This is a genomic window from Streptomyces durmitorensis, assembly GCF_023498005.1.
Lineage (GTDB): Bacteria > Actinomycetota > Actinomycetes > Streptomycetales > Streptomycetaceae > Streptomyces > Streptomyces durmitorensis.
Genome location: NZ_CP097289.1, coordinates 3073882 through 3188838, shown reverse-complemented (window position 1 = coordinate 3188838; position 114957 = coordinate 3073882). Strand labels below are relative to the sequence as shown.

103 protein-coding genes and 5 tRNA genes (2 of these 108 cut by a window edge) are annotated in these 114957 nt (G+C 70.5%); 69 read left to right on the top strand and 39 right to left on the bottom strand.

The window, feature by feature from the left end; genetic code table 11:
- Together M4V62_RS14090 and M4V62_RS14085 are read right to left on the bottom strand one after the other, a co-directional pair.
- A protein-coding gene (locus M4V62_RS14090; RefSeq protein ID WP_249587603.1) for an alpha/beta fold hydrolase crosses the window boundary here: on the bottom strand, nucleotides 1–371 show its beginning. The gene continues 472 nt to the left of window position 1, outside the view; the window shows 371 of its 843 coding nt (coding positions 1–371); it begins with the start codon at nucleotides 369–371; the stop codon falls past the left edge of the window.
- 65 nt (nucleotides 372–436) lie between these two features.
- Nucleotides 437–1078 (bottom strand): TetR family transcriptional regulator, encoded by a 642-nt coding sequence (locus M4V62_RS14085; RefSeq protein WP_249587602.1) that lies wholly within the window; start codon nucleotides 1076–1078, stop codon nucleotides 437–439.
- Between the two features lie 116 nt (nucleotides 1079–1194).
- On the opposite strand from M4V62_RS14085, the gene M4V62_RS14080 reads away from it, so the two are divergent.
- From M4V62_RS14080 to M4V62_RS14065, 4 genes are all read left to right on the top strand, one after another.
- A complete protein-coding gene (locus M4V62_RS14080; RefSeq protein WP_249587601.1) occupies nucleotides 1195–1350 on the top strand; it encodes a hypothetical protein in 156 nt (51 codons plus the stop codon).
- Nucleotides 1351–1466: 116 nt separating this feature from the next.
- Nucleotides 1467–1781 (top strand): hypothetical protein, encoded by a 315-nt coding sequence (locus tag M4V62_RS14075; protein WP_425575294.1) that lies wholly within the window; start codon nucleotides 1467–1469, stop codon nucleotides 1779–1781.
- 48 nt (nucleotides 1782–1829) lie between these two features.
- Nucleotides 1830–2993: a cysteine desulfurase family protein gene (locus M4V62_RS14070; RefSeq protein WP_249587600.1), complete on the top strand. Its 1164-nt coding sequence runs from the start codon at nucleotides 1830–1832 to the stop codon at nucleotides 2991–2993.
- 216 nt (nucleotides 2994–3209) lie between these two features.
- Entirely contained in the window at nucleotides 3210–4499 is a 1290-nt protein-coding gene (locus M4V62_RS14065) for a cytochrome P450 (RefSeq protein WP_249587599.1), read from the top strand.
- A gap of 34 nt (nucleotides 4500–4533) precedes the next feature.
- On the opposite strand, the gene M4V62_RS14060 is transcribed toward M4V62_RS14065, so the two are convergent.
- Nucleotides 4534–5211 carry an N-acetylmuramoyl-L-alanine amidase gene (locus M4V62_RS14060; RefSeq protein WP_249587598.1) on the bottom strand — a complete coding sequence of 226 codons (678 nt, stop codon included), beginning with the start codon at nucleotides 5209–5211 and terminating at the stop codon, nucleotides 4534–4536.
- A 61-nt stretch (nucleotides 5212–5272) separates the two neighbouring features.
- On the opposite strand from M4V62_RS14060, the gene mnmA reads away from it, so the two are divergent.
- Nucleotides 5273–6409, top strand: a complete 1137-nt coding sequence (gene mnmA, locus M4V62_RS14055; RefSeq protein ID WP_249587597.1) for a tRNA 2-thiouridine(34) synthase MnmA — start codon at nucleotides 5273–5275, stop codon at nucleotides 6407–6409.
- Nucleotides 6410–6430: 21 nt separating this feature from the next.
- On the opposite strand, the gene M4V62_RS14050 is transcribed toward mnmA, so the two are convergent.
- Nucleotides 6431–6772, bottom strand: coding sequence for a DUF427 domain-containing protein (locus M4V62_RS14050; RefSeq protein ID WP_249587596.1), 342 nt, complete (start codon nucleotides 6770–6772; stop codon nucleotides 6431–6433).
- Between the two features lie 63 nt (nucleotides 6773–6835).
- On the opposite strand from M4V62_RS14050, the gene M4V62_RS14045 reads away from it, so the two are divergent.
- The 17 genes from M4V62_RS14045 (at nucleotide 6836) to M4V62_RS13965 (ending at nucleotide 29173) form a co-directional block, all read left to right on the top strand.
- Nucleotides 6836–7381, top strand: coding sequence for an LOG family protein (locus M4V62_RS14045; RefSeq protein ID WP_249587595.1), 546 nt, complete (start codon nucleotides 6836–6838; stop codon nucleotides 7379–7381).
- Between the two features lie 31 nt (nucleotides 7382–7412).
- Nucleotides 7413–8102, top strand: coding sequence for an SDR family oxidoreductase (locus M4V62_RS14040; RefSeq protein WP_249587594.1), 690 nt, complete (start codon nucleotides 7413–7415; stop codon nucleotides 8100–8102).
- Entirely contained in the window at nucleotides 8099–9097 is a 999-nt protein-coding gene (locus M4V62_RS14035; protein WP_283779082.1) for a methionine synthase, read from the top strand. Before M4V62_RS14040 ends, M4V62_RS14035 begins: the two co-directional genes overlap by 4 nt.
- Before the next feature lie 30 nt (nucleotides 9098–9127).
- Nucleotides 9128–11311 (top strand): NAD-dependent DNA ligase LigA, encoded by a 2184-nt coding sequence (ligA, locus tag M4V62_RS14030; protein WP_249587593.1) that lies wholly within the window; start codon nucleotides 9128–9130, stop codon nucleotides 11309–11311.
- 248 nt (nucleotides 11312–11559) lie between these two features.
- Entirely contained in the window at nucleotides 11560–13956 is a 2397-nt protein-coding gene (locus M4V62_RS14025; protein ID WP_249587592.1) for a putative bifunctional diguanylate cyclase/phosphodiesterase, read from the top strand.
- 145 nt (nucleotides 13957–14101) lie between these two features.
- Nucleotides 14102–14398 (top strand): Asp-tRNA(Asn)/Glu-tRNA(Gln) amidotransferase subunit GatC, encoded by a 297-nt coding sequence (gatC, locus tag M4V62_RS14020; protein WP_010984178.1) that lies wholly within the window; start codon nucleotides 14102–14104, stop codon nucleotides 14396–14398.
- Nucleotides 14399–14404: 6 nt separating this feature from the next.
- Nucleotides 14405–15910 (top strand): Asp-tRNA(Asn)/Glu-tRNA(Gln) amidotransferase subunit GatA, encoded by a 1506-nt coding sequence (gatA, locus tag M4V62_RS14015; RefSeq protein ID WP_249587591.1) that lies wholly within the window; start codon nucleotides 14405–14407, stop codon nucleotides 15908–15910.
- Nucleotides 15907–16149, top strand: a complete 243-nt coding sequence (locus M4V62_RS14010) for a hypothetical protein (RefSeq protein WP_249587590.1) — start codon at nucleotides 15907–15909, stop codon at nucleotides 16147–16149. Before gatA ends, M4V62_RS14010 begins: the two co-directional genes overlap by 4 nt.
- A 16-nt stretch (nucleotides 16150–16165) precedes the next feature.
- Nucleotides 16166–17677, top strand: coding sequence for an Asp-tRNA(Asn)/Glu-tRNA(Gln) amidotransferase subunit GatB (gene gatB / locus M4V62_RS14005; protein WP_249587589.1), 1512 nt, complete (start codon nucleotides 16166–16168; stop codon nucleotides 17675–17677).
- Between the two features lie 255 nt (nucleotides 17678–17932).
- Complete coding sequence (locus tag M4V62_RS14000; RefSeq protein ID WP_249592819.1) at nucleotides 17933–19165, top strand: SLC13 family permease; 1233 nt, start codon at nucleotides 17933–17935, stop codon at nucleotides 19163–19165.
- A 153-nt stretch (nucleotides 19166–19318) separates the two neighbouring features.
- Nucleotides 19319–21424: a phosphocholine-specific phospholipase C gene (locus M4V62_RS13995; RefSeq protein WP_249587588.1), complete on the top strand. Its 2106-nt coding sequence runs from the start codon at nucleotides 19319–19321 to the stop codon at nucleotides 21422–21424.
- Nucleotides 21425–21641: 217 nt separating this feature from the next.
- A complete protein-coding gene (locus M4V62_RS13990; RefSeq protein WP_249587587.1) occupies nucleotides 21642–23915 on the top strand; it encodes an MMPL family transporter in 2274 nt (757 codons plus the stop codon).
- Entirely contained in the window at nucleotides 23884–24474 is a 591-nt protein-coding gene (locus M4V62_RS13985; RefSeq protein ID WP_249587586.1) for a GNAT family N-acetyltransferase, read from the top strand. Before M4V62_RS13990 ends, M4V62_RS13985 begins: the two co-directional genes overlap by 32 nt.
- Before the next feature lie 35 nt (nucleotides 24475–24509).
- The gene (locus M4V62_RS13980) at nucleotides 24510–25127 is read left to right on the top strand and encodes a hypothetical protein (protein ID WP_249587585.1); all 618 of its coding nucleotides are present in this window, start codon (nucleotides 24510–24512) and stop codon (nucleotides 25125–25127) included.
- Between the two features lie 261 nt (nucleotides 25128–25388).
- Nucleotides 25389–25574 (top strand): hypothetical protein, encoded by a 186-nt coding sequence (locus M4V62_RS13975; RefSeq protein WP_249587584.1) that lies wholly within the window; start codon nucleotides 25389–25391, stop codon nucleotides 25572–25574.
- On the top strand, nucleotides 25574–28771 hold the full coding sequence (locus M4V62_RS13970; protein WP_249587583.1) for a helix-turn-helix transcriptional regulator: 3198 nt from the start codon (nucleotides 25574–25576) through the stop codon (nucleotides 28769–28771). Before M4V62_RS13975 ends, M4V62_RS13970 begins: the two co-directional genes overlap by 1 nt.
- Before the next feature lie 129 nt (nucleotides 28772–28900).
- A complete protein-coding gene (locus tag M4V62_RS13965) occupies nucleotides 28901–29173 on the top strand; it encodes a DUF6191 domain-containing protein (RefSeq protein WP_249587582.1) in 273 nt (90 codons plus the stop codon).
- An 11-nt stretch (nucleotides 29174–29184) separates the two neighbouring features.
- On the opposite strand, the gene M4V62_RS13960 is transcribed toward M4V62_RS13965, so the two are convergent.
- Together M4V62_RS13960 and M4V62_RS13955 are read right to left on the bottom strand one after the other, a co-directional pair.
- Nucleotides 29185–30357 carry a PQQ-dependent sugar dehydrogenase gene (locus tag M4V62_RS13960; protein ID WP_249592818.1) on the bottom strand — a complete coding sequence of 391 codons (1173 nt, stop codon included), beginning with the start codon at nucleotides 30355–30357 and terminating at the stop codon, nucleotides 29185–29187.
- 104 nt (nucleotides 30358–30461) lie between these two features.
- Complete coding sequence (locus tag M4V62_RS13955) at nucleotides 30462–31454, bottom strand: aldo/keto reductase (protein WP_249587581.1); 993 nt, start codon at nucleotides 31452–31454, stop codon at nucleotides 30462–30464.
- A 98-nt stretch (nucleotides 31455–31552) separates the two neighbouring features.
- On the opposite strand from M4V62_RS13955, the gene M4V62_RS13950 reads away from it, so the two are divergent.
- The 6 genes from M4V62_RS13950 to serA all read left to right on the top strand — a co-directional run bounded on the left by M4V62_RS13950 (nucleotide 31553) and on the right by serA (nucleotide 41458).
- On the top strand, nucleotides 31553–32503 hold the full coding sequence (locus tag M4V62_RS13950; protein WP_249587580.1) for a 2-hydroxyacid dehydrogenase: 951 nt from the start codon (nucleotides 31553–31555) through the stop codon (nucleotides 32501–32503).
- A gap of 433 nt (nucleotides 32504–32936) precedes the next feature.
- The gene (locus M4V62_RS13945; RefSeq protein WP_249592817.1) at nucleotides 32937–35813 is read left to right on the top strand and encodes a putative bifunctional diguanylate cyclase/phosphodiesterase; all 2877 of its coding nucleotides are present in this window, start codon (nucleotides 32937–32939) and stop codon (nucleotides 35811–35813) included.
- Between the two features lie 233 nt (nucleotides 35814–36046).
- On the top strand, nucleotides 36047–37894 hold the full coding sequence (locus M4V62_RS13940; RefSeq protein ID WP_249587579.1) for an acetolactate synthase large subunit: 1848 nt from the start codon (nucleotides 36047–36049) through the stop codon (nucleotides 37892–37894).
- Nucleotides 37895–37923: 29 nt separating this feature from the next.
- Nucleotides 37924–38451 carry an acetolactate synthase small subunit gene (ilvN, locus tag M4V62_RS13935; RefSeq protein WP_249587578.1) on the top strand — a complete coding sequence of 176 codons (528 nt, stop codon included), beginning with the start codon at nucleotides 37924–37926 and terminating at the stop codon, nucleotides 38449–38451.
- A 109-nt stretch (nucleotides 38452–38560) separates the two neighbouring features.
- Nucleotides 38561–39559, top strand: coding sequence for a ketol-acid reductoisomerase (gene ilvC / locus M4V62_RS13930; RefSeq protein ID WP_249587577.1), 999 nt, complete (start codon nucleotides 38561–38563; stop codon nucleotides 39557–39559).
- Nucleotides 39560–39853: 294 nt separating this feature from the next.
- On the top strand, nucleotides 39854–41458 hold the full coding sequence (gene serA, locus M4V62_RS13925; protein WP_249587576.1) for a phosphoglycerate dehydrogenase: 1605 nt from the start codon (nucleotides 39854–39856) through the stop codon (nucleotides 41456–41458).
- Between the two features lie 110 nt (nucleotides 41459–41568).
- Here serA and M4V62_RS13920 read toward each other — a convergent pair whose 3' ends face one another.
- Nucleotides 41569–43125, bottom strand: coding sequence for an MFS transporter (locus M4V62_RS13920; protein ID WP_249587575.1), 1557 nt, complete (start codon nucleotides 43123–43125; stop codon nucleotides 41569–41571).
- Nucleotides 43126–43221: 96 nt separating this feature from the next.
- On the opposite strand from M4V62_RS13920, the gene M4V62_RS13915 reads away from it, so the two are divergent.
- Entirely contained in the window at nucleotides 43222–43806 is a 585-nt protein-coding gene (locus M4V62_RS13915) for a TetR/AcrR family transcriptional regulator (protein ID WP_249587574.1), read from the top strand.
- Nucleotides 43807–43876: 70 nt separating this feature from the next.
- Here the strand turns inward: M4V62_RS13915 and M4V62_RS13910 are convergent, their stop codons facing one another.
- Together M4V62_RS13910 and M4V62_RS13905 are read right to left on the bottom strand one after the other, a co-directional pair.
- Entirely contained in the window at nucleotides 43877–44245 is a 369-nt protein-coding gene (locus M4V62_RS13910) for a hypothetical protein (protein WP_249587573.1), read from the bottom strand.
- A gap of 117 nt (nucleotides 44246–44362) precedes the next feature.
- A complete protein-coding gene (locus M4V62_RS13905; protein ID WP_249587572.1) occupies nucleotides 44363–45532 on the bottom strand; it encodes a PucR family transcriptional regulator in 1170 nt (389 codons plus the stop codon).
- A gap of 179 nt (nucleotides 45533–45711) precedes the next feature.
- On the opposite strand from M4V62_RS13905, the gene M4V62_RS13900 reads away from it, so the two are divergent.
- Entirely contained in the window at nucleotides 45712–46638 is a 927-nt protein-coding gene (locus M4V62_RS13900; protein WP_249587571.1) for a proline dehydrogenase family protein, read from the top strand.
- Between the two features lie 41 nt (nucleotides 46639–46679).
- Nucleotides 46680–48311 (top strand): L-glutamate gamma-semialdehyde dehydrogenase, encoded by a 1632-nt coding sequence (gene pruA, locus M4V62_RS13895; protein WP_249587570.1) that lies wholly within the window; start codon nucleotides 46680–46682, stop codon nucleotides 48309–48311.
- 99 nt (nucleotides 48312–48410) lie between these two features.
- Here the strand turns inward: pruA and M4V62_RS13890 are convergent, their stop codons facing one another.
- On the bottom strand, nucleotides 48411–49292 hold the full coding sequence (locus tag M4V62_RS13890; protein ID WP_249587569.1) for an alpha/beta fold hydrolase: 882 nt from the start codon (nucleotides 49290–49292) through the stop codon (nucleotides 48411–48413).
- A 114-nt stretch (nucleotides 49293–49406) separates the two neighbouring features.
- Entirely contained in the window at nucleotides 49407–49772 is a 366-nt protein-coding gene (locus M4V62_RS13885; protein WP_249587568.1) for a MerR family transcriptional regulator, read from the bottom strand.
- A 66-nt stretch (nucleotides 49773–49838) separates the two neighbouring features.
- Here M4V62_RS13885 and M4V62_RS13880 point away from each other — a divergent pair, with 66 nt between their 5' ends.
- Entirely contained in the window at nucleotides 49839–50963 is a 1125-nt protein-coding gene (locus tag M4V62_RS13880) for an alkene reductase (RefSeq protein ID WP_249587567.1), read from the top strand.
- Here M4V62_RS13880 and M4V62_RS13875 read toward each other — a convergent pair.
- The 5 genes from M4V62_RS13875 to M4V62_RS13855 all read right to left on the bottom strand — a co-directional run bounded on the left by M4V62_RS13875 (nucleotide 50942) and on the right by M4V62_RS13855 (nucleotide 54835).
- Nucleotides 50942–51649, bottom strand: coding sequence for a nitroreductase family protein (locus tag M4V62_RS13875; protein WP_249587566.1), 708 nt, complete (start codon nucleotides 51647–51649; stop codon nucleotides 50942–50944). The two genes, M4V62_RS13880 and M4V62_RS13875, sit on opposite strands and share 22 nt — an antisense overlap.
- A 19-nt stretch (nucleotides 51650–51668) precedes the next feature.
- Nucleotides 51669–52868 (bottom strand): lysophospholipid acyltransferase family protein, encoded by a 1200-nt coding sequence (locus tag M4V62_RS13870; protein ID WP_344646435.1) that lies wholly within the window; start codon nucleotides 52866–52868, stop codon nucleotides 51669–51671.
- 212 nt (nucleotides 52869–53080) lie between these two features.
- Nucleotides 53081–53944: a phosphatidate cytidylyltransferase gene (locus tag M4V62_RS13865; protein ID WP_249587564.1), complete on the bottom strand. Its 864-nt coding sequence runs from the start codon at nucleotides 53942–53944 to the stop codon at nucleotides 53081–53083.
- Complete coding sequence (locus M4V62_RS13860) at nucleotides 53941–54099, bottom strand: hypothetical protein (protein ID WP_249587563.1); 159 nt, start codon at nucleotides 54097–54099, stop codon at nucleotides 53941–53943. Before M4V62_RS13860 ends, M4V62_RS13865 begins: the two co-directional genes overlap by 4 nt.
- A 139-nt stretch (nucleotides 54100–54238) precedes the next feature.
- Entirely contained in the window at nucleotides 54239–54835 is a 597-nt protein-coding gene (locus tag M4V62_RS13855; RefSeq protein WP_249587562.1) for a CDP-alcohol phosphatidyltransferase family protein, read from the bottom strand.
- Between M4V62_RS13855 and M4V62_RS13850 the strand changes: the two genes are divergently transcribed.
- Nucleotides 54834–55439 (top strand): GNAT family N-acetyltransferase, encoded by a 606-nt coding sequence (locus M4V62_RS13850; protein WP_425575332.1) that lies wholly within the window; start codon nucleotides 54834–54836, stop codon nucleotides 55437–55439. The genes M4V62_RS13855 and M4V62_RS13850 overlap by 2 nt on opposite strands.
- Before the next feature lie 142 nt (nucleotides 55440–55581).
- Here the strand turns inward: M4V62_RS13850 and M4V62_RS13845 are convergent, their stop codons facing one another.
- Nucleotides 55582–56586 (bottom strand): NADP-dependent oxidoreductase, encoded by a 1005-nt coding sequence (locus M4V62_RS13845; protein ID WP_249587560.1) that lies wholly within the window; start codon nucleotides 56584–56586, stop codon nucleotides 55582–55584.
- 101 nt (nucleotides 56587–56687) lie between these two features.
- On the opposite strand from M4V62_RS13845, the gene M4V62_RS13840 reads away from it, so the two are divergent.
- Both M4V62_RS13840 and M4V62_RS13835 read left to right on the top strand, forming a co-directional pair.
- The gene (locus M4V62_RS13840; protein WP_249587559.1) at nucleotides 56688–57632 is read left to right on the top strand and encodes a LysR family transcriptional regulator; all 945 of its coding nucleotides are present in this window, start codon (nucleotides 56688–56690) and stop codon (nucleotides 57630–57632) included.
- A 196-nt stretch (nucleotides 57633–57828) separates the two neighbouring features.
- Nucleotides 57829–57966, top strand: a complete 138-nt coding sequence (locus tag M4V62_RS13835; RefSeq protein WP_249587558.1) for a hypothetical protein — start codon at nucleotides 57829–57831, stop codon at nucleotides 57964–57966.
- Between the two features lie 23 nt (nucleotides 57967–57989).
- Here M4V62_RS13835 and M4V62_RS13830 read toward each other — a convergent pair whose 3' ends face one another.
- Nucleotides 57990–59579, bottom strand: coding sequence for a purple acid phosphatase family protein (locus M4V62_RS13830; protein ID WP_249587557.1), 1590 nt, complete (start codon nucleotides 59577–59579; stop codon nucleotides 57990–57992).
- Between the two features lie 151 nt (nucleotides 59580–59730).
- Between M4V62_RS13830 and M4V62_RS13825 the strand changes: the two genes are divergently transcribed.
- The 3 genes from M4V62_RS13825 to M4V62_RS13815 all read left to right on the top strand — a co-directional run bounded on the left by M4V62_RS13825 (nucleotide 59731) and on the right by M4V62_RS13815 (nucleotide 64342).
- On the top strand, nucleotides 59731–60771 hold the full coding sequence (locus tag M4V62_RS13825; protein WP_249587556.1) for a 3-isopropylmalate dehydrogenase: 1041 nt from the start codon (nucleotides 59731–59733) through the stop codon (nucleotides 60769–60771).
- A gap of 246 nt (nucleotides 60772–61017) precedes the next feature.
- On the top strand, nucleotides 61018–62115 hold the full coding sequence (locus M4V62_RS13820) for a branched-chain amino acid aminotransferase (protein ID WP_249587555.1): 1098 nt from the start codon (nucleotides 61018–61020) through the stop codon (nucleotides 62113–62115).
- 1450 nt (nucleotides 62116–63565) lie between these two features.
- Nucleotides 63566–64342 (top strand): class I SAM-dependent methyltransferase, encoded by a 777-nt coding sequence (locus M4V62_RS13815; RefSeq protein ID WP_249587554.1) that lies wholly within the window; start codon nucleotides 63566–63568, stop codon nucleotides 64340–64342.
- On the opposite strand, the gene M4V62_RS13810 is transcribed toward M4V62_RS13815, so the two are convergent.
- Entirely contained in the window at nucleotides 64323–65753 is a 1431-nt protein-coding gene (locus M4V62_RS13810) for a cytosine permease (RefSeq protein ID WP_249587553.1), read from the bottom strand. The two genes, M4V62_RS13815 and M4V62_RS13810, sit on opposite strands and share 20 nt — an antisense overlap.
- Nucleotides 65754–65915: 162 nt before the next feature.
- Here M4V62_RS13810 and ureA point away from each other — a divergent pair, with 162 nt between their 5' ends.
- The 9 genes from ureA (at nucleotide 65916) to M4V62_RS13765 (ending at nucleotide 77024) form a co-directional block, all read left to right on the top strand.
- Nucleotides 65916–66608 carry an urease subunit gamma gene (ureA, locus tag M4V62_RS13805; protein WP_249587552.1) on the top strand — a complete coding sequence of 231 codons (693 nt, stop codon included), beginning with the start codon at nucleotides 65916–65918 and terminating at the stop codon, nucleotides 66606–66608.
- Nucleotides 66605–68293, top strand: coding sequence for an urease subunit alpha (locus M4V62_RS13800; protein ID WP_249587551.1), 1689 nt, complete (start codon nucleotides 66605–66607; stop codon nucleotides 68291–68293). Before ureA ends, M4V62_RS13800 begins: the two co-directional genes overlap by 4 nt.
- Before the next feature lie 32 nt (nucleotides 68294–68325).
- Nucleotides 68326–69339, top strand: a complete 1014-nt coding sequence (locus M4V62_RS13795; RefSeq protein WP_249587550.1) for an agmatine deiminase family protein — start codon at nucleotides 68326–68328, stop codon at nucleotides 69337–69339.
- Between the two features lie 88 nt (nucleotides 69340–69427).
- Complete coding sequence (locus M4V62_RS13790; RefSeq protein ID WP_249592816.1) at nucleotides 69428–69973, top strand: TetR/AcrR family transcriptional regulator; 546 nt, start codon at nucleotides 69428–69430, stop codon at nucleotides 69971–69973.
- 142 nt (nucleotides 69974–70115) lie between these two features.
- Entirely contained in the window at nucleotides 70116–71186 is a 1071-nt protein-coding gene (locus tag M4V62_RS13785) for a protein TolB (RefSeq protein WP_249592815.1), read from the top strand.
- A gap of 173 nt (nucleotides 71187–71359) precedes the next feature.
- Complete coding sequence (locus tag M4V62_RS13780) at nucleotides 71360–72613, top strand: TolB-like translocation protein (protein ID WP_249587549.1); 1254 nt, start codon at nucleotides 71360–71362, stop codon at nucleotides 72611–72613.
- Between the two features lie 330 nt (nucleotides 72614–72943).
- Entirely contained in the window at nucleotides 72944–74548 is a 1605-nt protein-coding gene (gene cimA, locus M4V62_RS13775; RefSeq protein ID WP_249587548.1) for a citramalate synthase, read from the top strand.
- Between the two features lie 61 nt (nucleotides 74549–74609).
- Nucleotides 74610–75956, top strand: a complete 1347-nt coding sequence (locus M4V62_RS13770) for a hypothetical protein (protein ID WP_249587547.1) — start codon at nucleotides 74610–74612, stop codon at nucleotides 75954–75956.
- A 180-nt stretch (nucleotides 75957–76136) separates the two neighbouring features.
- A complete protein-coding gene (locus M4V62_RS13765) occupies nucleotides 76137–77024 on the top strand; it encodes an alpha/beta fold hydrolase (RefSeq protein ID WP_249587546.1) in 888 nt (295 codons plus the stop codon).
- Here M4V62_RS13765 and M4V62_RS13760 read toward each other — a convergent pair.
- Nucleotides 77021–77221, bottom strand: coding sequence for a hypothetical protein (locus M4V62_RS13760; RefSeq protein ID WP_249587545.1), 201 nt, complete (start codon nucleotides 77219–77221; stop codon nucleotides 77021–77023). The genes M4V62_RS13765 and M4V62_RS13760 overlap by 4 nt on opposite strands.
- A gap of 118 nt (nucleotides 77222–77339) precedes the next feature.
- Nucleotides 77340–78350 (bottom strand): SDR family NAD(P)-dependent oxidoreductase, encoded by a 1011-nt coding sequence (locus tag M4V62_RS13755; RefSeq protein ID WP_249587544.1) that lies wholly within the window; start codon nucleotides 78348–78350, stop codon nucleotides 77340–77342.
- 159 nt (nucleotides 78351–78509) lie between these two features.
- Between M4V62_RS13755 and M4V62_RS13750 the strand changes: the two genes are divergently transcribed.
- The gene (locus M4V62_RS13750; protein ID WP_249587543.1) at nucleotides 78510–79100 is read left to right on the top strand and encodes a TIGR03086 family metal-binding protein; all 591 of its coding nucleotides are present in this window, start codon (nucleotides 78510–78512) and stop codon (nucleotides 79098–79100) included.
- A gap of 29 nt (nucleotides 79101–79129) precedes the next feature.
- Here the strand turns inward: M4V62_RS13750 and M4V62_RS13745 are convergent, their stop codons facing one another.
- From M4V62_RS13745 to M4V62_RS13735, 3 genes are all read right to left on the bottom strand, one after another.
- Nucleotides 79130–79666: a hypothetical protein gene (locus M4V62_RS13745; protein WP_249587542.1), complete on the bottom strand. Its 537-nt coding sequence runs from the start codon at nucleotides 79664–79666 to the stop codon at nucleotides 79130–79132.
- 537 nt (nucleotides 79667–80203) lie between these two features.
- Nucleotides 80204–80827 (bottom strand): YceI family protein, encoded by a 624-nt coding sequence (locus tag M4V62_RS13740; protein ID WP_249587541.1) that lies wholly within the window; start codon nucleotides 80825–80827, stop codon nucleotides 80204–80206.
- A gap of 231 nt (nucleotides 80828–81058) precedes the next feature.
- The gene (locus M4V62_RS13735; RefSeq protein ID WP_249587540.1) at nucleotides 81059–84187 is read right to left on the bottom strand and encodes an ATP-binding protein; all 3129 of its coding nucleotides are present in this window, start codon (nucleotides 84185–84187) and stop codon (nucleotides 81059–81061) included.
- A gap of 490 nt (nucleotides 84188–84677) precedes the next feature.
- Between M4V62_RS13735 and M4V62_RS13730 the strand changes: the two genes are divergently transcribed.
- The gene (locus M4V62_RS13730; protein WP_249587539.1) at nucleotides 84678–86270 is read left to right on the top strand and encodes an acyl-CoA carboxylase subunit beta; all 1593 of its coding nucleotides are present in this window, start codon (nucleotides 84678–84680) and stop codon (nucleotides 86268–86270) included.
- Between the two features lie 32 nt (nucleotides 86271–86302).
- Complete coding sequence (locus M4V62_RS13725) at nucleotides 86303–86500, top strand: acyl-CoA carboxylase subunit epsilon (RefSeq protein WP_249587538.1); 198 nt, start codon at nucleotides 86303–86305, stop codon at nucleotides 86498–86500.
- Between the two features lie 867 nt (nucleotides 86501–87367).
- On the opposite strand, the gene M4V62_RS13720 is transcribed toward M4V62_RS13725, so the two are convergent.
- The 8 genes from M4V62_RS13720 to M4V62_RS13685 all read right to left on the bottom strand — a co-directional run bounded on the left by M4V62_RS13720 (nucleotide 87368) and on the right by M4V62_RS13685 (nucleotide 97981).
- Nucleotides 87368–87952 (bottom strand): GTP-binding protein, encoded by a 585-nt coding sequence (locus M4V62_RS13720; protein ID WP_190084708.1) that lies wholly within the window; start codon nucleotides 87950–87952, stop codon nucleotides 87368–87370.
- Nucleotides 87933–88532, bottom strand: coding sequence for a DUF742 domain-containing protein (locus M4V62_RS13715; protein WP_249587537.1), 600 nt, complete (start codon nucleotides 88530–88532; stop codon nucleotides 87933–87935). Before M4V62_RS13715 ends, M4V62_RS13720 begins: the two co-directional genes overlap by 20 nt.
- 93 nt (nucleotides 88533–88625) lie before the next feature.
- Nucleotides 88626–89039: a roadblock/LC7 domain-containing protein gene (locus tag M4V62_RS13710; protein ID WP_135330751.1), complete on the bottom strand. Its 414-nt coding sequence runs from the start codon at nucleotides 89037–89039 to the stop codon at nucleotides 88626–88628.
- 10 nt (nucleotides 89040–89049) lie between these two features.
- The gene (locus M4V62_RS13705; protein ID WP_249587536.1) at nucleotides 89050–92250 is read right to left on the bottom strand and encodes a sensor histidine kinase; all 3201 of its coding nucleotides are present in this window, start codon (nucleotides 92248–92250) and stop codon (nucleotides 89050–89052) included.
- Nucleotides 92251–92590: 340 nt separating this feature from the next.
- Nucleotides 92591–93175, bottom strand: coding sequence for a GTP-binding protein (locus M4V62_RS13700; protein WP_249587535.1), 585 nt, complete (start codon nucleotides 93173–93175; stop codon nucleotides 92591–92593).
- Nucleotides 93156–93560, bottom strand: a complete 405-nt coding sequence (locus M4V62_RS13695) for a DUF742 domain-containing protein (protein WP_160507411.1) — start codon at nucleotides 93558–93560, stop codon at nucleotides 93156–93158. The genes M4V62_RS13700 and M4V62_RS13695 overlap by 20 nt, the downstream gene beginning before the upstream one ends.
- Nucleotides 93561–93679: 119 nt before the next feature.
- Complete coding sequence (locus M4V62_RS13690; RefSeq protein WP_098244998.1) at nucleotides 93680–94099, bottom strand: roadblock/LC7 domain-containing protein; 420 nt, start codon at nucleotides 94097–94099, stop codon at nucleotides 93680–93682.
- On the bottom strand, nucleotides 94100–97981 hold the full coding sequence (locus M4V62_RS13685) for a sensor histidine kinase (RefSeq protein WP_249587534.1): 3882 nt from the start codon (nucleotides 97979–97981) through the stop codon (nucleotides 94100–94102).
- 573 nt (nucleotides 97982–98554) lie between these two features.
- Here M4V62_RS13685 and M4V62_RS13680 point away from each other — a divergent pair.
- The 9 genes from M4V62_RS13680 to M4V62_RS13640 all read left to right on the top strand — a co-directional run bounded on the left by M4V62_RS13680 (nucleotide 98555) and on the right by M4V62_RS13640 (nucleotide 102557).
- Nucleotides 98555–98755 (top strand): hypothetical protein, encoded by a 201-nt coding sequence (locus M4V62_RS13680; RefSeq protein WP_249587533.1) that lies wholly within the window; start codon nucleotides 98555–98557, stop codon nucleotides 98753–98755.
- Between the two features lie 143 nt (nucleotides 98756–98898).
- A complete protein-coding gene (locus M4V62_RS13675; protein WP_249587532.1) occupies nucleotides 98899–99687 on the top strand; it encodes a fumarylacetoacetate hydrolase family protein in 789 nt (262 codons plus the stop codon).
- A complete protein-coding gene (gene gltX, locus M4V62_RS13670; protein WP_249587531.1) occupies nucleotides 99680–101161 on the top strand; it encodes a glutamate--tRNA ligase in 1482 nt (493 codons plus the stop codon). Before M4V62_RS13675 ends, gltX begins: the two co-directional genes overlap by 8 nt.
- A 69-nt stretch (nucleotides 101162–101230) precedes the next feature.
- Nucleotides 101231–101956: an HAD family hydrolase gene (locus M4V62_RS13665; RefSeq protein ID WP_249587530.1), complete on the top strand. Its 726-nt coding sequence runs from the start codon at nucleotides 101231–101233 to the stop codon at nucleotides 101954–101956.
- Between the two features lie 87 nt (nucleotides 101957–102043).
- Nucleotides 102044–102115 (top strand) — tRNA-Gln (locus tag M4V62_RS13660).
- 21 nt (nucleotides 102116–102136) lie between these two features.
- Nucleotides 102137–102209, top strand: a tRNA-Glu gene (locus tag M4V62_RS13655).
- Nucleotides 102210–102271: 62 nt separating this feature from the next.
- Nucleotides 102272–102344: transfer RNA gene (locus tag M4V62_RS13650), tRNA-Glu, on the top strand.
- Nucleotides 102345–102372: 28 nt separating this feature from the next.
- Nucleotides 102373–102444, top strand: a tRNA-Gln gene (locus M4V62_RS13645).
- 40 nt (nucleotides 102445–102484) lie between these two features.
- Nucleotides 102485–102557: transfer RNA gene (locus tag M4V62_RS13640), tRNA-Glu, on the top strand.
- A gap of 43 nt (nucleotides 102558–102600) precedes the next feature.
- Here M4V62_RS13640 and M4V62_RS13635 read toward each other — a convergent pair.
- Entirely contained in the window at nucleotides 102601–103275 is a 675-nt protein-coding gene (locus tag M4V62_RS13635) for a MerR family transcriptional regulator (protein WP_249587529.1), read from the bottom strand.
- 142 nt (nucleotides 103276–103417) lie between these two features.
- On the opposite strand from M4V62_RS13635, the gene M4V62_RS13630 reads away from it, so the two are divergent.
- Nucleotides 103418–103876, top strand: coding sequence for a DUF4188 domain-containing protein (locus M4V62_RS13630; RefSeq protein WP_249592814.1), 459 nt, complete (start codon nucleotides 103418–103420; stop codon nucleotides 103874–103876).
- Nucleotides 103877–103969: 93 nt separating this feature from the next.
- On the opposite strand, the gene ndgR is transcribed toward M4V62_RS13630, so the two are convergent.
- Nucleotides 103970–104686 carry an IclR family transcriptional regulator NdgR gene (gene ndgR, locus M4V62_RS13625; RefSeq protein WP_119295157.1) on the bottom strand — a complete coding sequence of 239 codons (717 nt, stop codon included), beginning with the start codon at nucleotides 104684–104686 and terminating at the stop codon, nucleotides 103970–103972.
- Nucleotides 104687–104866: 180 nt separating this feature from the next.
- On the opposite strand from ndgR, the gene leuC reads away from it, so the two are divergent.
- From leuC to M4V62_RS13605, 4 genes are all read left to right on the top strand, one after another.
- Nucleotides 104867–106300, top strand: a complete 1434-nt coding sequence (gene leuC / locus M4V62_RS13620; protein ID WP_249587528.1) for a 3-isopropylmalate dehydratase large subunit — start codon at nucleotides 104867–104869, stop codon at nucleotides 106298–106300.
- A 5-nt stretch (nucleotides 106301–106305) separates the two neighbouring features.
- On the top strand, nucleotides 106306–106899 hold the full coding sequence (leuD, locus tag M4V62_RS13615) for a 3-isopropylmalate dehydratase small subunit (RefSeq protein WP_249587527.1): 594 nt from the start codon (nucleotides 106306–106308) through the stop codon (nucleotides 106897–106899).
- 239 nt (nucleotides 106900–107138) lie between these two features.
- Nucleotides 107139–107375: an SCO5555 family protein gene (locus M4V62_RS13610; protein ID WP_249587526.1), complete on the top strand. Its 237-nt coding sequence runs from the start codon at nucleotides 107139–107141 to the stop codon at nucleotides 107373–107375.
- Nucleotides 107376–107548: 173 nt separating this feature from the next.
- Complete coding sequence (locus tag M4V62_RS13605; RefSeq protein ID WP_249587525.1) at nucleotides 107549–108223, top strand: HU family DNA-binding protein; 675 nt, start codon at nucleotides 107549–107551, stop codon at nucleotides 108221–108223.
- A 97-nt stretch (nucleotides 108224–108320) separates the two neighbouring features.
- Here M4V62_RS13605 and M4V62_RS13600 read toward each other — a convergent pair whose 3' ends face one another.
- Entirely contained in the window at nucleotides 108321–108524 is a 204-nt protein-coding gene (locus M4V62_RS13600) for a hypothetical protein (RefSeq protein WP_249587524.1), read from the bottom strand.
- 13 nt (nucleotides 108525–108537) lie between these two features.
- Nucleotides 108538–109173: a 2-phospho-L-lactate guanylyltransferase gene (gene cofC, locus M4V62_RS13595; protein ID WP_249587523.1), complete on the bottom strand. Its 636-nt coding sequence runs from the start codon at nucleotides 109171–109173 to the stop codon at nucleotides 108538–108540.
- 211 nt (nucleotides 109174–109384) lie between these two features.
- Here cofC and M4V62_RS13590 point away from each other — a divergent pair, with 211 nt between their 5' ends.
- From M4V62_RS13590 to M4V62_RS13580, 3 genes are read left to right on the top strand one after another with little or no spacing between them, the layout of a single operon-like run.
- Complete coding sequence (locus M4V62_RS13590; protein ID WP_249587522.1) at nucleotides 109385–110176, top strand: lysophospholipid acyltransferase family protein; 792 nt, start codon at nucleotides 109385–109387, stop codon at nucleotides 110174–110176.
- Complete coding sequence (locus M4V62_RS13585; protein ID WP_249587521.1) at nucleotides 110173–111183, top strand: NAD(P)H-dependent glycerol-3-phosphate dehydrogenase; 1011 nt, start codon at nucleotides 110173–110175, stop codon at nucleotides 111181–111183. The genes M4V62_RS13590 and M4V62_RS13585 overlap by 4 nt, the downstream gene beginning before the upstream one ends.
- Before the next feature lie 34 nt (nucleotides 111184–111217).
- On the top strand, nucleotides 111218–112399 hold the full coding sequence (locus tag M4V62_RS13580; RefSeq protein WP_249587520.1) for a D-alanine--D-alanine ligase family protein: 1182 nt from the start codon (nucleotides 111218–111220) through the stop codon (nucleotides 112397–112399).
- Between the two features lie 15 nt (nucleotides 112400–112414).
- On the opposite strand, the gene M4V62_RS13575 is transcribed toward M4V62_RS13580, so the two are convergent.
- On the bottom strand, nucleotides 112415–112897 hold the full coding sequence (locus tag M4V62_RS13575; RefSeq protein ID WP_249592813.1) for a DUF3515 domain-containing protein: 483 nt from the start codon (nucleotides 112895–112897) through the stop codon (nucleotides 112415–112417).
- 26 nt (nucleotides 112898–112923) lie between these two features.
- Complete coding sequence (locus M4V62_RS13570) at nucleotides 112924–113157, bottom strand: Lrp/AsnC family transcriptional regulator (RefSeq protein ID WP_016642988.1); 234 nt, start codon at nucleotides 113155–113157, stop codon at nucleotides 112924–112926.
- Nucleotides 113158–113366: 209 nt separating this feature from the next.
- Here M4V62_RS13570 and M4V62_RS13565 point away from each other — a divergent pair, with 209 nt between their 5' ends.
- Nucleotides 113367–114332 (top strand): thiamine-phosphate kinase, encoded by a 966-nt coding sequence (locus M4V62_RS13565; protein ID WP_249587519.1) that lies wholly within the window; start codon nucleotides 113367–113369, stop codon nucleotides 114330–114332.
- A 185-nt stretch (nucleotides 114333–114517) separates the two neighbouring features.
- Here the strand turns inward: M4V62_RS13565 and rpmB are convergent, their stop codons facing one another.
- Nucleotides 114518–114703: a 50S ribosomal protein L28 gene (rpmB, locus tag M4V62_RS13560; RefSeq protein ID WP_249587518.1), complete on the bottom strand. Its 186-nt coding sequence runs from the start codon at nucleotides 114701–114703 to the stop codon at nucleotides 114518–114520.
- 218 nt (nucleotides 114704–114921) lie between these two features.
- On the opposite strand from rpmB, the gene M4V62_RS13555 reads away from it, so the two are divergent.
- A protein-coding gene (locus M4V62_RS13555; protein WP_249587517.1) for a DAK2 domain-containing protein crosses the window boundary here: on the top strand, nucleotides 114922–114957 show its 5' end (the start). It continues 1641 nt past the right edge of the window; 36 of the gene's 1677 nt are visible here — the first part of the coding sequence; it begins with the start codon at nucleotides 114922–114924; its stop codon lies off the right edge, out of view.

Sequence of the window (114957 nt, the reverse complement as noted above, 5' to 3'; positions counted from 1 at the left end):
CGCTCATAGCGGGCGCCGTGCAGGAAGTGGGCGCGCAGCGCGACGCATCCGCCGAAGTCGTGGGCCACGACGGCGGGTTCGTCAAGGCCCCAGTGCGCGAGGAGCCCGGTGAGGACGCGGGCCTGCGCGGCCAGGGTCACGTCCTGCCCGGAGCGCATCTCCGACGTCCCGTAGCCGGGCAGGTCCCATGCGTACACCCGGTGTTCGCGGGAGAGCGCGTGGGCCACGCCCCGCCAGACGTACGACGAGAAGGGCGTGCCGTGGACCAGGACGACGGGCGGCGCGTCCTGGGGTCCCAGCGCGGTCCAGCGGACGGCGCCGGTCGGTCCTGCGAAGGTCTGGTCGAGCGTCCAGTCGCGGTCGGTCGTCATGACCGTAAGGCTAGTAGCTCCTTACGGGAGAGTCGAGGCTCGCGGGGCGCCCGTCGCGTCCCCGGTCACCGCTCGTCCAGCCAGTGGCGTCGCCCGAGCGACACCAGGCGCAGCTGCCGGCGCGCGCTGGCCGCCACCCGCTCCTCGGTGTCGGGCGACGCCTCCAGGAGGGCGGACGCGGTCATCACCATGTGGTCGACGTACATCCTGGCCAGCATCAGGAGGTCGTCCTCGTCCCAGCCCGCCGACTCGGGCTCCCGGGCGAACTGGTCCTTCACCTCCCTTGCGAACAAGGTGAGTTGACCGCCTATCGCGGAGCGCACGGCCTGTACTCCGCCGTGCTGCTCGCGCGCGATGAAGCGCACGTGGGCGGGGTGGGTGCGCACATAGACGACGATCAACTCGACCGTGGCCGCGATGCGTTCCTCGCCCTCGTCGTCGCCCTCGCTGTCGCCGGTCGCCGCCAGGAGGGCGACGAGCGTGGTGTGCAGGCTGCTCAGGGCTTCCTCGACCAGGGCCACGCCCAGGTCGGCCATGTCGCGGAAGTGGCGGTAGAAGGCGGTGGGGGCCACGCCCACGGCGCGGGTGACCTCGCGCAGACCCAGGCTGCTCAGGCTCTGCTCCTCGAGCAGCTGGAGCGCCGCGTCCAGGAGTGCCTGCCGGGTTTTCTGCTTCTGGGCCTGCCGGATGCCGAGAGTGTGACTCATGCCATGCAGTTAACAACTGTTCTCCGAGATTGGGAAGCCGGAGAGGCGGTAGACTCCAGAGTCAGTGAACAGTTGTTACCACAAGCGTTCACCGAATTCTCAACGAGAGGCATCCCATGTTGTTCCTCGTCGCCGCTCTCCTGCTGCTCGGTGTGGCACTGGGCTCCGTGGCCCACGCGCCGCTCCCCGTCACCCTCGTCGCCGCCGTCGTCATCGGCGTCTGGCTCATGGTGTTCGCGGTCCGCGAGCGGCACGCGCGTCGCCGGTCCTGAGCGCGTCGCCGGTCTTGAGCGCGTCGCCGGTCCTGATCGCGCCACTGGTCCTGGGCGCGCCACCACCCCGGAGCGCGTCACCACTGATCCGTACGGCACCTGCAAGGAGTCGCACCATGGAACTCACCACCCTCACCCGCAAGCCCACCACCGCTTCCACCCCCGACCCCGTCCCTGCCCCCGCCCCCACCGGCCGGCGTGACACCGACGGCATGGCCGTCGCCTCGTTCGTCCTCGGCCTGCTCGGACTGCTCGTCCTCAACCTCTTCCTCGGCCCGATCGCGATCGTCCTCGCGGGCATCGCGCTCCTGCGCGGGACCAGCCGAAAGGGCCGCGCACTCCTCGGACTCGGGCTCGGTGTGGCCGATCTCGTCGTGCTCGCCGTGCTGATGTCCATGGACAACACCGTGTCGTGGGGTCTCGCGGGCTGACACCGCTTGGACGCGGGGCCCCGCGAGGCTCGTAGAATCGTGCCCACCATGGCCTACCTCGACCACGCAGCGACCACTCCGATGCTCCCGGAGGCGATCGCGGCGATGACCGCCCAGCTCGCCGTCACCGGCAACGCGTCCTCATTGCATGCCGCGGGGCGCCGGGCGCGACGCACCGTCGAGGAGGCCCGCGAGACGCTCGCCGAGTCGCTCGGCGCGCGCCCCAGCGAGACCGTCTTCACCGCGGGCGGCACCGAGGCCGACAACCTCGCCGTGAAGGGCCTGTACTGGGCGCGGCGCGACGCCGACCCCGCGCGCACCCGGGTCCTCTCCAGCCCCGTCGAGCACCACGCCGTCCTCGACGCCGTGCACTGGCTCGGCGAGCACGAGGGCGCCACCGTCGAGTACCTCCCCGTCGACACGTACGGCCGCGTGCACCCCGAGGCGCTGCGCGAGGCGATCGAGCGCAACCCCGACGACGTCGCCCTCGCCACCGTCATGTGGGCCAACAACGAGATCGGCACCATCATGCCGATCCGCGAACTCGCCTACGTGGCGGCGGAGTTCGGCATCCCCCTGCACGCCGACGCGGTGCAGGCCTTCGGCCAGGTGCCCGTCGACTTCGGGGCGTCGGGCCTCGCCGCGATGACCGTCTCCGGGCACAAGATCGGCGGTCCGTACGGCATCGGGGCACTGCTCCTCGGCCGCGAGTACAGCCCCGTGCCCGTCCTGCACGGTGGCGGGCAGGAGCGTCATGTGCGCTCCGGGACGCTCGACGTGCCCGCGATCGCCGCGTTCGCGGTGGCGGGGCGGCACGCCGCCGGGCAGCGCGAGTGGTTCACCCGCGAGATCGGCGCGCTGCGGGACGATCTGGTCTCCGCCGTGCGCGAGGCGGTCCCCGGCGCGCTCCTGGGCGGAGACCCGGTCGACCGCCTGCCCGCGAACGCGCACTTCACCTTCCCCGGCTGCGAGGGGGACTCCCTCCTGCTGCTGCTCGACGCCCAGGGCATCGAGTGCTCCACCGGCTCGGCGTGCACGGCGGGCGTGGCCCAGCCGAGCCACGTCCTGCTCGCCACCGGGACCGACCCCGACCTGGCCCGCGGCACACTGCGCTTCTCTCTCGGGCACACCTCGACGAAGGCGGACGTGGCGGCGGTGGCCCAGGCGATCGGCCCGGCGGTGGAACGGGCACGGACGGCGGGGCTGAGCTGAGTCCGGCCTCCTGCGGCGCCAGTTTGGTCCCGGTTCGCGACGATACGTGACCAGGGTGACGCACGACTCGGTTGATCCCGCCCGGAGTTGATGCCGGTTTCAGCCGCTATCGGGCGGACAGGCACAGGAGCGGGCTACGGCGCCCACAGCTCGCCGATCTATGCTTGCCGCTCGCGAGTCCGCTCCGCGCGTTCGGGGCTGCACGACAACCCCCTCATGGAGTTCACATTGAAGGCGAACCTCCGCTCTCGCATCGCCGCGCGGCTCGGGCGCATCTATCTCTCCAGGATCCAGAAGAACGGGATCAGCGCCTCGGCGATCTCGCGGCTGCCCGAGCCCCTGCTGGCGCCGATGCGCCGCGACGGGCTCGACCCGGTGGCCCGGCTCACCGAGCACCAGGCGGAGCAGCCGGTCTCCAAGGTGCCGCTGCCGTTCGGCATGGACGCCTGGGTGGTCACCGGCTACGACGAGGTGAAGGCCGTCCTCGGCGCGACCGGCGGCTTCAGCAACGACTTCACGAACCTCGCGGGCAACGCGGGCGTGGTCGAGGACCACAACCCCGGCGGCCTCGGCTTCAGCGACCCCCCGGTCCACACGCATCTGCGCCGCATCCTCACGCCCGAGTTCACGATGCGCAGGCTGCGCCGCCTCACGCCCCGGATCGAGGCCATCGTCGAGGAGCGGCTCGACGCGATGGAAGCCGCCGAAGGGCCCGTCGACCTCGTCGAGGCCTTCGCGCTGCCGATCCCGTCGCTGACGATCTGCGAACTGCTCGGCGTGCCGTACGAGGACCGCCACGACTTCCAGCAGCTGGCCATGGAGCGCTTCGACCTCTTCGGCGGGGCGACCGCTCCCTTCGGGGCCATATCCGCCTCGCTCTCCTACTTCCGGGACGTCGTCAAGAAGCAGCGCGAGAACCCGGGCGACGGACTGCTCGGCATGATCGTGAAGGAGCACGGCGACACGGTCGACGACGAGGAGCTCGCCGGTCTCGCCGACGGCATCCTCACCGGCGGCTTCGAGACCACCGCGAGCATGGTGGCCCTCGGCTCCCTGCTGCTCCTGCAGGACCCGCAGACCGCCGCACGGCTGCGGGACGACGAATCGGCGGCCGCCCCCTTCGTCGAGGAGGCCCTGCGCTACCTCACCGTCGTACAGGTGGCCTTCCCGCGCTTCGCCCGCGAGGACATCGAGATAGCCGGGGTGCTCATCCCCAAGGGCGACCTGGTCCTGTGCTCCCTCAGCGGCGGCAACCGCGACGCCAAGTACACCCCCGACGGCGGCGGCTTCGACCCGCACCGCAAGGCCTCGGGCCACCTCGCCTTCGGCTACGGCATCCACCGCTGCATCGGCGCCGAACTGGCCCGCATGGAGCTGCGCGCCGCCTACCCGGCCCTGGTGAAGCGCTTCCCCGGGATGCGGCTCGCGGTCGACCCCGAGGAGCTCGCGTTCCGCAAGCTGTCGATCGTGTACGGGGTGGAGTCGCTGCCGGTGCACCTTCGGTAGGCCGCGTCACCCGGCGCACCCTCGGCAGGACGTCTCACCCGAGGGCGGTGCGGGCCTTCTTCACCAGCCCTATGTACCGGTCCCAGTCCCAGTGCGGCCCGGGATCCGTGTGGTCCGTGCCCGGCACCTCCACGTGCCCGATGATGTGCTTCCGGTCCACCGGGATGTCGTACCGCTCGCAGATCCCGGCCGTGAGCCGCGCCGACGACTCGTACATGGCATCGGTGAACGAGGACTTCCGGTCGACGAAGCCCTCGTGCTCGATGCCGATGCTCCGTTCGTTGTAGCTCTTGTTCCCCGCGTGGAACGCCACGTCCAGCTCGCGGATCATCTGGGCGACGTGCCCGTCCTTGCGCACCACGTAATGGGCCGCCGCGCCGTGCGCCGGGTCCTTGAACACCCTCAGCGCCGTCGCGTACCCGCCCTGCACCACGTGGATGACGACCATGTCGATTCCGTAGTCGTCGGGGCGGTCCGCGCGGCGCCAGTTGTAGTCGGACGCGGCGACCCACTGGGCGCCCCGGGCGTCGACCTCGCCCTCCTTGCGCTTCTTGACGACGCCGGGCAGCCGCCACCACAGGCGGCCCAGCTGGTCCGAAGCGAGCGCGGCCGTGCCGACGGCCGCCGCCGCGCCGCCGATCAGGAGCGTCCGCCGATTGACGCCCCGGCGCCCCCGGCCCTGCTCCGCCGTCGTGTCCTTTTCTTCCCCCATGTGATCGTCAACGCTTACTCACGGGCGGCTGGTTCCCGCGGGCCCGTACCCTGTTAGAGCTATGACTGAGAACCGGACCCCGCAGCACCCCCGCCCCCTTCGCGTACTCGCCGCCATGTCGGGCGGCGTGGACTCCGCCGTCGCCGCCGCGCGCGCCGCCGAAGCAGGGCACGACGTGACCGGAGTGCACCTGGCACTCTCGGCGAACCCGCAGTCGTTCCGCACGGGCGCGCGAGGCTGCTGCACCATCGAGGACTCCCGCGACGCCCGCCGCGCCGCGGACGTCATCGGCATCCCCTTCTACATCTGGGACCTGGCCGAGCGGTTCCGCGAGGACGTCGTCGATGACTTCATCGCCGAGTACGAGGCGGGGCGCACCCCCAACCCGTGCCTCCGCTGCAACGAGAAGATCAAGTTCGCGGCGCTCCTGGACAAGGCGCTCGCGCTGGGCTTCGACGCGGTCGTCACCGGCCACTACGCCACGGTCGTCGTGAACGAGGACGGCACGCGCGAGCTGCACCGCGCCTCGGACATGGCCAAGGACCAGTCGTACGTCCTGGGGGTCCTGGACGACCGCCAGCTCGCCCACGCGATGTTCCCCCTCGGTGACACGCTCACCACCAAGGAGGAGATCCGCGCGGAGGCCGAGGAGCGGGGCCTGGCCGTCGCCAAGAAGCCCGACAGCCACGACATCTGCTTCATCGCCGACGGCGACACCCAGGGCTTCCTCGCGGACCGCCTCGGCAAGGCGGAGGGCGACATCGTCGACGCCGAGGGCAACAAGCTGGGCACCCACGAGGGCGCCTTCGGCTACACCATCGGCCAGCGCAAGGGCCTGCGGATCGGCACCCCGGCCCCCGACGGCAAGCCGCGCTACGTCCTGGACATCTCCCCGGTGAACAACACCGTGACGGTCGGCCCGGCGGCCGCCCTGGACGTCACGGGCCTGACGGCCATCAAGCCCCGCTGGTGCGGAGTGGCCCCCTCCGGGCCCGGCACGTACACCGCGCAGCTGCGGGCGCACGGCGGCGAGACGCCGGTGCGCGCGGAGCTGGTCGACGGCTCGGAGCTGCGGGTGTCCTTCGACGAGCCCGTGCGCGGCGTGGCCCCCGGCCAGGCGATCGTGCTGTACGACGGCACGCGCGTGGTGGGGTCGGCGACGATCGCGACGACGGAGAGGGCCACGGCGGCGGCCTAGGCCCTCCGTCCGTCCCGCTCGCTAGTCGGCCGCTTCCACTTCGTACGAGTAGAAGCAGAAGTGGTCCTTGATCTGCGCCACCGCGTCCTTGGGCTCGGGATAACCCCAGACCGCGTCCTTGCCGTCCTCGGCGCCGGGCAGCGACCAGTAGGACGCCGTCCCCTTGAACGGGCAGTACGTGGTGGTGTCCGAGGGGGTCAGGAGATCGGTGCGCACGTCCTGGGGCGGGAGGTAGTGGCGCACCGGGTAGCCCGTCTCGCGCAGCAGCAGCGGGCGTCGGCTCTCGGCCACGACCTGGCCGTCCCGCACCACCCGTACGAGGTCGGTGCCCTGCTCGATGGTGATCGTGTGTCCTGCTGTCACCGTGGTCTCCTTCTGTGAGCGGCCGCGTCCCACCCAGTCTGTGCCGGATCGTACGGTGAAGCCATGAACATCTGTGTCTTCCTCTCCGCAGCCGACCTCCCCGACCGCTACACCCGCCCCGCGCGCGAGTTCGCCGAGCTGCTCGGCAGGGGCGGCCACACCCTGGTGTGGGGCGGTTCGGAGAGCGGCCTGATGAAGGTCGTCGCCGATGGAGTGGAGGAGGCGGGCGGGCGGCTCGTCGGAGTCTCCGTCGACTTCCTCGCCGCCAAGGCCCGTGCTGTCTCCGCGCCCGACGAGATGGTGATCGCGCGCGACCTCGCCGAGCGCAAGGCGCTGCTCCTGGAGAAGTCCGACGCCGTCGTGATCATGGTCGGCGGCACGGGCACGCTGGACGAGGCCACCGAGATCCTCGAACTGAAGAAGCACGGCAAGCACACCAAGCCGGTGGTCCTGCTCAACTCGGCGGGCTTCTACGACGGCTTGAAGGAGCAGTTCCAGCGCATGGAGGACGAGGGCTTCCTGCCGGTGCCGCTGACCGGTCTCGTCTTCTTCGCCGAGGAGCCGGTCGGCGCGCTCGCCCACCTGGAGGAGTCCATGGGCGTGCGCTGACCTGCACCTGCCGGGGTGCGACGATGGACGCATGGCAACACATGTGATCACCGGGGCGGGCTCAGGCATCGGCGCCGCCGTCGCCCGCCGCCTCCACGCACGCGGCGACGCCCTCGTCCTGCACGCACGGGACGCGGGCCGCGCGAAGGAACTGGCCGCGCAATTCCCCGGGGCGGACACGCTCGTGGGCGACCTCTCCGACCCGGACAAGCTCTCCTGGGCGTTCGGCCACCAGTCGCTGCCCGACCGGGTGGACTCCCTGCTCCACATCGCGGGCGTCGTCGACCTGGGCCGGGTCGGTGACCTCACCCCCAAGTCCTGGCGCCACCAGCTCAACGTCAACCTCATCGCCCCTGCCGAGCTGACCCGGCACTTCCTGCCCCAACTGCGCGTCGCACAGGGCCACGTGGTCTTCGTCAACTCGGGCGCGGGCCTGAGCGCCCACGCCGACTGGTCCGCCTACGCCGCCTCCAAGCACGGCCTCAAGGCCCTGGCCGACGCCCTGCGCGCCGAGGAGCACGCCAACGGCGTGCGGGTCACCTCCGTGTACCCGGGCCGCACGGCCAGCGCCATGCAGGCCAAGGTCCACCAGCAGGAGGGCAAGGCGTACGACCCCTCCCGCTTCATCGACCCGGAGTCGGTCGCCACGACGATCCTGATGGCGATCGACCTGCCGCGCGACGCCGAGGTCAACGACCTGACGGTGCGGCCGGGACAGTGACCGACATCAGTTGGGGCCCGGCCACCGGCATCGGGTCCATGCCGGGCGGCGACGCCCGGGAGACCGCGAAGACCGTCACGGGCAGCTTCGAGGAGTTCCCGTATCTGGCGGAGCTGCCCGCGCGCGGGCCGGGCGCCGACATGATCGGCCGGACCGCCGGAATGCTGGTCGAGCTCTACGCGCGCGTGGAGCCCAGCGGCTGGCGCATCGGCGACCGGCCCGGCCGGGACACGCGCCGCGCGAAGGCGTGGCTCGGCGAAGACCTCGACGCCCTGGAGGAGTTCACCCAGGGGTACGAAGGTCCGGTCAAGGTGCAGGCCGTGGGGCCGTGGACGCTGGCGGCAGCGCTTGAGCTGAAGAACGGCGAGTCCGCTCTCTCCGACCCCGGCGCCTGCCGTGACCTGGCCGGATCCCTCGCCGAGGGCCTGCGCGCCCACCTTGCCGACGTACGCCGCAGGATCCCCGGCGCCCAGATCGTGCTGCAGCTCGACGAACCCTCGCTCGTCGCCGTCCTGCGCGGACACATCAAGACGGCGAGCGAGTACCGCACCCACCGCGCCGTGGACCGGCAGCTCGTGGAGAGCACCCTGCGCGACGTCATCGGCGTCCACGCGGACGGGCCCGCCGTCGTGCACTCCTGCGCGCCCGACGTGCCGTTCGCGCTCCTGCGCCGTGCCGGGGCCGACGCGATCTCGTTCGACTTCTCGCTCCTCACCGAGCGTGACGACGAGGCGATCGGTGAGGCCGTCGAGGGGGGCACGAAGCTCTTCGCCGGTGTCGTGGCGGGCGTGGACGGCTCATTGTCAGACCCTGCCGGTAGCGTCATGGGTGTCAGGACGCTGTGGCGCAGGCTGGGGCTGAATCCGGGTTCTCTCGCGGAGTCGGTCGTGGTCACTCCGTCGTGCGGGCTCGCAGGGGCTTCCCCCGCGTACGCGCGCGCGGTGCTCGCCCACTGCGCCAGGGCGGCGAGATCACTCGCGGACAACCCTGAGTAATTGGGTATGACGTAACGGGAGGACGAAACGGTGGCTGTCGAACAGCAAGGCTCTGTGCCCGCCGAGGCACGGGATCAGCACGCCCAGCTGGCCGAACAGATCGAGGAGCACCGCTTCCGGTACTACGTGAACGACCAACCGGTCGTCAGCGACGCCGAGTTCGACAAGCTCCTTCGTTCGCTTCAGGCCCTGGAGGACGAGTACAGCGAGCTGCGCACGCCCGACTCGCCCACCCAGAAGGTCTCCGGGGCGTACGAGACCGAGTTCACCTCGGTGCAGCACCGCGAGCGGATGCTCTCCCTGGACAACGCCTTCGACGACGAGGAGCTCGCCGCCTGGGCCGACCGCGTGGCCAAGGAGGTCGGCACCGGCGATTACCACTTCCTGTGCGAACTGAAGGTCGACGGCCTCGCCGTGAACCTCACGTACGAGGACGGCAAGCTCACACGCGCGGCCACGCGCGGCGACGGCCGCACGGGTGAGGACATCACACCGAACGTCCGCACCATCGCGGACATCCCGGACCGCCTCAAGGGCGACGACATCCCCGCCCTGGTCGAGATCCGCGGCGAGGTCTTCTTCCCCATGGAGAAGTTCGAGGAGCTGAACGCCCGCCTGGTGGAGGCGGGCGACAAGCCCTTCGCCAACCCGCGCAACGCGGCGGCGGGTTCGCTGCGCCAGAAGGACCCGCGCGTCACCGCGACGCGCCCGCTGCACATGGTGGTGCACGGCATCGGCGCCCGCGAGGGCTTCGACATCGACTGCCTCAGCCACGCCTATGAGCTGCTGCACGGCTGGGGCCTGCCCACCGCCCAGCACAACAAGGTGGTCCAAGGGCTCGACGGCGTGCGGGAGTTCATCACGTACTTCGGCGAGAACCGCCACTCGGTGGCGCACGAGATCGACGGCGTCGTCGTGAAACTGGACGAGATCCCGCTCCAGGGCCGCCTCGGCTCGACCTCGCGTGCCCCGCGCTGGGCGATCGCCTGGAAGTACGCCCCCGAGGAGGTCAACACCAAGCTGGTCAACATCCGCGTGGGCGTCGGCCGCACCGGCCGCGTCACGCCGTACGCCCAGGTGGAGCCCGTGACCGTCGCGGGATCCGAGGTCGAGTTCGCCACCCTGCACAACCAGGACGTGGTGAAGAAGAAGGGCGTCTTCATCGGGGACACGGTCGTCCTGCGCAAGGCGGGCGACGTCATCCCGGAGATCCTCGGCCCCGTCGTCGACCTGCGTGACGGCACCGAGCGGGAGTTCGTGATGCCCGCCGAGTGCCCCGAGTGCGGGACGGCGCTGCGGCCGATGAAGGAGGGCGACATCGACCTCCGGTGCCCCAACGCCCAGTCCTGCCCCGCCCAGTTGCGCGAGCGGCTCTTCTACCTCGCGGGCCGCAAGAGCCTGGACATCGAGAACTTCGGGTATGTGGCCGCCGCCGCGCTCACCAAGCCCCTTGAGCCCTCCGAGCCGCCGATTCTCGACGAGGGCGACATCTTCGACCTGACCATCGAGCGCCTCCTGCCCATCAAGGCGTACGTACTGGATCAGGACAGCGGTCTGCCCAAGCGGGACCCCAAGACGGGCGAGGAGAAGATCGCCACGGTCTTCGCCAACCAGCAGGGCGAGGCCAGGAAGAACGCCGTTTCGATGCTGGAGAACATCGCGGCGGCCAAGGAGCGCCCGCTCGCGCGGATCATCACGGGCCTGTCCATCCGCCATGTCGGCCCGGTCGCCGCGGAGGCGCTCGCCCGCGAATTCCGGTCGATCGACCGCATCGAGCAGGCCACGGAGGAGGAGCTCGCCGCCGTGGAGGGCGTGGGCCCGACCATCGCCGCCTCCCTGAAGCAGTGGTTCGAGGAGGACTGGCACCGGGAGATCCTGCGCAAGTGGCGCGCGGCCGGGGTCCGCATGGAGGAAGAGGGCGGAGGCGAGGACGAGGGGCCGCGACCGCTCGAAGGCCTCACCGTCGTCGTGACCGGAACGCTGGAGAACCACACGCGGGATGGCGCAAAAGATGCGTTGCAGAGCCGGGGAGCAAAGGTCACCGGTTCCGTTTCGAAGAAGACAGCATTCGTAGTTGTGGGCGACAATCCCGGCTCGAAGTACGACAAGGCGATGCAGCTGAAGGTTCCGGTTCTTAACGAGGAAGGCTTCGCCGTCCTGCTGGAACAGGGGCCGGACGCGGCAGCGGAAGTCGCGCTTCCGACCGAGGAGTAGCGGTTGAAGGCCACCCGTTCAGCGCATACCAGAGGCATACGGGTGGCCGGGTCGCATTCGGGCAACCGTAGTGGACCGCTGCCCGTAGAAGCCTTCTGCGGCCTACTGTTGAGGTGTGCGCCTGCCGTGCCCCGCTGCGATTGGGGTATCCCCTGCTCACCGGGAGCAAGGGAAGGAGTTTCAGACGCGGCTGACTTCTGGACCGAGTCCGCGTGGCGTGGGCACCGCCGGCTGTGAGAGGGACGGGAATGGAACCGACCGAGAGCGCCGCACCGGACTCCCGGCTGCGCGCGCGCCTGCGGCGCGGACCGGGCGCGTGGCTCAGCGGACGCAGAGCGGAACGGGAGGCGCGCGAAGCCGAGAGCAGGCGCCCCGCCGTCCCGAGCACCGCAGTTGAGCGACGCGAGCGGGCCTGGAGCACCGTCGGCGGGTACGGCACACAGGAGCTCGACGTGGGCGAGGCCTCGGGCGGCAGGGACGCGGCGGGGCCCTGCGCCGCCAAGTCCGGCGCCGACGGACGGCGCAGGACGCTCTGGCGCGGCTCCGAGGCGCACGACCCGGACGACGCGTCCGGCGAGCGCGACCCCTGGCCGGTGCTTCCGGTTGCCGTCGTGGCCGTCGCCGCCGTCGTGCTCGGCACGGGCTTCTTCCACGCGTTCACCGGACGCGGCACGCTCTTTCCCTCCGGCACGGTCGGCTGGTCCCTCGCCGTCCTCACGGGCCTGATCGTCGGCCACCTCGTCGCGCTCGGCCGCGACCGCTGGTGGGGCGGCACCGGATCGGGCGGCGCACTCACCGTCGCGGTGCTCCTGCTGTACGGCTGGGTGCCCGCCGGAATGGTCAGCCTCACCGTCGTCGTCCTGGTCGGCATCGCGCGCCGCCACCGCTGGCGCCAGGGCATCCTGCACGGCGCCGTCGACATCCTCGGCATCGGCGCGGGCGCGCTCGCCATGGCCGCGTTCGGCACGGCGCCGTCGGTGCAGTCGCCCTGGCTCCCCGAGACCTGGGACCTGTACTCGGCCCCCGAAGTGGCGCTCGCCGCGGTCGCCTACCTCGTCGTCACCCGCGTCCTGCTCTGGTACGTCCACGCGCCGCGCACCGGCGCCCTGCCCACGGTCACCCGCACCGCCCTGGTCAGACAGGGCCTGGTCGGCGTCGCGCTGCTCGGCATCGCCCCGCTGATCTGCGTGGTCGCGGCCTCGACGCCCATCCTGCTGCCGCTCTTCGCGATCCCCCTCGTCGCCCTCGACTCGACGCTGTGGATCGCGCGGGCCAGGGCCGAGGATCAGCTCCGCGACCCGCTCACGGGCCTGCCCAACCGGGAGTGGCTGCTCGAACGGACCTGGACGGCCCTGGACGACGCCGAGCGGATCGGGGCGCGCTCCGCCCTGATGCTGATCGACATGGACCGCTTCCGTTCGGTGAACGACACCCTCGGCCACCTCGCGGGCGACCGTCTGCTGCTGCAGATCGCCGACCGGCTGCGCCTCGCCCTGCCCCGCGGTGCGGAGGCCGCGCGGCTCGGCGGTGACGAGTTCGCCGTCCTGCTGCCGGTCGCCGACTCCACGACGTCGGCCACCCGCGTGGCCCGGTCGCTCGTCGCGGCCCTCGGCTCGCCCCTCGATCTCGACGGCCTGACGCTGGTCCTCGAGGCCAGCGCCGGGCTCGCGGTCTTCCCCGACCACGCGATGGACGCGGAGGGCCTGCTGCGGCGGGCGGACGTCGCGATGTACCAGGCCAAGCGGGACCGCACGGGCGTCGAGGTGTACGAGTCCAAGCGCGACTCCAACACCCCCGACCGGCTGGGCCTGTTGGGCGATCTGCGGCGGGCCCTTGACGCGGGTGACGTCGAGCTCCACTACCAGCCGAAGGTCCAGTTCGACGGTCGCGTCGCGGGGCTCGAGGCGCTGGTGCGGTGGGTGCATCCCGAACGCGGGAAGGTGCCGCCGGACGAGTTCATCGCCATAGCGGAGTCGTCCGGGCTCATGCCGCACCTGACGGAGTACGTCCTGGAGACGGCCCTCGCCCAGGTGGCGAAGTGGCAGGCGATGGGGCTCAAGGTCCCCGTCGCGGTGAACGTCTCGCCGCGCGACGTGCACACCCCCGGCTTCGCCGGAGCGGTCGCGGCACGCCTGGCCCGGCACGGCGTACCCGCGGGAGCGCTCCAACTGGAGATAACGGAACACGTCCTCCTCGAGGACCCGCAGCGGGCCGCGGACACGCTGGCCGGTCTGACCGGCCACGGGGTCAAGATGTCGCTCGACGACTTCGGCACGGGGTACTCGTCCCTGGTGCATCTGCGGCGGCTGCCGGTCAGCGAGCTGAAGATCGACCGCTCGTTCGTGGCGCGCCTTGCCATCGACAACGAAGACGCGGAGATCGTCCGCTGCACCGTCGACCTCGCACACTCCCTGGGACTGCTCGTCGTCGCCGAGGGCGTCGAGGACGACGAGACGTGGGAGCGGTTGCGCGACCTGGGGTGCGACGCGGTGCAGGGGTGGCTCGTCGCGGCGGCGATGCCGCCGGACGAGACGACCGCCTGGCTGCGGGCGCGGGGCTCGCGCGGCTGGCGCAGGCCGGTGGATGTCGCCGCCGAGGAGGCGGCGGCGGCTCGCGCCGCCGCGGAGGCGGACGCCGTGAAGTAGCCGCGGGACCGGCCCGGCTGCCGGGGGTGGAACGACGGCCTGGGCCTGCCCGGAGGCCTGCCGAGGGAATCCGTTTCACGTGCACGGGGTGCGGCCCCATAGGATTGGGCCACAAACCACACACTCACCCCCAGAGGATCGCCGCATGCCTGGCATTACGCGCGAGGAGGTCGCCCACCTCGCCCGCCTTGCACGTCTGGAGCTGAAGGCAGAAGAGCTCGACCACTTCGCCGGACAGCTCGACGACATCATCGGCGCGGTCGCCCGCGTCTCCGAGGTCGCCGACCAAGACGTACCGCCGACCTCCCACCCGCTGCCGCTGACGAACGTCATGCGCGCGGACGAGGTCCGTCCGTCGCTCACCCCCGAGCAGGCGCTCTCCGGAGCCCCGGCCCAAGAGCAGCAGCGTTTCAAGGTGCCGCAGATCCTGGGGGAGGACTAACCCACCATGACGGACAGCAAGATCGACATCATCAGGCTCACCGCCGCCGAGATCGCCTCCAGGATCGCCTCCGGCGAGCTCACGGCCGTCGAGGTCACCGAGGCCCACCTCGCCCGCATCGAGGCCGTCGACGAGAAGGTGCACGCCTTCCTGCACGTCGACCGTGAGGGCGCGCTCGCGCAGGCCCGCGCCATCGACGCCAAGCGGGAGAAGGGCGAGAAGCTGGGCCCGCTGGCCGGCGTCCCGCTCGCGCTCAAGGACATCTTCACCACCGAGGGCGTTCCGACCACGGTCGGTTCCAAGATCCTCGAAGGCTGGATCCCGCCGTACGACGCGACCGTCACGCGCAAGCTGAAGGAAGCCGGCGTCGTCATCCTCGGCAAGACCAACATGGACGAGTTCGCCATGGGGTCCTCCACCGAGAACAGCGCGTACGGCCCCACCGGCAACCCGTGGGACCTCACCCGCATCCCCGGCGGCTCGGGCGGCGGCTCCAGCGCCGCGCTCGCGTCGTACGAGGCCCCCCTCGCCATCGGCACGGACACCGGCGGCTCCATCCGCCAGCCCGCGGCCGTCACCGGCACGGTCGGCGTCAAGCCCACCTACGGCGGCGTCTCGCGCTACGGCATGGTGGCGTTCTCGTCCTCCCTGGACCAGGGCGGCCCCTGTGCCCGCACGGTCCTCGACGCGGCCCTGCTGCACGAGGTCATCGCCGGGCACGACGAGCTCGACTCGACGTCCATCGACGCCCCGGTGCCCTCGGTCGTCGAGGCGGCCCGCAACGGCTCCGTACAGGGCATGCGCGTCGGTGTCGTCAAGCAGTTCGCGGGCGAGGGCTACCAGGCCGGTGTCGTCCAGCGCTTCCAGGAGTCGGTGGCGCTGCTCAAGGAGCTCGGCGCCGAGATCGTCGATCTTGACTGCCCGTCCTTCGACCTGGCGCTCTCCGCGTACTACCTGATCGCGCCCTCCGAGTGCTCGTCGAACCTCGCGCGCTTCGACGCCATGCGCTACGGCCTGCGCGTCGGTGACGACGGCACGAAGTCCGCCGAGGACGTCACCGCGCTGACCCGCGAGGCGGGCTTCGGCGACGAGGTCAAGCGCCGCGTCATCCTGGGCACGTACGCCCTGAGCTCCGGCTACTACGACGCGTACTACGGAAGCGCCCAGAAGGTCCGCACGCTGATCACGAAGGACTTCGAGAAGGCCTTCGAGCAGGTCGACGTGATCGTCTCGCCCGCGACGCCCACCACCGCCTTCCCGATCGGCGAGCGCGCCGACGACCCGATGGCGATGTACCTCGCGGACGTGTGCACCATCCCGTCGAACATGGCGGGCAACGCCGCCATGTCGCTGCCCTGCGGCCTCGCGCCGGAGGACGGCCTGCCCGTCGGGCTGCAGATCATCGCCCCCGCCATGAAGGACGACCGCCTTTACAAGGTGGGAGCCGCCGTCGAGGCCGCCTTCGTGGAAAGGTGGGGTCACCCGCTGCTTGAGGAGGCACCGTCACTATGAGTCCGATGACTGCCAAGGCGAAGGGCTTCAGGAAGTCGAAGCCCGGCGCGTACCTGTCGATGGCCACCACCGCGTTCGGGGCGGTCTCCGTCGTCAAGCAGGCCAGGATGGCCCGCAAGGAGAACGACACGCTCCGTCTCGTCGACGCCGCTGTCTCCGCCGCCGCCATCGTCACCGGTCTTGCTCTGCTCTATCGCGAGCTGAAGAAGCTCGGCGACGACGACGTCCTGCTGGGTTGAGAGGGAAAGTTTCACCGTGACTGTCACGACTGACCTGGTGTCGTACGAGGATGCCCTCGCGACGTACGACCCCGTCATGGGCCTTGAGGTCCATGTCGAGCTGGGCACCAAGACCAAGATGTTCTGCGGCTGCTCCACCGAGCTCAAGCAGGACGCCAACAGCCAGACCTGCCCGACCTGTCTCGGACTGCCCGGCGCGCTGCCGGTCGTCAACGAGATCGGCGTCGAGTCCGCCATCAAGATCGGCCTCGCGCTGAACTGCGAGATCGCCGAGTGGTGCCGCTTCGCCCGGAAGAACTACTTCTATCCGGACATGCCGAAGAACTTCCAGACCTCCCAGTACGACGAGCCGATCGCCTTCAACGGCTATCTGGACGTCCAGCTGGAGGACGGCGAGGTCTTCCGCGTGGAGATCGAGCGCGCCCACATGGAGGAGGACACCGGCAAGTCCACCCACGTGGGCGGCGCGACGGGCCGTATCCACGGCGCGTCGCACTCGCTCCTGGACTACAACCGCGCCGGTATCCCGCTCATCGAGATCGTCACCAAGCCGATCGAGGGCGCGGGCGAGCGGGCTCCCGAGGTCGCCAAGGCGTACGTCGCCGAGCTGCGCGAGGTCATCAAGGCGCTCGACGTCTCCGAGGCCCGCATGGACAAGGGCCAGATGCGCTGCGACGTGAACCTCTCCCTGCGGCCGCACGGCCGCGAGGAGTTCGGTACGCGCTCGGAGACGAAGAACGTCAACTCGCTCCGTTCCGTGGAGCGTGCGGCGCGCTTCGAGATCCAGCGTCACGCGGCCGTCCTGAACGGCGGCGGCACGATCATCCAGGAGACCCGTCACTTCCACGAGGAGGACGGCTCCACGACGTCGGGTCGCATCAAGGACAACGCCGAGGACTACCGGTACTTCCCGGAGCCCGACCTCGTCCCCGTCGCCCCGGCCCGTACGTGGGTCGAGGAACTGCGTGCCGGTCTCCCCGAGATGCCGCGCGTGCGCCGCAACCGCCTCCGCGAGGAGTGGGGTGTCTCGGAGCACGACATGCAGTCGATCCTGAACGCCGGTGCGGTCGACCCGATCGTCGCCACCATCGAGGCGGGGGCCGACTCGGCCGCCGCGCGCAAGTGGTGGATGGGCGAGATGGCCCGCGCGGCGAACGAGTCGGGCAAGGCCCTGGACGAGCTGGGGGTCACCCCGGTGCAGGTCGCCCGGGTCGCCGAGCTCGTCGCCAAGGGCGACCTGAACGACAAGCTGGCCCGTCAGGTCTTCGAGGGCCTCCTGGCCGGCGAGGGCACGCCGGACGAGGTCGTCGAGAAGCGCGGCCTGAAGGTCGTGTCCGACGAGGGCGCGCTGACGACCGCCGTGGACGAGGCGATCGCGGGCAACCCCGCCATCGCCGACAAGATCCGCAGCGGCAAGGTCGCGGCGGCCGGTGCGCTGGTCGGCGCGGTCATGAAGGCGACCCGGGGTCAGGCCGACGCTGCCCGCGTCAAGGAACTGATCCTGGAGAAGCTGGGCGTGGAGGGTTAGCCTCCACGGCTTGTACGGGATCCAGGGCGGCGCCACGCATGCGCCGGCCTGAAGCAGAGGCTGCCTGAACCGCCGCTTCGCGGCGGATCTTTCCCGCCCGCCCACCCGATTGCCCCGGAGCGATCGAGTGGGCGGGCGGGGCGCTGTCAGCCGTCGCTCCATGGGGAGCATCCGTCCCGCCGAACCACCGCCCCACCCCGAACCACCGCCCCACCTCGGGCCACGGAGCGCCCCCTGAACACCGTCACCGCCGAGATCCTCTCCGTGGGCCTGCTGCTCGCCGTGCTCGCGTTCGCCGTCATACGGCCCAAGCAGTGGCCCGAGGCCGCCGCCGCGCTGCCCGCCGCCGGGCTCGTCGTGGCGCTCGGGGCCGTCTCGCCGCAGCACGCGCTCGCGGAGGTCGAGAGCCTGCTGCCGGTCGTGGGGTTCCTCGCCGCCGTGCTCGTGCTCGCTCAACTCTGCGCCGACGACGGGCTCTTCGCCGCCGCCGGGGATCTCGTCGCCCGGCTGTGCGGCGGGCGGACCAAGGCGCTGCTCGGCGGCGTCTTCGGTGTCGCCGCCGCGATCACCGCCGTGCTGAGCCTCGATGCCACCGTCGTGCTGCTCACGCCGGTCGTCTTCGCCACCGCCGCCCGCGTCGGCGCCAGGCCGCGGCCGCACGTCTACGCCACCGCCCACCTGGCCAACTCGGCCTCGCTCCTGCTGCCCGTCTCCAACCTCACCAACCTCCTCGCCCTCACCGCGAGCGGGCTCACCTTCACGCGGTTCGCGATGCTCATGGCGTTGCCCTGGCTCGTCGCGATCGGGATCGAGTACGTGGTCTTCCGGCGGTACTTCGCCGCCGATCTGGCCGCGGGCGCCCTTGAGCCCAAGGAGACCGAGCCGACCCCCGTGCCGGTCTTCACCCTGGTCGTCCTCGGCCTCACGCTCGCCGGGTTCGTCGTGACCTCGCTCGCGGGCCTCGAACCCCTGTGGGCCGCCCTGGCCGGGGCGGCGGTGCTCGCGGGCCGTGCGCTGCGGCGCAAGCGGACGACCGCCACCGGGCTCGTCCGCTCCGCGAGCCCGCTGTTCTGCCTGTTCGTGCTCGCGCTCGGCATCGTCGTCAAGGCGGTCGTCGACAACGGCCTCGGCTCCGGGATCGAGTGGCTCCTGCCGGACGGCGCGTCGCTGCCCGCGCTGCTCGCCGTGGCGGCCGTCGCCGCCGTGCTCGCCAACCTCATCAACAACCTGCCCGCGATCCTCGCCCTGCTGCCCGCCGTCGCCCCCGCGGGCCCCGGCCCCGTCCTCGCCGCCCTGATCGGCGTCAACATCGGCCCGAACCTGAGTTACGTCGGCTCGCTCGCCACGCTGCTGTGGCGCCGCATCCTGCACGACCACGGCACGGACGCGGAGTTGGGGACCTTCACGCGCCTCGGCGTGCTGACCGTCCCCGCCACGCTCGCGGCGTCGACGGTGGCCCTCTGGGCGGGGCTCCTGATCGGCTTCTGAAGCGACGCCCCGCACCCGGGTCTTCCGCCCGGCCCATCCGTTCACGTCGACTTCGTCCCCAAGTCTTCACACGGATACCGGACTTCACTAGCGTCCCGCCGAGTAGGTCAATGGATCAGCAGAGAACCATTGGCCGTCGACTGGAGGTCGTACGTGTCCCCGGAGATTTCACGCAGGCGGCTGATGGCAGTCGGCGGTGGCGCACTCGGCGCCGCCGCCGTCGGATCCTTCCTGCCGCCGTCGTTGCAGCAGGCACTGGCACAGGACCGGCACAAACCCGGCAGTGGCGGGCTCGACTCGATCGAGCACGTCGTCATCCTCATGCAGGAGAACAGGTCCTTCGACCACTACTTCGGCGCCCTGCGCGGCGTACGCGGCTTCGGCGACCGCAACGCCATCCGGCTCCCGGGCGGCAAGTCCGTGTTCGAGCAGCCGGGCGTGCTGCGCACGGTCATGCCCTTCCCCGTCCGCGAGGCCGCCGCGGCGCAGAAGAAGGACCTGCAGTACATCGGCGCCCTCGACCACTCCTGGAGCGGCGGCGCCAAGGCCTGGCACGACGGCTGGATGGACGGCTGGATCACCGCCAAGACCGCCGCGACCATGGCGTACTACACGCGCGACGACATCCCGCTGCACTACGAACTCGCCGACACCTTCACGGTCTGCGACGCCTACCACTCGTCCATCCACACCTCCACGAGCCCCAACCGCAACCACCTGTGGAGCGGCAAGACGGGCTATGAGGCGAACGGCAAGCGGGCCGTCGAGAACGACGCGTACGCCGAGGGCACCCACCCCGGCTACGACTGGGGGACGTACGCCGAGCGCCTGGAGAAGGCGGGCGTGAGCTGGCAGACGTACACCGAGTGGGAGAACTTCACCGACAACCAGATCGAGTTCTTCACCACCTTCAAGGCCATCGCCCGCAAGGTCCTCGCCAAGACCGGCCTGACCTTCATGGAGGCCTTCTACGCCAAGGTGCGCGACGCCAAGGACGACGCCGAGCGCGAGAAGCTGCTGGCCACCCTGGAGGAGGGCGTCGCCACCCTCACCAAGGCCGAGAAGTCGCTCTTCGAGCGCGGCCTGCGGCGCGTGCCCACCGGCAAGCTCGCCGATGAGTTCGCCAAGGACGTCGCGGGCGGCAAGCTGGCCAAGGTCAGCTACCTGGTGCCCTCAGCCCTCGACTCCGAGCACCCCAGCGTCTCCTCGCCGATCCACAGCGCGACCATCGTCTACAAGGTCCTCGACGCCCTCGCCTCGCACCCCGAGGTCTGGCGCCGCACCGCCGTCTTCATCAACTACGACGAGAACGACGGCTTCTTCGACCATGTCCCGCCGCCCGTGCCCGGCGGCGACAGCGACGAGGCGAAGGAGGAGCGCTGGGAGGGGAAGCCCACTGGCCTCGGCGCGCGCGTCCCCATGCTCGTCGTCTCGCCCTGGACCGTCGGCGGCTACGTCACGTCCGAGGTCTTCGACCACACCTCCGTCGTGCGCTTCCTGGAGAAGTGGACCGGCGTGAAGGAACCCAACATCAGCGCCTGGCGCCGCAAGGTCACCGGCGACCTCACCGGCGCCTTCGACTTCAAGCGCGGTCACCGGCAGCCCGAGGTCGAACAGCCCGGCGCCATCCCGGAGTTCAGCGGCCGCTGGTCACCGCAGCCGCCCCTGAAGCAGTCCATGCCGGTCCAGGAGCCCGGCACCCGCCGCGCCCGCCCGCTGCCCTACCAGCCCGACGCGTACGTGAAGCCGGGCGAGGGCGGCGCTCTGTCGGTGCGGCTGCGCAACGGCGGCCGCTCCAGCGCGCACTTCGCGCTCTATCCGTACGCGGACGAGTTCCCGGTCCCGCAGCACCAGGACGTCGTCCGCGAGGGCTCCTGGACCGTTCCGGTGGCCAAGGACGCGTACGCCTTCACGATCACCGGGCCGAACGGCTTCCGGCGCGAGTTCGCGGGCGGCAAGGACGGCAGCGCGCAGCTCGCCTCCGCGATCACCCGTCGGGAGATCCACGTCACACTGGCCAACCGGGGCCGCAAGGAGCTCGTCTTCAAGGTCGAACCTGTCGGATATGTCCCGGAACGTCACGTCAGGTCGCGCACGCGGGTCGTCCGCGTCAAGGCGGGCAGCAGCCGCACGATCGCCTGGCAGACGGACGACGAGCACGGCTGGTACGACGTCGAGGTCACGGCGGTGGGCGAGCCCGCCTTCCGGCGGCGCCTGATGGGTCACATAGAGAACGGGCGCGCGAGCGTGTCGGGCTGACATCCGCGCTTCTCAGGACGGTGTGCGAGGTCCCGGTGGGGCCTCGCACGCCTTTTGTGCTCTTGTGAGGAAAGCCACGAAGCGGTCCAACGATCTCCAGGTGCTGCCAAAGTGTCCCTGGCGCTTATGTCATCGCTCATGCGTTCTTTGCGGGCTGTTCAGGTCATTCAAGACTGTTCCCGATAAAGATCCACGAACCACATCAGGGAGCCGGTCAGTGGCAGCACTCGCACGGTGGTGTGTGAAACACCGCCTCCTGGCAGTCCTGCTCTGGCTCGTCGCCCTCGGCGGCGCCGCGAGCGCCGCGGCCGTCGCCGGATCCGCGTACTCGAACGACTACGAAGTGCCGGGCACCGAGTCGGGCCGCGCGACCCAGCTCCTGAACGAGGGCTTCGAAGGGATCGGCGGCGACAGCAACACCGTCGTCTGGCGGACCGAGGCGGGCACCACCGTGCGCGCGGCCGACGTCGAGCAGACGATGACCGGCGCCCTCGACACGATCGAGGACATGCCCGCGGTGGCCTCCGTCAGCAGTCCGTACACCGAGCGCGGCGCCGCACAGATCAGTGACGACGCCCGCATCGCGTACGCGAACGTCACCTTCCACGAGCAGGCCGACGCCATCGACAAGGCGGACGCGCAGGCCCTCGTCGACACCGCGAAGGCCGCGGCGTCGGACAGCCTGGACGTCGAGCTCGGCGGCAGCGCCGTCGGCCTCACCGAGTCCAAGAGCGCGCAGACCGCCGAGATCGTCGGGGTCGCCGTGGCCGCCGTCGTGCTCTTCCTCGCCTTCGGCTCGCTCGCCGCCTCGATCCTGCCCATCGCCACGGCGCTGGTGTCGGTCGGCACGGCGTACGCGGGCATCGTGCTGCTCGGGCACTTCATGACCGTCGCGGACTTCGCGCCGATGCTGGGCACCCTGATCGGGCTCGGCGTCGGCATCGACTACGCCCTGTTCATCGTGACCAGACACCGCAAGGGCCTCAAGCAGGGCCTTCCGGTGGCCGTCGCCGCGGAACGCGCGGTCGCCACCACCGGGCGCGCGGTCGTCTTCGCGGGCGCCACCGTGTGCATCGCCCTGCTCGGCATGCTCATTCTGCGGCTCAGCTTCCTCAATGGCGTCGCGATCGCGGGCTCGCTGACCGTGCTCCTCACGGTCGCCGCCTCCGTGACGCTGCTCCCCGCCCTCCTGTCCTGGATCGGGCCGCGCGCGCTCAGCCGCCGCGAACGGCGCACCCTCGCCGAGCACGGCCCCGCCCCCGAGGTGCCCACCGGGCTCGCCGCCCGCTGGTCCGCCTTCGTCGAGCGGCACCCCAAGCTGCTCGGCGGCGTCGCCATCGCCGTGATGGCGCTCCTCGCCCTGCCCACGCTCTCCCTGCATCTGGGCACCTCCGACCAGGGCAACAACCCGGCGTCGGCCACCACACGCCAGGCCTACGACCTGCTCGCGGACGGCTTCGGCCCCGGCGTGAACGGCCCGCTCACGCTGGTCACCGACGTCCACGGAGCGGGCGACCGACTCGCCCTCACCAACCTCGTCCCCACGCTGGAATCGACCAAGGGCGTCGCCTCCGTCAGCCCCGTCACGTACGACGCCGACGGCACCGCCGCCTACGTCACCGTCGTACCGGACTCCTCCCCGCAGTCCGAGCGCACCAGCGACCTCGTCGACCGGCTGCGCGACGACGTGCTGCCCATGGCCGAGGCCGACACCTCGCTCGACCTGGCCGTCGGGGGCGTCACCGCGAGCTACGACGACTTCGCGGAGATCATCGTCGGCAAGCTGCCCCTCTTCGTGGGCGTGGTCATCGGCCTCGGCTGCGTCCTGCTCCTTCTCGCCTTCCGGTCCATCGGCATTCCGCTGAAGGCCGCCGCGATGAACGTGGCGGCGGTGGCATCGGCCTTCGGGGTCGTCGTCGCGATCTTCCAGTGGGGCTGGGGGAGCGAGCTGCTGGGCCTCGGCGCGGCCGGACCGATCGAACCCTTCCTGCCCGTGATCATGGTGTCGGTCCTCTTCGGGCTCTCGATGGACTACCAGGTCTTCCTGGTCAGCCGGATGTACGAGGAGTGGCTGGAGACCGGCGACAACCGGCGGGCCGTGCGCGTCGGCCTCGCCGAGACGAGCCGCGTGATCAACTCCGCGGCCGTGATCATGATCTCGGTCTTCCTCGCCTTCGTCCTCAGCGGCGACCGGGTCATCGCGATGTTCGGCATCGGCCTCGCGGCGGCGGTCGCGCTCGACGCGTTCGTGCTCCGTACGTTGCTGGTGCCGGCCCTCATGCACATGCTCGGCGGCGCCAACTGGTGGCTGCCGCGCGGCCTCGACCGGTGGCTGCCGCGCATCAGCATCGAGCCCCCGGAATGTCGTTCGAATTCGGCCGTCGTGGGTGCGAGGATCCCGGAGCAAGGGGACACGCACGACGCACCGGTCGTGGAGCCGGACGGACTGAAGGAGCGGGATGTTCGCGATATCGCTGGGCGAGGGCGCTGAGCTGAGGCCCATCGAGCCGTGGCAGGCGCAGGAGTTCCTCACGCACGTCGACCGGGCGCGCGAGTACGCGGCACCGTGGGTCCCCCTGACCGCGCTGACGACGGACCTCGCGTCGGCCCGGGAGCGGCTCCAGGTGTTCGCCGACAAGCAGGCCGCCGACACGGGGCGGCTCTACGGCATCTGGCTGGACGACACGCTCGTCGGCGGGGTGCTCTTCCGGATCTTCGACACGGCGAACGAGAGCTGCGAGATCGGCGTCTGGCTGGAGCCTTCGGCCGCCGGGCGCGGTCTGATCACCAGGGCGAGCCGCGTGCTCATCGACTGGGCGGTGGACACGCGCGGCATGCACCGCGTGGAGTGGCTCGCCTCGTCGGCGAACGCCCCCAGCATCGCGGTGGCCAAGCGGCTCGGGATGACCAAGGACGGGGTGCTGCGGGAGAGCTTCCCCTGGCAGGGGGTGCGGCACGACATGGAGGTGTGGTCGGTGCTCGCACCGGAGTGGCGGAAGGCGCGGGAGGCGCGCGAGGCGGATGCCGACGCCCGTCGCGCCGCTCGTTAAGAAAGCTCTCAGACTCCGTCCGTACGGTGCGGAGCATGGGAACTAAGACAGAGGACGAGACCGCGGCCGAGGCGGCCGCAAAGCCCGCAGAGCCGGAGGCCGCGGACACCACGGACGCCAAGGGCGACACCAAGGACGACACCAAGGCGGACGCCGTCAAGGTGGACAAGTCCACGGCGGCCGACGACGCCGTCGAGGCCGACGATGACGACGACGCCGATGAGCTCGTCGTGGTCGACGAGGTCGCTCCGGCCAAGTCCAGTGGCGTGTTCCAGGGCGCCGCGGCCGTCGTCTCCGCCGCTCTCGGTGTGATCGGTCTGTCCGGCGGCTGGCTCGGCACGGTCGCCGCCGCGCGCTCGAACATCGTCGGCCAGCTGGAGACCAAGCAGTCGGCGAGCGTCGCCGACCAGATCCAGGCCCTTTACGGCGACTCCTGGCAGGTCACGGCGCTGATCGCCGGAGCCTTCGCGCTCGCCGCGCTGGTCGTCGGGTTCGTCGTCCTGGTCAGGCCCGCGTTCGGCGCGCCCGACCAGGTCCAGGCGCCGTGGATCAAGTCGGTGGCCTGGGCGGGTGTCGCCCTGGGCGTCATCGGCCTGCTGCTGGCCATCGCGAAGTACTCGGACTTGATCTACGGACTGCCGTCGACCAGTTGATGGCAGCGCAGTGTTCGATACGCCGGTGGGGCTGAGTCAGCCCCACCGGCGTTCTGCGTGCTGAGGGGCCCGCCTTAGGGAGGCGGGGGCCCGCCTCAGGGAGGCGGGCAAGGCCCTAAGGCCCCCTCCCGCCTCCCTAAGGCCCCCCACCCCCTCAAGATGCGGCACTCTTCCGATGTGCCGCCCCTCCCTGGCAGACGAAAGTAAGGGCATCGCAGAAAGCGAAGCCGGACACCGGATGTCACACCTCAGGGAGTCGAAATGTTCGAGTACGAGATGCACCAGCTCCGCGCCGCCGACCTCACCCGCGAGGCCGACCGCCGCCGCCTCCTGCGCGAGGCCCGCGAGGCCAAGGCGGCCCGCGCCGAGCGTCGCTCGGCCCGCCAGGAAGCCGAGGGGCGGGTGAGTACCGGCCAGTGGAGGACCCGCTTCACCAGGGCCGCGTGATGAGCGCGGGGTCTTCTGCCCTCGGGATATCCGCTGCCACGAGGCCCGCACCCTGTGCGATGCTCACCGCTGTGGAGACCAGGTCCGTAAGCCCCGTGTTCGTCGGCCGCGCCGATGAGCTGGGCGTTCTGAACGACGCGCTCGCCCGTGCCAAGGGGAGGACCCCCGGCACGGGCGAGCCGCAGGCATTGCTGCTCGGCGGCGAGGCGGGCGTCGGCAAGACCCGCCTCATCGAGGAGTTCACCGCGGCGGCCCGCGCCGAAGGCGCCGTCGTCGCGCTCGGCGGCTGTGTCGAGATCGGCGCGGACGGACTGCCCTTCGCCCCCTTCTCCAGCGCCCTGCGCTCCCTGCGCCGCCAGCTCCCGGACGAGGTGGACGCCGCGGCCGCCGACCAGGAGGGCGAACTCGCCCGGCTCCTGCCCGAACTGGGCGAGGCCCCGCAGCGCCGCCGCGGCACCGACGCCCAGCACGACGAGGAAGGCATGGCCCGCCTCTTCGAGCTGACGGCCCGCCTCCTGGAGCGCCTCGCCACCGACCGGCCGGTCGTGATCGCCCTGGAGGACCTGCACTGGGCGGACGCCTCGACCAGGCACCTCCTCGCCTACCTCTTCCGCACGCTGCGCAGCGGCAGCCTCGTCGTCGTCGCCACCTACCGCGCCGACGACATCCACCGACGCCACCCGCTGCGCCCCCTCCTCGCCGAGCTGGACCGCCTGCGCACGGTGCGCCGCATCGAACTCGCCCGCTTCAGCAAGGTCGAGGTCGCCCGGCAGATGGCCGGGATCCTGAGCGCGGAGCCCGCGCAGACCCTGGTGGACGACATCTTCGACCGCTCGGACGGCAACGCCTTCTTCGTCGAGGAGCTCGCCGTCGCCTCGCACGGCGACAGCTGCGCGAGCATCACGGACTCCCTGCGCGACCTCCTTCTCGTACGCGTCGAGGAGCTGCCCGAGGACACCCAGCGGGTGGCCAGGATCGTCGCCGAGGGCGGCTCGACCGTCGAGTACCCGCTGCTCGCCGCTGTCGCAGGGCTCGCGGAGGACGACCTGATCGAGGCCCTTCGGGCCGCCGTCGGCGCCAACATCCTGCTGCCGTCGCCGGACGGAGACGGCTACCGCTTCCGGCACTCCCTGGTGCGCGAGGCGGTCGGCGACGACCTGCTGCCCGGTGAACGCTCCCGGATCAGCCGCCGGTTCGCGACGGTCCTCGAGGCCGACCCCTCACTCGTCGCCGCCGACCAGCGCGCCGCCCGCCTCGCCAGCTACTGGTACCACGCGCACGACGCGGCGAAGGCGCTGCCCGCCGTCCTGCGGGCCTCCGTCGAGGCCCGCCGCCGCTATGCGTACTCCGAGCAACTGCGCCTGCTCGAACGGGCGATGGAGCTGTGGGACGACGCCCCCGAGGACATCCGCCTCGAACTGCGCCCGCTCGACTACGCCGAGGTCTACCCTCCCTGCGGCTGCGACCCGGCCACCACCCCCCTGCGCTATCTCGACCTCATGGCGGAGGCCGCCGTCGCGGGACGCCTCTGCGGCGAGCGGGAACGCGCCCTGAAGATCACCAAGCGCGCGCTGCGGCTCCTGGAGGACGAGCAGGATCCCCTGCGCTCCGCCTGGTTCTGGATCCAGCGCTCCCGGCTCACCTCGACGCTCGGCCGCGGCGACGGCTGGGCGGAGATCGCCACCGCCCAGGAACTGGTCCGCGGCCAGCCGCCGTCCGAGGTGCATGCCGAGGTGCTCACCAACGTCGCCTCCTGGGGCATGCTGCACAACCCCGGCGAGGAGACCCTGGCGGCGGCCCAACGCGCCGTCGAGTACGCCCGGATGGTCAAGGCCGAGGAGATCGAACTCAACGCCCGGCTCATCTACGGCGGCCTCCTGGTCGACGCGGGCGACGTCGAGCAGGGATTCGCGGAGATGTACGCGGTCAGGGACCGCTGCGTGGCACCGCCCGGCCTGGTCTCCCGCATCCCGCACATCCACGTCAACCTGCCCTCCGTGCTCGAAGGCGCGGGCCGTTCCCTGGAGGCCCTTGAAGTCGGCGACCAGGGCATCGCGCTCTGCCGGAAGTACGGCCTCACCGACACCGAGAGCTGGGTCCAGGTCAACAAGGCGGAGACCCTTGAATCCCTTGGCCGCCTGGACGAGGCCGTCGAGGCCTCCGAGGCGGCCCGCCGTGGTGCGCTCAGCGTCAAACCGCGGGCCGGCGCGGCCCTGCGGCTCGCCTGCATAGCCCTCACCCGCGGCGATCTGGCTGAGTCCACCGCCCAACTGGCCGTGGCCCGCAGCGACTACGGCACGCACCACGTCCTCATGCCGCAGTACTCCCTGCCCATGGTCACCGCCGCCCTCGGCATCGCGGCGGCCGACCCCGACCGCGCGGCCGGCGTCGCCGCCGCGCGCGCCGAGCTCGAACAGGCCCTGGCCAAGGGCTTCCCGCCCGGCACCCAGCGCTACACCTGGCCCCTGCTGCTCGCCGCCGCCACCTCGGAGGCCGATACGCGCGGCCTGCCCGCCGCCGAGCCCGGCCGGACCGAGGCCATTGACAGCATCCGCCGAGCCGCCAAGAAACTCCCCGCACCCATGCCGGTCTGGGCCGCCCACGAGCAGTGGGTACGCGCCGAACTCCTGCGCGCCGAGGACCGCGACACCCCCGCCGACTGGGCCGCCACAGTCACCGCGTTCGAACCCCTCGGCCGCCCCTACGACCTTGCCCGCGTCCGCCTCCGCCTGGCCGAGTCCCTCCTCGCGACCTCCGCCGGAGCAGGCGCCGGAGCAGGCGCCGAAGCGGATCGCGAGCGTGCCACCGCTCTGCTGCGCCAGGCCCGTGAGGTGGCCGAACGCCTGAGGGCCCGGCCTCTCGCCGAGTCCGTCGCGGGGCTCGCCCAGCGCGCCCGCCTCACCCTGAACGACGACGAGCACGCCCAGGCCCACGGAACCGCGAGGGCCCACCTCACCCCGGTCGATCCCGCCGAGGCACTTGGTCTCACCAGCCGGGAGCGGGATGTGCTCCGCCGCGTCGCCGCGGGCCGCAGCAACCGCCAGATCGCCGAGGAGCTCTTCATCTCCCCGAAGACGGCGAGCGTCCACGTCTCCAACATCCTCGCCAAGCTGGGCGTCGCAGGCCGTGGCGAGGCGGCGGCCCTGGCCCACCGCCTGCGCCTGTTCCCCGCGGAACGCGCACAGTCGACCGGGTGACCTGAGCTGCCCTGAGCAGACCTGAGCCGATACGGGCTGACCCGAGCTGACCTGGGCTTTCCTCGCCCCGATGGGTTCCGGAGCGCCTCGCTTACGCTGGTAGGAGGAACCCGGCCGCCAGGAGGCGCAGTGTTCAACCCGATCGAGCTTTTCCAGCCCGGCCGCAAACACACGGACGACGAGCAGAAGCGGCTGGAGCTGAGCCGGGTCGACGTGGCCGACGGCGACCCGGGCCGCGGCCCGATAGACCTCACCTCGGGCAAGGTCGTGGTGAGGGTGCCGCAGCAGGCGGAGGCTGACCCTGCGGTGGGTGCCGGCGCCGAGCAGGATCCCGCGGGCGACCCCGGCCCCGGCCCCGACCCCGCCCCGGACCTCTCGTCCTCGCCCTCGCCCGAGAAGTAGCCCGCTCGCCCCTACTTCACCGTCACCTCAAGGATCTTGTCGTCCCCCTTCTCCGGGGTGCCCCGGGAGTCTGTCTCGTTCGTCACCAGCCACAGCTTGTCGCCGCCCGCCGCGACGACCGTGCGCAGACGTCCGTGCTCGCCCTTCAGGAAGGACTGGGGCTCCACGGTGCCCTCCACTCCGCGGACCGGAATGCGCCACAGGCGCTCGCCGCGCAGGCCCGCCATCCAGATCGAGCCCTCGGCATAGGCGATGCCGCTGGGAGAGGCCTCCGAGGTCTTCCACTGGGCCACCGGGTCGTGGAAGCCGTCCTCGTCGCCCTTGCCTTCCACCTCCGGCCAGCCGTAGTTGTCGCCGGCCTTGATCTCGTTCAGTTCGTCCCAGGTGTCCTGGCCGAACTCCGCCGCCCAGAGCCGCTTCTCCTCGTCCCAGGCCAGGCCCTGCACATTGCGGTGGCCGTACGAATAGACAGGGGAGTCGTCGAAGGGGTTGCCGGGGGCCGGCTCGCCGTCCGCGGTCAGGCGCAGGATCTTGCCGCCGAGCGACTTCTTGTCCTGGGCCAGGCCCGTGTCACCCGTCTCGCCCGTGCCCGCGTACAGCATTTTGTCCGGGCCGAAGGCGATCCGGCCGCCGTTGTGGACGACGCCCTTGGGGATGTCCTTGAAGATCGTGTCGGGCGCGCCCAGCTGCTGGCCGGAGGGCTTCTTCTCGTCGTACAGCATGCGGGCGATGCGGTTGTCCGACTCGGTGGTGAAGTACGCGTAGACCATGTGGTCCGATGCGTACGAAGGAGAGAGCGCCAGGCCCATCAGGCCGCCCTCGCCGGCGGGGGAGACGCCGGGGACCGAGCCCAGTTCGGTCTTCTTGCCCGTCTCGCCGTCGACGCGGGTGATGGTCCCCTCGTCGCGTGAGGACACCAGCAGGTCCCCGCCCGGCAGCGGTGCGAGGCCCCACGGCGACTTCAGGTCCTCGGTGAGGGTCTTGGTGACCGTCGCCGATCCCTTTTCCGGCGGGGCGTCGCCGGCGCGCGGCTTTCCCGTGGGCGTCCCGTCCGACGTCGCGGGGCTCGACTCGGCGCTCTTTCCGTTGTCCGGCGCGTCTGAGCCCCCGGACGAGCAACCGGCCGTGAGCACCAGGGCAGCGGCAGCCAATGCGGCTGTGACAGCAGGTCGTTGCACGATCAGGTTCCCTTCGACGCAGCGCTTCTACTGTTCATACACCGCTCGATCCCCACAGGTTCCCAACCCGGCTCCGCCGACTCGGGGACGTCAGTGCCACGAGCTGATGGTCAGTCCCACGATCCCATGGCCGAAGGCAGTGCCGCGATCTCCGCCAGGTCCGCAGCGGTCAGCCGCAGCGCCGCCGCCCCCGCGTTCTGCACCGCCCAGCGCTCCCGCTTGGCCCCCGGGATCGGCACCACGTCGCGCCCCTGCGCGAGCACCCATGCCAGCGCCACCTGCGCCGGCGATGCCCCGTGCCGCTCGGCCACCCGGCGCAGGCCCACCACCAGCGGCTGGTTGGCCGCCATCATCTCGGCGGTGAAGCGGGGATGCCGGGCCCGCACGTCGTCCGGCTCGAAGCCCTGTCCCGGCGTCAGCGTCCCCGTGAGGAAACCGTTCCCCAGCGGCATCGCCGCCAGAAAGCCGACTCCCCGCGCCGCGCACCACGGCAGCAGCGTCTCCAGCGCCTCCCGCGACCACACCGAGAGCTCGGCCTCCACCGCGGCGACCGGGAAGACCTGCTGGACCCGCTCCAGCTGCCGGACGGTCCCCTCGTGCAGCCCTCTGCCCTCACGCCGCGAGGCACGGGCCCCCACCGCGCACAGCCCGAGCGCCCGCACCTTCCCCGCGGCCACGAGCTCGGCCATCGCGCCCCAGGTCTCCTCCACGGGCACCTCGGGATCGGCACGGTGCAACTGGTACAGGTCGATCGTCTCGGTCTGCAGCCGCCGCAGCGACGCGTCGCAGGCCCGCTTCACATAGCCGGGGCGGCCGTTGGCGACGATGTGCTGCTCGCCCACCAGGAGCCCGCACTTGGTGGACACGAAGGCCTCGGACCGCCGCTCCTTCAGCGCCCGCCCCACCAGGAGCTCGTTGGTGAACGGCCCGTACATGTCCGCCGTGTCAAGGAGGGTCGAGCCCTGGTCGAGCGCGGCGTGCACGGTGCGCAGCGACTCCTCGCCCCGCTGGCGTGAGCCGGTGTACGCCCAGCTCATCGGCATGCAGCCGAGCCCGACCGCCCCCACCTCGAGCGCTGCCGCGCCGATTGTCCTGCGGTCCACCTGGCCGTGCCCTCCCCACCTCATGTCCGAGCGGCCCCCAACGTAACCTCTGCCTCCCCCCACGTGACGTGCGGCCTGGGCGCATTAGCCTCCTGACCATGACGACTGATGTATGGCTTCCCTACGCCGCGGACGAGATCGAAGGCCTGCCCGGCGCAGCCGATGCCGGGCTCAACTACCGCTTCTGGGACGGCGGCCCGGACTTCCCCGCGGACCCGGCCGACTGCGCGTTCTACGTGGTGCCCTATCTGTCGCCCGCGGAGACCGCCGTGCGACCGCTGCCCGAGATGACATCCGTGCGCGCCGTGCAGACACTCTCCGCGGGCGTCGACCAGATGCAGTCCGGGCTTCCGTTCCTCGCCCCCGGCGTGCAGTTGTGCAACGCCAAGGGAGTGCACGAGGCCAGCACCGCCGAGCTGGCGCTCGCCCTCATCCTCGCGTCCTTGCGCGGCATCCCCGGGTTCGTGGAGGGGCAGCGGCAGGGGGAGTGGCGGTCCGGGTTCCATCCGGCGCTCGCCGACAAGTCCGTACTGATCGTGGGGTACGGATCGATCGGTTCGGCGATCGAGGACCGGCTCATCCCCTTCGAGTGCGCGCGGGTGGCGCGCGTCGCGCGCTCTGCACGTGCCACGGAGCGCGGCCCCGTGCACCCGCTCGCCGAACTGCCCGCACTGCTGCCCGACGCGGACGTGGTCATCCTCTCCACGCCCCTCACCGACACCACCCGTGGCCTGGTGAGCGCCGACTTCCTGGCCCGCATGAAGGACGGCGCCCTGCTCGTGAACGTCGCGCGCGGCCCCGTCGTGGACACCAAGGCGCTCCTGGCCGAACTGGAGAGCGGCCGGATCAACGCCGCCCTCGACGTCACCGATCCGGAACCGCTGCCCGCAGCTCACCCCCTGTGGCACGCTCCTGGAGTGCTCATCAGCCCGCATGTGGGCGGACCGACCTCCGCCTTCCTGCCCCGCGCCAAGCGCCTGCTCGCGGCGCAGCTGACCCGTTACGTCGCCGGGGAACCCCTTGGCAACGTCGTCCTGACGACCGAGTAGCGCACCAAGCCGCCGTCGCCCAGGGCTCGTTCGAGCACGCTCCGCACTCGTGTGTGTGCGGCCCGTGTCCGACATGGCGTCGACAGTCACGGAGCGTAGAGAAGTTATGTCCCTGAGTGACGAGACTGGTGTATCGTCCCGACAGGGGCTGCGCCGTGGACCGTTCGGCGCCGGGGACGAGACATCAGACGCGAGGGGGGCGACGGGCGATGTACGGCCAATGGGCGAACGATCCGACGCGACGAGGCCGCCGGCGGCGACTCTCACGCGTAACGGCTCGCTGTCGGCGCGACGGTTACGCACACGAAGTCCCGGGGCCGATCAGTCACGGGAGGCGGACGGACACGGGAGCGGCACGGACCAGGGCGGCCCGGTGAGCACCCGTCCGTCGACCGCCACCGCCCTGGAGGGCGGCGGAGGTCTGACGGCGCCGATGCCGCCAGGGGCACCACTGGCCCGGCGCCCCGCATCCGGCGGCGGTGCGGGTCTGGTCTCGCAGATCACGCTCCTCGTGGTCTGCGGCGGGTATGCCACCGGGGCCGCGCTCGGCTGGGGTTCGGCCCGAGTCGCCCTGATCATGGGCGACTTCGGCCTGAGCATCGCGGCGGCGACAGCGGCGGTCTCCTGTTTCCGCTACTCACGCACCCGACGAAGCCGCTTTCGACCCGCGTGGCTGCTGTTCGCGCTCTCCTCCGCGATGGCGGCCCTGGGCAACGGCGTATGGGGCTGGTACGAGGTCGTGCTCGAGCAGCCGGTGCCGAGTCCGGGCCTCGCCGACCTGTTCTTCCTCTGCTTCGCGCCGCCCGCCATCATCGGCCTGCTCGTGCTCGCCAAGCGCCCGGTGACCAAGGCCGGTTGGGTCTGCCTGTCGCTCGACGCCTGGCTCATCGGCGGCTCACTGCTCACGCTCTCCTGGAGCCTGGCGCTCGCGCACACGGCGCAGTTCGAGGGCCAGAGCGTCGCGCACGCGGCGCTCTCGCTCGCCTACCCGCTGCTCGACATCGCGTTGGTCAGCATGGTCCTCGCGCTGCACTTCAGACGATCCTCCGCCAACCGCACGGCGGTGAACACGGCGATCGGCGCCCTCGCGCTGACCGTCATGTGCGACGCGATGTTCACCTCGCCCCTGCTGCACGCCAGTTACCGCTCGGGGCAGATGCTGGACGCGGGCTGGTTCGCGGGATCACTGCTCCTCGCGTACGCACCCTGGGCGGCCCCCTGGCAGAAGCACGCGGACGACGCGCAGCACGCGCGCGTGGAGCACGACGGCGTACCGAAGGGTGCGCGGGCCGCCGCCACCCGGCCGATCGCCGGATCGCTGGCCGCGCTCACGCCGTATCTGGCCGCGGCTGTCTGCACGTTGGGGATTCTCTACAACGTACTCAGCGGCCGCAGCGTCGACGAAGTCGTGCTCTTCACCGCGGGCACGGTCGTGCTCGCCCTCGTCGTGCGCCAGGGCATCATGCTCCTCGACAACATCACCCTCACCCAGGAACTGGCCCAGAAGGAGAACCACTTCCGCTCCCTGGTGCAGGGTTCGAGCGACGTCATCATGATCGCCGCTCCGAACGGCATCCTCCATTACGTCAGCCCGGCCGCCTCCGGGGTGTACGGCAGGGAGGCCGATGAACTCGTCGGTTCCGAACTGGCCTCGCTCATGCACCCCGAGGACCTGGGACGCGTGGTCCACGAAGTCCGCAGATTCCTCACCGCGAACCCGGTCGAGGAACCCACGACCCGCATCGAGTGCCGCTTCAAGTCCGGCCGGGGCGACTGGCTGAACGTCGAGTCCACGGTCAACCGCCACCAGGGCGGCCTCATCTTCAACAGCAGGGACGTCACCGAACGGGTGCGCCTCCAGGCGCAGTTGCAGCACAACGCCGAGCACGACCCGCTCACCGACCTGCCCAACCGCGCCCTGTTCACGCGGAGGGTCGGCCAGGCGCTCACCGGCCGCAGAGTCACCGACCGGGGCACGGCCGTGCTCTTCATCGACCTGGACGGCTTCAAGGCGGTCAACGACACCATCGGACACCAAGCGGGGGACGAGCTCCTCATCCAGGCGGCCCGTCGCCTTCAGGAGGCCGTCAGGTCCGGGGATTGCGCGGCCCGGCTTGGCGGCGACGAATTCGCCGCGCTGATCGTGGGTGACGGCACCCGCGACCAGGCCGCACGCGAGCAGCACATCTACGAACTCGCCGACCGTCTCAGAATCACCCTCTCCCAGCCCTACGCGATCGACGGCAACGACGTGCGCGTGGCGGCGTCCATCGGCGTGGCCTTCGCCGAACCGGGCATCGGGGCGGGCGAGTTGCTGCGCAACGCCGACCTGGCGATGTACCGCGCCAAGGCCGCGGGCAAGGGCCGCGTCGAGCTGTACGCACCCCAGATGCAGGCCGACGTCGTACGCAAGGCGGAGCTGGCGACCCGGCTGCGCACCGCCCTGCACGACGGCGAGTTCGCGCTGCTGCACCAGCCGGTGGTCTCCCTGGACGACGGGCGCATCACCTCCGTCGCCGCCCAGGCGCGCTGGCGCTCGGCGCAGGGCATCCTCTTCACGCCCGCCGAGTTCCTGCGCGTGGCCGACACCTCGGACTCCCAGGAGGGTGCCCGCACCGCCGAGCTGGGCCGCTGGATGCTGGAGGAAGCCGTCCAGCAGGCCGCGGAGCGCGGGCGCACGGGTCACGCGACACCCGTCGCCGTCCGCATCAGCGCGCGGCGTCTCCTGGACCGCTCCATGCCGCTGGGCTCCATCGAGGCGCTCCTGACCCGGCACGGGCTGCCCTCCGGGGCGCTCATCATCGAGCTGGCCGACAGCGACCCCCGCGTCCCGCTGGACGATCTGGAGCGCCGGCTGACCTCCCTGCGCAGGCTCGGCGTCCGCATCGCCCTGGACGGCTTCGGGAGCGGCTATGCCGCCATCACCGCACTGCGGCGGCTCCCCGTCGACGTACTGAAACTGGACCGCAGCCTCGTCGAGGGCGTCGTCGAGTCCGCGCGGCTTCACAAGATCACGGCCGGTCTGCTGCGCATCGCCACCGATCTGGGGCTGCGCTCCGTGGCCGACGGCGTCGATCTGCCGGAGCAGGTCATCGCCCTGCGCGCGATGGGCTGCACGCACGGACAGGGCATGGCGTTCTCCGGTCCGCTCGACGAGTACCGCCTGCGCCGTGCGCTGTCGCTCGGGCATTACCCGGTGCCGCACGGGCCGGTGGAGCCGGTGCTCGCGGGTGCCCCGCCGATGGTGTTCGGAGGAGGTGTCGAGGCCTTCGTCCGCTCACATAATGAGACCCCCGTCCCACCTACTTGACAGGCACTGTGCGCCGGGGAGAGGGTCAATGCCATGCGCACCCGAATTCTCGTACTTGGAAAGCGCGTCGGCTGAAGCTGGGAGTCACCGGTCCGAACACCGGATTCCCTGCACCCGCTCCGACGCGCTCCCCTCGCCTGCCTCACGGCACGAGGGGTTTTTTGTTGCACTGGCGCCCGCCAAACCCCCGCAAACACCCCGCAAAAACCCTCAGCTTCGAGAAGAGAATGCCGATGACCGAGCAGGCCACCGGGGCCCACCATCCGCAGCCGCGGCCCCGATCCTCAGGACAGCAGTCCGCCCCCGTCGAGCACGTCACGGGTGCGAAGTCCCTCATTCGTTCTCTCGAGGAAGTCGGGGCCGACACGGTATTCGGCATCCCCGGCGGTGCCATCCTTCCCGCGTACGACCCGATGATGGACTCCACTCGCGTCCGTCACATCCTGGTCCGTCACGAGCAGGGCGCAGGACACGCCGCCACCGGATACGCGCAGGCCACCGGCAAGGTCGGGGTGTGCATGGCGACGAGCGGCCCCGGTGCCACCAACCTCGTCACGCCGATCGCCGACGCCCACATGGACTCCGTGCCCATGGTCGCGATCACCGGCCAGGTGGCCTCCAAGGCGATCGGTACGGACGCCTTCCAGGAGGCGGACATCGTCGGCATCACGATGCCGATCACCAAGCACAACTTCCTGGTCACCAAGGCCGAGGACATCCCGGCGACGATCGCGGAGGCCTTCCACATCGCCTCCACGGGCCGTCCGGGCCCTGTCCTGGTCGACATCGCCAAGGACGCCCTCCAGGCGCAGACCACCTTCCAGTGGCCGCCCACCCAGGACCTGCCCGGCTACCGGCCGGTGACCAAGCCGCACGCCAAGCAGATCCGCGAGGCCGCCAAGCTGATCACCGGCGCCAAGCGGCCCGTCCTCTACGTCGGTGGCGGCGTCATCAAGGCCCACGCCACCGCCGAGCTCAAGGTCCTCGCAGAACTCACCGGAGCGCCCGTCACCACCACACTGATGGCGCTCGGCGCATTCCCCGACAGCCACGAGCTGCACGTGGGAATGCCGGGCATGCACGGAGCGGTCACCGCCGTCACCGCGCTGCAGAAGGCCGACCTGATCGTCGCCCTCGGAGCCCGCTTCGACGACCGCGTCACCGGCAAGCTGGACAGCTTCGCGCCCTTCGCGAAGATCGTCCACGCCGACATCGACCCGGCCGAGATCGGCAAGAACCGCGCCGCCGACGTGCCGATCGTCGGTGACGCCCGCGAGGTCATCGCCGACCTGATCCAGGCCGTCCAGGCCGAGCACACGGCTGGTCAGAAGGGCGACTACACCGCCTGGTGGAACGACCTCAGCCGATGGCGCGACACCTACCCGCTGGGCTACGACCAGCCCGACGACGGCTCGCTCTCCCCGCAGCAGGTCATCGAGCGCGTCGGCAAGCTGGCCCCCGAAGGCACGATCTTCGCGGCCGGCGTCGGCCAGCACCAGATGTGGGCCGCTCACTTCATCGACTACGAGCAGCCCGCCACCTGGCTCAACTCCGGCGGCGCCGGAACGATGGGGTACGCGGTCCCGGCCGCGATGGGCGCCAAGGCCGGACAGCCCGACCGCACGGTCTGGGCGATCGACGGCGACGGCTGCTTCCAGATGACCAATCAGGAACTGACCACCTGCGCCCTGAACAACATCCCGATCAAGGTCGCCATCATCAACAACGGCGCCCTCGGCATGGTCCGCCAGTGGCAGACGCTGTTCTACAACCAGCGTTACTCCAACACCGTGCTGCACAGCGGTCCCGAGGACATCGGCCCCAACAAGGGCACCCGCGTCCCGGACTTCGTGAAGCTGTCGGAGGCCATGGGCTGCGTGGCGCTGCGCTGCGAGCGCCCCGAGGACCTCGACAAGGTCATCGCCGAGGCCAACTCCATCAACGACCGCCCCGTCGTGGTCGACTTCATCGTCCACGAGGACGCCCAGGTCTGGCCGATGGTCGCGGCCGGCACCTCGAACGACGAGGTCATGGCCGCCCGCGGGGTCCGCCCCGACTTCGGCGACAACGAAGACGACTGAGACCGAGAGCGAAAGAGAGACCACGAGTCATGTCCACCAAGCACACGCTCTCCGTCCTGGTCGAGAACAAGCCCGGTGTCCTCGCCCGGATCACCGCCCTGTTCTCCCGCCGCGGCTTCAACATCGACTCCCTGGCCGTGGGCGTCACCGAGCACCCCGACATCTCACGCATCACCATCGTCGTGAACGTCGAGGGACTGCCGCTCGAACAGGTCACCAAGCAGCTCAACAAGCTCGTCAACGTCCTGAAGATCGTCGAACTCGAGCCGTCCGGCGCCGTGGCCCGCGAACTGGTCCTCGCCAAGGTCCGCGCCGACAACGAGACGCGCTCGCAGATCGTCGAGATCGTCCAGCTGTTCCGCGCCAAGACCGTGGACGTCTCGCCCGAGGCGATCACCGTCGAGGCCACCGGATCCAGCGACAAGCTGGAGGCCATGCTCAAGATGCTGGAACCCTTCGGCATCAAGGAGCTCGTCCAGTCCGGCACCATCGCCATCGGCCGCGGCTCCCGCTCCATCACGGACCGCAGCCTGCGGGCGCTCGACCGCTCGGCCTGAACCAGCCAGAACGGCCCACCGGGCGCGCCCGCATACCGAGACCGTAAAACCTCCCTCCCCCGCCCGCCGTACGGTGGGTCGCAACACCAGCACACATAGGAGATTTCCAGTGGCCGAGCTGTTCTACGACGACGACGCCGACCTGTCCATCATCCAGGGCCGCAAGGTCGCGGTCATCGGATACGGCAGCCAGGGCCACGCCCACGCGCTGTCGCTCCGTGACTCGGGTGTCGACGTCCGCGTCGGTCTGCACGAGGGCTCCAAGTCCACGACCAAGGCCGAGGAGCAGGGCCTGCGCGTGGTGACGCCCGCCGAGGCCGCCGCCGAGGCCGACGTCATCATGATCCTGGTGCCGGACCCGATCCAGGCCCAGGTCTACGAGGAGTCCATCAAGGACAACCTCAAGGACGGCGACGCGCTGTTCTTCGGCCACGGCCTGAACATCCGCTTCGGCTTCATCAAGGCCCCCGAGGGCGTCGACGTCTGCATGGTCGCCCCGAAGGGCCCGGGTCACCTGGTCCGCCGCCAGTACGAGGAAGGCCGCGGCGTTCCGTGCATCGCGGCCGTCGAGCAGGACGCGACCGGCAACGGCTTCGCGCTCGCCCTCTCGTACGCCAAGGGCATCGGCGGCACGCGTGCGGGCGTCATCAAGACGACCTTCACCGAGGAGACCGAGACCGACCTGTTCGGCGAGCAGGCCGTGCTCTGCGGCGGCACCGCCGCGCTGGTCAAGGCGGGCTTCGAGACGCTGACCGAGGCCGGCTACCAGCCGGAGATCGCGTACTTCGAGTGCCTCCACGAGCTGAAGCTCATCGTGGACCTCATGTACGAGGGCGGCCTGGAGAAGATGCGCTGGTCGATCTCCGAGACCGCGGAGTGGGGCGACTACGTCACCGGCCCGCGCATCATCACGGACGCCACCAAGGCCGAGATGAAGAAGGTCCTGACCGAGATCCAGGACGGCACCTTCGCCAAGCAGTGGATGGACGAGTACCACGGCGGTCTGAAGAAGTACAACGAGTACAAGACCCAGGACGAGAACCACCTCCTGGAGACCACCGGCAAGGAGCTCCGCAAGCTGATGTCTTGGGTCAACGAAGAGGCATAGTGCCCCCGGGTCCGGGGCACCGCCTCGGGGCTCCGCCCCGGACCCCGCTCCTCAAACGCCGGAGGGGCTGAATAATTCAGCCCCTCCGGCGTGCGGATTCCGCAGTTGTCCACTCGGTCCAGCCACGGACGAGTGATCCTTCCGCGGAGGCGTAAGACGGCCTCCGTCGCGCCACTACACTGCTTTCAACAAACGCGTCAGGCCCACAGCGTCGTGCGTCTTCCACGCGGCTAGCACCCTCCACCGCATGCGGCCGTCGGGACGGCCGTCCGCATTGGACTTGTGAGGACTCACGTGAGCACTGCTGCCAACGGCAAACCGGTCGTACTCATCGCTGAAGAGCTGTCGCCCGCCACTGTCGACGCCTTGGGCCCGGACTTCGAGATCCGTCAGTGCAACGGCGCGGACCGCGCCGAGCTGCTGCCCGCCATCGCCGACGTCGACGCGATTCTGGTCCGCTCCGCGACCAAGGTCGACGCCGAGGCCATCGCGGCCGCCAAGAAGCTGAAGGTCGTCGCCCGCGCGGGCGTGGGCCTGGACAACGTGGACGTGTCCGCCGCCACGAAGGCCGGCGTGATGGTGGTGAACGCACCCACGTCGAACATCGTCACCGCAGCCGAGCTCGCCTGTGGTCTGCTCATCGCCACCGCGCGCAACATCCCCCAGGGCAGCCAGGCCCTGAAGGCCGGCGAGTGGAAGCGCTCCAAGTACACGGGCGTCGAGCTGGCCGAGAAGACCCTCGGTGTCGTGGGCCTCGGCCGTATCGGCGCGCTCGTCGCACAGCGTATGAGCGCCTTCGGCATGAAGGTCGTCGCGTACGACCCGTACGTGCAGCCCGCGCGTGCCGCGCAGATGGGCGTCAAGGTCCTCACGCTCGACGAGCTGCTCGAGGTCTCCGACTTCATCACCGTGCACCTGCCCAAGACCCCCGAGACGGTCGGTCTGATCGGCGACGAGGCCCTGCACAAGGTCAAGCCGGCCGTCCGCATCGTGAACGCCGCGCGCGGCGGGATCGTCGACGAGGAGGCGCTGTACTCCGCGTTGAAGGAGGGCCGCGTCGCGGGCGCCGGTCTGGACGTGTACGCGAAGGAGCCCTGCACGGACTCCCCGCTCTTCCAGTTCGACCAGGTCGTCTGCACGCCGCACCTCGGTGCGTCGACGGACGAGGCGCAGGAGAAGGCCGGCGTCTCCGTGGCCAAGTCCGTCCGCCTCGCGCTCGCCGGTGAGCTCGTGCCGGACGCGGTGAACGTCCAGGGCGGCGTCATCGCCGAGGACGTGCGCCCCGGTCTGCCGCTCGCCGAGAAGCTCGGCCGGATCTTCACCGCGCTCGCGGGCGAGGTCGCGGCCCGGCTCGACGTCGAGGTGTACGGCGAGATCACCCAGCACGACGTGAAGGTGCTCGAACTCTCCGCGCTCAAGGGCGTGTTCGAGGACGTCGTCGACGAGACCGTGAGTTACGTGAACGCGCCTCTGTTCGCGCAGGAGCGCGGCGTCGAGGTCCGCCTCACCACGAGCTCGGAGTCCCCGGACCACCGCAACGTCGTGACGGTGCGCGGCACGCTGACCGGCGGCGAGGAGATCTCGGTCTCCGGCACGCTGGCCGGACCCAAGCACCTGCAGAAGATCGTCGCCATCGGCGCGTACGACGTGGACCTGGCGCTCGCCGAGCACATGGTCGTCCTGCGGTACGCGGACCGCCCCGGTGTCGTCGGCACCGTCGGCCGTGTCCTCGGCGAGGCGGGCATCAACATCGGCGGCATGCAGGTCGCCCGCGCCGACGTGGGCGGCGAGGCGCTCGCCGTTCTCACCGTGGACGACACGGTGCCGCAGCCGGTCCTCAACGAGCTGGCCGAGGAGATCGGTGCGGAGTCCGCTCGCGCGGTGAATCTGACCGACTAGTACCCCGCGGCTTCGGCTGCCGGTTCATCACCGGCTGCGCCGAGTTCGTCCTCGAACGCCGGACGGGCTGGATGATTCCAGCCCGTCCGGCGTTTGTTTTCCGCGGCCTCTCAGACCAAGGCCTTCTCCGGCTCCGTGGACGGCTCGGGCTCCGCCGGCGTGATCCTGCGCAGCGTCACCGCCGCCGAGGCCGCCGCGATCAGCAGCAGGACCGCCCCGGCGAGCGCGGCGAGGTGCATGCCGCTGGTGAACGCCTCCCGGGCCGCGTCGACCAGCGCGGAGGCCGCCCTGTCCGGCAGGTGCTGTGCCACCGCGAGGGCGCCGCCGAGCGTCTCGTGGGCCTCGGCAGGGGCGGTGTCCGGGATCTCGCTCCGGTAGACCGCGTTGCCGATGGAGCCGAGGAGCGCCATGCCGAGCGCGCCGCCGAACTCCTGGCCCGTCTCCAGGAGCGATGAGGCGGAGCCCGCCTTCTCCGTCGGGGCCGAGCCGAGGGCCAGGTCGGTGAGCTGCGAGCCGACGATCACGGCACCGCAGGCGAGGAGCGCGGCGGCGGTGAGGGCCGTCCACATCGAGTCCGTGCCGGTCAGGGTCATCAGGCCGTATCCGCACGCCGAGACGGCGAAGCCGGACGAGACGACGTAGGCGCGGTTCACGCCCCGCTGCACCAGGGCCGTGGCGACCGGGGCGGCGAAGCCGATCGGGACCGAGGGGAGCAGCGCCCACAGCGCGGCCTCCATGGCGCTCTTGCCGAGGACGGACTGGAGGTACTGGGTGGTGAAGTAGGCCGAACCCATCATCGCCAGCGAGCAGACGAGGTTCAGGAGGACGGCGGGGGCGAAGCCGCGGCCGCGGAACAGCGCGGGGGAGATCAGCGGGGACTCCGTGGTGCGCTGGCGGTGGACGAAGAGTGCGGCGAAGACGAGTCCGACGGCGAGCGAAGCGACGTACGCGGGTTCGAGGCCCTCGGCGGCGATCTCCTTGATGCCGTAGACGACGGGCAGTACGGCGGCCATGGACAGCGGCACGCTGAGCAGGTCGAAGCGGCCCGGCTTCGGGTCCTTGAACTCCGGGATGAGGACCGGGGCCAGGACCAGGAGCAGCGCCATCGCGGGCAGGTTGACCAGGAAGACCGAGCCCCACCAGAAGTGCTCGACGAGGACGCCGCTCATCACCGAGCCGAGCGCGATGCCGGCGACCATCACGCCCGACCAGATGCCGATCGCCTTCGCGCGCTGTCCGGCGTCGCGGAACATCGTGCGGACGAGGGCCATCGTGGACGGCATAAGGGTCGCGCCGCCGATGCCGAGGACCGCGCGGGCCGCGATGAGCAGCTCGGCGCTGTTTGCGTAGGCGGCGGTCAGGGAGGCCGCGCCGAAGGCGGCGGCACCGAACAGGAGCAGCTTGCGGCGGCCGATGCGGTCGCCGAGCGAGCCCATCGTCATCAGGAGTCCCGCGAGCACGAACGCGTAGATGTCGAAGATCCACAGCTGCTGGGTGCCGCTCGGCTCCAGGTCGGCGCTGATCGCGGGGACCGCGAAGTAGAGGACCGAGACGTCCATCGAGACCAGGAGCAGCGGCAGCATCAGGACGGCGAGAGCGGTCCACTCCTTGCGGCCTGCGCGCTCCGGGACCGCCGAATTCGCTTGGTCGTACGTCGAGTTCGTCATGGCGAGGACTGTACGGACGTCCTAAACAGTTGTCTAGTACGGCTGTATAAAACGCTGGTCTGGGACGGTCGTATGGATCGGGAGTAGGCTGCCCGCATGGGACACCGTGAGGATCTGCTCGAAGGCGCCAAGCGCTGCCTGCTGGAGAAGGGCTTCGTGCGGACGACCGCGCGCGACATCGTGAAGGAGTCCGGGACCAATCTCGCGTCCATCGGCTACCACTACGGCTCGAAGGACGCACTGCTCGTCGAGGCGTACGTCGCGCTCATCGAGCCCATGGGCGAGGGCTTCGAGGGAGCGGTCGGCGCGGCGCGAGGCGCGGAGGGCAGCGGCATCGAGCGGTTCCAGGAGACGTGGGCGAACGTCATCCGCTCGATCCCCGAGTCGCGGGCGATCTGGATGCTGAGCCTGGAAGTCGTCACGCAGGGGGAGCGGCTCGCGGAGATCCGCGAACTGCTGGCCAAGGCACAGGTGGAGGGGCGGCGCGGGCTCGCCGCGATGTTCACCGGCATCCCGGAGGCCGACCTGTCCGAGGACGTTGTGGAGACCGAGGGGCGCTTCTACACGACGCTGCTCAACGGCCTGATGGTGCAGTGGCTGTTCGACGAGGAGTCGGCGACCGGCGCCGAGCAGCTGACCGAGGGGCTGCGGCGTGTGATGGAGCGGGTGTCGGGGGACTGAAACGCCGGTGGTGCGGGCGGCATCGCGCCGCCCGCACCACCGCGGGGTCATGCTTCGGCAGGGGCCGTTGCTACCACTTGATGCAGGCCCTGGGGACGTAGCCCTTCACGTTCGTGTCGTTCGTGATGCCGTAGAGCCACTCGGTGCTCGTCTTGCCGCAGAGCGTGTACTTGTCGCCCTTGATCGACTTTCCGTCGTTGCAGACGAAGCCCTTCTTGCCCTTGTTCCACTGGCCGACGGCGGTGCCGTTCAGCTTCGCGGTCTTGCGTACCTTCACGGTCTCCTTGGCGGGGACGTTCGTGAGGCCGTTGAGGCAGCTGGGTGCCGCGGCGGCAGCGAGCGGTGCGGAGGGCGTCTGCGCCACGGCGATGCCGCCGGTGAGGGTGGTGCCGACGAGGGCTGCGGCGGCGACGGCGGGTCCCAACAACTTGAATTTCATCGGGTGTTCGGTCTCCCCTGTGGAGTGTCTGCGATCGACGTGTGTGATCAACGTGCGTGATCAAGGGGAGACGCTACCGGGCCATGGTCACGTCAACGTCCGCCTGTAGCCGTGCCCTTACAGTCGTGACGCTTTCAGGACCATGTGCAGCAGCAGCCGGTCCTCGCCGTCGTCCAGGTCGAGGCCCGTGAGCTGCTCCACGCGCGAGAGGCGGTAGTAGAGCGTCTGGCGGTGGATGCCCAACTCCGCAGCCGTGCGGCCCGCTTGGCCCGCACAGTCGAGGAAAACCTCGGCCGTGCGGGCCAGTTCGCGGTGGGCGGGGGAGAGGAGCGCGCGGGCCACCGGGTCCTGGGCGGCCTCGGCGGGCAGGGACGTGAGCAGGCGGTAGGGGCCCACGTCCGACCACTGGGCCACCGGGGCGAAGCGGGGTTCGGCGCGGGCCGCGCGGGCCGCCGTCGACGCCTCCCACCAGGCGGCGCCCAGCTCCTCCAGGCCGTGCCGGGCGCTCGCGATTCCCGCCGACGCGCCCTTCGCCGCCTCCAGGAGCCGCGTGGCCGCCGAGACCGCGGGGGTGAGCACGTCCGCCGAACGCAGCCTGACCAGGACGGCGAGGCTCTGGCCGGCCGTGCCCCAGGGCACGGTGCACAGGGCGGTGGCCCCCTGCACCGTACGGACGGACGGTGCGTCGTCCGGGTCGGCGGAGGGCCAGGGGGCCACGCACACCACCGCGTGCAGGCCTTCGCCGCGCGGGCCGAGGGCCGTGCGCAGATCGGCCACCGCCATGTCCCGCTGCCAGCCGCGCTCGGCGGTCAGGACGGCCCGGAACTCCCGGGTCAGATCGGCGCCCGCCTGCGCCTCGTCGGCGAGCAGCGCGCCGATCCGCGTGGCGACCTCCATGGCGGCGGTCAGCTGGGCGTCCGTGGGCCCCGGATCGTCGTCGAGCAGCCATACGTATCCCAGGGCGAACCCCCGATGCCGTACGGGAAGGCAGATCCGCCCGCGGTGGACGCCCGCCTCCGGGGTGGGCGGGATGCGGATCGGGGCCGTCGCGCGGGTGATGCCGAAGCTCTCGAACCAGGTGCGGACCCCGGCCGTCGAGCGGCGCGTGAGGATCGAGCGGGTGCGCACCGGGTCGAGAGCCGTCGCGTCGAAGTCCGTGTCGCCGCCGCTGTCGTGCGCGCCGAAGGCGATCAGCTCGAAATCGCGGTTCTCCAGCGTCGCGGGGGCGCCGAGCAGGGCTGAGATCTCGTCGACCAGTTCCTGGTAATCGCCTTTCACACTGTCCATTCTGACGTACTTCGCCCCCACCTTCAGACAGATGTCTGAGATCCAGGGCACGGATGCGTGACAGCTGTCGATGGCCCAGGATCGGAGGGATCCTTAAGTTTCACGGTGGTTCTCCGTGCCGTACCGGCTCGTTACGCATATCCAGGTACGGCCCCGTTCTACTCTCCGTGGAGGTGCCCGTGCTGGGTCCCGTGATCCTCGCCGCGTCGCGCAGCGACCAGATGCGCCGTTTCGTCTCGGCGGCCCCGGGCACCAAGCAGGTCGTCGACCGCTTCATCGCCGGTGAGACGGTGGACCAGGTGGTCCCGATCATCACGGAATCGGTCGACCAGGGCCTGGAGGTCACCCTCGACGTCGTCGGCGAGGACATCACCACGCCCGAGCAGGCCGCCGCCGCGCGCGACGCCTACCTGGAGCTCGTCGAGCGCCTCAAGGACCTCGGCCTCGGCACCAAGGCCGAGATGTCCGTCAAGCTCTCCAGCTTCGGCCAGGCCCTGGAGGGCGGCCACGAGCTGGCGCTCGCCAACGTCCGCCCGGTGGTCATCGCCGCCGCCCAGATCGGCACCACGGTCACCCTGGACGCCGAGGACCACACCACCCTCGACTCGATGTTCGCCATCCACGAGGAGCTGCGGAAGGACTTCCCGCAGACCGGCTGCGTCATCCAGTCCTACCTCTTCCGCACCGAGGACGACGCCCGCCGCCTGGCCGCCGCGGGCAGCCGCGTACGCATCGTGAAGGGCGCCTACAAGGAGCCCGCCGAGGTCGCGTACCAGGACAAGGCGGAGATCGACAAGGCGTACGTGCGGATCATGCGCATCCTCATGGAGGGCGCCGGGTACCCGATGATCGGGTCCCACGACCCGCGTCTGATCTCCATCGCACAGGAGCTCGGGCGCCGTGCCGGGCGCAAACTGGACGAGTACGAGTTCCAGATGCTGTACGGCATCCGCAGCGACGAGCACCTGCGGCTCGCGGCCGAGGGCCACCGGATGCGCGTCTACACCGCCTACGGCACCGACTGGTACGGATACTTCATGCGCCGCCTCGCGGAGAAGCCGGCCAACCTGCTCTTCTTCGCCCGCTCCATCCTCACCAAGGGCTGAGCTCCCTTTCCCCCGACCCCCCTTAAGGAGATACGGAACTCATGGACGCTGTGACCCAGGTCCCCGCGCCGGTCAACGAGCCGGTGCACGGCTACGCCCCCGGTTCCCCGGAGCGTGCCCGCCTCGAGACCAAGCTCAAGGAGCTCTCCGAGAACCCCATCGAGCTGCCGATGACCATCGGCGGCGTCAAGCGCCTCGGTGGCGGCGAGCCCTTCAAGGTCGTGCAGCCGCACAACCACCAGGCCGTCATCGGCAACGGCCGCGGCGCCACCTCGCAGGACGCCCAGGACGCGATCGACGCCGCCCTCGCCGCCGCCCCGGCGTGGCGCGCGATGTCCTTCGACGACCGCGCCGCGATCATCCTGCGCGCCGCCGAGCTGCTCTCCACGACGTGGCGCGAGACGCTCGCCGCGTCCACGATGCTCGGCCAGTCGAAGACCGCGCAGCAGGCCGAGATCGACACTCCCTGTGAGCTCGTCGACTTCTGGCGCTTCAACGTCAAGTACGCCCGTGACCTGCTCGCCGAGCAGCCCCCGGCGAACTCGACCGGCGTCTGGAACCGCCTGGACCACCGCCCGCTCGAGGGCTTCGTCTACGCGATCACCCCCTTCAACTTCACCGCGATCGCCGGTAACCTCCCCACCGCCCCGGCCCTCATGGGCAACGTGGTCGTGTGGAAGCCGTCCCCGACGCAGACGCACGCCGCCGTGCTGCTCATGCAGCTCCTGGAGGAGGCGGGCCTGCCCAAGGGCGTCATCAACCTGGTGACCGGTGACGGCATCGCCGTCTCCGAGGTGGCCCTGACCCACCGCGACCTGGCGGGCATCCACTTCACCGGCTCGACCCCGACCTTCCAGCACCTGTGGAAGACGGTCGGCGAGAACATCGCCAACTACCGCACGTACCCGCGCCTGGTCGGCGAGACCGGCGGCAAGGACTTCGTCGTCGCGCACCCCAGTGCCGACCGCGCCGTCCTCAAGACGGCCCTGACCCGTGGCTCCTTCGAGTTCCAGGGCCAGAAGTGCAGCGCGTCGTCGCGTGCGTACGTCCCCGCCTCGATCTGGAACTCCGGCTTCAAGGAGGAGTTCGCGGCCGAGGTCGACGGCATCAAGATGGGTGACGTCACCGATCTGTCGAACTTCATCGGCGCCGTCATCGACGAGCGTGCGTTCGCCAAGAACAAGGCGGCCATCGACCGTGCGGCGGCCGACCCGACCTGCACGATCGTCGCGGGCGGCACGTACGACGACTCGGTGGGCTACTTCGTCCGTCCGACCGTCGTCGAGTGCTCGGACCCGGCCAACGAGGTCTTCACGACCGAGTACTTCGGTCCGTTCCTGGCGATCCACGTCTACGAGGACGACAAGTACGACGAGATGCTGGCCCAGATGGAGTCGGCTTCGGACTACGCCCTGACGGGTTCGGTCATCGCGGGTGACCGCGCGGCCGCCGCCCACACGATGGAGAAGCTTCGCTACGCCGCGGGCAACTTCTACATCAACGACAAGTCGACCGGTGCCGTGGTCGGGCAGCAGCCCTTCGGTGGCGGTCGTGCCTCGGGCACGAACGACAAGGCGGGTGCGCCGCAGAATCTGCAGCGGTGGACGCTGACCCGTGCCATCAAGGAGACGCTGGTGTCGCCGACGGAGTACGGCTACCCGCACATGGGCTGACGCCCCCCGGGCGTCCGCGCCCCCCTTTGCCCCCGCCTCCGACCTGGGCCCCACCCCGGTCGGGGGCGGTGCTGTTTCCCGACGATGCCGTTAACCGGTTCAGGGCAGGCGCCGGGTCAGGAAGTCGTCGATAAGCCCGCCGATCTGCGCGGCGTGCGTCTCCAGGGCGAAGTGCCCGGCGGGCAGCAAGTGCACCTCGGCCTCCGGCAGATCACGCAGGAAGGCGAGCGCGCCCTGTGGCACGAAGATCTGGTCGTGGGCGCCCCAGGTCGCGAGCAGCGGGACCTGTGAGGTGCGGAAGTACTCCTGGAAGTCGGGGTACAGATCGATGTTGCTGCCGTAGTCGCCGATCAGAGAGAGCTGGATCTCGTCCTGGCCTTCGCGGGCCATCAGCGCGGCGTCGTGGTGCCAGGCGTCCGGGTTCAGCAGGCTCTGGTCAGGAACCCCGTGCGTGTACTGCCACTTGATGCCTTCCGGGGAGCGGATCTCCCGTACGGGCGCGGCGGTCTTCTCGTTCGGGTCGCCGATGTACGCGAAGACCGGCGCCCACGCCTCGGTGCCGAGGCCCTCCTCGTACGCGTTGCCGTTCTGCGTGACGATCGCGGTGACGCGCTCCGGGTGCGTGAGCGCGAGGCGCAGGCCGATGGGGGCGCCGTAGTCCTGGACGTAGAGCGCGAAGCGGGTCAGGCCCAGCTGCTCGGTGAACTCTGCGGTGATGTCGGCGAGTTCGGCGAAGGTGTACGTGAAGTCCCGCGCGGAAGGGGCGGCGGAGCGGCCGAAGCCGATGTGGTCCGGGGCGATGACGCGGTAGCGGTGGGCGAGGCGGGGGATGAGGTCGCGGAACATGTGGGAGCTGGTGGGGAAGCCGTGCAGCAGGAGGAGGACCGGGGCGTCGGCGGGGCCCGCGTCGCGGTAGAAGATCTCGTGCCCGCGGACGGTGGTGGAGCGGTGGTGGGTGCGGGCCTGCTGCGAGCTGCTCATCTCTAACCCCTCAAATGCGTTTTGATGGTTGCGATGGGATGAGTAGAGCACGCGCATGCCTAACTGGTCAATGCGCGTTGAAGAGTTAGAGAGGTGAGGGAAGTCGGTGGGGGTTCAGCGGCTCGCGCCCGTCGCCGCCGTGATCACTTCGTTCAGGACCTCCCGCGCCCGCAGCAGGTCCGCCACCTGGCGGTCGATCCTGGCCCGCTCCTCGGTCAGCTCGTCCACCAGCCATGGCGTCGCCGTCTCCGACGGGCCGCCGTCCTGGTCCCGCATGCACGGCAGCAGCTGCACGATCTTCGCGCTGCACAGGCCCGCCGCGAACAGCTCCTGGATGTGGACGACCCGGTCGACCGCCGCCTCCGGGTAGTCGCGGTGGCCGCCCGCCGTGCGGTCCGCGTGCAGCAGGCCCTGCTTCTCGTAGTAGCGAAGGGACCGCTCACTCACCGCGGTACGCTCCGCCAGCTCGCCGATCCTCATGTCACGCGTCCCTCCGCATCAGCGGTACTTGAATCTGACACCGGTGTCACCTTTTAACGTTCCGGCATGACGAACACCGAGCTCCTCACACCGTATTCCGCACCCACGACCCACGGCCTGCGTCTGCCCAATCGCATCGTCATGGCCCCCATGAGCCGCCACCGCGCCACCGACGACGGCACTCCACTCCCCGTCGTCGCCGACCACTACGCCCAGCGAGCCGGCGCGGGCCTCATCGTCACCGAGGGCATCTGGCCCGCGAGCGGCGGACAGAGCGACTGGCGGATTCCGGGCCTGGAGACTCCCGCCCATATCGCGGGCTGGCGCGCGGTGACCGAGGCGGTGCACGGGGCCGGCGGCAGGATCTACGCCCAGCTCATGCACGGCGGCCGCAAGGGCCACCCCCTGGCCCGGGTCGACGGTGACCTCCCCGCGGGGCCGTCCGCGGTGCTCGTCCCGGGCCGTGTCCATGTGAGTGGCGGAAGGAAGGCCGATCCGGTCGTTCCGCGTGCGATGACCCGGGACGAGATCCACACCGCCGTCCGTGATCACGTCACCGCGGCCCGCAACGCCATCGCAGCCGGCTTCGACGGGGTCGAACTCCACGGCGCCAACAGCTACTTGATCCACCAGTTCCTCGCCGACAACACCAACTTCCGCGACGACGAGTACGGTCGGGGCTCGATCGCCGACCGCATCCGCTTCGCCGTCGAGGTGACCCGTGCCGTCGCCGACGCCATCGGTGCCCACCGCCTCGGCCTGCGTCTCTCGCCCGGCAACCCCCAGTTCGGCATGGCGGAGGCCGACCCCGGCCCCGTCTACCGCGCGCTCCTCGACGAGCTCGACGGCCTGGGCCTCGCCTACCTCCACCTCACCGACAACGCCGACTACCCCGCCCTCACCGACCTGCGGCCCCACTGGCACGGCACCCTCATCGCCAACGTCGGCGAGAACGGTGACCCGACCACCCGTGAGGCGGGCGAGGCGGTCCTCGCCGAAGGCCTGGCGGACCTCGTCTCGTACGGGCGGGCCTTCATCTCCAACCCCGACCTGCCGGAGCGGTTCGCGGTGGGTGCGCCGCTCCAGGAGATCGACGCGGCGCACCTCTACACCCACGGGGCCGAGGGCTACACCGACTACCCCGCCCTCGAACGCGAGCTGGTCTCCGCTCAGACCTCCACCAGCACCTGATCCAGCGATTTCCTGACCAGATCGGGGACCTGGCAGTCCGGCGCCGGATAGCCCACGGGGATCACCGCGAACGCCTTCTCGTTCTCCGGACGGCCGAGCACCTGCGAAAGGAACCGCATCGGGCTCGGCGTGTGGATCAGCGCGGCGAGGCCCGACAGATGCAGGGCGGACAGCAGCATCCCCACGGCGATGCCGACCGACTCGTCGACGTAGTAGTGCTTGTGCTTGGTGCCGTCCTCGCCCAGCCAGTAGCGCTGCTGGAAGACGACGACGAGCGCGGGCGCGTCCGTCAGATGCGGCTTCACCTCGTCCGTGCCGAGCGGACGCAGCGCGGCGAGCCACTCCTCGCCCAGACGCCCGTCGTACGACACGCGCTCCTCGTGCTCCGCGGCCTCGCGGATGAGGCGGCGTACCTCCGGGTCCTGGACCAGGACGAACGTCCACGGCTGCTGGTGCGCGCCGGACGGCGCCGTCGCCGCGCACGCGATGGCGTCCCGCACGACCTGCGGGGGCACCGGGTCGGGCGCGAACTGCCGCACCGTGCGCCGCTCCCGCATCCGGGTGCGCAACTCGGCGGCGTGCGCGAGGGATTGGGCTTCGGACATGCGCTCGGGGCGGTACGGAACGGAGCGGTAGGGCTCGCCGTGGATGGGGGTCCAGGGTCGTTCTGCGGTCTCGTCAGCCATGCTCACGAGTGTGCCCCGGTCAGCTCCATCCCGTCACGATCAATGAGAGCCCGGTCGTGAAACCGACGCCCAGCAAGGCCAGATACAGACCGTAGAACCGCCGGAGCCGGTGCACGAGGAACCCGAAGGCACCGAAGGCGAGGCCCACCGTGAGGGTGCGGGAGCCGCGGGAGAGGGCCGAGTGGGCCAGCCAGTCCTGCGGCGCGACGTCGGCGAGGCCCGCCTCGCGTGCGTACACCTTGAAGGGGATGCCGTTCCAGGGCTGGTGGCGGACGGCTGCCGCGCCCTCGGCGGCGAGCTCGCTGCGTACCTCCGCGCGCATCCTGTCCGTGGTCAGAGGGTGCGGCAACTGCACGCCCGAAGCGGCCAGTTGAAGGGCGAGCAGGCCGCCCGCCAGGCTTCCCGCGAGCGCCGTGAGGGACAGTTTCAGGGCCCGGCGCGGCACCGCCACGCAGGCGATCGCCAGGAACAGCTCCGGCATCAGGGGCCAGCTCAGCGCCTCGGCGAACGCCCAGGCGAAGGCCGCGGCGAGGCCCCAGCGGGAGCCGATGACGGCGGCCGTTCGCCTGCGCGTTGCGGAGTCCCTGAGCGGTTCTCCCTCCGTACGCCGATGAAGCTCCGCCACCGCGTCACGCGCCGCCTGCGGTGTGGTGTCCGGGGGCAGCGGGGCCCCGATGCGGACCCTCACCAGGGTGGGGCGGAGCTTGCCGTGCTTGGGCAGGAGGCGGGCCGTGCCGTCGATGGAGACCGGCACGATGGGTACGTCCGCCTGCCGGGCGAGGATCAGAGCGCCCTTGTGGAAGGCGCCCAGTTCGCCGGCCCGCGCGCGGGTTCCTTCGGGGAAGAGGACCACGGCTCCGCCCGCGCGCAGGGCGTCCGCCCTGGACAACAGGTCGTCCATGCCGCCCCCGGTACGGCGCACGGGGAACCCCGCGGCGAGGCGGCTGCAGATCCGCTTCCGCCAGGGGGAGGCGAACCAGTAGTCGGCGGCGGCGCCTATCGCGGGCGCGTGGCGGGCGTCGAGCGCCGCGAGGAGGGCGGCGGTGTCCGCGTGGGAGGAGTGGTTCGCCACGACGACGCAGCCCCCGGGCGGGAGTTGACCGCGCCGCTCCACCCCTCCGGTGAGGGTGAGCAGGGTCCACCACAGGGCGCGGCGGAGCCGGGCCGCGCCCCGCTTCGGGCGCCGCGGATCACCGGCTGCGCCGAGTTCGTCCTCAATCGCCGGACGGGCTGGGTGTCCCGAGGGAGGCCTCACAGCGTCACCACCGTCGTCAGGAGCAGAGCGGGCAGCAGCCGAATTGATCCGGTTGAGTAGGGTCCACCGCGGTCCGCGGCGTAGACGGCCCGTGCCCTGCTTCGGGCGTCGCCGGTCACTGGCTGCGCCGAGTTCGTCCTCAGTTGCCGGACGGGCTGGGTGTCCCGAGCGAGGCCTCACAGCGTCACCACCATTGTCAGAAGCAGAGCGACCAGCAGCGAATCGATCCGGTCGAGCAGCCCGCCGAACCCCGGCAGCCAGCTCCCCGCGTCCTTCACGCCCGCCTCGCGCTTGACCATCGACTCCAGGAGGTCCCCGAGTACGCAGCCGACGAGCACCGCGGCCCACAGCACGAGGGAGAACGCGCCGACCGCGGCCAGCGCGGCGGCGGTCGCGGCCGCGGCGCCCGCCACCCCCGCCCAGGTCTTGTTGGGGGAGAGCGGCGAGAGCGGCCGGGACAGGAGCCCCCTGCGGCCGAGCGCCGTACCCCCGCACCACGCCCCCACGTCCCCGAACGCCACCGCGACGCCCACCGCCACGGCGGTGTCGCCGAGCAGCACGAGCCCGCTCAGCGAGACGGGAATCCAGAGGAGTCCGAACACCGTCCGGCTCGCCCTGGTGAAGCCCTGCGCGGCGTCCCCGGCGAAGAGGGCCACCCCGGCGGCAGCGATCAGCAGCGCACCGGCCGTCCGCAGATCAAGGGCGCCGGGCGCGGCCCAGGCGATGCCCGGCACCGCCACGGCGGACACCCCGAGCACCGCACGCTCGCCCCGCGGGAGGCCCGCCATCCGCGCGTACTCGCCCATGGCGACCACCCCGAGCCCGGCCGCGAGCGCGAACGCCCCCGCCCGGCCCAGGAAGAACGCCCCGAGGAAGAGCGGCGCGGCCAGCGCCCAGGTCCGCCACCGCTTGCGCAGCTCACCCCGCATCCGCACCCGCGAGGGCAGCGCGGCGACGGCCACTCCTCCGGCGCCGAGTACTCCGGCGACCACGGGCACGGCCCGCCCGGCGGCCTCCCCGGCGATGAACGCGGCGCTCATCGCAGGCTCCTCAGGGGAGCGGTAGCCGTGGCTGGTTCCGGCCGTGGGTGTACGAGGGGCAGCATCGCCATCGGGGCCAATCCCGCGCCGAGCACTCCGGCGACCACGGGCACGGCCCGCCCGGCGGCCTCCCCGGCGATGAACGCGGCGCTCATCGCAGGCTCCTCAGGGGAGCGGTAGCCGTGGCTGGTTCCGGCCGTGGGTGTACGAGGGGCAGCATCGCCATCGGGGCCAATCCCGCGCCGAGCACTCCGGCGACCGGGGGCATGGCCCGCCCGGCGACGAGCGCGGCGCTCATCGCCGGACCTCCGGGTGAGCGTGGCCCAACTCGCGCCACAGCCGCGCCAGTCGAAGCCCCGCCGTGAGCACCGAACCCGCGGCGACCACCACGAGCACCGGCACGACCCACCCCGAAGCCGCCGCGAGGACCACGAGGGCGCAGCGCTCCGTCTTGCCGACCGGGCCCCCGTTCAGGCGGGGCGCGCCCGCCGCAGCGCCCGCGAGCGACACCCACGAGGGCAGCGTCGCCGCGAGGCCCGCCGTCGCCACCAGCCACAGCGGGGCCAGGGTGAGGAAGCCCGCGAGCATGGCCAGATCGGCGGCGCGGTCGCCCAGTTCGTTCAGGAGCGCGCCGCGCCGGGTCGTGCGGCCCGTGTCGCGGGCCAGCGCGCCGTCGAGGTTCGCGAAGGCGAGCCGGGCGGCGAGCAGCACCGCCACGGGAAGCGCGGCGAACGGCACCGGCAGCCAAGCCAGTGCCGCCGCCGCGCCCGCCGCGCAGAGCACACCCGCCATGGTGAGGACGTCGGGCGACACCTCGCGGCGGGCGAGCGCGCCGCGTACGCCGGACAACCGGTCCGCGTACCAGGGCTTGAGAGCGTAGAGGCCGTTCATGGCACCGACTCTGCCGCCGCCCGGCCGCCGGCAAATCGGCGTGCGTACTCAGATATGGCCTGAGTACGGTGGTGGGGTGACCACGCTGCGTACGGCCCATACCCACGATCTCGACCCCACCGAACTGCGCGCCGCACGCGCCCTGATGGACGAGGCGTTCGACGGGGACTTCAGTGATCAGGACTGGGACCACGGCCTCGGCGGTGTGCACGCCCTCGTGCACGACGGCTCCGGCCTCCTCCTCGCGCACGGCTCCGTGGTGCAGCGCCGGATCCTGCACGACGGCCGTTCGCTGCGCGTCGGTTACGTCGAAGCGGTCGCCGTCCGTCCCGACCGGCAGCGGCAGGGCCTGGGCGGGCAGGTGATGGGTGTCCTGGAGCGCGTCATCGACCGTGCGTACGCGCTGGGCGCGCTCTCGGCGTCGGACGAGGGGCAGCGGCTCTACCTCGCGCGCGGCTGGCGGGAGTGGAAGGGCACGGTCGGCACCCTCGGCCCCGAGGGCGTGATCCACATGCCGGACGAGGATCCCCCGCTGCTCTGGGGCGCCGACCTGGACCCGGCGCACGAACTCCTCGTCGACTGGCGCGACGGGGACATCTTCTGAGCGGACTCTTGGGACTCGGCGCATCCGGTGCGGTACCGCGCCCCGTAAGGGGCGCGGGGAACTGCGCGACCAGCCCCCACCGGCCCGCAGCCCAGCACCGTCCTTCCCACGGAGCGCTCAGCTCCGGGCGCGCTTCTGCCGGTCAGGCATCCGCTCCCGCTGCCCGCACGATGATCTTGCCCCGGTTCTCGCCCCGCAGCATCCCCAGGAACGCGTCCACGATCCCGTCGAAGCCCTCCACCACGGTCTCGTCGAGCCCGACGCGCCCGCTCTGCAGGTGCGGCACCACGAACTCGTACAACTCCTCTTGCAGATCACGGTAGTTGCGGACATGGAAGCCCTCCATGCGCAGGCTCTTCTCCACGATGTCGGGGAGGTTGCGCAGGGTGTACGGCGCGCCGGTGCTGTTGTACTGGGCGATCGTGCCGATGCGTACGATCCGCCCGAACTCGCGCAGCGAGGAGATCGCGGCTTCGAGGGGCTCACCGCCGACGTTGTCGATGTAGACATCGATCCCGTCGGGCGCCGCCTTCGCGAGCAGTTCGGCCGTCGGGCCCGTGTGGTAGTCGAACGCCTCGTCGTAGCCGACGTGTTCCGTCAGGTACGCCGCCTTCGCCGCCGTGCCCGCGCTGCCGACGAGCCGTCCCGCGCCGATCAGCCGGGCCAGCCGCCCGGTGGCCGTGCCCACGGCTCCGGCCGCCGCGGAGACGAACACGTCCTGCCCCTCGCGGAGTTCGGCGACGCGGGTGAGGCCGACGTAGGCGGTCAGGCCGGTGCCGCCGAGGATGCTCAGGTGCGCGGAGAGCGGTACGCCGTCGAAGCGGGGGAGGGTGCGCGCCTCTTCGGGGGTGACGACGGAGTGGGTGCGCCAGCCCTGCCGGTGGAAGACGAGCTCGCCCTCGCGGAGCGCGGGGTCGCGGGATTCCACGACGCGGCCGAGCGCGCGGCCCTCCAAGGGGGCGTTCAGCGCGAACTCACCGTCCATCATTTCGCGGTGGTAGGGGTCAACCGACCAGTAGAGGTTCTCCACCAGGGCCGTGCCCGGGGCGGGTTCGGGCAGCGCGGACTCCACGAACGCGAAGTGGCCGGGGGTGGGGAAGCCGTGGGGGCGGGCGGTCTGGTGCACGGTGCGTGCGGTCTCGGTCATGGCGGTGACCGTACGGAGGAATGCGGGGGCGGGGGAGAGGGTTGCGCTCATGGAACGGCCCGGACTATGAAGAGCCCTCATAGAAGCAGGTGGGACCCCCGATGGACACAGCCGCGAAGAGCGCTCCTGGAGCCGCGTCCGCCACCCGGGCCGCCGACCTCGCGCCCCACGAACTCCGCGTCCTCGTCGCCGTCGACAGCGAGCGCGGGTTCTCGGCGGCGGCCAAGGCGCTCGGCCTCACGCAGTCCGCGGTCTCGCACTCCATACGCGGGACGGAACGCAAGGTCGGCGCGGTGCTCTTCGAGCGGGGCCGGAAGGGCGCGACGCCGACCGCGGCCGGTGCCGCCGCTGCCGCGCACGCCCGGCGCGTCCTGCGGCTCCTGGACACCCTGGCGGCCGAGGCCCGCGGCGCCGAACGGGGCACGGTCGCGGGACCGCTGCGCATCGCCGCCTTCCGCAGCGTGGCCCTGTACCTCCTTCCGCCCGTCCTGGAGCGCCTCACCGCCCGCCACCCGGGCATCGAGCCGGAGGTGCGCGTCGTGCGCGAGCTGGGCGCGGGCACCGCGGGCGAGGTGGCACAGGGGCGCGCGGACCTGGGCATCGCGACGATCGGGGCGACCTCGCCGGTGCCCGCCGGGCTCATCGGCGACGTACTGATCGAGGAGCCCTATTCGCTGGTGCACCCGGCCGGACACCCCGACCCGCGCTCCCTGCCGCTGGTGGACTGGCACGAGAACTGCGGCTCCTACACCCGGACGTGGTGGGCCGGGCAGGACTGGATCCCGAAGGCGACCGTCCTGACCGAGGACGACGGAGCAGTGCTCTCGATGGTGAGCAGGGGTCTCGGCATGGCGATCATGCCCGCGCTCTCGCTGAACGGAGCACCGGACGGAATCGAGATCACCGATCTCGGTCCGGAGCGCCCGTCACGTTCGGTGGGCTATGTCACCACCCCGGAGCAGGCCGCCACTGTCGCCGTGCGGGCCCTGATCCGCGAGCTCAGAGCGGCCGAAGGAGGGGCCGGGAGTGAAGCCCGTCTCAGATAGTAGGAAGTCCGAGTAATTGTGGAGACAGACGCTCCGTCCTCGCTTAGCTTTGTAGGAGCCGAACGTCTCGCTCGACCAAGCGAATGGCGGTCGTGAGCCGGAGCCCCGTGCAGGCAACCCCTGTGGCTCCGCCGCTCCCCGCCTCTCCGGCGTCTCGAAGTACCAGTACCCCCTTCCCTCAAGGAGTGGATTCCCCATGGCCGAGACGACCGCACGCCGAGTCCGCCACGCCTCCCGTACCAGCCGTACCAGCGATTCCGAGCGCAAGAACGCCGCAGCGGCCCTGCAGCGCGCCCTCGACCGCAGGGACAACGGCGGCGAGACGGGTCACTGACCCGCCCGCGCCACCGCCAGCCCCTACTTACCGCGCACCACCTCGAAGTGGTCCACGCGCTCACCGCTCTCGGCGAGCGCGGAGACCGTCAGCTTCGGGTTCACACCGGCCGTCACCTCCACCGCGAGGAACGAGAAGCCGGTGTACCGCACCCGTGACCACTCCACCCGGTCCGGGTCGGGAAGGCGCGACTTCGTCCAGTGGAACGACAGGATCGAGTCCCGGTCCTCGACGTGCCCCTCGAAGCTGTCCTTCACGCCCGCCGGGAAGCTGTAGAGGTCCTTGCCCGCGCCGCCCGCGGTGACGTACACGATGCCGTCGCGCGTCGGATCGGTCGACGCGCCGACCGGCACGGGCTTGCCGACCTCGCCGCCCTTGATCGCGTCGGTGCGTTCGTAGACGTGGTTGTGGCCGTTGACGACCAGGTCCACCTGGTGCTTGGTGAACAGCTCCAGCCACGCGTCGCGCACCCCGCCGTCGGATGCGTGCGTCGACGTCGAGTACATGCAGTGGTGGAAGAAGACCACCACGAAGTCGATGGAACCGTCCGCCCGCAGCTCGCCCAGGCGCTTGTCCAGCCAGGCGGTCTGCTTGCCGTCCGTGTAGCCCTTGTTGGCGGGGATCTCGTACGAGACGTCGTTCGCGTCGAGCGCGACGACGCCGACATTGCCGTACGTGAAGGAGTAGACGCCCGGCGCGTTCCTCGGGTCGAAGCCGTTCTCGGGGAGCGACCAGCGGGCGCTCTGGCCGCCGTAGCCGTTCGGCGAGTACCACGCCTCCATGTCGTGGTTGCCCGTCGTGACCATCCACGGGACCGACTTCGCCACCGACTCCGTCTGCGCGAGGAAGGTGTCCCACACCCGCGCGTCGTACGTGTCGGACTCCTTGCCGTGCCCGGTGCTGTCCGCGTAGCAGATGTCGCCCGCGTGCAGGTGGAAGGACGGGTTCTGGCCCAGGATCAACTGGTCGTTGGCGAGCGCGTCGTAGCTCACGCCCTGGTCGCCGAAGGCCGTGAAGACGAACTTCTCCGGTGTCGCGGGCGCCGTGCGGAAGGAGCCGATCGTCGCCATCCGCTCGGGTGACGCCGGGTCGAAGCCCTCGTGGCCGACGCCGTAGTAGTACGTCGTGCCGGGCTTGAGGCCGTCGAGCGCCGCGTGCAGGTAGTACTGCTCGACCGCGGGCAGCTTCTTCGACAGGGAGGGAGTGCGCAGGTCGCGCACCTCCGCCTCGATCTTCCGGCTCAGCTCCCAGGGCTTGAGACCCACCCGCAGGTAAGGGGACTTGACCGCGAACGGCACCTGCCAGGAGACCCGCATCTGCGTCTTCGGGTCGGCCCCGAAGGCCAGATGCCGGGCGAAGGGCGCCACCAGTCTGCCGTCGACCTTCACGGGCGCGGACGGCGCGGCGAGCGGGCTCGACGCCGACGCGCCCTCACCGTGGGCGTTGCCCGAGCTGCCGGCGAGCAGGCCGATCCCGCCGACCGTGCCCGCGGTGGCGAACGAACTGGCCAGGACCTTGCGGCGGGAGAGCTTCCTGCGCAGGTACTCGTGCTGCTCCGGCATGCTCATCCCGGCCGCGAGCCGCTCCGGTATGCCGACATTCGGGGTGTCCATGGAAGGAGAACTTCCCAGTGGGTGCCAACTCCCACCAGGCCTGCGGGTGAAGAGGGAGTGGCCATGTGGTGGCGCGGCCGTGGCGTGACCAGGGGTGTCCGCATGCCGGACTGCGAGTGTCATCCCGTGGGACGGAGCGTAGGGTGCCCGTATGTCTCGCAGCATCAATCTCGCAGTGATCCCCGGTGATGGAATCGGCCAGGAAGTCGTGGCCCAGGGGCTCAAGGTCCTCAATGCCGTCCTCCCGCAGGATGTGAAGCTGGAGACCAAGGAGTTCGACTTCGGCGCCAAGCGCTACCACGCGACCGGTGAGACCCTCACCGACGCCGACGTCGAGGCCCTCAAGCAGTACGACGCGATCCTCCTCGGCGCGATCGGCGACCCCTCGGTCCCGTCCGGCGTCCTGGAGCGCGGCTTCCTGCTGAAGCTCCGCTTCCTCTTCGACCACCACGTCAACCTGCGGCCGTCGAAGCTCCTTCCGGGTGTCGCCACTCCGCTCGCGGGGCAGCCGGAGATCGACTTCATCGTCGTACGCGAAGGGACCGAGGGCCCGTACACGGGCAACGGCGGCTCGATCCGCACCGGCACCCCGCACGAGGTCGCCACCGAGGTCTCCGTCAACACCGCCTTCGGTGTGGAGCGCGTGGTCCGTGACGCCTTCGCCCGCGCCCAGGCCCGCCCGCGCAAGAAGCTGACGCTGGTCCACAAGAACAACGTCCTCGCGTACGCCGGTCACCTCTGGACGAACGTCTTCAACGAGGTGGCGAAGGACTTCCCCGACGTCACCACCGACTACATCCACGTGGACGCGGCGACGATCTACCTCGTCACCGACCCGGGCCGCTTCGACGTGATCGTCACCGACAACCTCTTCGGCGACATCATCACCGACCTCGCCGCGGCCGTCTCCGGCGGCATCGGCGTCGCGGCCTCCGGCAACATCAACCCGAGCCGCGAGTTCCCGTCGATGTTCGAGCCCGTGCACGGCTCGGCGCCGGACATCGCGGGCCAGGGCAAGGCCGACCCGTCGGCCACCGTTCTGTCCGTCGCACTGCTCCTGCGTCACCTCGGTTACGAGGACGAGGCGGCGCGCATCGAGACCGCCGTCTCCGCGGACCTCTCGGAGCGCGGCGACTCGGTCCGCACCACCGAGCAGATCGGCGACGCGCTCGCCGTACGAGTAGCGGGCTGACCCGGTAGCTCGTCCTTACGACACAGAAGCCGCCGGGTCTGGTTCACGGACCCGGCGGCTTCTCGTATGCGGCTCCGGGTGCCACCATCGACCCCTGGGCCGCATTCACGCTGTTTCTTCCTCGGCGCCCCGCGAGCGATAATCGAACGTGGGGCCGCGGAATGCAGGGATGCTCGGACGTCCTAGTACACGATGTACAGGCGTGAGCGCGGTCCGTCACCATCACACCGTGAAGGACTAGTACTCATGACGACGACGCCGACACCCACGATCGAGCTCAAGCCCACCGCGAACCCGCTGTCCACGGCGGAGCGCGAGGCGATCCTGGCCAACCCCGGGTTCGGTCGCCACTTCACCGATCACATGGTGACGATCAAGTGGACGGAGGGCCGCGGCTGGCACGACGGTCAGCTCGTGCCGTACGGCCCGCTCTCCCTCGACCCGGCGACCAACGTCCTGCACTACGCGCAGGAGATCTTCGAGGGCCTGAAGGCCTACCGCCAGCCCGACGGCACGGTGGCCTCCTTCCGCCCCGAGGCCAACGCGGAGCGCTTCCAGCGGTCGGCGCGGCGGCTCGCGATGCCGGAGCTGCCGGTCGAGACGTTCATCGAGGCGTGCGACGCGCTGGTGAAGCAGGACAAGGCGTGGGTGCCGGCGCACGGTGGCGAGGAGTCGCTGTACCTGCGTCCGTTCATGATCGCGAGCGAGGTCGGGCTCGGTGTGAAGCCGGCCAACGAGTACCTGTTCATCGTGATCGCGTCCCCCGCGGGCGCGTACTTCCCCGGTGGGGTCAAGCCCGTCTCGATCTGGCTGTCGGAGGACCGCGTGCGGGCGGTCCCGGGCGGCGTGGGCGACGCCAAGACCGGCGGCAACTACGCGGCGTCCCTGCTGGCGCAGGCCGAGGCCGCGGAGAAGGGCTGCGACCAGGTCGCGTACCTGGACGCCGTGGAGCACAAGTGGGTCGAGGAGCTCGGCGGGATGAACCTGTACTTCGTGTACGGGGACAAGATCGTGACGCCGACGTTGACGGGCTCGCTGCTGGCCGGGATCACCCGGGACTCGCTGCTCACGGTCGCCCGTGACCTCGGCTACACGTCGGAGGAGTCGCGTGTCTCGATCGACCAGTGGCAGGCGGACACGTCCGAGGGCACGCTGACGGAGGTCTTCGCGTGCGGTACCGCCGCGGTGATCACTCCGGTGGGTACGGTCAAGTGCCGCTCGGGTGAGTGGACGCAGAGCGGGGGGCAGCCGGGCCCGGTGACGATGAAGCTGCGGGAAGCGCTGCTGGATGTGCAGCGGGGGACTGCGAAGGACCGGCACGGCTGGATGCATGACCTCGGCTGAGGGCTTAGCGGTACGTCGTGAGGCCGGGCCCGGGGGGTTCCCCCGGGCCCGGCCTTTGTGGTGTCCGGGGGAGGGCGGTGCCTGGTGCGGTTCGGGTGCGGTGCGTCTGTGGGGGCGGGGCCGCGCCGGTATGTCCGTCCTCGCTATCGTCCGGTGGCCGTGGGGTTGCTTCGCTGCTGGAGCGCAGGGAACCGTGCTCCGGGCAGACATACCGGCACGTCCCCTCACGAGCACTGCCGACTGCGGGTGCGTGGGTCCCGGGCTCCCATGGCTGGGGGGCACGCCACGTCCTGCCGATGTCGCCGGGGCCCACCCCGGTTGTACGTTTCCCGCCTACCCGCACCGTGTAGTTCACCCACCCACCTGGGTGCGGGCCTACTCCGGTTGTACGTCTCCGGCCCATCCCCACCGTGTTGTTCACCCGCCTACCTGGGTGCGGGCCCACTCCGGTTGTACGTTTCTCGCCTACCCGCACCGTGTAGTTCACCCACCCACCTGGGTGCGGGCCTACTCCGGTTGTACGTCTCCGGCCCATCCCCACCGTGTTGTTCACCCGCCTACCTGGGTGCGGGCCCACTCCGGTTGTGCGTTTCTCGCCTACCCGCACTGTGTAGTTCATCCACCCACCTGGGTGCGGGCCTACTCCGGTTGTACGTCTCCGGCCCATCCCCACCGTGTTGTTCACCCGCCTACCTGGGTGCGGGCCCACTCCGGTTGTGCGTTTCTCGCCTACCCGCACTGTGTAGTTCATCCACCCACCTGGGTGCGGGCCTACTCCGGTTGTACGTCTCCGGCCCATCCCCACCGTGTTGTTCACCCGCCTACCTGGGTGCGGGCCCACTCCGGTTGTGCGTTTCTCGCCTACCCTCGCCGTGTAGTTCATCCACCCACCTGGGTGCGGGCCTACTCCGGTTGTACGTCTCCGGCCCATCCCCACCGTGTTGTTCACCCGCCTACCTGGGTGCGGGCCCACTCCGGTTGTGCGTTTCTCGCCTACCCTCGCCGTGTAGTTCATCCACCCACCTGGGTGCGGGCCTACTCCGGTTGTACGTCTCCGGCCCATCCCCACCGTGTTGTTCACCCGCCTACCTGGGTGCGGGCCCACTCCGGTTGTACGTTTCTCGCCTACCCTCGCCGTGTAGTTCATCCACCCACCTGGGTGCGGGCCTACTCCGGTTGTACGTCTCCGGCCCACCTCCACCGTGTAGTTCACCCGCCCGCCCCTCCACCGTGTAGTTCACCCGCCCGCCCCTCTGCGGTGCGCTCCCCGCCCGCCCCTCTGCGGTGCGCTTCCCGCCCACCCCGTCCGTGCCGTTCCCGCCACCCTCGCCGCGGGAAATCTCCCGCCCACCCCTGGCACCGCGGGGCAATCGGGTGGGTGGGTGGGAGAGCTTGTTCGGTGCGGGGTGATCGGGTGGGAAAGGGGTGTTCGGTGCGGGACAGTGGGGGGATGTTGCGTGGGATTTTTGATGGGGATGCCGAGTTGTATGACCGGGTTCGGCCGCGGTATCCCTCCGGGTTGATCGATGCACTGGTCCAGCAGGCGCAGCTGAGCCCCCGCAGCAGGGTGCTGGAAGTGGCCCCGGGTACGGGGCAGTTGACCGTGCCGCTGGCCCGGGTCGGCGGTGTTCTCACTGCCGTGGAGCTGGGGCCCGCCCTCGCCGCCGTGGCGCGGCGCAACCTCGCCCCCTATCCCCGGGCCCACGTCGAGGTGGCCGAATTCGAGGCGTGGCCTCTGCCCCCGGAGCCGTATGACCTCGTCGTGTGCGCCACCGCCTTTCACTGGCTGGACCCTGATGTGCGGGTGCCCAAGATGAGGGCGGCGCTGCGGGGTGGTGGGACGTTAGCCGTTGTCACCACTGAGCATGTCGCCGGGGGGAGTTCGGACTTCTGGGTGGAGGTCCAGGGGTGTTATGAGCGGTGGGATCCCGACGCCACCGAGCCCGGCCTGCGGCTGCCCGAGGAGAGCACCGTCCGGACCGATGTCGGTGAGATCGAGCGGGCGCACGGCCTCGGCCCCGTCACCGTGCGGCGCTTCGCGCGGGACATCACCTACACCGCCGATCAGTACATCGACGTGCTCCGCACCTACTCCGGGCACCGCGCCCTCGATCACGACACCCGTGCCGGACTGTTGAGGTGTGTGCGGGAGTTGATCGACGGCACGTACGGCGGCTTCGTCGTCAAGCGGTATCTGCATGAGTTGATCACGGCGTCGGCGCGCTGACCGCCGGGGCCTCCTCCGGCGCCGGCTCGGTAGCCTTCCCCCGCTCCAGGACCACGTACGCAAGGCCGCCCACCACGCCCGACAGCAGGAAGCTGCAGTCCACCCCGCCGGTGAGCGAGAGCAGCGGGCCCTCGTAGGAGGGGAGTGAGACCGCGGCCAGGCCGACCGCCGCGCCCAGCGCCCAGCTCACCGTCGCCGGGATGTTCCAGCCCGAGCGGTACCAGTAGATCCCGCCCCTGGAGCGGCGGTTGAAGACCTGGAGTGCCTCCGCGTCGTACACGCCCCCGCAGCGTGCGAAGCCGATCAGGGTGATCACCGCCCATGGTGTGCCGATCGCCGTGAGGAGCAGGACGAAGGACGTCATCGCGTCCTGCGCCTCCCATGCGTAATGGCCCACGAACACGCACCCCGTGGCCACCACCGCCACCGTGTACGTCGCCCGCGCCCGCGAGGCCCGCGGCAGGATCGCGTCCAGGTCGAGGCCCATCGAGTACAGCATCAGGCCCGCGTTGCCGACCGAGCCCGCGGAGGCGGCCAGCAGGAGCGGGATCAAGTACCAGGTGGGGGATGCGGACACCAGCGGGCCCGCGTAGTCGAGCGCCGCGCCCGCCGCGTACGCCGTGAACGTACCGAAGAGCTGGGGGACCAGGAGCCCGGCCAGCAGGCCGGCCCACGACGCCCGCAGCACCGTGCGCGAGCTGTGACGCGTGGGGGAGACGTAGCGCGTGTAGTCGCCCAGGAGCGTGATGAACGCGATCGGGCCGCTCAGGCCCGCAGCCACCAGGGCGAGCAGCCACGTCGGCCAGAAGGAGCCGAGGAGGTAGCCGCCCGCGTCGGGAAGGGCCGACGTCGTGAAGTCGGGGGCGTAGGCCACCGCCCCGAGGATCAGGAGCGCCGTCATGCCGACGGCGAGGACGCGGGACAGCTTCAGCAGGACCCGGTAGCCGTAGACCGCGCCCGTCACCGTGGCGGCGGCCAGGAGCGCGTACACGATCCCGTAGGACAGGCCGCCCGCCGGGAGCCCGATCAGGCGGTGCAGGACGCCCACCATGACGTCGCCGCCGATCCAGATGGTCAGCGCGGTGTAGCCGAGGGAGAGGAGGAGGCCGACGATCGAGCCGACCAGACGGCCCCGTACGCCGAACTGAGCTCCGGAGGAGGTGGAGAGGTTCGTGCCCGTCCGGAGTGAGACCAGGGCGAGGGGGGCTGTGAGGGCCGTGCCGATCACCGTGCCCGCCACCACGGAGGTGACCGACGCCCACCAGCCGAGGCCGAACGACACCGGCAGCCAGCCGAAGACGATCACCCCGAGACAGAGGTTGGAGCCGAGCAGGATCGAGATGAGATCGCGGGGGCCGCTGGTGCGTTCCCCGTCCGGGATGGTGTCGACTCCGCGCTGTTCTATCGGCATGAGGGTGCCCCTGACGCTCGATCGTGGCGGCCTGCGCACACAGGCCGCCGTTCGACTGTTTGAGTGCCGCTCAATGTGACCTGAGTCAAGCTCGCACGTCAATGTTTCCGTCGGATCAATCTCGTGGTTAGAGTGTTGTTCAAACGATGGAGGTGTGGTGGCGTGCGGCTTACCCCCACGGAACGCGACCGGCTGCTGCTCTTCGGGGCGGCCGAGCTGGCCAGGGCCCGCAAGGCGCGCGGCCTCAGACTCAACGTCCCCGAGGCGACCGCGCTGATCGCGGACACGGTGTGCGAGGCGGCCCGCGACGGGGCCAGGCTCGCCGAGGCGATCGAGCGGGCACGCTCGGTCCTCGGGCCCGACGACGTCCTGCCGGGCGTCGCGGACGTGGTGACCGAGGTGCATGTGGAGGCCGTCTTCGACGACGGCTCCCGGCTCGCGGTCGTCTCGCAGCCCATCGGCGCGGGGTTGGGGAGTGAGGCTCCCGGGGCGCTGCTGCCCGGTCCCGAGCACGCGGAGCTCGCGCCCGTCGTGACGCTCACGGTGCACAACACCGCGTCCGTGCCCGTCTCCGTCACCTCGCACTTCCATCTCTTCGAGGCCAATCCGCGGCTCGACTTCGACCGCGGCGCCGCGTACGGCATGCGGCTCGCGGTGCCTGCCGGGTCCTCCGTCCGCTTCGGCCCTGGCGAGAGCGTCGAGGTCGGGCTGGTGCCCATCGGCGGCGAGCGCGTCGCGATCGGCTTCGCCGGTCTGGTGGACGGCGCCCTTGATGCGCCCGGCGCCAAGGAAGAGGCCCTGCGCAGGGCCGTGGCCTGCGGATACCTGGGAGCTGACCGAGGAGCTGAGCGATGAGCATCGATCCGTACGCGTACGCCGCCACCCATGGGCCCCGCGCGGGCGACCGCGTCAGGCTCGGCGACTCGGGCCTGGTGGTCCGGGTGGAGTCCGACTCGCAGGAGTACGGCGAGGAGTTCCTGGCCGGGTTCGGCAAGACGGCCCGTGACGGGCTGCATCTGAAGGCCGCCGCCGTCCGCGAGACCTGTGACGTCGTGATCAGCAATGTGCTGGTGATCGACGCCGTGCAGGGCATCCGCAAGGTGTCCATCGGGATCAGGGAAGGCCGCATCCACGCCATAGGGCGGGCCGGGAATCCCGACACCCTCGACGGCGTCGACGTCGTCGTCGGCACCGGCACGTCCATCGTCTCGGGCGAGGGGCTCATCGCCACCGCCGGATCCGTGGACACGCATGTCCATCTGCTGTCGCCGCGCATCATGGAGGCCTCGCTGGCCTCCGGTGTCACCACGATCATCGGCCAGGAGTTCGGGCCGGTGTGGGGCGTCGGGGTCAACTCGCCCTGGGCGCTGAAGCACGCGTTCAACGCCTTCGACGCCTGGCCCGTCAACATCGGCTTCCTGGGCCGGGGTTCGTCCTCGCACGACGCCCCCCTGATCGAGGCGCTCGCCGAGGGCGGTGCGTCGGGCTTCAAGGTGCACGAGGACATGGGCGCGCACACGCGGGCACTCGACACGGCGTTGCGGGTGGCCGAGGAGCATGACGTCCAAGTCGCCCTGCACAGCGACGGGTTGAACGAGTGTCTGTCCGTCGAGGACACCTTGAAGGTCCTTGAGGGGCGGACCATTCACGCCTTCCACATCGAGGGGTGCGGTGGCGGGCATGTGCCGAACGTGCTGAAGATGGCGGGCGTGCCGAATGTGATCGGCTCCTCCACCAATCCCACGCTGCCCTTCGGGCGTGACGCGGTCGCCGAGCACTACGGGATGATCGTCTCGGTCCATGACCTGAAGACGGATCTGCCGGGTGACGCGGCGATGGCCCGTGACCGGATCCGGGCCGGGACCATGGGCGCCGAGGACGTGCTGCACGACCTGGGCGCCATCGGGATCACCTCGTCGGACGCGCAGGGCATGGGGCGCGCGGGCGAGACCGTACGCAGGACGTTCGCGATGGCCGGGAAGATGAAGGCCGAGCTCGGCCCGATGGACGGGGACGGCGCGGGCGACGACAACGCGCGCGTCCTGCGCTACATGGCCAAGCTGACCATCAACCCCGCCATCGCCCACGGCCTCGCCCACGAGGTCGGCTCCATCGAGGTCGGCAAGATGGCCGACGTGGTGCTGTGGAAGCCCGAATTCTTCGGCGCCAAGCCGCAGTTGGTCCTGAAGTACGGCTTCCCGGCCTACGGCGTCGTGGGCGACCCGAACGCCGCGACCGACACGTGCGAACCTCTCGTCCTGGGGCCGCAGTTCGGCGCGTACGGTGCGACGCCCGCCGACATCTCGGTGGCCTTCGTCGCGCAGGCCGCCGTCGACCAGGGCAACGACCAGATGCCGACCCGGCGGCGCCGCGTCGCCGTGCGGGGCACCCGCGGCATCGGCCCCGCCGACCTGCGGCTCAACTCCCGCACCGGATCCATCGACGTCGACCAGCGCTCCGGCCTGGTCACGCTCGACGGCGACCCGGTCAGGTCCGAGCCCGCCGACTCCGTCTCGCTCAACCGCCTCTACTTCCTGTAGTCCTTCCCGCAGTCCTCTTCGTAGGGATCACCATGACCTTCCACATGCCCGCCGAGTGGGCCCCGCACGAGCGCACCTGGATGGCCTGGCCGGGCCCCAATCCCACGTTCACCAATGAGCGTGAGCTCGCCGAGGGCCGGGCCGCCTGGGCGGGCGTCGCCCGTGCCGTACGCCGCTTCGAACCCGTCACGATGGTCGTCGGCACCGGCCAGAGCGAGTCGGCCCGCGCGCTCCTCGGCCCTGACATCGAGTTGGTCGAGCGCGATCTGGACGACGCGTGGATGCGGGACATCGGCCCCACCTTCGTACGCGACGGCGATCAACTCGCCGCCGTGGACTGGATCTTCAACGGCTGGGGCGGCCAGGACTGGGCCCGCTGGGAGCACGACGCGAAGATCGCCCGGCACGTCGCCGACATCGCGGGCGTGCCCGTCCACTCCTCGCCCCTGGTCAACGAAGGCGGCGGCATCCACGTCGACGGCGAGGGCACGGTCCTGCTGACCGACACGGTCCAGCTGGACCCGGGACGCAACCCCGGGCTGACCCGCGAGCAGGCCGAGGAGGCGATCCACGCCCGCATCGGCACGCGCAAGGCGATTTGGCTGCCGAAGGGCCTGACCGGCGACTACGGGCAGTTCGGCACCCGAGGGCACGTCGACATCGTCGCCGCCTTCGCCGCGCCCGGCATCGTGCTCGTCCACTCGCAGCAGGACCCCGCCCACCCGGACTTCGAGGTCAGCAAGGAGATCATCGGGGTGCTGCGGGGGCAGACCGATGCCCGGGGCCGGACCCTGCAGATCGTCGAGGTGCCCGCGCCGACCGTCCTCACCGACGACGAGGGGTGGGTCGACTACTCGTACATCAACCACTACCTCTGCAACGGCGGCGTCGTCCTGTGCGCCTTCGACGACCCGCGTGACGAGATCGCGGCCGGCATCTTTCGCCGTCTCTTCCCGGAGCGGACCGTGACGCTCGTGGACGCCCGTACGATCTTTGCCGGGGGTGGTGGCATCCACTGCATCACCCAGCAGCAGCCGAAGATCTAGCGTCAGACGAGTCACCGCAGGAGTCCCCGTGGCCCAGGCCGCCCGCCGGAAGAACGCACCACCGCGCGAGGACGTGCTGGCCGCTGCCATGGAGATGATCGCCGAGCGCGGCCTGGAGAAGCTGACCATGGCCGCGCTCGGCCGTGAGGTCGGCATGAGCAGCGGCCACCTCCTCTACTACTTCCGCACCAAGGACGAGCTGCTCCTGCGCACTCTGGAGTGGAGCGAGTCCGCGCTCGGCGCCGAGCGCGGCCGGCTGCTCGCCCGGCAGGGCACGGCCCGCGAGCGGCTCGACGCGTACGTCGACCTGTATGTCCCGGACGCCCCCGGCGACCCCCACTGGACCCTCTGGCTTGAGGTCTGGAACCGCTCCCTGAACGCCGACGACGACGAGCGCGACCGGCAGGTCGCCATCGAGAGCGCCTGGCACCGCGACCTGGTGGCGCTGCTCGCCGAGGGCGTCTCGCGGGGCGAGTTCGGGGCCCTTGACCCCGACCGGTTCGCGGCGCGGCTGCGGGCGCTGCTCGACGGGTTCTCCATCCATGTGGCGATCGGCCTGCGCGGCACGGGACGTGACCAGATCCTCGCGCATGTACGGGAGTTCCTGGACGGAGCACTCGCCTCCGGCTCGTAGGACCCCGTTGCCCCCGTCTAGGTTGTACGCGTTCCGGCTGATTGCGGGTGACCTGGGGGTGCGCTTGTATCCCCGTGGGCCTTCGGTACCGGGCCGGGGGGAATGACAGGTTTTGGGGGAAGCCATGTCCACTGCGAGACGTGTGTCCTTGAGCGCCTTACTGGCCGCGGCGCTCGGCGCCACGGTGTTACCGGCCGCGGCGCAGGCCGCGCCGCACGAGCCGCCGGCGCCGAAGGTGGAGCGCGTGAGCGTCGCGGCCGACGGGACCGAGGCCGACGGGGCATCGCGCACCGCGTCCATCTCGGCGAACGGCCGCTTCGTCGCCTTCTACAGCGACGCGGAGAATCTGACAGAGGGTCATCAGGGGCCGTACGACTGGGCGTTCGTGAAGGATCTGGAGCCCGGCGAGGTCAAGCGCCTCAAGAACTCCATGGCCGCCCCCGTGATCAGCGACGACGGCCGGTACGCGGCGCACACCGGCTGGGGCTCGCACGGCATCAACGTCTTCCTCACCGACCTCAGCACGGGGGAGATCAAGCAGATCGACGGCCGGGGCTTCAAGTACAGCGCGTCCTCGCCGTCCATCAGCGCGGACGGCCGCTTCGTCGCCTACGACCTTCAGCCACAGCACCCCGGAGACCCCCAGCGGGTTGAGGTCTACGACCGCGAGAGCGACACCCGCGAGGTCGTCAGCGACGGACCGTCCGACTCGGCCCGCGACATGGTGGACCCGTCCATCAGCGCCGACGGCCGCCACGTCGCCTACGAGGACAAGGGCACCGGCCAGGTCTGGCTCCGCGACCGCACCACCGGCGGCCTCACCCGCGTCGACGACGGCACGGCCTCCAAGGTGGTGCAGGTCAACGGCCGCACGGTGGCGATGAACACCGTGGACGGCGCCTACGTACGTGACCTGCGCACCGGAAAGGTCCAGCGCTTCCCGGGGGCGAGCGCGCAGGCGGTCAGCCGGGACGGCCGTCAACTCGTCTACGGCGTCTACAGCGTCTACGGCGTCTACGGAGAAGGCCGGTCGGACATCCGGCTGCGCCACCTGCCCAGCGGCCATGAGCGGACGATCGGCCACGGCGGAGGCGCCGCGGTGGGGGCGATCGCCGACAAGGGGCGCAGTGTCGTCTACTCCTCGGACGACGCGGACACCGTGCCGGGGGACACGAACGGCGTGGGCGACGTCTTCAAGTGGACGGCACGCTGACGGACGGCGGCTCCGGCAGCTCCGGCGGCTCCAGCATCTTCCTGCGGACAGTTCCACGAGGCCCGCAACCATATGCCCATCTCGCGCATCACAGACATTGCACGCACCGAACGCCGCATGGCACGGAACGCGGCATCCGCACCGAACACCAAGAAATCACGGGGGATTTGACCATGCACAGCACCAAGCGCCGCGCAGCCCTGGCCGCCGCCGCACTCGTCGCCGCCGTCACGGCCTCGACCCTGCCCGCCGCCTTCGCCGCGCCCGCCGCCGACGCGCCCCGCACCGAGGGCGTCAGCGTCACGGCCGACGGCAAGGCCGCGAACGACCGCTCGGCGGGCGCCGCGATCAGCCGCGACGGCAGGTTCGCGGCCTTCGACTCCGAGGCCACCGATCTGGTCGCGGGTGACACGAACGGCCTCAGCGACGTCTTCGTACGCGATCTGCGCACCGGGAAGACCGAGCGGATCACCCTCGACGGGCGTGACGTCAGGAGTCCGTCGCTGAGCGCCGACGGTCGCTACGTCGCGGTGATCACCAGCCCAGCGGGCTCCTACTCGGACTCCGACGTCCGGCTCTACGACCGCAGGACCAAGAAGACCGAACGGCTCGACGTCGAGCTGCCCGACGGCGCCGCGGGCGCGGGCAGCGTCTCGCTGACGCCCGACGCCCGGTACGCCGTCTTCGACGTCCGCCAGAGCGCGGGCAGCCCCGGCGGCGTCGTCTTCCTGCGCGACCGGAAGACCGGCACGACCGAGCGGATCAGCGAGGCCGACCCGGCAAGGGAGGGGCGCACCGCGCACGGGGCGACCGTCAGCGACGACGGCAGCCGTGTCGTCTACGCGTACAACTACTTCAACGGCCCGCGCGGCGACGACTGGAGCGACGTCCTGCTGCGTGACCGCAAGACCGGCGAGCTGGCGGAGGTGGACCGTTCCCACGACGGATCGGAGACGGAGAAGGAGTCCCTCGAACCGTCCATCAGCGGCAACGGCCGCACCGTCGTGTTCGAGTCCCGCGACACGCATCTCGTCCCGAACGACGACGACGTCGCCTGGAACGTCTTCGTGCACGACGTCGCATCCGGCAAGAACCAGCGGATCCACGGCACCCAGGGCGGACCCGGCGAGGCCTACACCCGCTCGCCCGCCATCAGCGCCGACGGCCGCCGCCTGACGTTCATGTCCGAGCTCACCGAGGCCGGATCGCAGTACGGCAAGGAGTGGCCCGTCTATCTGCGTGACCTGAAGAAGGGCACCACCACGCTGGTCACGCCGGACACCACGGGCGGCGCGGCCTCGGCCCAGGTCGCCCCCGGTGGCATCTCGGCCGACGGCCGCCGGATCGCCTTCCTCTCCGGTGACGCGTCGCTCCTGAGCGGCGACACGAATGACGGCTACGACACGTTCGTGCGTCACGTGCGCTGACGCCGTACGGCATGCGGGCGGCGCTTCACACGCGTCGCCCGCATCGTGAGACGGGGCAGCGCGGTGTGTGCGGGCTGTGGCAGGCTGCCACCGTGCTCTCGTTCGCCATGATTATTGGCAGCAGGCGCGCCGGTCCGCAGTGACCGTCTCGTACCACCACGTACGGGCGGACACCGTCGTCTCTCGACCCGCGCGCAAACCTCTCGTACCCACGAGGGGTTTTTTCGTTTCCTGGCCCAACATCAGCCGGACGCGGAGCGCGAGGGATCATTGAGGCGGTGGAGCCGGTCATTCCGGTAGACCGAGATCCGACACAGGAGCCAGATCAGCATGACGGAAACCAGCACACCCGACGATACGTTCCACGTCTTTGACACCACGCTGCGCGACGGCGCGCAGCGCGAGGGAATCAACCTGACCGTCGCGGACAAGCTGACCATCGCCCGGCACCTGGACGACTTCGGCGTGGGCTTCATCGAGGGCGGCTGGCCGGGCGCCAACCCCCGCGACACCGAGTTCTTCGCCCGCGCATCGCAAGAGATCACCTTCCGGCACGCCCAGCTCGTCGCCTTCGGCGCCACGCGCCGCCCCGGTGGCTCGGCGGCGAAGGACCCGCAGGTCAACGCCCTGCTGGAGTCCGGCGCCCCGGTCATCACGCTCGTCGCCAAATCCCATGACCGGCACGTCGAGCTCGCTCTGCGCACGACCCTGGACGAGAACCTGGAGATGGTGCGCGACACCGTCTCCTACCTCACCGGCCAGGGCCGGCGCGTCTTCGTCGACTGCGAGCACTTCTTCGACGGCTACCGCGCCAATCCCGAGTACGCGAAGTCCGTCGTCCGCACGGCCTCCGAGGCGGGCGCCGACGTCGTCGTCCTGTGCGACACCAACGGCGGCATGCTCCCCGCCCAGGTCCAGGCGATCGTGGGCACCGTGCGCGCCGACACCGGCGCCCGCCTCGGCATCCACGCGCAGGACGACACGGGGTGCGCGGTCGCCAACACCCTCGCCGCCGTCGACGCGGGCGCCACGCACGTGCAGTGCACCGCCAACGGCTACGGCGAGCGGGTCGGCAACGCCAACCTCTTCCCCGTGGTCGGCGCCCTGGAGCTCAAGTACGGCAAGCAGGTCCTGCCCGAGGGCTCGCTGCGCGAGATGACCCGCGTCTCGCATGCCATCGCCGAGGTCGTGAACCTCACCCCCTCCACGCACCAGCCGTACGTAGGCGTCTCGGCCTTCGCCCACAAGGCGGGCCTGCACGCCTCCGCGATCAAGGTCGACCCGGATCTCTACCAGCACATCGACCCGGACCTGGTGGGCAACCGCATCCGGATGCTGGTCTCGGACATGGCGGGGCGCGCCTCCATCGAGCTCAAGGGCAAGGAGCTCGGGATCGACCTGGGCGACGACAGGGCGCTGGTGGGCAGGGTCGTCGAGCGGGTCAAGGAGCGCGAGCTCAGGGGCTACACCTACGAGGCCGCGGACGCGTCCTTCGAGCTGCTCCTTCGCGAGGAGGCCGAGGGGCGGGCCCGGCGCTACTTCCGTGTCGAGTCCTGGCGGGCCATCGTCGAGGACCGGCCCGACGGCACGCACGCGAACGAGGCGACCGTGAAGCTGTGGGCCAAGGGCGAGCGCATCGTCGCCACGGCGGAGGGCAACGGCCCGGTCAACGCGCTCGACCGGTCGCTGCGGGTGGGTCTTGAGCGGATCTACCCCCAGCTCGCCAAGATGGAGCTGGTCGACTACAAGGTCCGCATCCTGGAGGGCAAGCACGGCACGTCGTCCACGACCCGGGTGCTGATCTCCACCAGTGACGGTGACGGTGAGTGGTCGACGGTGGGTGTGGCGGAGAACGTGATCGCGGCGTCGTGGCAGGCCCTTGAGGACGCGTACACGTTCGGTCTGCTGCGGGCAGGCGTCGAGCCGGTGGAGTAGTCGCCGGAACTGGGGACGTCCCGGACCTCCGCCGGGGGCCCGACTGAGTTAGCTTCGAAGTATGAGCAATGGGACGAAGCGAATATTTGTCGCGCTGTCCGGGCTTCTCGTGACCCTGGGTGCCGTGTCGTTGACCGCAGCGCCCGGGGCCGCGGCTGCCACCGGTGTTCCGGCGGTCGCCGACGCCTGGGAGAAGAGCCCGGTGTACGTGGATCCGGCCGCATCGGACCAGCTCTCCGGGTCCGAGGCGGACGCCATCGCGGAGAAGATCAAGGACGCCGACAAGCCGGTGTTCGTGGCGGTCCTGCCCGCGGACTTCCCGAAGCAGGACCTCTTCCAGAAGCTGCGCACCGAGACCGGTGTGACGGGTGTGTACGGGGTCAGGCTCGGCGACGCGTTCAACGCGCGAGCGGACGGGGCGGTCCTGAGCAACGCGGCCGTCGCGAACCTCGTCACCACGTACAAGGACGTGGGCGACACCAAGACCCAGCTCAACGACTTCGTCGACCAGGCAGTGAAGGACGCGCGCGGCTCGGCACCGGCTTCGTGGGACGACGCCGCGGGTTCTGACGGCGGCACTCCCGTGGGTGCGCTGATCGGTGTCGGCGCGGTGCTCGTCGCGGGTGGCGGGGCCACGTACGCGGTGGTCCGGCGCAACCGGCGGCGGAAGGCCGAGGAGCAGCGGATCGCCCTGGAGAAGCTGCGGGTCGTGGTGGACGAGGACATCACGGCGTACGGCGAGGAGCTGGACCGTCTCGACTTCCACCCCGCGGAGGCGGCCGCGGACGACACGATGCGCGCGGACTACGAACGGGCCCTCGACTCGTACGAGAAGGCGAAGTCGTTCATGGCGGCGGCGGAGCGGCCCGAGCAGGTGCGGGCGGTCACCCAGTCCCTGGAGGACGGCCGCTTCTCGCTGGCGCTCCTGGCCGCACGGCGCGAGGGCCGCCCACTGCCGGAGCGGCGGGCCCCCTGCTTCTTCGACCCGCGGCACGGCCCGTCGGTGAAGGACGCGCAGTGGGCGCCGCAGGGTGGGGCCGAGCGTTCGGTCCCGGTCTGCCTGGCGGACGCGACGCGCCTCGCGGACGGGCAGGAGCCGATGGCGCGCACGGTGACCACGGAGTCGGGGGAGCGACGCCCGTACTGGGAGGCGGGCCCGGCCTACGGCCCGTGGGCCGGCGGCTACTTCGGCGGCGGCATGCTGCCGGGTCTCCTGGTCGGCACGATGCTGGGCGGAATGATGGCGAGCCCGGCGTACGGAGCGGACTACGGGTCGGGGTACGGGGACTTCGGGGGCGGGGGAGGGTACGACGGCGGGGACTACTCGGGGTCGGACTTCAACCCTGGGGACTTCGGGGGTGGCGGGGACTTTGGGGGCGGTGGGGACTTCGGGGGTGGGGGGTTCTAGGGGCTTCGGCTGAGGGGGCGCGGGGACGCGGGGGGCGCTGGTCCGTCTGTGATGCCGGGATGCCGGGATGCCTGGATGACGAGATGCCGGGATGCGGTGATGACGGGGTTGACGTTCTGAGGGGTTCGCGAGACGATACGTATCGGTCCGTTGGTCCTCGCCGAACCGGAAGGTCACCCCATGCAGCAGCAGTACGTCGAAACCGCCCCCGGCGTCCGCCTGTGGACGGAGCGGCGCGGTGACCCCGAGGCCCCCGCACTGCTCCTGGTCATGGGCGCCCAGGCCTCCGGCCTCGGGTGGCCCGACGCCCTGGTCGACGCACTCGCGGCCCGGCATCAGGTCATCCGCTACGACCACCGGGACACCGGCCGTTCCACCACCGCCTTCGATCAACACCCGTACCCCATCACCGACTTGGCCCGGGACGCCGTGGCGGTCCTGGACGGTCTCGGCGTCGAGAAGGCGCATCTGGTGGGCATGTCGCTCGGCGGCATGCTGACCCAGCTGGTCCTCGCCGACCACCCCGAGCGCGTTCTCAGCGCCACCCTGATCGGCACCTGCGCGCTCAGTGAAACCCTGTACAAGGCGCTGGACGGAACGCAGGTGCCGGTCGGAGAGCTCCCCGGCATCGCCCCGGAAGTCCTGGAGATGTGGTCCCGCCCGGTCGAGGACAAGGGCCCGGAGGCCGAACTGGACCGCCGCGTGGAGCACTGGCGTGTCCTCAACGGCGACCAACTCCCCGCCGAGGACGCGTACTTCCGCGACCTGGAGGCCCGGATCATCGCGCACACAGGAACCCACGTCGCCTCGACCGCACACGCCCGAGCCGACGACTCCCACATGCTCCGCACCGACGAACTGGCCGACTCGAAGGTCCCCACGCTCGTCATCTCCGGTCCGGCCGAGCCGGTGTTCCCGCCGCCGCACCCGCACCACCTGGCCCAGGTCATCGGAGGCGGCGGCGCGCGCGTGGTGGAGATCGCGGGCATGGGGCACGCACTGCCCCCGGCGGTGCAGGGCCCGCTCGCGGAGGCGATCCTGACGCACACGGATGCCGTCAGGGCCTAGCCGCGCCGTTCCGCCGCCGCGTGCCACCAACCCGGCGGCGAGGGGCCGACCGCCCGGGACGAGGGCTGGCTCGGGTGCAGGCCCAGGGGGCGCAGGGCGTCCGCCCGGACGTGGACCACGAAGGAGCCGTGCCAGTGGCCGTCGGAGCCGCGGCCGCACAGGTGGTCCCAGTACACCTCGTCCGGTGTGAACGGCATCCAGTCGATGCCGCGCTCACGCAGTCAAGCGCGGAGGGCGGCAAGGGGCCGCGGGGCGCCGGACGTGTTCTCGTACGCGGCGACGGTGATCCACTCGTGGCGGTTCGGGGTCATGCCGTCATGATGCCAGGTCGCCCAACCCCGTCATGTCCGCGGACAGTTGCCAGAGGCGGGCCGCGGCATCGGGGTCGGTCGCCCAGGGTTTGACGCCTCCGATCAGCATGTCCTCCGTGGTGGCGGGCTCCGCGATGTCGCAGTCCTGGCAGTACGCGCCGCCCTGGGCGTCCAGGAGCGGTGACGTCGCGGCCCAGACCGCCGTGGCCGCGCCCTGCGCCGGGGTCTTGAATCCCTGTGCCGGTGTGCCGTCGGCGGACATCCAGCCCTGCGCGATCTGTTCCTCGCGGGGGATGTGGCGTTGCAGGGGGGTGAGGATGCTGCCGGGGTGGACGGAGAAGGCCCGCGGGCGGCCTGTGTCGGCCGTACGCGATGAGTCGGTCGTACGCAATGAGTTGAGGTGGACGGCGAAGAGGGCGTTCGCCGTCTTGGACTGGGCGTAGGCCAGCCAGCGGTCGTAGCCCTCGTGGAAGTGCGGGTCCGTCCAGCGGATGTCGGAGAGGAAGTGCCCGGACGAGGCCACGGACACGACGCGTGCGGTGCCCGGACTCAGCGCCGGGTGGAGGCGGTTGACCAGGGCGAAGTGGCCCAGGTGGTTGATCGCGAAGTGCGACTCCCAGGTGCCGTCCGGGCCGACCCGGGTCTCGGGGCACGCCATCACCCCCGCGTTGTTGATGAGGATGTCGAGGGCGCGATCCGTGGCGAGGAAGCGTTCCGCGAAGTGCCGGATGCTCTCCTGATCGGCCAGGTCCAGCGCCCGCACCTCCACGCGGTCCGTGCCCCGCAGCGCCTCCTTCGCCGCGTCGGGCCTGCGCGCCGGGACGACGACGTGCGCGCCCGCGCGGCTCAGAGCCCGGGTGATCTCCAGGCCGAGCCCCGAGTAGCCGCCGGTGACCAGCGCCGTCCTGCCCGAGAGGTCGATCCCGGCGAGTACGTCGTCCGCGGTGCTCGACGCGCCGAACCCGCTGCCGATCCTGTGCTGTTGCGCCTGCTGTTGCCCCTGCTGTGTGGTCATGTGCGTGACGCTAGAAGCTGGACCGCGCTCTAGGGCAAGGTGAGCGTGTGAGCCCTGACCGGCGGAGGGCTCTCTCCGGGGCGCACATCGACAAGCGGGGCGCACATCGACCAACGGGGGAAGACAGTGGGCGAGCACGGCACGAACGGGACGAACGGGATGAACGGCACCACCTGGGCCATCCTCGACCGAGCGCACGCGGCCCTGCGCACGGCTGTCCGCGGCGTACCGGACGGGGGCTGGGACCGCCCGACGCCCTGCGCGGAGTGGAACGTCACCCAGGTCTTCCAGCACGCGGTGGGCGACCAACTCGGCTATGCCTCGTCCCTCACCGGGGGCCCCGGCCCCACGGAGAATCCGTTCACACCTTCCGGCAAGCTGACGGATACCCCGGAGGCCCTGCTGGAACCGGCGCTCGTGGCCGCCGCGGCGGCGTGGGGGACGGTCGACGCGTCGGTTCAGGAGGTACGCGTACCGCTTCCGCCCGGCACCATGACGGCCGCCCTCGGCGTCGGCGCCTGCGCACTCGACGCCGCCGTCCACGCATGGGACATGGCCGTGGCCACGGGCCAACCCTCGCCGCTCGACGACGAGTTGGCGCGACCGCTGCTCGACGTGGCCCGGCAGATCGTCGAGCCGGTCCGTGCCTTCGCGTTCGCGCCTGCCCTTGAGGCGGAAGCGGGTGGGGCGGAGAAGGGGGAGGCCGCCGAACTGCTGAGGTACCTCGGCCGCAGGCCCGACTGGGCGTAGCCGGGAACCGGGATCCAGGATCCGGGGGCTCAGGCGCTCTCCGGCGGCGGCATGCGCCACCTCCCCGAATGTCCGGGCGGGAGCGCCAAGTCGCGCCGGACCGCCTGGTAGTAGCCCTCGCGTGTGGTCCGCTGGCGATCGAGCAGGGCGGACCACGCGTCCGGATCGTGAGTGCCCGCGCGCAAGAAGCGCTCCATCTCGACGACCGTGAGCACCCAGACCCGCGCCTTGTCCACCACGTCCGGTGTGCCGAGCATCAGCAGTGCTTCCCCGGCCGGATCCCGCGCGATGGAGGCTTCCGCCAGGTGGGGCGCTGCTTCTTCGGGGGTCAGGGGATGCGGGTGCGGGTCGTTGCCGAGGTGCGCCGCGACGCGGTAGGTGAGCGTGACCGCCTGCTTCACGACGCGGGCGTAGTCGCCGTACACGGCGAGCCGCCGCTCGTCCCAACGGGCTGCCTGCTCCCGCTGAAAGCGTGCCCGATCGCCTCGCGTGATCGCCAGATACGACCCGAGCGCACCGACGATCACGCCTATCAGGGCAGGCAGTTGCTGCACGAACTCGACCACGCCCAAACGCTATAGGACCCCTACCGCACACGGCACACACACGAGACAACCCACGCACCGCCCCCGACACGTATACGAGGCAGCCCACGCACTGCCCCCCCGGCACACATGCGGGGCAACCCACCCCGCCCCGCATGCATACGGGGCGCCCCCAGCACCCGGCACGCAGAGAAGCCAACCCACCCCCAGCACCTGGCGCGCATGCGAGGCCAACCCACCCGCCCCGCCTGGCGTGCGAGGTCAACGCACCCGCCCCGCCCGGCGCGCATGCGAGGCAACCCACCCGCCCCGCCTGGCGCGCATGCGAGGCCAACCCACCCCCAGCACCTGGCGCGCTAGCGAGGTCAAGCCACCCACCCTGTGCATGCGAGGCCAACCCACCCCCAGCACCTGGGGCGCATGTGAGGCCAACCCACCCACCCCACCCGGCGTGCATACGAGGCAACCCACCCACCCCACCCCGCATGCTGCGGGGTAATCGGGTGGGTGGGTGGGAGAGATCCGCCGCGAAGCGGCGGCCCAGAGCCCCAGCGAGGCTCAGGAGCCAGACTTAATCGCGGAGATGTCAAAGTTCAGCTTGATCTTGTCGGAGACAAGCACCCCACCCGTCTCCAGCGCAGCGTTCCACGTGAGGCCCCACTCCGAACGGAGAATCTCCGCCTTGCCCTCGAAGCCGACCCGCTCGTTCCCGAAGGGGTCCGTGGCGGAGCCGTTGAACTCGAGGTCGATGGCGAGCGGCTTCGTGGTGCCGAGGATCGTCAGGTCACCGGTGACGCGGTAGTCGTCGCCGCCGAGCGCCTCCGCCTTCGTGGAGCGGAACGTCATCTCCGGGAACTCGTCGATCTTGAAGAAGTCCGCGCTCTTCAGGTGACCGTCACGGTCCGCGCTGCCGGTGTCGATGCTGTCCATCTTGACGTCGAGGGAAGCCGTCGAGCGCGACGGGTCCGCGCCGTCCAGGTGCAGCGTGCCCGCGATGTCGGTGAAGGAGCCCTTGACGTTCGTGACCATGGCGTGGCGGGCGACGAAGCCGATCGACGTGTGCGAGGGGTCGATCGCGTACTCGCCGGTCAGCGCGGCCAGGTCCGGGTTGACCGGAGCGGGCGCCGTGGCGGTGCCGGCGGTGGAGGTGGCGGTTTCGTTCTTGCGGCCGAAGAGACCCATGACTGCTCCTTGGGGGACGAGCTGCGGGCGGTGAGCCCGGGCTGCGAGCTATGAGGGATATCTGTTGAAGGTTCAACGAGATTCACCATAGACCTATCTCGTTCAACATTCAACCTTTGGCGGGGCATGATGCGCCGAAGGAGGGGAGAAGACACCCGTTCGGGGGCTCCCGCCCAGGCCGCAGCCCCGGCCCACGCAGCGAATCCCGCCCAGGCCGCAGCCCCGGCGGAGTCAGGACTGCCGCGCCGCGAGCACCTCGTCCAGTCGCGTCCGGAAGTCCGCCATGCGCTCTTCGGTCTCGGGCAGGGCAGCCACCAGCTCCCGCATCGCCATGGCCGCGTCACGCAGCAGCCTGACGCTGGTGCCGCGCCGCAGGAACTCTTCGAAGGGCCGCCACGCGTCCACCCACTCACCGGCGGTGCACGCGCACAGGAAGAGATTTCCGGTGCCTGTCGCGGCATGGTTCTCGTCGTCCGACGCGGTGTCGGCCTCGTAGAGCGCGACGGCCTCCGCCAGCACCTGGGACCAACGAGCCTTGCCGGTCGCCCGCAGCGCCAGGGCCTTCAGATAGCGGGGCAGCCCCTCCGCCCCGTCCAGCCAGGCGGCCTTGCCTGCGTCCGACAGCGCTTCCTGGAAGCGGCCCATGAGCAGGAACGTCCTCGCCCGCCCGGTGAGGAGGTCCGCGCTTGCCGAGTCGGAGCGGAGCGCCAGGGTGTAGTCGGCGATGGCCTCCTCGGGGCGTCCCAGCTGTTTGCGGATGTCGGCGCGCAGACCGAGAGCGTCGGCGTGCCGGTTGTAGGTGTGCAGATAGACGTCGCAGTCGGCCTCGGCGTCGTCCAGACGCCCGGTGTAGGCCAGCACTCTCCCGCGCGCCAGGAAGGCATCGAGCTGGCCGCTCGTACGGTTGATCCCGGCGTTCAGATCCCGCAGGGACGCCGTGTAGTTCTCCAGCTGAGCGTGGACCGCTCCCCGGGTGAGCAGGGCCTGCCCGAAGTCCGGCACGTGCTCCAGGACGTGGTCCAGGTCGCGCAGCGCCTCGTCGTGGCGGTCCGCGAGGAAGTGCTCCTGGGCCCGTCTCACGCGCATCATGTGCAGTTCGGGGTTGCCGGCTATGACGTCGTCCCGGCCCGAGGCCACGCGCCCGGCGAGGCCCACGAGCGAGGGGCTCCGCACCCCGTCCAGCGCGGTCCGCACCTCCGGCGCGAACTTCTTCTCCAGTACGTCGAGGGCGGCCTTCGCGTCGTCCACGCGCCCGTCCTGCGCTGCCAGGATCGCGGTGCTGAGCTCGTCCGGTATTTCTTCGGAGGATCCCCGCAGCAGGACGACGAGCTCGTCGAGGGTCCGATGGACGTCCCCGTCCATGGCCTGCAGCAGCAGCCGGCCCATCGCGGTGTCGATGTGGTCGGCGTCGAGTTCGGTGGCGCGGGCCATGTCTCTGCGGGCCTCGTCATGACGGGCGACGTGCAGATGCAGCATGGCGCGGCTGACCAGGGGCGAAGGCTCGTCCGGGCAGAGCTCCACCGCGCGGTCGGCGTCCGCCATGGCCTGTGCGGAGCGGCCCGCGAGCTGGTGCACCTCACTGCGCCCCCGGTAGGCGCGCTCCCACTCGGGGGTGAGGGCGACGGCCGCGTCGTAATCGGCCAGCGCCCGGTCCAGAGTGCCGACGATCACCCACCGCTTGGCGCGCAGGGTGTAGGCCAGGGCCTTCGTCCCGGTGTCCAGCTCGGCCCGCCCCAGCAGGACGTTCAGCGCCCCGCCGTCGTCCGCCGCTTCCCCCTCCAGGGTGCCGAGCAGTCGCTTCGCCAGGTCCCGTACCGCGCGGGCGTCCGCGTCGTCGCCTGCCGCGCCCACCATCAGCACCCAGCGGCGGAACTCGCTGTCCGCAGTGACGTACGCGTGCACCAGAGCGCGCACGGCCGCGACCAGACCGGCTCGTTCGTCCCCGCACAACCGGTGGTACGTCGCCTGCAGGTGGAGGTCCCGCCACTGCTGGCTCCTCCAGCGTTCCTCCTCGGTCTTGCCGTCGTTGTCCTCCAACTGCGCCTGCCAGCCCGCGAACGCGTCGGCCAGGTTGCCGTGCTGCGCCTGCCACCGGCTGGGCGACTGGATGCGCTGCAGCCGCAGCATCGCGGTGCGCACGACGTCGTGGTAGCGGCAGCGCCCGCTGCTGTCCTGCACGAAGGGCAGGGTGCGCAGCCAGTCGAACAGCTCGGCGCCCTCCGCCCCCACCACGGTCCGGCAGATGTCCTCGTTCAGCTCCTGGGGCAGCGCGCACGCAAGGGCGACGCCCCGGCGCACCGGATCGGTCTCCCACTTCAGGAACCGCTCCACGGCGGTGCCGCTCGGGTCGCCGACCTCCTCACCGCTCGCGGGGCGGCCGTCGGCGAGCATCGAGACCAGGACGGGCAGCCGCCGGGAAAGGTGCAGCACCACCTCCATCACGCGCTCGTCGTCGACGCCCTTCGCCGCCAGGAGCTGTCGCGCCTCGGCCTCGGTGAAGATGTCCAGCGGCAGGTCGGTGATGAAGGCGAGCTGGTCACCCCAGCAGCGGGTCTCCAGGCGGCCCTGACCGGCGAGCACGACGATGACGTTCGCTGCCAGCTCCCCGTACCGGTCGCTGAACAGCGTGTCGCGCAGCCAGACGTCCAGGGTGGGGCCTGTCCGCTCGTACGCGTCGAAGAAGATCGTGACCCAACTGACCTTCTCCGCCGCCTTGTTGATGTGCTTCAGGAAGACCGGTGCGAGCGTCTGGAGCGGCTGGAGCAAGAGCTGGGCGTCCGACTGGTTGCGGAGCCGGCCATTCGCCCAGGCCTGTCGGATGCGGTCCGGCATCATGGCCGCCTGGCTGGGGTCGATCGCCCCGGCCACCGGTCCGAGGCCCGGCACCGCTCCGAGCGTGCCGAGCAGGACCTGTGCGGTGACCGTACTGGCCGCGGAGGGCTGTGCCTGTCCCGGGTCCGCCGCACCTTCCGGGCCGGACTCCGCCGAGGCCGCGACCTGCGCCTCGTGCTGCCGGTCGCGATAGTTCTTCAGTAGATCGTCGAGGCCGCTCATCGACACGCCCTGGTGCGTGAGCTGCGCGCTGATCGTCTCCATGGCCTCGGCCACGCCGGTGGCCGTCTCGTCGACCCGTGCGGTGACGGCCCGCTGTTCTCTGGCCGCCGCTTCCCACTGGCTGATCAGCGTCGACTTGCCCACCCCGGCCGGGCCGCGCACGTGGAAGAGGAACTGCGCAGCGTCCTCGGGCGCCCGTGCCAAGTTCTCCCGGAACAACTCCAGTTCGTGTCCTCGTCCCACGAAGCTGTCCCGGCGCTGCCGTCGCACCAGCTCCAGCCGGGACGGCTGGCTCCGTCCGCTCACCCGTGCCTCCCCCTGACAGGCCGACCCGTTCCGCACCCCATGTTGCCGCAGTGCCGCCGCCCCTGTCCCGCTCCCGTTGCGGGAGTTGACGACCGCCTCTGGCCCCGGAGACTCCGCGGACGCCGGGAGGGCGGCAGGACCGGCCCCACGGCGCGTGGATCGCGAAGTGTTCCAGGGTCGCCTGAAGCTCCCGGCCGCGGTGCGGTCCTGTCCGACCGCGTCGAGCACGTCGGTGATCCGGGCGAACGCGGGGGAGCGAAGTCCTGGTCGCTCTCCCAGGGCCAGGGCCAGGGCCAGGGCACGGGGGACCGCATGGTGTGAGGTGTCTCTCACCTGACCCTTTGTGGAATCCCTACAGCGTGATGGCCCTCTGAGCAGTCACTTCGGACTCACTGGAGTGAGCTTCTGTTCGGGGGTGCCAGGAAAACGGGCCGGAGACTGTTCAGAGTCGACGGTCCGTTTCTGTAGGCCCACTTCGTAAGGTCACTACATGACCGTTTTGGACGACACCGCTTCTCCCCAGGGCGAGCCCACCGACGCGCGTGGGCGTGTGGCCGAGCTGCACGCGATCCGTGCCGAGGCGCTGCGCGGCCCGAGCGAGAAGGCGACGAAGGCCCAGCACGCCAAGGGCAAGCTGACCGCACGTGAGCGGATCGAGCTGCTTCTGGACGCGGGTTCGTTCCAGGAGGTCGAGCAGCTGCGCCGGCATCGGGCGACCGGGTTCGGCCTGGAGGCCAAGAAGCCGTACACCGACGGTGTCATCACCGGGTGGGGCACGGTCGAGGGCCGGACGGTCTTCGTCTACGCGCACGACTTCCGCATCTTCGGCGGCGCGCTCGGCGAGGCGCACGCCACGAAGATCCACAAGATCATGGACATGGCCATCGCGGCCGGTGCCCCGCTGGTCTCCCTGAACGACGGCGCCGGCGCCCGTATCCAGGAGGGCGTCTCCGCGCTCGCCGGGTACGGCGGCATCTTCCAGCGCAACACCAAGGCCTCGGGCGTGATCCCGCAGATCTCGGTGATGCTGGGCCCGTGCGCGGGTGGCGCGGCCTACAGCCCGGCCCTCACCGACTTCGTGTTCATGGTCCGCGAGACCTCGCAGATGTTCATCACGGGACCGGACGTGGTGCGTGCGGTGACCGGCGAGGAGATCTCCCAGAACGGCCTGGGCGGCGCGGACGTGCACGCCGAGACCTCGGGCGTCGCGCACTTCGCGTACGACGACGAGGAAACCTGCCTCGCCGAGGTCCGCTACCTCATCGCGATGCTGCCCTCGAACAACCGCGAGAACCCGCCCACCCACGAGTCGGACGACCCGGCGGACCGTCGCTCGGACGTCCTGCTCGACCTGGTCCCGGCGGACGGCAACCGTCCGTACGACATGGCCAAGGTCATCGAGGAGCTCGTCGACGACGGCGACTTCCTGGAGGTCCACGAGCGCTGGGCCCGCAACATCATCTGCGCCCTGGCCCGCCTGGACGGCAAGGTGGTCGGCATCGTCGCCAACCAGCCGCAGTCCCTGGCCGGGGTCCTGGACATCGAGGCCTCCGAGAAGGCTGCCCGCTTCGTCCAGATGTGCGACGCTTTCAATATCCCGATCGTGACGCTGCTCGACGTTCCCGGCTTCCTGCCGGGTGTCGACCAGGAGCACGGCGGGATCATCCGGCACGGCGCGAAGCTCCTGTACGCGTACTGCAACGCCACCGTGCCGCGGATCTCGCTGATCCTGCGCAAGGCCTACGGCGGCGCGTACATCGTCATGGACAGCCAGTCCATCGGCGCCGACCTGACCTACGCCTGGCCGACCAACGAGATCGCGGTGATGGGCGCCGAAGGTGCCGCCAACGTCATCTTCCGCCGTCAGATCGCGGCCGCCGAGGACCCCGAGGCGATGCGTGCGCGCATGGTCAAGGAGTACAAGGCCGAGCTGATGCACCCCTACTACGCCGCCGAGCGAGGCCTGGTCGACGACGTGATCGACCCCGCCGCCACGCGTGAGGTGCTGATCAGCTCCCTCGCGATGCTCCGCAACAAGCATGCTGACCTGCCGTCGCGCAAGCACGGCAACCCCCCGCAGTAATCCTGCAGTAGCCCACAAGGAGAACGCTGCACATGACTACGCCTGACATCCGCGTCGAGAAGGGCCACGCCGAGCCCGAGGAGGTCGCCGCCATCACGGCGATCCTGCTCGCCCGTAGCGCTGCTGCCACCGCGCAGGCGCCCGCGCCCCGTCGTGGCCGTGACAAGGCCGGCTGGCGCCGCCTGGAGCGCTCGCCCGGCTTCCGCGCCCCGCACAGCTGGCAGGGCTAGCCCCGCCGCCCCACGCACCCAGCAGGGCCCCGCACCGACTCCCGGTGCGGGGCCCTGCCGTGTTCCCCGGCTGCAGGCCGCCTCACCTTCAACCCCGCCGCTTCGCGGCGAATCCTCCCCACCCACCCACCCGATCACCCCGCGGCTGACCGGAAAGCCCGTCCACCCAGGGGCGAATCCTTCCCGCCCGATCACCCCGCGGCGCAACCCCGCGGTTGACCGGAAAGCCCGTCCGCCCAGGGGCGAATCCTTCCCGCCCGATCACCCCGCGGCGCAACCCCGCGGTTGACCGGAAAGCCCGTCCGCCCAGGGGCGAATCCTTCCCGCCCGATCACCCCGCGGCGCAACCCCGCGGTTGACCGGAGAGCCCGCCCGCCCAGGGGCGGATCCTTCCCGCCCACCCGCGCGCCCGATCACCCTGCGGCGTAATCACGTGGCCGACGGGAGAGCCCGTCCGTCCAGGGGCGGATCCTTCCCGCCCGCCCGATCACCCTGCGGCGCAATCACGTGGCTGACCGGAGAGCCCGCCCGCCCAGGGGCGGATGCAGGGTAATCGGGCGGGTGGGTGGGAGAGGCCCGTTCGTTCAGGGGCGGATGCGGGGTGATCGGGCGGGTGGGTGGGAGAGGTCTGTTCGTTCAGGGGTGGACGCAGGGCAAACGGGCGGGTGGGTGGGAGAGGCTCGTTCGGCCAGGGGCGGATGCGGGGAGCCCCGCCCCGCAGCACCGCCCAGGCCCCCCGCCCCGCAGCGCCGCCCAGGCCACCCCCGCCCCGCAGCACCGCCCAGCCCCGCCCCCCGCCCCGCCAAAGGCGATGGGCCCCGCACCCACCTGAGGGTGCGAGGCCCATCCACGTACAGGCAAGGACCGCTAACGCAGCCGAGCCATCAACGCATGCTCCACGAGCGTGATCAGCCCGCTCTTCGCGTCCGCGCGATGCCGCGCGTCCGTCGTGATGATGGGGGTGTCCGGGCCGATCTGCAGCGCCTCGCGGACCTCGTCCGGCGTGTACGGCTGGTGGCCGTCGAATCCGTTGAGGGCGATGACGAAGGGCAGGCCGCTGTTCTCGAAGTAGTCGACGGCCGGAAAGCAGTCGGCGAGACGGCGGGTGTCGACCAGGACCACCGCGCCGATCGCGCCCCGGACCAAGTCGTCCCACATGAACCAGAAGCGGTCCTGTCCCGGCGTACCGAAGAGGTACAGGATCAGGTCCTGGTCCAGGGTGATGCGGCCGAAGTCCATGGCCACCGTGGTGGTGGTCTTGTCCCCGGTGTGTGTGAGGTCGTCGATGCCCGCGGACGCGGACGTCATGACGGCCTCGGTGCGCAGCGGGTTGATCTCAGAGACCGCTCCGACGAACGTGGTCTTGCCCACGCCGAAGCCGCCCGCCACCACGATTTTCGCGGAAGTGGTGGAGCGGGCTGTTGCTCCGCCGCTAGAGCTTGCGAAGTCCACTGAGCACCCTTTCGAGCAGTGTCACGTCTGGCTGGCCGCCGGCGGACTCGTCGCCGCCCGGCTGATGGATGGCGACAAGTCCGGCCTCCGCCAGGTCGGCTACGAGGATCCGGGCGACGCCGAGGGGAATGGTGAGAAGTGCCGAGATCTCAGCGACTGACTTGATCTCGCGGCACAGATTGCAGATCCGCTGATGCTCGGGCAACTGGCCCTGCAACTGGTGCGGTTGGGCGGTGGTGTGCACCAGCGCCTCGATGGCGAGCTGGTAGCGGGGCCTGGTGCGGCCGCCCGTCATGGCGTAGGGGCGCACCAGGGGGTTGCTCGCAGAACCTGCGGGCGCCGCTTCCGGGGCGCGTCGCTGTGGTTGCACTGGCTGGATCCTGGGGGTGTGAGGCTGCTCGTACGGGCTCTGGCGGGGGCCCGGCTGCTGCGGCTGCTGATAGGGCCTGCGGTGCTGGCTGGGCGCGGAGGGGAAGTTGTAACGGTTCGGCGCCCCGTCGTGCGGCCCCTGGCCCTGGCCGTGACCAGGCGACCAGTTGGCCGATGACGAACCGTCCGGGGGTGTTCCTGAACCTGCCACGTACTCCTCCTCCGACTGTGCCGGGCACCATCATTCTGGAGCCGCGTCCCGAAACCTTACGGCCACGGGACGCGAAAACGCACCGTACGTCTACTAGTTGAGAAGGCTCCCCTGCAGCTCCGCACGCAGGTCGGGCGTGAGTACGGTGCCGGCGCGGTCGACAAGAAGCGCCATCTCGTACCCAATGAGACCGATGTCCGCATCCGGGTGGGCGAGGACGGCCAGCGAGGAGCCGTCGGAGATGGACATAAGGAAGAGAAATCCTCGCTCCATCTCCACAACGGTCTGGGTCACGGAACCGCCCTCGAAGATCCGGGAGGCCCCGGCGGTGAGGGAGGTCAGACCGGATGCGACGGCCGCGAGCTGGTCGGCCCGGTCGCGGGGGAAGCCTTCGGACATCGCCAGAAGGAGTCCGTCGGCGGAGACCACCACCGTGTGGGACACCCCAGGGGTGTTGTCCACGAAGTTGGTGATCAACCAGTTCAGGTTCTGCGCCGCCTGGCTCATCGGGCTCACACTAACGCTCCTGGTTGTAGGTGCTGTCAGGACCACTGTGCTGATTCCTAGTGGCCTGGCCATTCGTGGTGTCACTGCCTGCGCTGCGTCCTCGCTGGACGCCGCGGCGCAGGTTGCTCAGCCGACCCCGGACGTCCTCGGGGTCGCGGGAGACCTGGGGGCCGCCCTGTGGGGTCTGTTCCGCCGTGCCCTCGACCAGATTGGCCTTGGGCACCCGCTTCGGGAGACCGGACGGGGTGACGCCACCCGCCTTGGGCTCCTTCAGCGACTCGGCGCGATGCCAGCGGTCGTCGTTGGACGTACGCCAGCTGCTGTCGTCGTTGTTTCCGAACGCGTCGCCGGTCGGGGCCGCCGCCGGAGCGCTGCCGTTGCCGGCCGCACCCGTGGAGCCGCGGCGCGGAAGACCCGCGGCGGTCGTGTCGTGGACCGCGGACGGGGCCGGTCCGGGACGCTCGAAGCCTACGCGCTCGGCGCCGTTCGCGGGAGCCGCCGGACCAGATTCCGGTTCCGGAGAGTACTCGGCCTGATACGCGCCCGAGTTGTTCTCGTATCCGTCACGCGAGGGCCAGTCGTCCTGGTGGGAGCGGTCGGGGTAGGCCACGAAGGGCTCGGAGACGGCACCCGCACGAGCGGCGTGATCGTCGTGACCGGCCTCCGTATAGGGGGCGTCCTGGTAGCCGTCCTGCGCCGGGTAGTACGCGTCGTCGTACGCCGGTTGCGCGACCTGGCCCTGGCCCTGGCTGTACTCGTCGTACGCCGGCGCCTGCTGGTCGTACGAGGGGTCGTAGCCGCCCTGCTGGTCGTATCCCTGCTGCGCGTCCACCTCGTCGCGGAAGAGCGGACGGCCGTCGGCGGACTGCGCCTGCGCCTCCAGAGCGGCACGCCGCTCCTCGCGCATCAGCGAGCGGCCCACCGGGTCGAGCTCCTGGGCGTCGACGCCGTCGCCGTTGTAGCGGCTGTCGTCGAAGCCCAGCTCGGCCGCCGTACGCATCGGCTGGTGGTTGAAGGCCGGCTGCTCCGGGGCGTGCTGCTCCGGCATGATCGAGGAGACCGTGAACTCGGACTCGGGCAGCTGGTTCTCGCCGCCGCCACCGTGCGTGATCCCGTCCGGGAGCATGACGAGCGAGGTCGTGCCCGCCTGCTCGCCCGAGGGGCGCAGCTGGACGCGGATGCCGTGCCGGTCGGAGAGGCGGCCGACCACGAACAGGCCCATGCGCTGGGAGATCGCGGCGTCCACCGTCGGCGGGTTGGCCAGCTTGTGGTTGATGTCCGCGAAGTCCTCGGCGGTGAGGCCGATGCCCTTGTCGTGGATCTCGACCATGATGCGGCCGTCGGGCAGCCGGGTCGCGGTGACGCGGACCTTGGTCTGCGGCGAGGAGAACGTGGTGGCGTTCTCCAGGAGCTCGGCGAGCAGGTGCACGAGGTCGGTCACGGCGAGGCCGTGGATCTCGGCCTCCGGGACACCCGAGAGCTCGACGCGCTCGTACTGCTCCACCTCGGAGGAGGCGGCGCGCAGGACGTCGACCAGCGGGACCGGCTGGTCCCAGCGGCGTCCCGGCTCCTCGCCGGAGAGGACCAGGAGGTTCTCGCCGTTGCGTCGCATACGGGTCGCCAGGTGGTCCAGGCGGAAGAGGCTCTCCAGCTGGTCCGGGTCGGCCTCGTTGTTCTCCAGGTCGGTGATGAGGGTCAGCTGGCCCTCGATCAGGGACTGGTTGCGGCGCGAGAGGTTGGTGAAGATCGCGTTGATGTTGCCACGGAGCAGCGCCTGCTCGGCGGCGAGCCGCACGGCCTCGCGGTGCACCTGGTCGAAGGCGCGGGCGACCTCGCCGATCTCGTCCGTGGAGGAGATCGGGATCGGCTGTACGCGGGTGTCGACGCGGCCGGGGTCGGTGCGCGAGAGCTGGTCGACCAGCATCGGCAGGCGCTGCTCGGCGATGCCGAAGGCGGCCGTGCGCAGCTGGCGCATCGCGCGGCTCATCTGGCGGGCCATCATCCCGGCCAGGATGAAGGCGGCGAGCAGCGCGATCACGACGATGGCGCCGGTGATGTAGGCGTTGCGCTGGGCGTCGGCGGCGATGTCCGACGCCTCGCTCACGGCCTTGTCGGCCAGGTCGGACTCGATGGTGCGGTACGCGTCGAACTTGGCGGAGGTGGTGGCCCACCAGGCCTCGGGGGTGACGCCCTTGCCGGCGAGGGCGACCCGGGCGCTGGGCTGCGTGCTCTGCAGCTGCGCCATGGCCGCGACCATCGCCTCGGACGACGGCGGCGGGACGAACGTCTCGCCCTTGGCCTTGGCGGCGGCAGCGGCCTGCTTGGCCTGCTTCTCGCCGTCGGCCTTCAGCTGCTTCTTCGCGGCCTCGAGCTTGGCGACGTCCGAGGGGGTGCCACCGCCCGTGTACTCCTCGATGGCGATGCCTTCGAGGTAGGCGTACGAGGAGAGCGCGACGCGCTGCTTGGCGAGGCTGGTGGCGGTGGGGCCGGGCTTGACGAGCAGGTGCGTGCCGAGGGAGCGCTGCAGGGAGAGCGCGGCCTTGGTCAGCGAGATCGCGTAGACGGTGCGGCCGTAGCTGGTGATGTTTCCGGTGCCCAGACCGAGTTCGTTGGCGAACTCCATCAGGGGGTGCTGGATGGCGACGTAGCCCTCTTCGGTCTGCGCGCCGGAGAGCTTGGAGGTGTAGGCGGCCTGCCGCAGGGACTGCAGACCCGGCTCCACCTTGTGGAAGCCTTCGAGGCGGCGCTTGAGGCCTTCCTTCTGCGGCATGTCCTCGGCGGCGGCGTCGAACTCGTTCGCGGCCTTGTCGGTGGCCTTGCGGGCCTTCACAACGACCGGGTCGTTCTTCTTGCCGCGCAGCAGCGGAGCGGCGGAGAGGTCACGCTCTTCGATGAGGCGGTTGCCGTAGTTCAGGGAGGCCTGCACGAGGCGGGCGGTGCTCTCGGCGTCCTGGGCTTCGTTCCAGGTGTCGATCGAGCCCTTGACCTGGAATCCGCCCATGACGAGGCCGACGAGCACGGGTATGAGGAGGATCGCGTTCAGGCGGGTCGGCACGCGCCAGTTGCGCGGGGACATTCTGCCGCCGGTGGGCGCCGGCGGCTCCATGCCCTGCACATCGGTGGGGGACGCCGCTGTGCGCGGCGGCGGGGTGAAGTTGCCCCGCGTGTCCCGCGTATGCGGCGGTGCGGGGCTCGTCTTGCTTCGCCTCACTCGACCAACAACCTCTCGGCGGCGGGACCTACACCGGTCCCGCTGTCGTCTCCAAGGCCCGTGCTACTGGGCAGTTCAGCGCATTCCAGCACGTCAGGGGGTCCTCTACCAAACAGTGAGAAGCGCTGGTTCCGAGTGGTGTAAGCCTCAGATAAAACGGTCAAATAGAGCGAGCCCCGCCAAAAGGCGGGGCTCTTGTGCGCACAGCGAGACCGGACGACCGCGACGCGTGGCGGCGCCCGGTCAATTCTCTGTCGAAACGTTATGAACAGAGCGGTCATCCGTGTCAAAGGACACAGACCGCTCTGTGGAATCTACGGCAACTGCCGTATGGCCTCGTCTACTTGAGTCGTGCCATCAACGCATGCTCGACCAGCGTGATCAGGCCACTCTTTGCGTCCGCACGGTGTCGCGCGTCCGTCGTGATGATCGGTGTGTTGGGACCGATCTGGAGAGCTTCACGCACCTCGTCCGGCGTGTACGGCTGGTGGCCGTCGAATCCGTTGAGGGCGATGACGAAGGGCAGGCCGCTGTTCTCGAAGTAGTCGACGGCCGGAAAGCAGTCGGCGAGACGGCGGGTGTCGACCAGGACCACGGCGCCGATGGCGCCGCGCACGAGGTCGTCCCACATGAACCAGAAGCGGTCCTGACCGGGCGTACCGAAGAGGTACAGGATCAGGTCCTGGTCCAGGGTGATGCGGCCGAAGTCCATGGCCACCGTGGTGGTGGTCTTGTCCCCGGTGTGGGTGAGGTCGTCGATGCCCGCGGACGCGGACGTCATGACGGCCTCGGTGCGCAGCGGGTTGATCTCGGAGACGGCGCCGACAAACGTGGTCTTGCCGACGCCGAAGCCGCCCGCCACCACGATCTTCGCGCTGGTGGTGGAGCGAGCTGTCGCTCCGCTGCTAGAGCTTGCGAAGTCCACTGAGCACCCTTTCGAGCAGTGTCACGTCAGGCTGACCGCCGGCGTTCTCGTCGCCGCCGGGCTGGTGAATGGCGACGAGCCCGGCCTCCGCCAGGTCGGCCACGAGGATCCGGGCCACGCCGAGGGGCATGGAGAGCAGCGCCGACACCTCGGCCACCGACTTGACCTCGCGGCACAGGTGGCAGATGCGCTGGTGCTCCGGGAGCAGCCCCATCAGCTGCGCCGGGTCGGCCGTCGTGCTCACCAGCGCCTCTATCGCGAGCTGGTAGCGGGGCCTGGTCCGGCCGCCGGTCATCGCGTAAGGACGCACCAGCGGCTGGTCGCCTTCATAGCCGTACGACGCCTGAGAGCCGTACGGATCGTGAGAGGCGTTGGGCGGGGTCATGGATCCTCCGGGCGGGACAGCAGGTGGTCTGCGTGCCGTCTGATAGAGCCGGTGGGGGGCACCAGGTTGGCCGGACGGTGGTCAGTACGTTCGGTCGGTGGGGCGGCCGATGGAGAGAGCTAGTGCAGCAGGCTGCCCTGCAGTTCGGCGCGGAGGTCCGGGGTGAGGACGGCGCCCGCGCGGTCGACGAGCAGCGCCATCTCGTATCCGACGAGGCCGATGTCGCACTCGGGGTGCGCGAGCACGGCCAGGGACGAACCGTCGGAGACCGACATGAGGAAGAGGAACCCCCGCTCCATCTCCACCACGGTCTGGGTGACGGCGCCGCCCTCGAAGATCCGGGAGGCCCCGGCGGTGAGGGAGGTCAGACCCGACGCCACCGCGGCCAGCTGGTCGGCGCGGTCACGCGGGAAGCCCTCGGACATCGCCAGAAGGAGGCCGTCGGCGGAGACCACGACGGTGTGGGACACCCCGGGGGTGTTGTCCACGAAGTTCGTGATCAACCAGTTCAGATTCTGTGCCGCCTGGCTCGGACTCAACTAACGCTCCTGCTGGTGAGTGGGGAAGCTGCCGGTCTGGCCGGTACCGGCCTGGCGACCCTGCTGGATGCCCCGACGGAGATTCGTCAGCCGGCCGCGTACCTCTTCGGGCGCACGCGAGACCTGCGGACCTGTGCTGTCCTGCTGCTGCTGTGCGGTGCCCGCGACGAGGTTGGCTCGCGGGACACGGCGCGGCAGGCCGGACGTGGTGACGCCACCGGCGGACGGCTGCCGGACGCGCTCGGCCTGTCGGCCCAGCTCGTCGTTGGGGGAGGTGCGCCAGGATGCGGCGCTGCCGTTCGTGACGTTGCCGAAGTTGTTGCCGTTGCCGCCGCCGGTTCCGTTGGACGCGGGGGCGGGCGCTGCGGCCGGGCGCTGGGGCGCGGCCGGGTTCTGCGGCTGCTGTCCCTGCGGACGCTGTCCCTGGGGCCGCGAGGGGAGCGGCGACGAGGGCTGCGGGCGCTGCGGACGCTGGGGCTGCTGTGGCTCGGGCGCACCGGGCGCGGGGGAGCGGTCGCCGCCCTGCGGACCCTGCTGTCCTTGCTGCTGCTGTTGCTGCTGGAACCAGTTGGTCTCCAGCGTGTCGAACAGCGGGGTGCGGCCGTCGCCGGGACCGGCGGGCGGCAGGCCTTCCGGCTGCGCGGGCTGCTGGGGCTGTACGGGCTGCTGCTGCACCGGAGGCACCGGCGGGATGCCGAGCTGGCCGCCCTGGCTCTGGCCTGGGCCCTGGCCCTGACCACGCCGGGGCGCGTCGCCCGCGTCACGGCCATCGCGCTGCTGCGGCGCACCGGCGCCGGGCGCCCCGCCGTTGTAGCCGGGGGCGCTGGTGCCGGGACGCTGGAACTGACCCGTGCCGGTCGAGGTGTCCTGGCCGCCGAAGACATCCGGGCGGACGAACTGGCCGGTGCCCTGCTGGCCCTGACCTTGACCCTGGCCCTGGTTCTGGCCCTGACCGCCCTGCTGGCCCGTGTTCTGCGGCGAACCCGTGCCGGGCGGCGGCCCGTTGAAGTCGGGCCGCGCGAACTCGGCGGTCGAGCCGGGGCCCTGCGAGGGGGAGCCGGCCGCGGGGTGCGGGAACTGTCCGGTGGACTCCGGCTCCTCGTGCCCGCGCGGGGTGTCGAAGGGCTCGCGCGAGACCTGCGGCTGCGCGTTCTCGTCGCTCCAACTGGGCACGCGCGGCTGCGGGTTGCCCCCGGGAAGCTCGGCACGCGGACCACCGCGCGGCGGCAGCTGCGGCCTGCGTCCCTGGTCCCCGGCGTTGTTCGCGGAGGGGTTCGCGGGCGCGGCCGGGTTCACCGGATTCGTACGCTGCTGAGGTACGGGAGGCTGCGGCGCGGAGGCCTGGCCGCGGCCACCGCCCTGGCCGCCCCCGAAGAGGCTGCCACCGGAACCGCCCGGGGCACCCGCGCCCTGTCCGGGCGGCCCCTGCCGGGGAGGCTGCTGACCGGAAGGACCTGCGGGAGTGGACGGCGAACCGGTCCGCGAACCCGCGTCACGCGCGGGAAGCGCGGCCCGCGGCCCCGTACCCGTCACCTGACCGCGCGGCGGACCCGCGCCGAGCCGGCCCGCGGAACCCGCGGGACCCGCCGAGCCGGGCGCACCGTTGCCGCCGCCGTTGCCGGCACCGACTCCACGGCGCGCGGCCGCGGCACCCGCGGACGCCTGCGCGGCGACGGGGCCACCGCCCTGGCCGGGAGCGGGCGCACCGGGCTTGCTCGGCGCCTTCTTGCCGCCCTGGGCGACATCGATGGGCAGCATGACGAGCGCGGTGGTGCCGCCGGAGTCCGAGGGACGGAGCTGGATGCGGATGCCGTGGCGCTGCGACAGACGGCCGACCACGAACAGACCCATGCGGCGCGAGACCGAGACGTCCACGGTGGGCGGCGACGCGAGCCGCTCGTTGATCGCGGCGAGGTCCTCGGGGGAGAGGCCGATGCCCGTGTCGTGGATCTCGATGAGCACTCGGCCGTCGGGCAGCGCGTGACCGGTGACCTTGACCTTGGTCTGCGGCGAGGAGAACGACGTCGCGTTCTCCAGGAGCTCGGCGAGCAGGTGCACGAGGTCGTTGACCACGCGTCCGGCGACCTCGGTCGTCGGGACCGCGGACAGCTCGATGCGCTCGTACTGCTCCACCTCGGACGCGGCGGCACGCAGCACGTCGACGAGCGGGACGGGCCGGGTCCAGCGGCGGCCGGGCTCTTCACCGGCGAGAACGAGGAGGTTCTCGCCGTTACGGCGCATGCGGGTCGCGAGGTGGTCGAGCTTGAAGAGCGAGGAGAGCTGGTCGGGGTCGGCCTCGCGCGACTCCAGCTCGGAGATGAGCGAGAGCTGGCGCTGGATAAGACCCTGGGAGCGGCGCGAGAGGTTGGTGAACATCGCGTTGACGTTGCCTCGCAGCAACGCCTGCTCGGCGGCGAGGCGGACCGCCTCGCGGTGCACGTCGTCGAAGGCCGCGGCCACCTGGCCGATCTCGTCCCGGGAGTGCACACCGACGGACTCGACGGAGGTGTCGACGTCCTGCGGGTCGGCCTCGGAGAGCTGCTTGACGAGCTCGGGCAGGCGGTCCTGGGCGACCTTGGTCGCGGTGTCCTGGAGACGCCGCAGCGAGCGGATCATGGACCGGGCCACGACGAAGGCGCCGACGAGCGAGACACCGAGGACGAGCAGGATCAGCGCACCGTTGAGGATGGCGGCCTGCTCGGACTCGTTGCGCAGCTCGCGGGCCTTCTGCTCCATCTCGTTGAGCAGCGTGAGCTCGATCTTGGTCATCGCGTCGATCTTGGTGGTGTCGGCGTCCACCCAGTCCTTGTACGAGCGCTTGTCCTGGAGCTTGATGCCGCCCTCCTGCTCAAGCACGCGCTTGGCATAGGAGTCGGCGCCCTTGATGGACGAGTTGCCGCCGTCGATGGGCTTGGTCAGCTCGTCGGGGTTGCCCGCGTAGATGCCCTTGAAGGAATCGAGCTCGGAGTTCTCCTTGTCGAGCGCGGAGAAGCCGTAGCGCCGGTCGGTCTCTGAGATCTTGCCGAACGTGCTGTCGCCCGCGGGGAGCGAGGCGGCGATCACGGCGCGCTGCACCGAGGCGTACTCCTTGGCGGAGGAGAAGGCCGTCAGGGCGCGGGTGCGCTGGATCATGTCCGGGTTGCTGGTCGCCTGCGCCATGTCCGAGGACAGGGTGAGCAGCTGCTCGATGAGCTGGCTGTAGGCGTCCACCGTCTGAGAGGTGGAGTTCGCGTCCTCGTAGGCGTCCTTGCGGACCCTGTTGATCTGCTGGAGCTGCTGGGTGATCTCGACGGTGTTGGCCCGGACGCCGAGGAGGCCCTTGTCGCCGTCGGTGTTGTCGAGGTCCTGCGTCTCCTGCAGGAAGCGGTTGTACGCGCGGTCGGTCTTCTGCCGGGCGCCCTTGACCACGTAGTCCGACGCGTTCGCGCCGTGCGCGAGGGGGCCTGCCGAGCGGTCGCGCTCCTCCTGGAGCGCGGTGGCCAGCTCGGTGGCCCGCTTGGTCATGTCCGTCAGCAGCTTCATGTTGTTGAGCTGCTGGATCTCGTCCATGGACTCGTTGATGCGCAGCGCGCCGAGGGACGTCGCGGTGATCACGGGGAGCGCGAGCAGCGAGACCAGACGGGTGGAGATGCGCCAGTTGCGCAGGGCTATTCGCGAGCCGGGTCCTGTGGGCGACTTCACCGTGCCGGTCGAGCCGCCCGGGTTCGCGGTGGATGCGGGCAGACTCCCGCCACCGGATCCGCGCACGGTCCCGAGACCGTTGTCGCCGGACGGTACCTGCCCGGGGTTCTGGGCGTGCTGGGGCGAGGAGCCGCGGTCGGTCCCGCCGCGCTCCGGCTCTGCCGCAGCGCTGCTGCCATCCCTCTTGAAACGTCCCTGCACTAGCGTCGCAACCTCTGGACCAGGCGTCCCTCCGCACAAACGGCGGGACGGTGTCGGCGTCGTGGGGCGCAGAACGCCCCATGGTGGTCGTGAGTGACCGGCGCTGCTCCCCTTTCCCGCCGCCACTCGGCGCTGCGTTGCGCCCCTGCGCGCCGGTTCGATCCCGCGGCGGTCCCGGGAATTCCAGCACAGTGCAGGATCTCCAACAAGGCCCGTGTGTCGCGCCGCGACCTCCGTGACACGGTGTGAGTGGCGCGTCACGAGACGTAGAAAGTGATCCCGGGCAAACCGGGCGATTAGCCCCAGTAGGCCCGCGAGCAAGGGGTGTCCCAGTCTTCATGATCGGGAGCGGAATGATGGCTTCAGTGAGGCAATGTCCGATTCCAACAAGGTCTCCACGAGCCTGAATTGACCCATTTGCCCGCTCGCTCGTGAGCAAACTCACATCAAGATCAAGGCCTCATCCGGGCTTTGGCCGGGAATTGGATGTTTAGCCTGACGCTTTACAGGGATGGCGAATCCGACAACCCGCGTCCACGACACGACGCTCAACTGACAGGGCCTGAAGAGCAGATGAAGACTGTGAAGTCGGCGATGTTCCACAACATAGCCAACCCCCGCCGCACCACCCTCGCGCACCTCACGGACGCCGACGAGGTCCAGCGGGCTGCCGACCAGCCGGAGCACGCAGTCGAACTGCCGACGGTGACGGCCAACCCCAAGCGCACGATCCTGATGGACGCGCCGGAGGAATTCAGCCCGTCGGGCGTCTGAGGGATCCACCCCCTCCGGCGTTCGGGGACGAACGCGCGGCGCGATCGACGGCGGCCGGAGCCACGGGAGCACGGGAGGCCTGGCGGCACACGGCCGCGTTAGCCTGGGGTGTCAGTCTCTCCCTCCAGCAAAGGGCACCGCTCTTGCGCATCGCCAGGTTCTCCATCGACGGCAACGTCGCCTTCGGCGCGGTCGAGGGCGAAAGTCCCCCCGGAACGACCGACGGTCTCGTCCTCGACATCATCAAGGGCATCCCGTTCGCGGACTTCGAGCTCTCCGGCACGAAGGTCCCGCTGAGCAAGGTCAGGCTGCTGCCGCCGGTGCTCCCCAACAAGGTCGTGGGCATCGGCCGCAACTACGCGGACCACGCGAAGGAACTCGGCAACGAGGTCCCCGACACCCCCGTCGCCTTCTTCAAGCCCTCCACCTCGGTGATCGGCCCGGGCGACGCCATCGCGTACCCCTCCTTCTCGCAGGAGGTGCACTACGAGGCCGAGCTGGCCGTGGTCATCGGCCGCATGTGCCGCGAGGTCCCGCGCGAGCGCGCCCGTGACGTCATCCTCGGCTACACCTGCGCGAACGACGTCACCGCGCGTGACGTGCAGAAGCGCGAGAACCAGTGGGCCAGGGCCAAGGGCTTCGACAGCTCCTGCCCGCTCGGCCCCTGGGTGGAGACCGAGCTCGACCCCTCCGACCTCACCATCCAGTGCACGGTCAACGGCGAACAGCGCCAGCTGGGGCGTACGGCCGAGATGGTCCGCTCCATCGAGGACCTGATCGTGCACATCTCCGAGGCCATGACGCTGCTCCCGGGCGACGTCATCCTCACGGGCACCCCGGCAGGCGTCGGGCCCCTCAACGTCGGCGACGAGGTCGCCGTCACCATCGAAGGCATCGGCACTCTCACCAACAAGGTGATCAAGCGTGGCTAACGCGACAAACGTCCGCGTACGTTTCTGTCCCTCGCCGACCGGCAACCCCCACGTGGGCCTGGTCCGCACCGCTCTCTTCAACTGGGCCTACGCCCGGCACAACGAGGGCTCCCTGGTCTTCCGCATCGAGGACACCGACGCGGCTCGCGACTCGGAGGAGTCGTACGAGCAGCTGCTCGAGGCGATGCGCTGGCTGGGCTTCGACTGGGACGAGGGCCCCGAGGTCGGCGGCCCGCACGCGCCGTACCGCCAGTCGCAGCGCATGGACATCTACCAGGACGTCGCCGCCAAGCTCCTGGACGCCGGGCGCGCGTACTACTGCTACTGCTCCACGGAGGAGCTGGACGCCCGCCGCGAGGCCGCCCGCGCCGCCGGCAAGCCGTCCGGCTACGACGGCCACTGCCGCGACCTGACCGCCGAGCAGCGTGCCGCGTACGACACGGAGGGCCGCAAGCCCATCGTGCGCTTCCGCATGCCCGACGAGGCGATCACGTTCACGGACCTGGTCCGCGGCGAGATCACCGTCCAGCCGGAGAACCTCCCGGACTACGGCATCGTCCGCGCCAACGGAGCACCGCTCTACACCCTGGTGAACCCGGTCGACGACGCCCTGATGGAGATCACCCACGTCCTGCGCGGCGAGGACCTGCTCTCCTCGACCCCGCGCCAGATCGCCCTCTACAAGGCGCTCGCCGAGCTGGGCATCGCCAAGGAGACCCCGGCCTTCGGCCACCTCCCGTACGTCATGGGCGAGGGCAACAAGAAGCTGAGCAAGCGCGACCCCCAGGCCTCGCTCAACCTCTACCGCGAGCGCGGCTTCCTCCCCGAGGGCCTCCTGAACTACCTGTCCCTCCTGGGCTGGTCGTTCTCCGCGGACCAGGACGTCTTCTCGATCGAGGACATGGTCGCCAAGTTCGACCTGGCGGACGTGAACGCCAACCCGGCCCGCTTCGACCTGAAGAAGGCCGAGGCGATCAACGCCGACCACATCCGCATGCTGGACGTGAAGGCGTTCGCGACGGCCTGCGAGCCGTGGCTGAAGGCCCCGCACGCCAACTGGGCCCCCGAGGCCTTCGACCAGGCGGCCTGGGAGGCCATCGCCCCCCACGCGCAGACCCGCATCAAGGTCCTCTCCGAGATCACGGAGAACGTGGACTTCCTCTTCCTCGACGAGCCCGTCGAGGACGAGGCGTCCTGGACCAAGGCCATGGGCAAGGGCGACCCGGCCGCCCTCCTGACGACGGCCCGCGCCAAGCTCGACGCCGCCGACTGGACGTCCCCCGAGTCCCTCAAGGAGGCCGTCCTGGCCGCCGGTGAGGAGCACGGCCTGAAGCTCGGCAAGGCCCAGGCCCCGGTCCGCGTCGCCGTCACGGGCCGCACGGTCGGCCTGCCCCTCTTCGAGTCCCTGGAGATCCTGGGCAAGGAGAAGTCGCTGTCCCGCATCGACGCGACGCTGGCGAAGCTGGCCGCGTAGGCACGCGCATACAGAAAGAAGGGCCCGGAAGCCTCCACGGCTCCCGGGCCCTTCGCGTACGTTCGAGACATGACGATCAAAGCCGTGGTCTGGGACGTCGACGACACGATCTTCGACTACGCGCACGCCGACACCACCGGCATGCACGCCCACCTCACCGCCGAAGGCCTCATCGAGCGGTACGAGACCGCCGAGCGCGCACTCGTGCTGTGGAAAGAGGTCACCGAGCGCCACTGGGCACGCTTCAGCGCCGGAGGGATCGAGTTCGAGGCCCAGCGCCGCGATCGCGTACGCGAGTTCCTGGACGCCGTCATGACCGACCAGGAGGCGGACGCCTGGTTCGCGCGTTACCTCGGTCACTACGAATCCGCCTGGACCCTCTTCCCGGACACGGTCCCCACCCTGGACGCCCTCGCCGGCGAGTACCGCCAGGCGGTCCTCTCGAACTCCGCCCTGGTCGTCCAGGAGCGCAAGTTGAGCGTGCTCGGCGTGCGCGACCGCTTCGAAGCCGTCCTGTGTGCCGCCGAACTCGGCGTCTCCAAGCCCGCGCCCGAGGCCTTCCTCGCGGTGTGCGCGGCGATGGGGCTGCGGCCCGAGGAGATCGCCTACGTAGGGGACCAGCCGGAGATCGACGCCAGGGGTGCCCGTGACGCCGGGCTTCTCGGGATCTGGCTCGACCGCAACAGCGCGTCCCAGGAAGGCCCGTCGGGGGTGCACCGCATTACGCGTCTCGCCGAGCTGCCCGCGCTGCTCCGCTCCGATACCCGTTTTGGAGCGCCGTCCACCTTCGGGTAATGTTCTTCCTGCGCCGCCCGAGAAGGCCGAAAGGTCCGATCAGGAAGCGCAAGTCGATCAAAACTCCCGCAAGGGGTTGCGTATCGATGGCCTATGGTGTAATTGGCAGCACGACGGTTTCTGGTTCCGTTAGTCTAGGTTCGAGTCCTGGTAGGCCAGCTCGCAGAGCTTATCTGCAACGCCCCCGTTGTGTAGCGGCCTAGCACGCCGCCCTCTCAAGGCGGTAGCGCCGGTTCGAATCCGGTCGGGGGTACAGATCCTTCCCATGGAAGCAGTCCGGGTCGCACCCACTGCAGCCGATGCAGGATCGCTAGGGCCCCCGTTGTGTAGCGGCCTAGCACGCCGCCCTCTCAAGGCGGTAGCGCCGGTTCGAATCCGGTCGGGGGTACGCAGGGTCTAGCTGGTCTAGACCACAGTGGGCTATGGTGTAATTGGCAACACGACGGTTTCTGGTTCCGTTGTTCTAGGTTCGAGTCCTGGTAGCCCAGCGCAGTACAGCAGGACAGAGTAGTAGCGCAGGACAAGCTAGCCCCCGTTGTGTAGCGGCCTAGCACGCCGCCCTCTCAAGGCGGTAGCGCCGGTTCGAATCCGGTCGGGGGTACGCGAATGGACAAGGGGCCTTCCCGCAAGGGAGGGCCCCTTCGTCATTCCTCCGGCGTTTTCGGTCCGCCCGAACTCTTCGGTCCGTAGCGGCGGTTGGACTCCTCGGCCTGGGCGAGCCTGCGCAGGCTCAGGAGGACCGGCTCGTACAGCACGGTGAGGGCGATCGCCGCCTCCAGCTGCTCGTCGGGCGATTCATAACGCTCCACCAAGTCCAGGTCGCTGACGGCCAGTTGACCGGCCGAGCGCGCGTAGGGCGCCAAGTCCTCGACGGCGCACGGATATCCGAGCCGGGCCAGTGTCGCGACCGCGGTCACGAGCATTCCGTACGCCGGTGAATCGGGCCCGTAGCCCTGGCCGTACTGCCAGCCGAGCCGTTCGAGCAGGGCGTCCACCGTGTGGCGGGCCGTCTGCGTCGCCGGATCGTCGGCGGCGGGTTCGGGGCCGTGGGGGAGCGCCCAGACCGCCACGCCCAGGCGGGAGTTGTGGTCCAGGGAGTCGTCCTCCAGGGCGGTGAGCACCTCCCGGGCGGAGGCGATCGGCACCCGGCCCACCTGGATGAGCGCCCGGACCAGGCGCAGCCGCTGCAGGTGCTTCTCGTCGTACTCGGCCTGCGTCGCGCTCACGCGGCGGCCCGGCGGGAGCAGCCCTTCGCGCAGGTAGTACTTGATCGTGGCCGTCGAGACCCCGCTGCGCGTGCTGAGCTCCGCCAGTCTCATCGGCTCGTTTCTCCTGTTTCCCTCTTGCGCATCCACTTGGTGAGTGGCACTATCCAATCATGGATAGCGGAACTATCCAACGCTGTCCTGAACGCTCTCTGAAGGGGGAACCATCGTGAGCACCAAGCCGATCGAAGGGCGCATGACCGCCGATGCGCGGGGCGGCGTCACCGTCTTCACCATCGGGATGCGCATCAACAACTTCCGCGCCGTGCGCAGCTGGTGGCCCGTCTTCCGTGCGATGCCGCGGATGCTCAAGGAGCTGTCCGTGGACCGGGGGATCGGCATGCTGGGCTATCAGCTGCTGCTCGGCGCTCCGCGCGTGCTGTACGTGGTGCAGTACTGGGAGTCGCCGGAGAAGCTGCTCGCCTACGCGTCCGATCAGGGCAAGGAGCACCGGCCCGCCTGGGCCGCCTTCAACCGGCGGATGCGGGAAGGCAAGGGGAAGGTCGGCTTCTGGCACGAGACGTATGCCGTGCCGGCCGGGGCCCATGAGGCGGTGTACGTGAACATGCCGGAGTTCGGCCTCGGCAAGGCCATCGGTGTGGTGCCGGTCGGCCACCGGGGGGACAGGGCCGCCGACCGGCTCAAGGCGGCCTGAGGGCGGACAGGAAAAACGCCCGAGGGGTCGCCGCGGCGTTGAGGCGGCCCCTCGGGCGTTCTGTGTGCTGTCCGTGGGTGGTGCGGTGCGGGGTCAGCCCGTGCGGCGAAGTGCCTCGGACAGGCGCCCGGCGGCGTCGATGATGGCCTGGGCGTGCATCCGGCCCGGGTGGCGCGTGAGGCGCTCGATCGGCCCGGAGACCGAGACGGCGGCGACCACGCGGTTCGAGGGGCCGCGCACGGGGGCGGAGACGGACGCGACGCCCGGCTCCCGCTCGCCGATCGACTGGGCCCAGCCCCGGCGGCGTACGCCCGAAAGGGCCGTCGCCGTGAAGCGGGCGCCCTGGAGGCCGCGGTGCAGGCGCTCCGGCTCTTCCCAGGCCATCAGGATCTGCGCGGACGAGCCGGCTTTCATCGTGAGCGTCGAGCCGACCGGGACCGTGTCCCGCAGGCCCGAGAGGCGCTCGGCCGCGGCGACGCAGATACGCATGTCGCCCTGGCGGCGATAGAGCTGCGCGCTCTCGCCCGTCACGTCACGCAGGTGCGTGAGGACCGGGCCCGCCGTGGCGAGCAGGCGGTCCTCGCCGGCCGCCGCCGCGAGTTCCGACAGGCGCGGGCCGAGAATGAAACGGCCCTGCATGTCGCGCGCCACCATCCGGTGGTGTTCCAGTGCCACGGCGAGGCGATGTGCCGTGGGTCGTGCGAGTCCGGTGGCCGCGACCAGCCCCGCGAGGGTGGCCGGACCGGACTCCAGGGCGCTCAAGACGAGAGCCGCCTTGTCGAGAACGCCGACGCCGCTAGAGTTGTCCATGCGTCGATACTCGCGTCTCACTCTGTGAAACGCAAGTTCAATTTTCCATGGAACACGTCACCCTGTACGTGCGATCCGCGGACCAACGGAAAGCGGTCCACGCGCGGCACGAGGGGTACGGGCGTGGACGAACAATTCTCTAGTTGGGCCGGCACAACACAGCCGGTCGGAGGGAAAGCGATGGGTAGGACACTCGCGGAGAAGGTCTGGGACGACCACGTCGTCCGGCACGCCGAAGGCGAGCCCGACCTCCTCTTCATCGATCTGCACCTGCTGCACGAGGTGACGAGCCCGCAGGCCTTCGACGGCCTCAGGCAGGCCGGCCGCCCGGTGCGGCGTCTCGACCTCACCATCGCCACCGAGGATCACAACACCCCGACCCTCGACATCGACAAGCCGATCGCGGACCCGGTCTCGCGGGCGCAGTTGGAGACGCTGCGCAAGAACTGCGCCGAGTTCGGGGTGCGCCTGCACTCGCTCGGCGACGTCGAGCAGGGCGTCGTCCACGTGGTGGGCCCGCAGCTGGGCCTGACCCAGCCCGGCACCACCGTGGTCTGCGGCGACTCCCACACCTCCACGCACGGCGCCTTCGGCGCGCTGGCGTTCGGCATCGGCACCTCCCAGGTCGAGCACGTCCTGGCCACGCAGACGCTGCCGATGGCCCCGCCGAAGACCATGGCCATCACCGTCGACGGCGAACTGCCCGACGACGTCACGGCCAAGGACCTGATCCTCGCCATCATCGCCAAGATCGGCACCGGCGGCGGCCAGGGCTACGTCCTGGAGTACCGCGGCTCCGCCATCGAGAAACTCTCGATGGAAGCCCGCATGACCATCTGCAACATGTCGATCGAGGCCGGCGCCCGCGCCGGCATGATCGCCCCCGACGCGACCACCTTCGCCTACATCGAGGGCCGCGACCACGCCCCGAAGGGCGAGGAGTGGGACGCGGCGGTCGCGTACTGGAAGACCCTGAAGACGGACGAGGACGCGGTCTTCGACGCCGAGGTCTACATCGACGCCACCAAGCTCGCGCCGTTCGTCACCTGGGGCACCAACCCGGGCCAGGGCGCGCCGCTCTCGGCGAACGTCCCCGATCCTGCTTCGTACGAAGACGCGTCGGAGCGGTACGCCGCCGAAAAGGCCCTGGAATACATGGGGTTGAGTGCCGGGCAGGCGCTGCGCGACATCAAGGTCGACACCGTCTTCGTAGGTTCGTGCACCAACGGCCGCATCGAGGACCTGCGGGCGGCCGCCTCCATCGTCGAGGGCCGCAAAGTCGCCGACGGCGTACGGATGCTGGTCGTTCCCGGCTCGGTCCGGGTCGCCCTTGAGGCCGTCGCGGAGGGCCTGGACAAGGTCTTCACCGCCGCAGGCGCCGAATGGCGGCACGCGGGCTGCTCGATGTGTCTGGGCATGAACCCCGACCAACTGGCCCCCGGCGAGCGCTCCGCGTCGACGTCCAACCGCAACTTCGAGGGCAGGCAGGGCAAGGGCGGCCGCACCCATCTGGTGTCGCCCCAGGTGGCCGCCGCCACCGCGGTGACGGGCCACCTGGCCTCACCCGCCGACCTGACCGATGCCCCTGACGCCCCCGTCACCGCCGGAGTCTGAGAGCCATGGAAGCATTCACCACGCACACCGGCCGGGCCGTTCCGCTGCGCCGCAGCAACGTGGACACCGACCAGATCATCCCCGCCCACTGGCTGAAGAAGGTCACCAGGGACGGATTTGAGGACGGGCTCTTCGAGGCCTGGCGCAAGGACGGCGAGTTCGTCCTGAACAAACCCGAACGCCAGGGTGCGACGGTCCTGGTCGCGGGTCCCGACTTCGGAACGGGCTCCTCGCGCGAGCACGCCGTGTGGGCGCTGCAGAACTACGGCTTCAAGACCGTCATCTCCTCGCGCTTCGCCGACATCTTCCGCGGCAACTCGCTGAAGAACGGCCTGCTCACCGTCGTGCTCGACCAGAAGGTCGTGGACGCGCTCTGGGCGCTCACGGAGGCCGACCCGCAGGCCGAAATCACCGTTGACCTGCAGGATCGCCAAGTTCGCGCCGAGGGCATCACCGCCGACTTCGAGCTCGACGAGAACGCCCGCTGGCGTCTCCTGAACGGTCTGGACGACATCAGCATCACGCTCCAGAACGAGCCGGACATCGCCGCGTACGAGTCGAAGCGCCCCTCGTACAAGCCGCGGACGGTGCAGGTCTGACACCCCCGCAACACCCTGGTGTACCCCCAATCGTGGACGGTTGGGGGTACATCTGTGTCTGCCCCCTTCGCGGTGGGCCATGACCTGAACGGGTGGTGTCAACTCCCTTGATTCGGACGGCAGAAGAGGCTTGAAATCCCCTTGTACTCGCATCGACCGGGTACCCTCAGGAGGGCGCCGGATGTGGGTAGTTACCCCCTGCGGAGGCGACAACTCGCCCCAGATGGCACAATCGGTGCATGGAACGTGACAGCCAACTCGAGCTCTACGGGCTTGTTGCGGACCAACTGAAGGAAGCGCACTCAAGGGTGCGTGCACTGCAAGTCCCGGAGGGCGTACGGATGGCGCTGACCCGGAAGCTGCTGGTCATTACGGCCGCGGCCAAACACGATCTCGCCGATGCGGCAAGGCGTCTGGAGCGATTGATGGAGTCCATCGACGAGGCCGACGAGGGCCGATTCCCCGAAGATGCCTGAGCCACAAGGCTCAAACGGCCCTTCGAGGAGCCCTCGAGGAACTCATGGACAGTCGAGTTCGTTGCGGCACAAGGGTGATTAGCCCGTTTCGTGTTTGATTTGCGGTATATATCTGCCTAACGTGCGAAAAAGCCTGGCGAATACGCTCGGGCGAGGTCTCCGAAGGGGAAGACGTGAACAAGGCGCAGCTCGTAGAAGCGATTGCCGACAAGGTGGGTGGCCGTCAGCAGGCCGCCGACGCCGTGGACGCGGTTCTGGACGCAGTCGTCCGTGCCGTCGTCAGCGGAGACCGTGTTTCGGTCACCGGTTTCGGCTCGTTCGAGAAGGTTGACCGTCCGGCCCGTTACGCCCGCAACCCGCAGACCGGGGAGCGCGTTCGGGTCAAGAAGACCTCGGTTCCGCGTTTCCGCGCAGGACAGGGCTTCAAGGACCTGGTGAGCGGCTCGAAGAAGCTCCCGAAGAACGACGTCGCGGTCAAGAAGGCGCCCAAGGGCAGCCTTTCGGGCGGCAGCGCTTCGGCGACCGTGAAGAAGGCAGCGGCCAAGAAGGCCACCGCCAAGAAGGCGACCGCGAAGAAGGCCGCCACCGCCAAGAAGACCACCGCCAAGAAGACGACGGCGACGGCGAAGAAGGCGACCGCCAAGAAGACCACCGCCAAGAAGGCGACGGCGACGGCGAAGAAGGCGGCCACGGCCAAGAAGGCGACGGCCAAGAAGGCCGCTCCCGCCAAGAAGGCCACCGCCAAGAAGACCGCGCCGGCCAAGAAGGCCACCGCCAAGAAGGCGCCCGCCAAGAAGTCGACGGCGCGCAAGACCACCGCCAAGAAGGCGACCGCCCGCAAGAAGTAGGGGCACGAGGGCACTCACGCGCCGGGCCGGGCTCCCCACTGGGAGCCCGGCCCGCGGCGTGTGCGGTGGCGCCTGCCGGGACGTCCTCGGACGGCCCTCAGAACGTCTGCAGCGTCACCAGCGTGATGCGGCGCTGCTCGCCCTCTCCCTCGACCTCGATCCGCACCCGCTGGCCGGGCCTCAGGAGCCGCAGGCCACCGGCGTCGAACGCAGGGGGGGCGAAGGGCACCGGGGTGCCGTCGTCGAGCAGCACGCTGCCGCTGCGGGTCTCGGAGTCGTACGTGTACGCGGTCGCCTGCATGGGGGAAGCGTACTCAGTCGGCGATCAGGAGCCTCGCGGCAGCCGTCGCCGTGCGCGGCCCGACGCCCAGCGCGAGGGCCGCCCGCAGATCGTCGCCGGTGTCCACGTCCTGGCGTACGGAGTCGACGCCTTCGAGGGGAAGTTCCACCGCACCCGAAGCCGCGTGCCGGGATCGGGACGCCGTGCCGAATGCGGGGCGCAATTCCGAGCCGGGGGCCGCGGACAGCAGTGTCGTACCGATTCCCGCGGCATCCGCGAGGAAAGAACGGGGAAATGGAGCCGCCCTGTCGAGTACCCGGGCCAATTCCATGGGGCGCAATGCCGGGAGATCGGCATTCAGCGCCGCGACAGCCGATTGCGGCCGCCCGGTGCGCACCGCCGCCGTTCCGTGCGCCAGGGCGGCGTTGAGGCCGCCCGCGGGCTCGTCCCGCACGATCCGGGCCCCCAGCGCCGCCAGCTCGCGCCCGGCGAGGCCGTCGTCCGTGACGACCACCACATCGCGTACCGCGGGACAGGCCAGCGCGGCGGCCACGGTGTCCTGCGCGAAGGCGAGTGCGAGGCCCGGACGCAGGGTGTCGCCGGTGGTGGCGGTGAGCCTGCTCTTGGCGCGCTCCAGCGGTTTCAGGGGTATGACCAGGGTCCACTGCACGGGGGGCGGCTCCGTCCTTCGCGTCGCGCCCATTGTGACCTGCTGGCCGGGGCGCTGCCGGGGCCGGGTTGCGGGATCGGAAGGGGTGGCGCGTAGTGCCTCTTTACAAGGGCGGTGGCGGGAGACGGGTGGGCGTACGGTGTTCTCGACAGACAGGCAGCCTGGGGCGACACTTGTGCGGCCGACCAGGTTCATGGAGGAAGGTGTCCGAGTGTCCCGCCGCAGAATCGGCTTCTGGTACCGCCTGGCGGCGGTCATCGCCAAACCGCCCCTGGTGGTTTTCTTCAAGCGGGACTGGCGAGGAATGGAACACATTCCGGCCGATGGTGGATTCATCACCGCGGTGAATCACAACTCGTATATCGACCCGCTCTCGTACGCGCATTTTCAGTACAACACCGGACGAGTGCCCCGTTTCCTGGCAAAGGACGGCCTTTTCAAGGACGGGTTCGTCGGCAAGGTCATGAAGGGCACGGGCCAGATCCCGGTCTACCGCGAGACCACGAACGCGCTCGACGCCTTCCGTGCCGCGGTCGACGCGATCGAGCGCGGTGAGTGCGTGGCGTTCTACCCCGAAGGCACCCTCACCAGGGACCCCGAGGTGTGGCCGATGACTGCCAAGTCCGGTGCCGCGCGGGTCGCCCTGCGCACCAAGTGCCCGGTGATTCCCGTCGCGCAGTGGGGTGCCAACCTCGCGCTCCCCCCGTACAGCAAGAAGCTCAGCCTCTTCCCGCGCAAGAAGCTCCAGGTGCTCGCGGGCGAGCCGGTCGACCTCTCGCGCTTCTACGACAAGGAACCCAGCCCCGAGATCCTGCGGGAGGTGACCGAGACCATCATGGCCGCGGTCACCGAACTCCTGGAGGAGATCCGGCAGGAGAAGGCCCCCGAGACCCCTTACGACCCGCGCAAGGCGCGGCTCGCACAACGGCGCAAGGCGACGGACCGCAGCGGTCGCGGCGTCCCCCGGAACACCCCTGAGAACACCACGGAGGACAGCAAGTGACGAACCCGGTGAAGGCCGCCGTCTTCGGAACGGGCTCTTGGGGTACTGCCTTCGGCATGGTGCTCGCCGACGCGGGGTGCGACGTCACCCTGTGGGGCCGTCGCGCCGCACTCGCCGACGCGGTCAACTCCTCGCACAGCAACCCCGACTACCTCCCCGGTGTCGAACTCCCGCAGAGCCTCAGGGCGACCACCGACCCGGCCGAGGCCGCGGCGGGCGCCGACTTCACCGTGCTCGCCGTGCCCTCGCAGACGCTGCGCGGCAACCTCGCCGAGTGGGCGCCACTGCTCGCCCCCGACACCGTGCTCGTCTCCCTCATGAAGGGCGTCGAGCTGGGCTCCGCGATGCGGATGAGCGAGGTCATCGAGGACGTCACGAAGGTCGCGGCCGACCGGATCGCCGTCGTCACGGGCCCCAACCTCGCCCGCGAGATCGCCGCCAGGCAGCCCGCCGCCGCCGTGGTCGCCTGCCGCGACGAATCGATCGCGCAGCGCCTCCAGACCGCCTGCCACACGCCGTACTTCCGCCCGTACACGAACACGGACGTCGTCGGCTGCGAACTCGGCGGCGCCGTCAAGAACGTCATCGGTCTCGCCGTCGGCATCGCGGACGGCATGGGCCTGGGCGACAACGCCAAGGGCTCGCTCATCACGCGCGGCCTCGCCGAGACCACCCGCCTGGGCCTGGCGATGGGCGCGGACCCGCTGACGTTCTCCGGACTCGCGGGCCTGGGCGACCTGGTGGCCACCTGCTCGTCGCCGCTGTCGCGCAACCACACCTTCGGCACGAACCTCGGCAAGGGCATGACGCTGGAGGAGACCATCGCGGTCACCAAGCAGACCGCCGAGGGCGTCAAGTCCTGTGAGTCGGTCCTCGATCTGGCCCGCAGGCACGACGTCGACATGCCCATCACCGAGACGGTCGTGGGCATCGTGCACGAGGGCACACCGCCGGTGGTCGCCCTCAAGGAGCTGATGTCGCGCAGCGCCAAGGCCGAGCGCCGCTGACTCTCCGGGGGCCAGCGGGTACCCTCAAGCCGATATGAGCAGCGAGAACCTCCCCCAGAGCCCCAGGACGAGCACCGAGCAGAGCTCTGAGCTGCCGCTCCGCAAGCCGCGTGTGGCCGTCGTGTTCGGCGGCCGCAGTTCGGAGCACGGCATCTCGGTCGTCACGGCGGGCGCCGTGCTGCGTGCCATCGACCGCACCAAGTACGACGTCCTGCCCATCGGCATCACGACGGACGGCCGCTGGGCCCTGACCGCCGACGATCCCGACCGCATGGCGATCACCGACCGGCAGGTGCCCAACGTCGACGCGCTCGCCGAGTCGGCCGACGGCGGCGTCGTGATGCCCCTGGACCCGAACAACCGCGAGGTCGTCTACAGCGAGCCGGGCTCCGTGCCCAAGGCGCTCGGCGAGGTCGACGTCGTCTTCCCGATGCTGCACGGTCCCTACGGAGAGGACGGCACGCTCCAGGGACTCCTGGAGCTCTCCGGAGTGCCCTACGTGGGCGCCGGAGTGCTCGCATCGGCCGTCGGCCAGGACAAGGAGTACATGAAGCGGGTGTTCACCTCCTTCGGTCTTCCCGTCGGCCCGTACCTGGTGATCCGCCCGCGCGAGTGGGACCGCGACCAGGAGGGCGCCCGCAAGAAGATCGCGGAGTTCGCCGGAGACCACGGCTGGCCGCTGTTCATCAAGCCCGCGCGCGGCGGCTCCTCGATGGGCATCACGAAGGTCGACTCCTTCGAGGGCCTCGACGAGGCGATCGAGGAGGCCCGCCGCCACGACCCCAAGATCCTGGTCGAGTCGCTGCTGCGCGGCCGCGAGATCGAGTGCGGGGTCCTGGAGTTCGAGGACGGGCCGCGCGCGAGCGTGCCCGCCGAGATCCCTCCGGTGCAGTCGCACGACTACTACGACTTCGAGGCGAAGTACATCGACTCGACGCCCGGGATCGTGCCCGCCCCGCTGACGCCCGAGCAGACCGCCGAGATCCAGCGGCTCGCCGTCGACGCCTTCGAGGCCACGTCCTGCGAGGGCCTGGTGCGCGCGGACTTCTTCCTCACCGAGGACGGGCAGTTCGTCATCAACGAGATCAACACGATGCCGGGCTTCACGCCCATCTCGATGTACCCGCAGATGTGGGAAGCGAGCGGCGTCAGCTACCCGGAGCTGGTGGACCGCCTCGTCCAGGCCGCCCTCAACCGGTCCACAGGGCTGCGCTAGCACCCCGTACGGCGCCTACGCGATCCCCTTGGGGATCGACTTCTTGACGGGGGCGGCGAAGTCCGTCAGCGGGCTCACGCCGCTCCCCGCGCGCTCCTTGGGCAGCGTGACCTCCACGTACGCCTTGCGCAGCGTGGAGGTGAAGCGGAACGACCCGTCGTCCTGCTTCTCGATCAGCCAGTTGACGCCGTCCGCCGTCACGCCGTCCGCCTCGGGGTTGTTCATCTCCGTCGGTCTGGCGACACCGCAGCGCAGTATGATCGCCGGGTCTCCCCACCCGGCGGTCAGCTCGGACTTCGGCTCGGGATCAGCGCGCCCAAGACCGTCCACCTTCTTCGGCAGCTGCTTGTCCAGGTTCCGGCACAGTTCGGTGACCTTGCTGTCCGGGGTGGGAACCGCAGCCTTCACTGCTTCGTCTGCTGAGGAGCAGCCCGCGGACGCGATCAGGAGTGCGAGTGCGGGGGCCGAGACGAGGCAGCGACGCCGGCGACGGGAAATCTTCACCGGCCAAGGGTAGACGGGGGCTAGAGGTGCACGACGGGGCAGGTCAGGGTGCGGGTGATGCCGTCCACTTGCTGGACTTTGGCGACCACCATGCGGCCGAGTTCGTCCACCGTGTCCGCCTGGGCGCGCACGATGACATCGTAGGGTCCGGTCACGTCCTCGGCCTGGATGACTCCTGGGATCTTGCCGATCAGCTCGGCGACGGTCGACGCCTTGCCGACCTCTGTTTGGATCAGGATGTACGCCTGTACCACGGAACCTCCAGGGCGGCCACGAGGATCATGTGGGGAGAAGGGACGCCACGGTACCGCGTCGCCGCTTCCCACGGGGAGACCCGGGGGAGCTGTGGCGCGCACATCGCGGTGGACGGGCAACAGAAGTTGACGGTCATCTCGACCGTACCTATGACAGTGAAGGCTCGCGACCGCAAGCCGAGCAGCGTGAAAGGGCATGGTGAGTCCCGGTGAAGGGAACCGTCGGCGAGTTGGGGGAGTTCGGGCTCATCAGGGAACTCACCTCCCGGCTCACCACCACCCCGGCCGTCCGGCTCGGCCCGGGCGATGACGCCGCCGTCGTGTCGGCTCCCGACCGCAGGGTCGTGGCGAGCACCGACATCCTCCTCGAGGGGCGGCACTTCCGCCGTGACTGGTCCACCGCGTACGACGTGGGCCGCAAGGCCGCGGCGCAGAACCTCGCGGACATCGCCGCCATGGGCGCCGTGCCGACCGCGCTCCTCCTCGGCCTGGTCGTCCCCGCCGAACTCCCCGCCAGCTGGCCCACCGAGCTCATGGACGGTCTGCGGGACGAATGCCAGGTCGCGGGAGCGGCCGTCGTGGGCGGCGACGTCGTACGCGGCGACACGATCACCGTCGCGATCACCGCGCTCGGCGATCTGCGCAACCACGAGCCGGTGACCCGCGCGGGCGCACAGCCCGGCGATGTCGTCGCCGTCACCGGCTGGTTGGGCTGGTCCGCCGCCGGGCATGCGGTGCTCTCGCGCGGCTTCCGCTCGCCCCGCGCCTTCGTGGAGGCCCACCGCAGGCCGGAACCGCCGTACCACGCGGGCCCCGCGGCCGCCGGCCTCGGCGCCACCTCGATGACGGACGTGAGCGACGGCCTCATCGCCGACCTCGGGCACATCGCCGATTCGAGCAAGGTACGCATCGACATCCGCTCCGGGGACGTCGACGTGCCCTCCCAGATGAACGACATCGGCCAGGCCGTCGGCGTCGACCCGCTGCAGTGGGTGCTCAACGGCGGCGAGGACCACGCGATCGTGGCGACGTTCCCGCCGGACGTGAAGCTGCCCGCACGCTGGAAGGTCATCGGCGAGGTCCTCAACCCCTCGGCCCTGCCGCAGGTGACCGTCGACGGAGCGCCCTGGACCAGCAAGGGCTGGGACCACTTCGGCGACGACATCGAGGACTGAGCATGACCACCGCGCCCCACGCGTCCTGACCGTCGTGGGGCGCGACTCCGGCGGCGCGGAACTCCCCTGGCGTACAGGGCTTTTGGGAGCTGACGGTGGAAGCGGCTGTGGGCACACGAAAGAACCGGTCCCCCGAAGGGGGCCGGCTCTTTCAGCAACCAGCTAGGTGGCCGCGCTTACTTGCGTCAGCGCGAGACCTTGCCGGCCTTGATGCACGAGGTGCAGGCGTTGAGCCGCTTCGGCGTCCCGCTGACCACGGCACGAACGCGCTGGATGTTCGGGTTCCAGCGACGGGACGTACGGCGGTGAGAGTGCGAGATGTTGTTGCCGAAGCTCGGCCCCTTGCCGCAGACTTCGCAGTTGGCAGCCACGGGTCACTCCAAGACTTCAGATGCACTTACGGGTAATCCCGGCATGCCGGGATCAGTGCAATGATCGTGGGTGGCGTTGCCAGGAGGAATGTCCCGATGGGTATCGGGCAACCGGAGCAGCATACAACGACTGCTTCGGTAGAACGAAACTACCATGTCTCGCCCCGGCCCCGCCCCGGGCCTTTCGCCCGTCCCGGTCTACGCTGCGTCCATTCCGGATGCCCTTAGGAGGCGAGCAGGTGCCGCAGAACCTC

Coding starts and splice junctions, on each gene's coding strand:
- M4V62_RS13725 (WP_249587538.1), top strand. CDS start 86,303: ATGACTACGCCTGACATCCGCGTCGAGAAGGGCCACGCCGAGCCCGAG.
- M4V62_RS13750 (WP_249587543.1), top strand. CDS start 78,510: ATGAACGGCACCACCTGGGCCATCCTCGACCGAGCGCACGCGGCCCTG.
- gatA (WP_249587591.1), top strand. CDS start 14,405: ATGACGGACAGCAAGATCGACATCATCAGGCTCACCGCCGCCGAGATC.
- M4V62_RS13580 (WP_249587520.1), top strand. CDS start 111,218: ATGAGCAGCGAGAACCTCCCCCAGAGCCCCAGGACGAGCACCGAGCAG.
- M4V62_RS14070 (WP_249587600.1), top strand. CDS start 1,830: ATGGCCTACCTCGACCACGCAGCGACCACTCCGATGCTCCCGGAGGCG.
- M4V62_RS14060 (WP_249587598.1), bottom strand. CDS start 5,211: ATGGGGGAAGAAAAGGACACGACGGCGGAGCAGGGCCGGGGGCGCCGG.
- M4V62_RS13905 (WP_249587572.1), bottom strand. CDS start 45,532: ATGGACAGTGTGAAAGGCGATTACCAGGAACTGGTCGACGAGATCTCA.
- M4V62_RS13830 (WP_249587557.1), bottom strand. CDS start 59,579: ATGGACACCCCGAATGTCGGCATACCGGAGCGGCTCGCGGCCGGGATG.
- M4V62_RS13815 (WP_249587554.1), top strand. CDS start 63,566: ATGTTGCGTGGGATTTTTGATGGGGATGCCGAGTTGTATGACCGGGTT.
- M4V62_RS13630 (WP_249592814.1), top strand. CDS start 103,418: ATGACCGCCGATGCGCGGGGCGGCGTCACCGTCTTCACCATCGGGATG.
- M4V62_RS13760 (WP_249587545.1), bottom strand. CDS start 77,221: ATGCCGTTCACACCGGACGAGGTGTACTGGGACCACCTGTGCGGCCGC.
- M4V62_RS14025 (WP_249587592.1), top strand. CDS start 11,560: ATGGAACCGACCGAGAGCGCCGCACCGGACTCCCGGCTGCGCGCGCGC.
- M4V62_RS13845 (WP_249587560.1), bottom strand. CDS start 56,586: ATGACCGAGACCGCACGCACCGTGCACCAGACCGCCCGCCCCCACGGC.
- M4V62_RS14075 (WP_425575294.1), top strand. CDS start 1,467: ATGGAACTCACCACCCTCACCCGCAAGCCCACCACCGCTTCCACCCCC.
- M4V62_RS13890 (WP_249587569.1), bottom strand. CDS start 49,292: ATGAGCAGCTCGCAGCAGGCCCGCACCCACCACCGCTCCACCACCGTC.
- M4V62_RS13945 (WP_249592817.1), top strand. CDS start 32,937: ATGCCGCCAGGGGCACCACTGGCCCGGCGCCCCGCATCCGGCGGCGGT.
- M4V62_RS13835 (WP_249587558.1), top strand. CDS start 57,829: ATGGCCGAGACGACCGCACGCCGAGTCCGCCACGCCTCCCGTACCAGC.
- M4V62_RS13850 (WP_425575332.1), top strand. CDS start 54,834: ATGGCACCGACTCTGCCGCCGCCCGGCCGCCGGCAAATCGGCGTGCGT.
- M4V62_RS13790 (WP_249592816.1), top strand. CDS start 69,428: ATGGAGATGATCGCCGAGCGCGGCCTGGAGAAGCTGACCATGGCCGCG.
- M4V62_RS13950 (WP_249587580.1), top strand. CDS start 31,553: ATGACGACTGATGTATGGCTTCCCTACGCCGCGGACGAGATCGAAGGC.
- M4V62_RS14040 (WP_249587594.1), top strand. CDS start 7,413: ATGGCAACACATGTGATCACCGGGGCGGGCTCAGGCATCGGCGCCGCC.
- M4V62_RS13795 (WP_249587550.1), top strand. CDS start 68,326: ATGACCTTCCACATGCCCGCCGAGTGGGCCCCGCACGAGCGCACCTGG.
- M4V62_RS14065 (WP_249587599.1), top strand. CDS start 3,210: ATGGAGTTCACATTGAAGGCGAACCTCCGCTCTCGCATCGCCGCGCGG.
- M4V62_RS13975 (WP_249587584.1), top strand. CDS start 25,389: ATGTTCGAGTACGAGATGCACCAGCTCCGCGCCGCCGACCTCACCCGC.
- M4V62_RS13755 (WP_249587544.1), bottom strand. CDS start 78,350: ATGACCACACAGCAGGGGCAACAGCAGGCGCAACAGCACAGGATCGGC.
- M4V62_RS14045 (WP_249587595.1), top strand. CDS start 6,836: ATGAACATCTGTGTCTTCCTCTCCGCAGCCGACCTCCCCGACCGCTAC.
- ilvN (WP_249587578.1), top strand. CDS start 37,924: ATGTCCACCAAGCACACGCTCTCCGTCCTGGTCGAGAACAAGCCCGGT.
- M4V62_RS13680 (WP_249587533.1), top strand. CDS start 98,555: ATGAAGACTGTGAAGTCGGCGATGTTCCACAACATAGCCAACCCCCGC.
- M4V62_RS13985 (WP_249587586.1), top strand. CDS start 23,884: ATGTTCGCGATATCGCTGGGCGAGGGCGCTGAGCTGAGGCCCATCGAG.
- ndgR (WP_119295157.1), bottom strand. CDS start 104,686: ATGGACAACTCTAGCGGCGTCGGCGTTCTCGACAAGGCGGCTCTCGTC.
- M4V62_RS13885 (WP_249587568.1), bottom strand. CDS start 49,772: ATGAGGATCGGCGAGCTGGCGGAGCGTACCGCGGTGAGTGAGCGGTCC.
- M4V62_RS13820 (WP_249587555.1), top strand. CDS start 61,018: ATGACGACGACGCCGACACCCACGATCGAGCTCAAGCCCACCGCGAAC.
- M4V62_RS13910 (WP_249587573.1), bottom strand. CDS start 44,245: ATGAAATTCAAGTTGTTGGGACCCGCCGTCGCCGCCGCAGCCCTCGTC.
- M4V62_RS13915 (WP_249587574.1), top strand. CDS start 43,222: ATGGGACACCGTGAGGATCTGCTCGAAGGCGCCAAGCGCTGCCTGCTG.
- M4V62_RS13940 (WP_249587579.1), top strand. CDS start 36,047: ATGACCGAGCAGGCCACCGGGGCCCACCATCCGCAGCCGCGGCCCCGA.
- M4V62_RS13880 (WP_249587567.1), top strand. CDS start 49,839: ATGACGAACACCGAGCTCCTCACACCGTATTCCGCACCCACGACCCAC.
- M4V62_RS13980 (WP_249587585.1), top strand. CDS start 24,510: ATGGGAACTAAGACAGAGGACGAGACCGCGGCCGAGGCGGCCGCAAAG.
- M4V62_RS13730 (WP_249587539.1), top strand. CDS start 84,678: ATGACCGTTTTGGACGACACCGCTTCTCCCCAGGGCGAGCCCACCGAC.
- gatC (WP_010984178.1), top strand. CDS start 14,102: ATGCCTGGCATTACGCGCGAGGAGGTCGCCCACCTCGCCCGCCTTGCA.
- M4V62_RS13920 (WP_249587575.1), bottom strand. CDS start 43,125: ATGACGAACTCGACGTACGACCAAGCGAATTCGGCGGTCCCGGAGCGC.
- M4V62_RS13695 (WP_160507411.1), bottom strand. CDS start 93,560: ATGACCCCGCCCAACGCCTCTCACGATCCGTACGGCTCTCAGGCGTCG.
- M4V62_RS13780 (WP_249587549.1), top strand. CDS start 71,360: ATGCACAGCACCAAGCGCCGCGCAGCCCTGGCCGCCGCCGCACTCGTC.
- M4V62_RS14010 (WP_249587590.1), top strand. CDS start 15,907: ATGAGTCCGATGACTGCCAAGGCGAAGGGCTTCAGGAAGTCGAAGCCC.
- M4V62_RS13840 (WP_249587559.1), top strand. CDS start 56,688: ATGGACACAGCCGCGAAGAGCGCTCCTGGAGCCGCGTCCGCCACCCGG.
- M4V62_RS13860 (WP_249587563.1), bottom strand. CDS start 54,099: ATGAGCGCCGCGTTCATCGCCGGGGAGGCCGCCGGGCGGGCCGTGCCC.
- cimA (WP_249587548.1), top strand. CDS start 72,944: ATGACGGAAACCAGCACACCCGACGATACGTTCCACGTCTTTGACACC.
- M4V62_RS13875 (WP_249587566.1), bottom strand. CDS start 51,649: ATGGCTGACGAGACCGCAGAACGACCCTGGACCCCCATCCACGGCGAG.
- pruA (WP_249587570.1), top strand. CDS start 46,680: ATGGACGCTGTGACCCAGGTCCCCGCGCCGGTCAACGAGCCGGTGCAC.
- mnmA (WP_249587597.1), top strand. CDS start 5,273: ATGACTGAGAACCGGACCCCGCAGCACCCCCGCCCCCTTCGCGTACTC.
- M4V62_RS13855 (WP_249587562.1), bottom strand. CDS start 54,835: ATGAACGGCCTCTACGCTCTCAAGCCCTGGTACGCGGACCGGTTGTCC.
- M4V62_RS13825 (WP_249587556.1), top strand. CDS start 59,731: ATGTCTCGCAGCATCAATCTCGCAGTGATCCCCGGTGATGGAATCGGC.
- M4V62_RS13710 (WP_135330751.1), bottom strand. CDS start 89,039: ATGAGCCAGGCGGCGCAGAACCTGAACTGGTTGATCACCAACTTCGTG.
- M4V62_RS14080 (WP_249587601.1), top strand. CDS start 1,195: ATGTTGTTCCTCGTCGCCGCTCTCCTGCTGCTCGGTGTGGCACTGGGC.
- M4V62_RS14085 (WP_249587602.1), bottom strand. CDS start 1,078: ATGAGTCACACTCTCGGCATCCGGCAGGCCCAGAAGCAGAAAACCCGG.
- M4V62_RS13740 (WP_249587541.1), bottom strand. CDS start 80,827: ATGGGTCTCTTCGGCCGCAAGAACGAAACCGCCACCTCCACCGCCGGC.
- M4V62_RS13810 (WP_249587553.1), bottom strand. CDS start 65,753: ATGCCGATAGAACAGCGCGGAGTCGACACCATCCCGGACGGGGAACGC.
- M4V62_RS13770 (WP_249587547.1), top strand. CDS start 74,610: ATGAGCAATGGGACGAAGCGAATATTTGTCGCGCTGTCCGGGCTTCTC.
- M4V62_RS13600 (WP_249587524.1), bottom strand. CDS start 108,524: ATGCAGGCGACCGCGTACACGTACGACTCCGAGACCCGCAGCGGCAGC.
- M4V62_RS13865 (WP_249587564.1), bottom strand. CDS start 53,944: ATGAGCGCCGCGTTCATCGCCGGGGAGGCCGCCGGGCGGGCCGTGCCC.
- M4V62_RS13665 (WP_249587530.1), top strand. CDS start 101,231: ATGACGATCAAAGCCGTGGTCTGGGACGTCGACGACACGATCTTCGAC.
- M4V62_RS13970 (WP_249587583.1), top strand. CDS start 25,574: ATGAGCGCGGGGTCTTCTGCCCTCGGGATATCCGCTGCCACGAGGCCC.
- leuC (WP_249587528.1), top strand. CDS start 104,867: ATGGGTAGGACACTCGCGGAGAAGGTCTGGGACGACCACGTCGTCCGG.
- M4V62_RS13635 (WP_249587529.1), bottom strand. CDS start 103,275: ATGAGACTGGCGGAGCTCAGCACGCGCAGCGGGGTCTCGACGGCCACG.
- leuD (WP_249587527.1), top strand. CDS start 106,306: ATGGAAGCATTCACCACGCACACCGGCCGGGCCGTTCCGCTGCGCCGC.
- M4V62_RS13610 (WP_249587526.1), top strand. CDS start 107,139: ATGGAACGTGACAGCCAACTCGAGCTCTACGGGCTTGTTGCGGACCAA.
- M4V62_RS13765 (WP_249587546.1), top strand. CDS start 76,137: ATGCAGCAGCAGTACGTCGAAACCGCCCCCGGCGTCCGCCTGTGGACG.
- M4V62_RS13800 (WP_249587551.1), top strand. CDS start 66,605: ATGAGCATCGATCCGTACGCGTACGCCGCCACCCATGGGCCCCGCGCG.